At 62.2% G+C, this 115,343-nt stretch carries 95 protein-coding genes, 4 pseudogenes and 1 riboswitch (1 of these 100 cut by a window edge); of the genes and pseudogenes, 56 read left to right on the top strand and 43 right to left on the bottom strand.

Going from position 1 to position 115,343, the window contains the following annotated elements:
• The 10 genes from HNQ08_RS14760 to HNQ08_RS14715 form a co-directional block, all read left to right on the top strand.
• Positions 1 to 38, top strand: the 3' portion of a protein-coding gene (locus HNQ08_RS14760; protein WP_184133624.1) for a winged helix-turn-helix domain-containing protein. The gene continues 589 nt to the left of window position 1, outside the view; 38 of the gene's 627 nt are visible here — the last part of the coding sequence; its start codon lies beyond the left edge, outside the window; its stop codon occupies positions 36 to 38.
• A gap of 302 nt (positions 39 to 340) precedes the next feature.
• The gene (gene menC / locus HNQ08_RS14755; RefSeq protein ID WP_184133622.1) at positions 341 to 1,471 is read left to right on the top strand and encodes an o-succinylbenzoate synthase; all 1,131 of its coding nucleotides are present in this window, start codon (positions 341 to 343) and stop codon (positions 1,469 to 1,471) included.
• Between the two features lie 2 nt (positions 1,472 to 1,473).
• On the top strand, positions 1,474 to 2,280 hold the full coding sequence (locus HNQ08_RS14750; protein ID WP_229790281.1) for a GNAT family N-acetyltransferase: 807 nt from the start codon (positions 1,474 to 1,476) through the stop codon (positions 2,278 to 2,280).
• Positions 2,274 to 3,302: an ABC transporter permease gene (locus HNQ08_RS14745; protein WP_184133620.1), complete on the top strand. Its 1,029-nt coding sequence runs from the start codon at positions 2,274 to 2,276 to the stop codon at positions 3,300 to 3,302. The genes HNQ08_RS14750 and HNQ08_RS14745 overlap by 7 nt, the downstream gene beginning before the upstream one ends.
• Positions 3,299 to 4,297, top strand: coding sequence for an ABC transporter permease (locus tag HNQ08_RS14740; RefSeq protein ID WP_184133618.1), 999 nt, complete (start codon positions 3,299 to 3,301; stop codon positions 4,295 to 4,297). Before HNQ08_RS14745 ends, HNQ08_RS14740 begins: the two co-directional genes overlap by 4 nt.
• Before the next feature lie 105 nt (positions 4,298 to 4,402).
• A complete protein-coding gene (locus HNQ08_RS14735) occupies positions 4,403 to 6,088 on the top strand; it encodes an ABC transporter substrate-binding protein (protein WP_184133615.1) in 1,686 nt (561 codons plus the stop codon).
• A 130-nt stretch (positions 6,089 to 6,218) separates the two neighbouring features.
• Entirely contained in the window at positions 6,219 to 7,691 is a 1,473-nt protein-coding gene (locus HNQ08_RS14730; protein ID WP_184133613.1) for a serine hydrolase domain-containing protein, read from the top strand.
• A gap of 135 nt (positions 7,692 to 7,826) precedes the next feature.
• On the top strand, positions 7,827 to 9,314 hold the full coding sequence (locus HNQ08_RS14725; RefSeq protein WP_184133611.1) for a serine hydrolase domain-containing protein: 1,488 nt from the start codon (positions 7,827 to 7,829) through the stop codon (positions 9,312 to 9,314).
• The gene (locus HNQ08_RS14720; RefSeq protein ID WP_184133609.1) at positions 9,311 to 10,954 is read left to right on the top strand and encodes an N-acyl-D-amino-acid deacylase family protein; all 1,644 of its coding nucleotides are present in this window, start codon (positions 9,311 to 9,313) and stop codon (positions 10,952 to 10,954) included. Before HNQ08_RS14725 ends, HNQ08_RS14720 begins: the two co-directional genes overlap by 4 nt.
• Positions 10,955 to 11,000: 46 nt before the next feature.
• Entirely contained in the window at positions 11,001 to 11,855 is an 855-nt protein-coding gene (locus tag HNQ08_RS14715) for a MurR/RpiR family transcriptional regulator (RefSeq protein ID WP_184133607.1), read from the top strand.
• A gap of 2,032 nt (positions 11,856 to 13,887) precedes the next feature.
• Here HNQ08_RS14715 and HNQ08_RS14710 read toward each other — a convergent pair.
• The 5 genes from HNQ08_RS14710 to HNQ08_RS14690 all read right to left on the bottom strand — a co-directional run bounded on the left by HNQ08_RS14710 (position 13,888) and on the right by HNQ08_RS14690 (position 18,825).
• Positions 13,888 to 14,655 carry an ABC transporter substrate-binding protein gene (locus HNQ08_RS14710; protein WP_184133605.1) on the bottom strand — a complete coding sequence of 256 codons (768 nt, stop codon included), beginning with the start codon at positions 14,653 to 14,655 and terminating at the stop codon, positions 13,888 to 13,890.
• A 10-nt stretch (positions 14,656 to 14,665) separates the two neighbouring features.
• A complete protein-coding gene (locus HNQ08_RS14705; protein ID WP_184133603.1) occupies positions 14,666 to 15,514 on the bottom strand; it encodes a PfkB family carbohydrate kinase in 849 nt (282 codons plus the stop codon).
• Position 15,515: 1 nt separating this feature from the next.
• Positions 15,516 to 16,550: an SIS domain-containing protein gene (locus tag HNQ08_RS14700; RefSeq protein WP_184133601.1), complete on the bottom strand. Its 1,035-nt coding sequence runs from the start codon at positions 16,548 to 16,550 to the stop codon at positions 15,516 to 15,518.
• Between the two features lie 70 nt (positions 16,551 to 16,620).
• Positions 16,621 to 17,358, bottom strand: a complete 738-nt coding sequence (locus HNQ08_RS14695; RefSeq protein ID WP_184133599.1) for a GntR family transcriptional regulator — start codon at positions 17,356 to 17,358, stop codon at positions 16,621 to 16,623.
• A gap of 645 nt (positions 17,359 to 18,003) precedes the next feature.
• Entirely contained in the window at positions 18,004 to 18,825 is an 822-nt protein-coding gene (locus HNQ08_RS14690; protein WP_184133597.1) for an alpha/beta hydrolase, read from the bottom strand.
• 476 nt (positions 18,826 to 19,301) lie between these two features.
• Between HNQ08_RS14690 and HNQ08_RS14685 the strand changes: the two genes are divergently transcribed.
• From HNQ08_RS14685 to HNQ08_RS14670, 4 genes are all read left to right on the top strand, one after another.
• Positions 19,302 to 19,661, top strand: a complete 360-nt coding sequence (locus tag HNQ08_RS14685; protein ID WP_184133595.1) for an FAD-binding oxidoreductase/lyase — start codon at positions 19,302 to 19,304, stop codon at positions 19,659 to 19,661.
• The gene (locus HNQ08_RS14680) at positions 19,661 to 20,134 is read left to right on the top strand and encodes a DUF3830 family protein (RefSeq protein ID WP_184133593.1); all 474 of its coding nucleotides are present in this window, start codon (positions 19,661 to 19,663) and stop codon (positions 20,132 to 20,134) included. Before HNQ08_RS14685 ends, HNQ08_RS14680 begins: the two co-directional genes overlap by 1 nt.
• A gap of 574 nt (positions 20,135 to 20,708) precedes the next feature.
• Positions 20,709 to 22,211, top strand: a complete 1,503-nt coding sequence (locus HNQ08_RS14675; protein WP_184133591.1) for a protein adenylyltransferase SelO — start codon at positions 20,709 to 20,711, stop codon at positions 22,209 to 22,211.
• Between the two features lie 14 nt (positions 22,212 to 22,225).
• Entirely contained in the window at positions 22,226 to 22,516 is a 291-nt protein-coding gene (locus HNQ08_RS14670; RefSeq protein ID WP_184133589.1) for an endonuclease NucS domain-containing protein, read from the top strand.
• 417 nt (positions 22,517 to 22,933) lie between these two features.
• On the opposite strand, the gene HNQ08_RS14665 is transcribed toward HNQ08_RS14670, so the two are convergent.
• The gene (locus tag HNQ08_RS14665) at positions 22,934 to 23,800 is read right to left on the bottom strand and encodes a helix-turn-helix domain-containing protein (RefSeq protein WP_184133587.1); all 867 of its coding nucleotides are present in this window, start codon (positions 23,798 to 23,800) and stop codon (positions 22,934 to 22,936) included.
• Positions 23,801 to 23,875: 75 nt separating this feature from the next.
• On the opposite strand from HNQ08_RS14665, the gene HNQ08_RS14660 reads away from it, so the two are divergent.
• Positions 23,876 to 25,177: an MFS transporter gene (locus HNQ08_RS14660; RefSeq protein WP_184133585.1), complete on the top strand. Its 1,302-nt coding sequence runs from the start codon at positions 23,876 to 23,878 to the stop codon at positions 25,175 to 25,177.
• Between the two features lie 702 nt (positions 25,178 to 25,879).
• Here the strand turns inward: HNQ08_RS14660 and HNQ08_RS27940 are convergent.
• Positions 25,880 to 26,140 (bottom strand): transposase, encoded by a 261-nt coding sequence (locus HNQ08_RS27940; RefSeq protein ID WP_280527594.1) that lies wholly within the window; start codon positions 26,138 to 26,140, stop codon positions 25,880 to 25,882.
• The gene (locus HNQ08_RS27935; protein WP_342355700.1) at positions 26,137 to 26,544 is read right to left on the bottom strand and encodes an IS5 family transposase; all 408 of its coding nucleotides are present in this window, start codon (positions 26,542 to 26,544) and stop codon (positions 26,137 to 26,139) included. Before HNQ08_RS27935 ends, HNQ08_RS27940 begins: the two co-directional genes overlap by 4 nt.
• 565 nt (positions 26,545 to 27,109) lie before the next feature.
• Here HNQ08_RS27935 and HNQ08_RS14650 point away from each other — a divergent pair.
• Positions 27,110 to 28,318, top strand: coding sequence for a S8 family peptidase (locus HNQ08_RS14650; protein WP_184133583.1), 1,209 nt, complete (start codon positions 27,110 to 27,112; stop codon positions 28,316 to 28,318).
• Positions 28,319 to 28,847: 529 nt separating this feature from the next.
• Positions 28,848 to 31,583 (top strand): HD domain-containing phosphohydrolase, encoded by a 2,736-nt coding sequence (locus tag HNQ08_RS14645; RefSeq protein ID WP_184133581.1) that lies wholly within the window; start codon positions 28,848 to 28,850, stop codon positions 31,581 to 31,583.
• Between the two features lie 316 nt (positions 31,584 to 31,899).
• Here the strand turns inward: HNQ08_RS14645 and HNQ08_RS14640 are convergent, their stop codons facing one another.
• The 4 genes from HNQ08_RS14640 to HNQ08_RS14625 all read right to left on the bottom strand — a co-directional run bounded on the left by HNQ08_RS14640 (position 31,900) and on the right by HNQ08_RS14625 (position 36,658).
• Positions 31,900 to 32,409, bottom strand: a complete 510-nt coding sequence (locus HNQ08_RS14640; RefSeq protein WP_184133579.1) for a vitamin K epoxide reductase family protein — start codon at positions 32,407 to 32,409, stop codon at positions 31,900 to 31,902.
• Positions 32,410 to 33,006: 597 nt separating this feature from the next.
• The gene (gene nikC, locus HNQ08_RS14635) at positions 33,007 to 33,867 is read right to left on the bottom strand and encodes a nickel transporter permease (RefSeq protein WP_184133577.1); all 861 of its coding nucleotides are present in this window, start codon (positions 33,865 to 33,867) and stop codon (positions 33,007 to 33,009) included.
• Positions 33,864 to 34,871, bottom strand: coding sequence for an ABC transporter permease (locus HNQ08_RS14630; RefSeq protein ID WP_184133575.1), 1,008 nt, complete (start codon positions 34,869 to 34,871; stop codon positions 33,864 to 33,866). The genes nikC and HNQ08_RS14630 overlap by 4 nt, the downstream gene beginning before the upstream one ends.
• A gap of 182 nt (positions 34,872 to 35,053) precedes the next feature.
• Positions 35,054 to 36,658, bottom strand: a complete 1,605-nt coding sequence (locus HNQ08_RS14625; RefSeq protein WP_184133573.1) for an ABC transporter substrate-binding protein — start codon at positions 36,656 to 36,658, stop codon at positions 35,054 to 35,056.
• A gap of 248 nt (positions 36,659 to 36,906) precedes the next feature.
• On the opposite strand from HNQ08_RS14625, the gene HNQ08_RS14620 reads away from it, so the two are divergent.
• The 4 genes from HNQ08_RS14620 to HNQ08_RS14605 all read left to right on the top strand — a co-directional run bounded on the left by HNQ08_RS14620 (position 36,907) and on the right by HNQ08_RS14605 (position 40,528).
• A complete protein-coding gene (locus HNQ08_RS14620; RefSeq protein WP_184133571.1) occupies positions 36,907 to 37,800 on the top strand; it encodes a nucleotidyltransferase domain-containing protein in 894 nt (297 codons plus the stop codon).
• Positions 37,801 to 37,882: 82 nt separating this feature from the next.
• Positions 37,883 to 38,527, top strand: coding sequence for an RNA ligase family protein (locus HNQ08_RS14615; protein WP_184133569.1), 645 nt, complete (start codon positions 37,883 to 37,885; stop codon positions 38,525 to 38,527).
• Positions 38,514 to 39,767, top strand: coding sequence for an AAA family ATPase (locus HNQ08_RS14610; RefSeq protein WP_184133567.1), 1,254 nt, complete (start codon positions 38,514 to 38,516; stop codon positions 39,765 to 39,767). Before HNQ08_RS14615 ends, HNQ08_RS14610 begins: the two co-directional genes overlap by 14 nt.
• Before the next feature lie 26 nt (positions 39,768 to 39,793).
• A complete protein-coding gene (locus HNQ08_RS14605) occupies positions 39,794 to 40,528 on the top strand; it encodes a nucleotidyltransferase domain-containing protein (RefSeq protein WP_229790057.1) in 735 nt (244 codons plus the stop codon).
• Positions 40,529 to 41,077: 549 nt separating this feature from the next.
• Here the strand turns inward: HNQ08_RS14605 and HNQ08_RS14600 are convergent.
• A complete protein-coding gene (locus tag HNQ08_RS14600) occupies positions 41,078 to 42,058 on the bottom strand; it encodes a proline iminopeptidase-family hydrolase (protein ID WP_184133563.1) in 981 nt (326 codons plus the stop codon).
• An 834-nt stretch (positions 42,059 to 42,892) separates the two neighbouring features.
• On the opposite strand from HNQ08_RS14600, the gene HNQ08_RS14595 reads away from it, so the two are divergent.
• Complete coding sequence (locus tag HNQ08_RS14595) at positions 42,893 to 43,129, top strand: hypothetical protein (protein WP_184133560.1); 237 nt, start codon at positions 42,893 to 42,895, stop codon at positions 43,127 to 43,129.
• Positions 43,126 to 43,269 (top strand): hypothetical protein, encoded by a 144-nt coding sequence (locus HNQ08_RS14590; protein WP_184133558.1) that lies wholly within the window; start codon positions 43,126 to 43,128, stop codon positions 43,267 to 43,269. Before HNQ08_RS14595 ends, HNQ08_RS14590 begins: the two co-directional genes overlap by 4 nt.
• A 344-nt stretch (positions 43,270 to 43,613) precedes the next feature.
• On the opposite strand, the gene HNQ08_RS14585 is transcribed toward HNQ08_RS14590, so the two are convergent.
• From HNQ08_RS14585 to HNQ08_RS14575, 3 genes are all read right to left on the bottom strand, one after another.
• A complete protein-coding gene (locus HNQ08_RS14585; protein WP_184133556.1) occupies positions 43,614 to 45,521 on the bottom strand; it encodes a GAF domain-containing protein in 1,908 nt (635 codons plus the stop codon).
• Positions 45,522 to 46,382: 861 nt separating this feature from the next.
• Positions 46,383 to 46,793 carry a hypothetical protein gene (locus HNQ08_RS14580; protein ID WP_229790058.1) on the bottom strand — a complete coding sequence of 137 codons (411 nt, stop codon included), beginning with the start codon at positions 46,791 to 46,793 and terminating at the stop codon, positions 46,383 to 46,385.
• Positions 46,790 to 47,098 (bottom strand): HNH endonuclease, encoded by a 309-nt coding sequence (locus tag HNQ08_RS14575; RefSeq protein ID WP_184133554.1) that lies wholly within the window; start codon positions 47,096 to 47,098, stop codon positions 46,790 to 46,792. Before HNQ08_RS14575 ends, HNQ08_RS14580 begins: the two co-directional genes overlap by 4 nt.
• A 581-nt stretch (positions 47,099 to 47,679) precedes the next feature.
• On the opposite strand from HNQ08_RS14575, the gene HNQ08_RS14570 reads away from it, so the two are divergent.
• The gene (locus tag HNQ08_RS14570; protein WP_184133552.1) at positions 47,680 to 48,750 is read left to right on the top strand and encodes a M36 family metallopeptidase; all 1,071 of its coding nucleotides are present in this window, start codon (positions 47,680 to 47,682) and stop codon (positions 48,748 to 48,750) included.
• A gap of 879 nt (positions 48,751 to 49,629) precedes the next feature.
• Positions 49,630 to 50,327: pseudogene (locus HNQ08_RS14565) on the top strand (DDE-type integrase/transposase/recombinase).
• Positions 50,328 to 50,415: 88 nt separating this feature from the next.
• On the opposite strand, the gene HNQ08_RS14560 reads toward HNQ08_RS14565, so the two are convergent.
• From HNQ08_RS14560 to HNQ08_RS14530, 7 genes are all read right to left on the bottom strand, one after another.
• Positions 50,416 to 50,991, bottom strand: a complete 576-nt coding sequence (locus HNQ08_RS14560; RefSeq protein ID WP_184133550.1) for a type 1 glutamine amidotransferase domain-containing protein — start codon at positions 50,989 to 50,991, stop codon at positions 50,416 to 50,418.
• A gap of 388 nt (positions 50,992 to 51,379) precedes the next feature.
• A complete protein-coding gene (locus tag HNQ08_RS14555; RefSeq protein ID WP_184133548.1) occupies positions 51,380 to 51,658 on the bottom strand; it encodes a thioredoxin domain-containing protein in 279 nt (92 codons plus the stop codon).
• Positions 51,651 to 52,670: a ribonucleotide-diphosphate reductase subunit beta gene (locus HNQ08_RS14550; RefSeq protein WP_184133546.1), complete on the bottom strand. Its 1,020-nt coding sequence runs from the start codon at positions 52,668 to 52,670 to the stop codon at positions 51,651 to 51,653. The genes HNQ08_RS14555 and HNQ08_RS14550 overlap by 8 nt, the downstream gene beginning before the upstream one ends.
• Before the next feature lie 144 nt (positions 52,671 to 52,814).
• Entirely contained in the window at positions 52,815 to 54,902 is a 2,088-nt protein-coding gene (nrdE, locus tag HNQ08_RS14545) for a class 1b ribonucleoside-diphosphate reductase subunit alpha (RefSeq protein ID WP_184133544.1), read from the bottom strand.
• The gene (nrdI, locus tag HNQ08_RS14540) at positions 54,886 to 55,266 is read right to left on the bottom strand and encodes a class Ib ribonucleoside-diphosphate reductase assembly flavoprotein NrdI (RefSeq protein WP_184133542.1); all 381 of its coding nucleotides are present in this window, start codon (positions 55,264 to 55,266) and stop codon (positions 54,886 to 54,888) included. Before nrdI ends, nrdE begins: the two co-directional genes overlap by 17 nt.
• On the bottom strand, positions 55,266 to 55,457 hold the full coding sequence (locus HNQ08_RS14535) for a hypothetical protein (protein ID WP_184133540.1): 192 nt from the start codon (positions 55,455 to 55,457) through the stop codon (positions 55,266 to 55,268). Before HNQ08_RS14535 ends, nrdI begins: the two co-directional genes overlap by 1 nt.
• The gene (locus HNQ08_RS14530; protein WP_229790059.1) at positions 55,447 to 55,908 is read right to left on the bottom strand and encodes an acyl-CoA thioesterase; all 462 of its coding nucleotides are present in this window, start codon (positions 55,906 to 55,908) and stop codon (positions 55,447 to 55,449) included. Before HNQ08_RS14530 ends, HNQ08_RS14535 begins: the two co-directional genes overlap by 11 nt.
• Positions 55,909 to 56,362: 454 nt before the next feature.
• Here HNQ08_RS14530 and HNQ08_RS14525 point away from each other — a divergent pair.
• The 3 genes and pseudogenes from HNQ08_RS14525 (at position 56,363) to HNQ08_RS14515 (ending at position 59,294) form a co-directional block, all read left to right on the top strand.
• Positions 56,363 to 56,986: pseudogene (locus HNQ08_RS14525) on the top strand (IS6 family transposase).
• A gap of 341 nt (positions 56,987 to 57,327) precedes the next feature.
• Entirely contained in the window at positions 57,328 to 58,941 is a 1,614-nt protein-coding gene (locus tag HNQ08_RS14520) for a flavin monoamine oxidase family protein (RefSeq protein ID WP_184133537.1), read from the top strand.
• 257 nt (positions 58,942 to 59,198) lie between these two features.
• The gene (locus HNQ08_RS14515) at positions 59,199 to 59,294 is read left to right on the top strand and encodes a nicotinate-nucleotide--dimethylbenzimidazole phosphoribosyltransferase (protein WP_229790060.1); all 96 of its coding nucleotides are present in this window, start codon (positions 59,199 to 59,201) and stop codon (positions 59,292 to 59,294) included.
• Positions 59,295 to 59,412: 118 nt separating this feature from the next.
• Here HNQ08_RS14515 and HNQ08_RS14510 read toward each other — a convergent pair whose 3' ends face one another.
• The 4 genes from HNQ08_RS14510 to HNQ08_RS14495 all read right to left on the bottom strand — a co-directional run bounded on the left by HNQ08_RS14510 (position 59,413) and on the right by HNQ08_RS14495 (position 63,845).
• Positions 59,413 to 61,170, bottom strand: a complete 1,758-nt coding sequence (locus tag HNQ08_RS14510) for an ABC transporter ATP-binding protein (protein WP_221284206.1) — start codon at positions 61,168 to 61,170, stop codon at positions 59,413 to 59,415.
• Positions 61,171 to 61,604: 434 nt separating this feature from the next.
• A complete protein-coding gene (locus HNQ08_RS14505; protein WP_184133535.1) occupies positions 61,605 to 62,498 on the bottom strand; it encodes a manganese ABC transporter substrate-binding protein MntC in 894 nt (297 codons plus the stop codon).
• A complete protein-coding gene (rpmB, locus tag HNQ08_RS14500) occupies positions 62,495 to 62,740 on the bottom strand; it encodes a 50S ribosomal protein L28 (protein WP_184133527.1) in 246 nt (81 codons plus the stop codon). Before rpmB ends, HNQ08_RS14505 begins: the two co-directional genes overlap by 4 nt.
• Before the next feature lie 46 nt (positions 62,741 to 62,786).
• A complete protein-coding gene (locus HNQ08_RS14495) occupies positions 62,787 to 63,845 on the bottom strand; it encodes a CobW family GTP-binding protein (protein ID WP_184133525.1) in 1,059 nt (352 codons plus the stop codon).
• A gap of 488 nt (positions 63,846 to 64,333) precedes the next feature.
• On the opposite strand from HNQ08_RS14495, the gene HNQ08_RS14490 reads away from it, so the two are divergent.
• The 7 genes from HNQ08_RS14490 to HNQ08_RS14465 all read left to right on the top strand — a co-directional run bounded on the left by HNQ08_RS14490 (position 64,334) and on the right by HNQ08_RS14465 (position 69,060).
• A complete protein-coding gene (locus HNQ08_RS14490) occupies positions 64,334 to 64,540 on the top strand; it encodes a hypothetical protein (RefSeq protein WP_184133523.1) in 207 nt (68 codons plus the stop codon).
• Positions 64,541 to 65,135: 595 nt separating this feature from the next.
• Positions 65,136 to 65,681 carry a TetR/AcrR family transcriptional regulator gene (locus HNQ08_RS14485; RefSeq protein WP_184133521.1) on the top strand — a complete coding sequence of 182 codons (546 nt, stop codon included), beginning with the start codon at positions 65,136 to 65,138 and terminating at the stop codon, positions 65,679 to 65,681.
• 79 nt (positions 65,682 to 65,760) lie between these two features.
• Entirely contained in the window at positions 65,761 to 66,435 is a 675-nt protein-coding gene (locus tag HNQ08_RS14480) for an HAD hydrolase-like protein (protein WP_229790061.1), read from the top strand.
• 517 nt (positions 66,436 to 66,952) lie between these two features.
• Positions 66,953 to 67,237: a DDE-type integrase/transposase/recombinase gene (locus HNQ08_RS28260; protein WP_425321351.1), complete on the top strand. Its 285-nt coding sequence runs from the start codon at positions 66,953 to 66,955 to the stop codon at positions 67,235 to 67,237.
• 161 nt (positions 67,238 to 67,398) lie between these two features.
• Positions 67,399 to 68,349 (top strand): SDR family NAD(P)-dependent oxidoreductase, encoded by a 951-nt coding sequence (locus tag HNQ08_RS14470; RefSeq protein WP_229790062.1) that lies wholly within the window; start codon positions 67,399 to 67,401, stop codon positions 68,347 to 68,349.
• Between the two features lie 270 nt (positions 68,350 to 68,619).
• Positions 68,620 to 68,742, top strand: a complete 123-nt coding sequence (locus HNQ08_RS27930; RefSeq protein ID WP_268240014.1) for a hypothetical protein — start codon at positions 68,620 to 68,622, stop codon at positions 68,740 to 68,742.
• 42 nt (positions 68,743 to 68,784) lie between these two features.
• Complete coding sequence (locus HNQ08_RS14465) at positions 68,785 to 69,060, top strand: hypothetical protein (protein WP_184133515.1); 276 nt, start codon at positions 68,785 to 68,787, stop codon at positions 69,058 to 69,060.
• A gap of 471 nt (positions 69,061 to 69,531) precedes the next feature.
• Here the strand turns inward: HNQ08_RS14465 and HNQ08_RS14460 are convergent, their stop codons facing one another.
• Positions 69,532 to 70,602, bottom strand: a complete 1,071-nt coding sequence (locus HNQ08_RS14460) for a flavin monoamine oxidase family protein (RefSeq protein ID WP_184133512.1) — start codon at positions 70,600 to 70,602, stop codon at positions 69,532 to 69,534.
• A 150-nt stretch (positions 70,603 to 70,752) separates the two neighbouring features.
• Positions 70,753 to 70,935 carry a hypothetical protein gene (locus HNQ08_RS14455; RefSeq protein ID WP_184133510.1) on the bottom strand — a complete coding sequence of 61 codons (183 nt, stop codon included), beginning with the start codon at positions 70,933 to 70,935 and terminating at the stop codon, positions 70,753 to 70,755.
• A gap of 167 nt (positions 70,936 to 71,102) precedes the next feature.
• Here HNQ08_RS14455 and HNQ08_RS14450 point away from each other — a divergent pair, with 167 nt between their 5' ends.
• Positions 71,103 to 71,720 carry a dihydrofolate reductase family protein gene (locus HNQ08_RS14450; protein WP_184133508.1) on the top strand — a complete coding sequence of 206 codons (618 nt, stop codon included), beginning with the start codon at positions 71,103 to 71,105 and terminating at the stop codon, positions 71,718 to 71,720.
• A gap of 374 nt (positions 71,721 to 72,094) precedes the next feature.
• Here the strand turns inward: HNQ08_RS14450 and HNQ08_RS14445 are convergent, their stop codons facing one another.
• Positions 72,095 to 72,301 carry a DDE-type integrase/transposase/recombinase gene (locus tag HNQ08_RS14445; protein WP_184133506.1) on the bottom strand — a complete coding sequence of 69 codons (207 nt, stop codon included), beginning with the start codon at positions 72,299 to 72,301 and terminating at the stop codon, positions 72,095 to 72,097.
• A 272-nt stretch (positions 72,302 to 72,573) separates the two neighbouring features.
• Here HNQ08_RS14445 and HNQ08_RS14440 point away from each other — a divergent pair.
• Positions 72,574 to 73,219: pseudogene (locus HNQ08_RS14440) on the top strand (DDE-type integrase/transposase/recombinase).
• Between the two features lie 140 nt (positions 73,220 to 73,359).
• Here the strand turns inward: HNQ08_RS14440 and HNQ08_RS14435 are convergent.
• Positions 73,360 to 74,163 (bottom strand): hypothetical protein, encoded by an 804-nt coding sequence (locus tag HNQ08_RS14435; RefSeq protein ID WP_221284203.1) that lies wholly within the window; start codon positions 74,161 to 74,163, stop codon positions 73,360 to 73,362.
• A gap of 73 nt (positions 74,164 to 74,236) precedes the next feature.
• On the opposite strand from HNQ08_RS14435, the pseudogene HNQ08_RS27455 reads away from it, so the two are divergent.
• From HNQ08_RS27455 to HNQ08_RS14425, 3 genes and pseudogenes are all read left to right on the top strand, one after another.
• Positions 74,237 to 74,504, top strand: a pseudogene (locus tag HNQ08_RS27455) (IS6 family transposase); the annotation flags it as partial.
• A gap of 450 nt (positions 74,505 to 74,954) precedes the next feature.
• Entirely contained in the window at positions 74,955 to 75,863 is a 909-nt protein-coding gene (locus HNQ08_RS14430; RefSeq protein ID WP_184133502.1) for a multicopper oxidase family protein, read from the top strand.
• Between the two features lie 51 nt (positions 75,864 to 75,914).
• The gene (locus HNQ08_RS14425; RefSeq protein WP_184133492.1) at positions 75,915 to 76,277 is read left to right on the top strand and encodes a plastocyanin/azurin family copper-binding protein; all 363 of its coding nucleotides are present in this window, start codon (positions 75,915 to 75,917) and stop codon (positions 76,275 to 76,277) included.
• A 110-nt stretch (positions 76,278 to 76,387) separates the two neighbouring features.
• Here the strand turns inward: HNQ08_RS14425 and HNQ08_RS14420 are convergent, their stop codons facing one another.
• From HNQ08_RS14420 to HNQ08_RS14410, 3 genes are all read right to left on the bottom strand, one after another.
• Positions 76,388 to 76,771: a hypothetical protein gene (locus HNQ08_RS14420; protein ID WP_184133490.1), complete on the bottom strand. Its 384-nt coding sequence runs from the start codon at positions 76,769 to 76,771 to the stop codon at positions 76,388 to 76,390.
• Positions 76,772 to 77,062: 291 nt separating this feature from the next.
• On the bottom strand, positions 77,063 to 77,560 hold the full coding sequence (locus HNQ08_RS14415; protein WP_184133488.1) for a hypothetical protein: 498 nt from the start codon (positions 77,558 to 77,560) through the stop codon (positions 77,063 to 77,065).
• Positions 77,561 to 77,726: 166 nt separating this feature from the next.
• A complete protein-coding gene (locus HNQ08_RS14410) occupies positions 77,727 to 77,924 on the bottom strand; it encodes a hypothetical protein (RefSeq protein WP_184133486.1) in 198 nt (65 codons plus the stop codon).
• 581 nt (positions 77,925 to 78,505) lie between these two features.
• Between HNQ08_RS14410 and HNQ08_RS14405 the strand changes: the two genes are divergently transcribed.
• On the top strand, positions 78,506 to 79,381 hold the full coding sequence (locus tag HNQ08_RS14405; protein WP_184133484.1) for a cupredoxin domain-containing protein: 876 nt from the start codon (positions 78,506 to 78,508) through the stop codon (positions 79,379 to 79,381).
• Between the two features lie 247 nt (positions 79,382 to 79,628).
• On the opposite strand, the gene HNQ08_RS14400 is transcribed toward HNQ08_RS14405, so the two are convergent.
• From HNQ08_RS14400 to HNQ08_RS14385, 4 genes are all read right to left on the bottom strand, one after another.
• Entirely contained in the window at positions 79,629 to 83,756 is a 4,128-nt protein-coding gene (locus HNQ08_RS14400) for a BTAD domain-containing putative transcriptional regulator (RefSeq protein WP_184133482.1), read from the bottom strand.
• Between the two features lie 262 nt (positions 83,757 to 84,018).
• Positions 84,019 to 85,008 carry an SDR family oxidoreductase gene (locus HNQ08_RS14395; RefSeq protein WP_184133480.1) on the bottom strand — a complete coding sequence of 330 codons (990 nt, stop codon included), beginning with the start codon at positions 85,006 to 85,008 and terminating at the stop codon, positions 84,019 to 84,021.
• Positions 85,009 to 85,021: 13 nt separating this feature from the next.
• Positions 85,022 to 86,503: a hypothetical protein gene (locus HNQ08_RS14390; protein WP_184133478.1), complete on the bottom strand. Its 1,482-nt coding sequence runs from the start codon at positions 86,501 to 86,503 to the stop codon at positions 85,022 to 85,024.
• A 49-nt stretch (positions 86,504 to 86,552) separates the two neighbouring features.
• Complete coding sequence (locus HNQ08_RS14385; RefSeq protein ID WP_184133476.1) at positions 86,553 to 88,430, bottom strand: hypothetical protein; 1,878 nt, start codon at positions 88,428 to 88,430, stop codon at positions 86,553 to 86,555.
• Between the two features lie 255 nt (positions 88,431 to 88,685).
• On the opposite strand from HNQ08_RS14385, the gene HNQ08_RS14380 reads away from it, so the two are divergent.
• Both HNQ08_RS14380 and HNQ08_RS14375 read left to right on the top strand, forming a co-directional pair.
• On the top strand, positions 88,686 to 89,462 hold the full coding sequence (locus HNQ08_RS14380; protein ID WP_184133474.1) for a carboxypeptidase-like regulatory domain-containing protein: 777 nt from the start codon (positions 88,686 to 88,688) through the stop codon (positions 89,460 to 89,462).
• Between the two features lie 56 nt (positions 89,463 to 89,518).
• Entirely contained in the window at positions 89,519 to 90,034 is a 516-nt protein-coding gene (locus tag HNQ08_RS14375; protein WP_184133472.1) for a hypothetical protein, read from the top strand.
• Positions 90,035 to 90,275: 241 nt separating this feature from the next.
• On the opposite strand, the gene HNQ08_RS14370 is transcribed toward HNQ08_RS14375, so the two are convergent.
• From HNQ08_RS14370 to HNQ08_RS14355, 4 genes are all read right to left on the bottom strand, one after another.
• Positions 90,276 to 92,669 carry an EAL domain-containing protein gene (locus HNQ08_RS14370; protein WP_184133470.1) on the bottom strand — a complete coding sequence of 798 codons (2,394 nt, stop codon included), beginning with the start codon at positions 92,667 to 92,669 and terminating at the stop codon, positions 90,276 to 90,278.
• A gap of 38 nt (positions 92,670 to 92,707) precedes the next feature.
• On the bottom strand, positions 92,708 to 93,421 hold the full coding sequence (locus tag HNQ08_RS14365) for a S8 family serine peptidase (RefSeq protein WP_184133468.1): 714 nt from the start codon (positions 93,419 to 93,421) through the stop codon (positions 92,708 to 92,710).
• Positions 93,422 to 93,716: 295 nt separating this feature from the next.
• A complete protein-coding gene (locus HNQ08_RS14360; protein WP_184133466.1) occupies positions 93,717 to 94,259 on the bottom strand; it encodes a hypothetical protein in 543 nt (180 codons plus the stop codon).
• Between the two features lie 71 nt (positions 94,260 to 94,330).
• A riboswitch (cyclic di-GMP riboswitch) is annotated at positions 94,331 to 94,415 on the bottom strand.
• A gap of 628 nt (positions 94,416 to 95,043) precedes the next feature.
• Positions 95,044 to 95,691: a GNAT family N-acetyltransferase gene (locus tag HNQ08_RS14355; protein ID WP_184133464.1), complete on the bottom strand. Its 648-nt coding sequence runs from the start codon at positions 95,689 to 95,691 to the stop codon at positions 95,044 to 95,046.
• 148 nt (positions 95,692 to 95,839) lie between these two features.
• Here HNQ08_RS14355 and HNQ08_RS14350 point away from each other — a divergent pair, with 148 nt between their 5' ends.
• From HNQ08_RS14350 to HNQ08_RS14320, 7 genes are all read left to right on the top strand, one after another.
• Positions 95,840 to 97,813 (top strand): serine/threonine-protein kinase, encoded by a 1,974-nt coding sequence (locus tag HNQ08_RS14350; RefSeq protein WP_184133462.1) that lies wholly within the window; start codon positions 95,840 to 95,842, stop codon positions 97,811 to 97,813.
• Between the two features lie 72 nt (positions 97,814 to 97,885).
• Positions 97,886 to 98,854 (top strand): phosphotransferase enzyme family protein, encoded by a 969-nt coding sequence (locus HNQ08_RS14345; protein ID WP_184133460.1) that lies wholly within the window; start codon positions 97,886 to 97,888, stop codon positions 98,852 to 98,854.
• Between the two features lie 994 nt (positions 98,855 to 99,848).
• Positions 99,849 to 100,397, top strand: coding sequence for an iron transporter (locus tag HNQ08_RS14340; protein ID WP_184133458.1), 549 nt, complete (start codon positions 99,849 to 99,851; stop codon positions 100,395 to 100,397).
• A 360-nt stretch (positions 100,398 to 100,757) separates the two neighbouring features.
• Entirely contained in the window at positions 100,758 to 101,585 is an 828-nt protein-coding gene (locus tag HNQ08_RS14335; RefSeq protein WP_184133456.1) for a hypothetical protein, read from the top strand.
• Between the two features lie 823 nt (positions 101,586 to 102,408).
• A complete protein-coding gene (locus HNQ08_RS14330) occupies positions 102,409 to 103,407 on the top strand; it encodes an FAD:protein FMN transferase (RefSeq protein ID WP_229790063.1) in 999 nt (332 codons plus the stop codon).
• 30 nt (positions 103,408 to 103,437) lie between these two features.
• Positions 103,438 to 103,998, top strand: a complete 561-nt coding sequence (locus HNQ08_RS14325) for a DUF2271 domain-containing protein (protein WP_184133452.1) — start codon at positions 103,438 to 103,440, stop codon at positions 103,996 to 103,998.
• Positions 103,976 to 104,635, top strand: a complete 660-nt coding sequence (locus HNQ08_RS14320; RefSeq protein ID WP_184133450.1) for a PepSY-associated TM helix domain-containing protein — start codon at positions 103,976 to 103,978, stop codon at positions 104,633 to 104,635. Before HNQ08_RS14325 ends, HNQ08_RS14320 begins: the two co-directional genes overlap by 23 nt.
• Before the next feature lie 234 nt (positions 104,636 to 104,869).
• Here the strand turns inward: HNQ08_RS14320 and HNQ08_RS14315 are convergent, their stop codons facing one another.
• A complete protein-coding gene (locus HNQ08_RS14315) occupies positions 104,870 to 106,021 on the bottom strand; it encodes a PQQ-dependent sugar dehydrogenase (RefSeq protein WP_229790065.1) in 1,152 nt (383 codons plus the stop codon).
• Between the two features lie 868 nt (positions 106,022 to 106,889).
• Between HNQ08_RS14315 and HNQ08_RS14310 the strand changes: the two genes are divergently transcribed.
• From HNQ08_RS14310 to HNQ08_RS14285, 6 genes are all read left to right on the top strand, one after another.
• Entirely contained in the window at positions 106,890 to 108,707 is a 1,818-nt protein-coding gene (locus HNQ08_RS14310) for a lipocalin-like domain-containing protein (protein WP_184133448.1), read from the top strand.
• Positions 108,708 to 108,943: 236 nt separating this feature from the next.
• Positions 108,944 to 110,452 carry a sensor histidine kinase gene (locus HNQ08_RS28130; RefSeq protein WP_184133446.1) on the top strand — a complete coding sequence of 503 codons (1,509 nt, stop codon included), beginning with the start codon at positions 108,944 to 108,946 and terminating at the stop codon, positions 110,450 to 110,452.
• A gap of 661 nt (positions 110,453 to 111,113) precedes the next feature.
• Complete coding sequence (locus HNQ08_RS14300; protein WP_184133444.1) at positions 111,114 to 111,989, top strand: MurR/RpiR family transcriptional regulator; 876 nt, start codon at positions 111,114 to 111,116, stop codon at positions 111,987 to 111,989.
• A 43-nt stretch (positions 111,990 to 112,032) separates the two neighbouring features.
• The gene (locus HNQ08_RS14295; RefSeq protein ID WP_184133442.1) at positions 112,033 to 113,304 is read left to right on the top strand and encodes an ABC transporter substrate-binding protein; all 1,272 of its coding nucleotides are present in this window, start codon (positions 112,033 to 112,035) and stop codon (positions 113,302 to 113,304) included.
• A gap of 180 nt (positions 113,305 to 113,484) precedes the next feature.
• Positions 113,485 to 114,450: a carbohydrate ABC transporter permease gene (locus tag HNQ08_RS14290; RefSeq protein WP_184133440.1), complete on the top strand. Its 966-nt coding sequence runs from the start codon at positions 113,485 to 113,487 to the stop codon at positions 114,448 to 114,450.
• A complete protein-coding gene (locus HNQ08_RS14285) occupies positions 114,447 to 115,325 on the top strand; it encodes a carbohydrate ABC transporter permease (protein ID WP_184133438.1) in 879 nt (292 codons plus the stop codon). The genes HNQ08_RS14290 and HNQ08_RS14285 overlap by 4 nt, the downstream gene beginning before the upstream one ends.
• The last annotated feature ends 18 nt before the right edge of the window (positions 115,326 to 115,343 follow it).

The following is a 115,343-nucleotide window of genomic DNA, read 5'->3' as shown; positions in this document are numbered from 1 at the left end:
CCGTCGCGCTGATGCTGGTTCGCGGCGCGGTGAACTGAGGCACGGTCAGAAAATTGGTTTACAGGTTGCAGGCCAGGAAAAAGGGGCATGGGACCGTGGAATGAGACGTTCTGGAGCTTTACAGCCGTAAAGGGGAAGACGGCCAGCGCCTCTGCCCTTGCAAAACGCCTTGCGTATCGCTAGGATGTCGCAAAATTAAATGCAATCGCGGTTCTCACGTTGACCTCTCTCGCGTCTGGGCAGTCTCGTCCTGTCCGTAGACAAGGAGCTTTCATGCTGTCAAGCGAGCCTTCCCAAGCCTGTATCCGAGCGTCAAGCCACCTCGTTGCTGGACGGTGCCATGAAGATTGACCGCGCCGAATTGCGCGTGGTCTCTCTGCCGCTGCTCAAGCCGTTCAGAACGTCTTTTGGCGTGATGACCGAGAAAAACTTCGTATTGCTGCGGCTCTTCGGCGAGGGCCTCGAGGGTGTGGCAGAAGGTGTCATGGACATCCGCCCAGATTTCCGGGAGGAGACCATCAGCGGGGCGCTGGCGTTGCTTCAGGACACCGTATTGCCTGATCTTCTGGGCCGGGACTGGGCCAATCCTGAACAGGTGATGCGTCAGCTCTCAGGTGTGCGCGGCAACCGCATGGCGCTGGCCACCGTGGAGATGGCCTTCTGGGATCTGTGGAGCAGAAGTCTGGAGCGGCCGCTTTCAACGGTGCTGGGCGGCGTGCGGGAGGCAGTGCCCGTGGGCGTCTCGCTGGGAATTCAGAACTCGGTGAAGGCCACGGTAGACAGCGCTGTGGCCCACGCCGAACAGGGCTACAGGCGAATCAAGCTCAAGATCCAGCCTGGCTGGGATGTGGCGGTGGTGAGGGCGGTCAGGGCGGCTTTGCCTGAGACCCCTGTCACAGTGGATGCCAACGCCGCGTACTCGCTGGCGAACCTGAACACCCTGCGCGAACTGGACACCCTGGGGCTCGATTACATCGAGCAGCCGCTGGCCTGGAACGACATGCGCGATCACGCTAAATTGCAGGCGCTGATGGGCACGCCGCTGTGCCTCGACGAGTGCATCACCACTGCGCAGGACGCCCGCAAGGCGCTGGAAACGGAGGCCTGCCGACTGGTCAACATCAAGGTGGGCCGTGTCGGCGGCCACCTGGAGGCGCGGCGGGTGCACGACGTGGCCGCCGCGTTCAGCGCCCCGGTGTGGTGCGGCGGCATGCTGGAAAGCGGCGTCGGGCGGGCGCACAACATCCACCTGGCGACGCTGGAGAACTTCAGCAAACCGGGCGACACCAGCAGTTCCTCGCGCTACTGGGCGCGCGACCTGATCCACGAGCCGCTGGAAACTGTGGGTGGAATGATGCCGGTGCCAGCCGGTCATGGCATCGGCGTTACGCTGGATCTGCCCTTTCTGGACACCATCACGCAGCAAAAATTTGCGCTTGGACCGCTGCAGCAACCGGTGGCAGGGCGCTGAGCGTGACCTCGCCTGCCACCACACCCAGCCTGCCCGAGGCCCTGACGCTCCGAGAGTTGCGCGGCCCGCAGGAGCTGGCGGCGACGGTGCCGCTGGCGCACGCCATCTGGGGGCAGACCGACAAACCCGAAGACGCGGTGATGTTGCGCGTAATTCAACACGTAGGCGGTCTGGTGGCCGGGGCGGTGGACGCAGGTGGGCAGGTCTGGGCCTACCTGGAGGCCCTGCCCACCTCCATGACAGGGGTACAGCACTCGCACCGGATGGGGGTGCATCCGGCCTACCGCCAGCAGCATCTGGGAGAGCGCCTCAAAACTTTTCAGCGGCAATGGTGCCTGGAACGCGGCATCACGCAGGTCCGCTGGACCTTTGACCCGCTGCTGGCCGTCAACGCACACCTCAATATTCACCGGCTGGGCGCCACCGTCCGCACCTACCTACCCGACCAGTACGGCGAGATGGAAAACATCAGCGCGGGCGCACCTTCGGACCGCCTGGAGGCCGAGTGGGACCTGAACAGTCCACGCGTGGAGGCGCATCTGGCCGGGCGCCCCGATCAGGCCTGGCCGGAGGGGAAGGCGTTCGATCCCCTTCTTGCCGGGTTGCCGGACAGACTCCCCGACACGCTGGCGATGAGCGTTCCGGGACAGGATTACTACGCCCTGCTGCGGGGTGAGCGTGCGCTGGCGCTGGAGTGGCGGCAGCGCACGCGGCCCGTCTTCATGCGGCTGTTTAGTGAGGGCTTCGCGCTGGTCGACGTGGATCTGGCGCGACGGCTCTATCTTTTCAGGCGGGAAGCTCCGTGCTGAGTTTCGTCCTTCGCCGCCTGATGGCGCTGCCGCTGATCCTGCTGGCCGTGACCTTTCTCATTGTCTTGGTCATGCAACTGATTCCGGTGGAGCAGCGTGCCGTGGCCTACACCACCGATCTGGCGCAGCTGGCCCGCATCCCGGAGATCATCAAGACCAATCATCTGGACGCCAGCGTCTTCGAGCAGTACTGGCGCTGGCTGGGGCTGGCCCTGGGCGGCAACCTGGGCTTCTCGCGCACCAGCGGGCAGCCGGTGCTCGAGACCCTGCTGGCCCGCTTTCCCGCGACGCTGGAACTCACGCTGTTCACGCTGGTCCCCCTAATCGGCCTGAGCGTGTGGCTCGGCTCAAAAGCGGCCGTGCAGCGAGGCAAAACTGCCGACGCGGTGATCCGGGTGATCGCCGTGGTCAGCTACAGCACCCCCAGTTTCGTGCTGGGCGTGTGGCTCCTCGTGATCTTTTACGGCGCGCTGAACCTGCTGCCGGGGACTGGCAATCTCAGCAACGACAGCGCGATCTACCTGCTGACCGGTGAGGTCAAACGCGTGACCGGGATGGTCACCATCGACGCGCTGCTCAGCGGGCGCCTCGACGTGTTCTGGGACGCTGTCAAACACCTGATCATGCCCGTGTTCACCCTGATGGTGGTGGGCAGCGCCGGGTTGATCAAGGGCACGCGCACCAGCATGCTCGAGGCCCTGAACAGCGACTACATCCGCACCGCCCGCGCCAAGGGCATCTCGGAGGGAATGGTGATCCGCAAACACGCGCGGCGCAATGCCCTGCTCACCGTCGTCACGCTGGCGGGCCTGAGCGTGTCCGGGCTGCTGCAGGGCGCAGTGATCGCCGAGACGCTGTTCGGGTACCCTGGCGTGGGCGCGTGGGCGGCGCAGGCTGCGGCACTGGGCGATCTGCCCGGGGTGCTGGGCTTCGCGCTGCTCGCGGCAACAATTGTCGTGGTGATCAACCTCGCCCTTGACCTGGCCTACACGGTCATTGACCCCCGCGTGAGGTACGGATGACCACCGCGGGTGAAAGCCAGCTTCGTACGGTCAAGGCCAAGGCAAATGCTGGCTTCTGGGCCAGGCTGTTTCGCCGCAATCGCCTGGCCCGAGTGGGGGCCGTGCTGGTGAGTCTGTTTGTACTGGTGACGCTGCTGGCCCCCGTGCTGGCCCCCCCACAGGGCAATTGCCGCCGCGCGCTGGGCATGACCGAAGGACAGACCATTCCCGGTCCGCTCGCCTACCTGCGCGAGGTGACGGCGACCCCCGACGCCTGCCTGCAGATGCCGCGCGTGGGTTTTGCCGCGCAGCCCAACCCCCCGGCTGCCGACGCACCGCTGGGCCGCGTCGCGGGCTACGACATCCGCTACGGACTGGTCTGGGGAACGCGCACCGCGTTCTTCCTAGGACTGACGGTGCTGGCGATCACGGTGACCGTGGGCAGTCTGGTAGGCCTGGCCGCCGGATTTCTGGGCGGCGTGACCGACAACATCCTGATGCGCCTGACCGACGTGATCTTCGCCTTTCCCGCGCTGGTGCTGATCCTGGTGCTGGTGGCCGCGCTGGGGCCAGGCCTGCTGAACATCATCATCGCCCTGAGTCTGGTGTCGTGGGCGGGGCTGGCGCGTGTGGTCAGGTCAGAGGTGCTGCGGCTGCGCGAACTGGAATTCGCGGCGGCGGCGCAGAGCCTGGGGGCCAGCCGCTCGCGCATTGCCCTACGCCACGTCCTGCCCAACGCCATCGGCCCGCTGCTGACGATCGTGGTGCTGGAGATGGGAAGCCTGCCCATCGTGGCCGGCACGCTGTCGTTCCTAGGACTGGGAACACCTCTTGGCTACGCCGACTGGGGGCAATTGATCGCTCTGGCCCAGAAGTGGATCCAGGGACCGCCCGGCGAACCTTTCGCGTACTGGTACGTCACCCTCTTTCCGGGACTGTGCATCTTCGCCTATAGCCTGGGCTGGAGCCTGCTGGGCGACTCCCTGGCCGAGGCCCTGGACCCGCGGAACCGCTGATGCCACCACCTGGCCCCTCGCCCTGAGTTTGACCCCTCTGCCTCTACCGTTGATCCTGACCGCCCCGCCTACACACACGCCGTCTCTTGCTCTGGAGGTTCACCCATGAAGCGTTTCCTGCCCAAGTTCAGTTCGGCCCTCACTCTGGCCCTGCTCGCCTCCGCCGCCCTGGCAACGCCCAAGGACACGTTGGTGTATCAGATCGCCTCGGCCACCGCCAGCGTGGAGCCCGCGCAGGCCGTCGTGACCTGGGACGTGCTCCCTGTCATGCAGATGTTCGAGGGGCTTTACCTCGACAACTTCGGCAAGTATGAGCCGCTGCTCGCCACCGCCTTCACCCAGAGCAAGGACGGCAAGACCACCACTTTTACCCTGCGCAAAGGGGTCAAATTCCACGACGGCTCGACCATGACCTGTGCGGACGCCGAGTACTCGATGCGCCGCACGCTGCTGGTGGGCAGTGAGACCTCGCAGGCCGCGCAGATTCGCGCCAACATGCTCAGCATCGCCAGCTTCACCCCGGAGGTCAAGAAGACCTACACCTTTGCCAAGCTGGCCAGCATGGTCAAGTGCAACGCGGCGGGGCAACTGGTGCTGACGCTGGACCGCAATGTTCCCAGCCTGCTGGATTCCATTGCTCAGGTGTACATCGTGCCGATGAAAACGCTGGTGGCCGGCGGCGACTGGAGCGGCACCGCCAGGGACTTTGGCGCCTTCCTGGGCAAGGACGTGGCCAATTCCGTGCTGGCGCAAAAACCTGTCGGCACTGGGGCCTACCAGTTCGTGGCACGCGATCCCAGCCGCTTTGTCCTGCGGGGCTTCGAGCAGTACTGGGGCGGCGCCCCCGCGTTAAAGAATGTGATTATCCAGAAGGTGGACAGCGATACCGCCCGCGTACTGGCGCTGCAAAAGGGGGACGCCGACATCGCCCTGATTCCGGACCGGGACACGCTGGCCAAACTCAAGGGAGTTCCCGGCGTCAAGGTCTACGAGGACCTGCCCACCCGGAACCTGACCGGCGTGGTGCTATTCAACCAGAACATCAAAGACGACAAGTTGCTGCCCGCCGGCCAACTGGCCGAAGACAACATTCCCGTCAACTTCTTCAGCGACATCCACGTCCGCAAGGCGTTCGCGGCGCTGTTCGACACCAAGACCTATGTCCGCGACGGCCAGCAGGGCTTCGCCCAGGCCCGCAATACCACCCTGCCCCCAAACAACTGGGCCGACGACAAGACCCTCAAACCCCCGGCCTACAACCTCAAGACCGCCGAGGCGGAGCTCAAGCAGGCGTTCGGGGGCAAGCTGTGGACCACTGGCTTTACTGTCCCCCTGGAAACCTACGCTGGCGTCGGGATAGCGGATGTGGTGGCGGGCATCTTCAAGCAGAACATTGAGAAACTGAACCCCAAGTTCCACGCCACCATCAATACCCTGGAACTCAGCGCGGCCAACGCCAGGCTGCTGGGCGGCAAATCACCCTTCGGCGCGCTGACCTGGGGCGGCGCAGACCCCGACACGGTGCTGCGTGGGCTGTACAGCTCCGGCGGCATCCTGGCGGCCGCCACCAACATCAAGGATCCCAAAATGGAGCAGATGCTGGACGCGGCGCGCGACACCGTGGGTCAGAACGCCCGCAAGCCGCTGTACAAATCGTTGCTGACGTATCTGAACGGGCAGATCTACGCTTTCCCGCTGCCACAGCCACTGGTGTTTGGTGCCACGGTCTCGTCCCTCAAGGGCTTCCCGGAGTACACCAAGACCAACCTGTTCAAAGATCTGAGCAAGTAGCGCGGAGCGGCCCGCTGCCCAGGGCCACGTCATTGAGTTGCCGCCGCGTCCTTCACCGGCGCGGCGACAGGAAAAGCCGTCTTCTGAGCCAGGTTCGCCCTCCCCTGCGCCTTTCCCCAAGGAGAACCACATGACCGCTCCCGCCACGAAAAGCAGTGCCGAACTCGCTTCCGCTTTTGAGCAGGAAGCCAGGCGCCTGCTGGAGGAATACAAGATTCCCGGCGTCACGCTGGGCCTGCTGACCCCAGACGGCGATCACTTCGTCAATCTGGGCGTGACCAGTCTGGAAAATCCCCTGCCCATCACCGAAGACACCATCTTTCAGATCGGCAGCACCACCAAGACCATCACGTCGCTGACCTGCTCGGTGCTGGCTCAGCAAGGCAAACTGGATCTGGATGTTCCCGTCAGAACGTATCTGCCTGACTTCAGGCTCAAGGACGAGTCAGTGGCCGCCGAGCTGACCGTACGCGACGTGCTGACCCACCAGGGCGGCTTTCAGGGCGATCTGTTCGAGGATACCGGCGAGGGTGATGACGCCGTAGCGAAGGTGCTGGAAAAGTTGGCCGAATCGCCGCAGGTCGTTCCCCTGCGCGGCCACTGGAGTTACAACAACGCTGGGTTTTACGTGGCCGGACGGGTGATCGAGGTCATCACCGGCAAGACCTACGAGGCCGCCGTCACAGAACTGGTCCTGAAGCCGCTCGGCATGGACCACACATTGTTCTTCCCCAACGAGATCATGACCCACCGCTACGCCACCGGGTACAACAAGATCGGTGACGAGATGGTGGTCCAGCGGCCCTGGATGATGATGCGCTCGGCCGCCCCTGCAGGCAGCAGCTGCTCGTCTACCGTCAGCGACATGGCCAGGTACGCCCACTTCATCATGTCGGGGACGCTGCCCCCATCCGCAGCCCCTGGTTCCGGCCATGCTGAGGGTGCTGAACAGCCGGAGGCTGCGGAGGAGCCCCCCCTGAAGTCCCTGGACCGCGCGCACCTGTGGGAGCCGGTTCGCAGCATCGGCGTCGGCCTCAACTCCTTTCCCGGGGAGGAAGGCCAGATCGGGCAGAGCTGGTTTGTCGATCAGCATGAGAACGCGCTGATCATCAGCCACGGCGGCACCACGCTGGGCCACCAGTCCGACTTCTGGGTGTCGCCGGACCGCAAAGTGGGCTTTATCGCCATGACCAACGCCAGCAACGGCCACACCATGAACCGCAAGCTGAGCGACTGGGTCAAGCGCGAACTGCTGGGCCTGAGCCAGCCGGAACGCGACACCCATACGGTGGGTGAGGCAGAGCTGCAACAGTTCGTGGGCGTCCACGAAGTGGTGGGCCAGACCTACAAGATTGAGGTCAAGCTGGACGACGGTCAACCGGTGCTGATTCTCCCCAACCCCACATCGGGCGGCACAGAAACCCTGCCTCTGCGCTTCATCGCTCCACAGAGCGCCGTCGTGATGGGGGGCGACGCCGACGGCATCGGCGTGGAATTTCTGATGAACGGAGATGAAGTGGACTTCCTCCGCTTTGGCTCGCGACTATACCCGCGTGAGCGCGCGGGCGGCCAGGATGCGGCGCTGCCTCTCGAGGCCCTGTAGCCGGCCCACCCAGATCGGCCCAGCCCAAATGAGGTTCGATGGGTCCAATTCGTGGTGAGCCGCGCTGAGGCCCGAACCCATGGATGGACGGCACGTCCAGGATAACTCACTCCCACCCCTTAGGAGCCAAAAACCATGACCGCAACCACGAAAAGCAGCACCGAACTCGCCGCCGCCTTCGAGCAGGAAGCCAAGCGCCTGCTGGAGGAATTCAAGATTCCCGGCGTCACGCTGGGCCTGCTGACCCCGGACGGCGACCATCTCGTGAACCTGGGCGTGACCAGCCTGGAAAACCCGCTGCCGATCACTTCGGACACGATCTTCCAGATCGGCAGCAACACCAAGACGCTGACCTCGCTGACTGTTTCGGTGCTGGAGGCGCAGGGCAAGCTGAAGCGGGACGACACGGTGCGGACCTATCTGCCTGACTTCAAGCTCAAGGACGAGTCGGTGGCCGCCGAGCTGACCATCCTCGACACGCTGACCCATCAGGGCGGCTTTCAGGGGGACCTGTTCGAGGACACTGGTGACGGCGACGACGCCCTGGCGAAGGTGCTGGACAAGCTGGCCGAAGCGCCGCAGGTGGTGCCCCTGCGTGGCCACTGGAGCTACAACAACGCCGGCTTTTACATCGCCGGGCGGATCATCGAGGTCGTTACCGGGATGACCTGGGAGGCCGCCGTGACCGAGCTGGTCCTGAAGCCGCTGGGCATGGACCACACCTTTTTCTTCCCCAACATGATCATGACCCACCGCTTTGTCGCGGGGCACAACAAGATCGGGGACGAATTCGTGGTGCAGCGCCCCTGGCAGATGGTGCGTTCGGCTGGCCCGGCGGGCAGCACCTGCTCGTCCACTGTCAGCGACATGGCCAGATACGCCCACTACATCATGTCCGGTACGGTCGCCCCAACTTCGGAGCCCCAAGAAGGTGAGGCGACCAGTGCCTCTGCGGGAGAGGGCGGCTCGACCGAGACTTCGCCGCTGGCTACGCTGGACCGCACCCGGCTGTGGACGCCGGTGCGGCCCATCGGTATCGCGCTGAACGGTTTTCCCGGCGAGCGCGGGCAAATCGGTCAGAGCTGGTTCCTCGACCAATACGACGACGCCCTGGTCATCAGTCACGGTGGGACCACGGTGGGCCAGCAGTCGGACTTCTGGGTCTCACCGGACCGCAAGGTGGGCTTCATCGCCATGACCAATGCCAGCAACGGGCACGCCATGAACCGCAAGCTGAGCGAGTGGGTCAAGCGCGAGGTGCTGGGCCTCACGCCGCCCGAGGCCGGCAGCCACCAGCCCAGTGAGGACGAACTCAAGGACCTGGCCGGCACCTACCTGGTGGTGGGGCAGCCGCTCAAGATGGATGTGGAGGTGCGGGATGGAGTGCTCACCCTGCTGATCCCCGACACTGCAGCGGGCGGCACCAAGGACGCCGCGCTGCGCTTCATTGGCCCTGACCGCGCCATCATCAACGGCGGCGACATGGACGGCTACGCCATCGACTTCCTGCGCGACGAGCAGGGGGAGGTCGAATTCCTGAAGGTCGTCGTGCGGCTCTATCCACGTGAGCGTGCCGGAGCCGACACCGACACCCAGCCGATACCGGCGCTGGAAGAAGTGTGAGCCCCACAGTCTGGATCACTGGCGGCACCCTGATTGACGGCACCGGTGCAGCTGGCCGCCAACGTGATGTCCTGATGGACGGCGAGCGCATTGTCCGGATCAGTGAACCCGGCCTCGCCGCTCCAGAAGGGGCAGAAGTGGTGGACGCGGCTGGAATGGTGGTGGCCCCCGGCTTCATCGACGTGATGAGTCACTCTGTTTCGTCGCTGTTGAGCGATGGCCTGAGCGTGGGCAAGGTGACGCAGGGCGTGACCACGGAGATCATGGGGGAGGGCTGGACCCCAGCTCCCGCCGTGCCAGGCGAAGCCCACGCCTTCCCGATTCACGGTGTCCCCAATGGCGATGAAAGCTGGACCGAGCGTGCGCGGGGCTGGACCCGCTTCGGCGACTGGATGGCCGCGCAGGAAGAGGTGGGCGCAGCCGTCAACTTCGGCTCGTTTGTGGGGGGTACCACCGTGCGAATGGTCGCCAGGGGACACGCAGCGGGTGAGAGCAGCCCCGAACAGATCGCTGAGATGCGCCGCGTGACCCGCGAGGCGATGGAGGACGGCGCATATGGGGTGGCGACAGCGCTGATCTACCCGCCGGGCAGCTACGCCAGCACCGACGAGCTGGTCGCCGTGTGTGAGGAAGTTGGGCGCGCGGGGGGCATCTACATCACCCACATGCGCTCCGAGGGCGCGGCGATCCTAGAGGGTTTCGCTGAGGCACTAGAGATCTCAGACCGCAGTGGGGCGCGGCTGCACATTTATCACCTCAAGGCAGCGGGGGCACCCTCCTGGCCCAAGATGGAAGAATTACTTGAACGAATCAATGCCGAGCGGGCGGCGGGCAAGGACATCCATGCCGATATGTACCTGTATACCGCCGGCGGTTCGGGCCTGGCCGCCTCCTGCCCGCCGTGGGCCAGTGAGGACGATCAACTCAAGGACCGTCTGCGTGACCGGGAAACCCGTGCAAAAATCCGGGCGGCCATGCAGGAACCGGACGGCACCTGGGAGCCGCTGGGCGGTCTGGCCGGACCGCAAGGGGTCTATCCACTCGGCCTGAGTCTGCCTGAACATGCCGACTACCGGGGCAAATCGCTGGGCGAGATCGCCACGCTGCGCGGCCAGGACTGGATTGAAACCGTGCTTGACCTGATCGAGGCGGAGCCCGAGGGCATCGGCACCCTCTATCACCTGATGACTGAGGAGAACATCCAGCGCCAACTCAAGGAACCCTGGGTGATGCTCGGCTCCGACGCGGCGGGCTATGATCCTGGCGAGCAGGAGGGCGGTTTTGCGGGCGGCCATCCCCGTGCGCTCGGCAACTTCACCCGTCTGCTGGGCCGCTACGTCCGCGAACTGAAGGTTCTGAGCCTGGAGGAAGGCGTGCGCCGGATGACTGGCCTGCCCGCCGAACACTTGCGTTTGACGGACCGGGGAGAACTGCGCGAGGGCGCATACGCCGATGTGGTGGTTTTCGATCCGCAGGCCATCGGCGACCGGGCCACCTACACGGAATCCAACAGGCTCTCCGTGGGCGTGCGTGACGTGTGGGTCAATGGGGTGCAGACCTTGAAGAACGGCCGACACACGCAAGCCTTGCCGGGAAAACGGCTGTATGGACCGGGGGCGGGGAGACCCACAGCGCCGTGAAGGGAATACGCAACGCGGCCACCAGGACGAGGGGACGGGGAATGGGATGACCACCACCCCGGCACCTCTGCCTGAACCAGCAGCGCTGACAGCGGTGGACCTGCTGCGCACTAGCCTGGAGAATTTTGGGCGGCGCGATCAGCAGATTGCGCGCTATTTCATCGACCATGCCGAGGAGGTTCCCTTTCTCAGCGCCGGGGAAATCGCGGAAACACTGGAAGTCAGTGGAGCCGCCATCACCCGCTTTGCCCAGCGCGTCGGCTTCGAGGGCTATCCACACCTGCAACGGGTCATCCGCCAGGATCTTCGCGCCACGCTCGGCATGAAACAACCGGGTGGACAGGACAGTGTGGTCGCCCGCTTCTGGGCCAGCGAGCGGGCCAACCTGGACACATTGCAGGACATTCCAGAGGCTAGATTGCTGGCCTTTGCCCGCGCCATTGCCGCCGCCAAGCAGGTCTGGGTGGTAGGCGCGCGGTCGTCTTACGGCATCTCGCTGGTCGCCGAGACCATCCTGGCATCGTTTCGCCCCTGGGTCCGGGCGTACTCTACCGATCTGCTGCTGAGCCGCCCTGAACAACTGCTGGAAATCACCTCAGACGATGTGGTGGTTGTCTTCACCCTGCGGCGCTACAGCCGCGCCACCACCCGCATGGTCCGCGCCATGCATGCACAGGGGGTCCAGGTGCTGTTGATCACCGACCAGGGCGCGTCCCCATTGGGCAAGATCGCCCATCAGTGTCTGCAATTGCCCACCCAGGGAACGGATGTGCTCGCGTCGCTGGCGCCATTCATCAGCGTCAGCACGCTTCTCGCCTCGTTGGTGGCCAAAGAGCTTGAAGGAGGACACCTGAAGCAGGCCGAGGCCCTGAATGCCGAGTTCGGCGTGTATGAATACTGACCACTTCCGTGGCACAGAAGCACGGAGTAGGGCGAGGCAGGGTGTGTTGTTCCACCCTGCCTCGACTTTGCGCCATGTCCAAAATGTTGGCCTCTGATCGAATGGGATCAAGTTTCGTGTTCATGGTGGATTATCTCTGCCAACGGAATCGAGACAGCACAGCCGTCAGATAACTTCGATCTCGCTCTGAACATTATTTGCCAGCATCGCCGCGTGGTGTCGACCAATGAGTGCACCTGAAAATGGCTCACCCTGTTGAAGTACGCGCGTCTAGACGGGTAACTGGGTTCTTCCTGATGGCGTGAATGCCTCGCCAGACATGGGCCTGTGCTGCCTGCCGTTCAGAAGGCGGGTGACATCCAGCGTTTCGCTTGATGGTAGGTCCACTGGGAGGGAAGACCATCTGATTGAACAGGTGGGAAGTCACTCACGGCTATCTGGACCCGTTTTCCAAGAGGCACCCGGCGGATCTTGCCGCCTTTGCCACGCACGATCATCTGCGCTCCTTAAGTTGCGTTGACCTTGACGCCCACCGCTTCACTGACACGCTGGCCCGTTAGTCATCACGCTGCCCTGGTTGCGCCAACCCAGGCCGTACAGCGCCCTGACCTTTGCAACACAACACACTGTGCGACTGCGAGGCTGTCAATGGATCCGTGCGCTCGCCTCTTCTCGATGGTCGGGTTTGCAGATGCGCGACGAACATCCACCGTCCCGGGCGAAGTACTTGCACGCCGTGGGCCTTTGCCCACAGCACAAAAGCGTGGAAGGCCATGCGGTAGGTGGCCAGGGGTTTCGGAGTGATCCGGGCTTGCTTGCAGCTTCCAGCCGTCATATTGACCTGCGTTACCTGAACCAGCATTCCTAGATGCTCATTGCTTCGACCGACCGTACCCGCAAGGCTCGAGCGATGAGATTGGCCAGGGGACTCCCGAGTAGACCATGGTCATGTCTGTTGCTCCGTCTAAGATCAGATTGAGATGGGCTCATTGAGAATAACCATCTCGTTTCACAGGATCCCAGAGTTCACCTTTTTACACTAATTCACATTAGTGTCATTCACCCCCTGAACCGGATAGAGCTGAACTTGATGACTTCCTCCTAGCAATGAGATGACGTGACCAGGTCACCAGTACATGTCCGCATGTTGCTTACAAGCTGGAACCACAACGCTCATTTATAAATTGATCAACCTCTAAACGATACACTACCGTCATCGAACACTCGACAATCTGGAGGAACAGATCTTCGTCCGATTTGGTCATTCATCAGGCGGTGGGCCTCGGCTGAGTTTCCCGCGATATGCGTACATGACGCGGTATCCGATTCGCTGACGCCTATCTGGTGCAGAAGGTGAAAAAGCCAACGTCCGGGCACGGCCACTGGATCAGGGTTCACTACCAGCGTGACCTCCTCCATCTTCTAGAACAAAACGAGTTGGAGCCTCATCTACCCCTTAACGACGATCAGAGGGCCCTTCCTGGCCTTCCTGTGGGTGAACTACAAAAAGTGCGTGTAGAACAGTAAAAAAAATTTCGGTATTTCGTTACCAATTAAATTTTCTAAATTTTTTTGTTATAAGTATAAAATTCCACTGGCTCTCGCAGGGAACTCCATACAAAGATGCGATGAATCCTCAACTACTGCGTGGATCTTGCTGCAAGAAATGCCAGCAAGGAGTATCTATTTTGCCCTAAAAAAGTCGTAGTCGGCTTCTGGCAACTCAAGCACTGCAACATTAACGACTCCAGCAGGTAGGCAGATTTTCCGCCTACCTGCGAAACGACGTTCTGCCAGGCTCAACGGGCAGCGGACTGGTTGTTTCGTCTGGCGGTAGCAATGACGATGGTTCGGGTGTACTGTCGAAATTCAACAACTGAGCGTGGAGAGCTAAGGGGAAGGCGGGGGCCGCAGGGACTGTAAAACGATCACCACACAGCGTTAAGTTGCCAGAACCGTGAAATAAGTGAATGTCCATGGCCGCGACGACTAACCGTACGCATGGAATTTAGAACATTACGTCATCTGCCCTTCAACCTGGGCAGCGGACGTCTTGCCCGAAGTACTTCTCACTCAGCTTTTTATAAGCACCGTCGCGTTGCATGTCCGCCAGCGCCTTATTGACGGCCTCCAGGAGATCCTTGTTTCCTTTCTTTACGGCCATGCCGATCTTTTCAGGAAAGATCACGTCACCAATCTGCAGCTTACCTGGCAGGACTTTTGCGGCATCGATGGCGTTAAAACGGTCAAGGACCATCGCGTCGGCCCGCCCGCTGAGAACGGCGTTCAGCTGGTCATTGGTGGTCCCGAAGGTCTTGACGCCCCCGATGCCCGGCAGTTTCTGGACGTACCCGAGGTACGAGGTGTTGACCCCCATCGTGACCATTTTTCCCTTGAGATCACCAACTGTCCTGGGGCCACCAGGCTTGGCCACCAGAGCACCGCCGCTGCAATAGTGGGGCTCAGAGAAAGCGACGGCCTTGAGCCGTTCGGCAGTAATCCCATGGGATGCGATGACCAGATCGTAGCGGTCACGCTGTACACCCAGCAGCAGGCTCTCAAAGACCACCGTGGTCCACTTGGGTTTAACACCGAGACGACGCGCAATTTCTTCGCCCAGTTCCACCTCGAAACCAGTCAGCAGCTTGCCTTTGTAGAAATTGAACGGCGGGTAATTGGCCTCGGTGGCGAGGTTGATCACGCCGTTGGCCTTAATCTGAGTGAGAGTGGCGGCCTGACTGGTCGACAGAAACGCGAGACCAATGGTGACGAGAAGGGCTGAGCAACGGGAATACGGCATACGTTTCTCCTTAGCTGGAACGGGTTTCTGATGAAGATTGGACCAGGGCCGCAGGGAGGGGCACTCCACGCCCAAAGGCCCCGTATTCAGCGCAGTTCTGCGCCGCCAAGCGTGCTGCTGCCTGTAAGGCCTGGCCGATGTCAGCCTGGTCCAGCCAGGCATTCAAGAATCCCGCGATAAATGCGTCTCCTGCTCCCAGGGTGTCGACGACGTGGGCGGGCAAACTCGGTTGCGTGAACAGCTGCCCGTCAGACAGGGCGACTGCGCCGCGCTCCCCACGTGTGACGACGACAAGCGGACACCCGAAGTTCTGAACCATTGCGGCAAGAGCCGCCACGTTGTGATCATCTGCCTGACTGTCTGAACAGAAGGCCACATCAAGGGAGGGGGCAATCTGTTCAAGGTCATGCGGCTTGAAGTCAGATGAAAAGTCAAACGATAGGAGATGGGCACTTGCCCGAATGGCTGGAAGACGATCCCCCAGTTCGCTGTACAGACTGGAATGCACGATCTGATGGTCTGCAATGTACGAGGGAACGTCACCCGACAAAACCCACTGGGCCTGAACACCATGATCAAAACCCACAAATTTCCGGTCCTGCCCGTCATGCTCAATCTTCGACCACGAGGTTGAGCCAGGCAGTTGCAGGCAATGGGTGATGTCGACGCCCTCGGTCCTCAGACTTGCCAGGAGATGGTGGCCCCCAGTGTCCAGACCTACGCAACCCAGGTAACTGGCCGGGCGCTGCAATCTGGCCGTCAGGGCGGCGACATTCAGGGCGTTGCCGCCTGGATACAGCATTCCCTGCGACAGATAAAGATCGGTGGTGTTGTCACCCAGGCCAAGCAGGCGCCGCATCCTAGTACTCGGTAATCCACATGTAGCGTCGCAGATCCAGTGACTGGTTATGCTGCTCAGCGAGGTGCTCCGCAAAGCGGTTGAGCGCGGCTTGCAGGGCATACGGAGCAAAGATCCCGCGAACTTCCGGTGCGATTCCGGTCATGGGAAAATCACGGGAGTCGTAGACCATGACCCGTTCGGAATACTTGTGGCAGAAGGTCACCACCCGTTCGGCCAGGGGGCGGCTGGGATCCTCGCCCAGCAGAACGAGCGCGGGGGTCTGGGCGTCGAAAATCTCAAAGGGGCCATGGAACCACTCGGCCGCTTCAAAAGCCACGCTATGCAGCCACTGCATTTCCATCAACATGCACACGCCAAACACGTAGGCGGTGGTAAAGACTGGCCCTCCAGCGATGTGGTAAAAGTTCCGATCGTCCCGGTAGAGTTCGGCGTCCACTTTCCCCCGCTGATCCGACAACTGGGCGGATTCCACCAGCATCGCAGGAACGGCGGGCAGGGACTCCATCACGGCCTGATATGGAAAATGAGGCTGGTCAGCCATCAGGCCAGCAACGAAGGCCTGAAGAGCGATGAAGACGCCTGTATGGGCCTGCTCAGTCTCACCGATGCAGATGACATGTTGGGTCAGTTCTGCCAGGGGTTTGTCCGTGGTCGCCGTGACGGCAAGGGTCATGGCCTCAAAACGTTGGAGAAATCGGGCAGCCTCCACCGTCTCGGCGGTGGTGCCGGACTTGGACGCCAGGATAACGAGTGTGTGCGGACCCAGTTCGGGCTGTAAGGTCATGAATTCTGCAGGGAAATACCGCTTGACCTCATAGGGTGAGTGGTAATGGTCCAGCCAGTACTCCAGCCCCAGACTCACGCGGTTGGGTGCACCACAACTGACAAAGTAGACACGCTTGATTTGAGTGGCTAGGGCTTTCCCGAGTGCGGCGGCCTCCTGGGTCACCTCGACCGCTGAGCGGAGACCCTGAATGATGTCCTCTGGATCCAGAGGTGTGGCCCGAACGGGTGCAGCATTGATCTGTGTCATGAGCTACCTCTCATATTTTGGTATATACCAAGTAAATCAGAGAGAGGTGACAATGTCAATTGCTCTCGCCTTACTTGTGGGCATTGAAACTGAACGTCACCAAGTCAGGGTGGTTGACCGAATAAAGGTATTCAAAAGCTTTGCCCTGCCTGTCCTGAACGGTAGAGCGGAAGACCAGCACTGAGGCTTTTTCTGGCAAGTTGAGTATCGTGGCCTCATCTGTTCCAGCCTGGCCCACGCTGATGGCGCTTTCGCCCACACCAATTTCCAGGCCGTACCGCTGTTCTAAAACCTGATAAAGCGAATGGTCACCGTCCATATCGGCGGCGCTCAGATCAGGGAAAACCTGAGCAAGCAGGAAACTTGTTTCCACACAAAAAGGAATCCGGTCTACCAGCCTTACGCGCTTGATTTTATAGAGAGGCGTGCCGAGAGCTACTTTTAAGTGTTCGCTCAGCAGCCCATTGGCCGCTGTCTGTTCAAACGACAGCACGTAGCCTCCAGGCACACCGCCACTGGCGGCCACCATCTGCGTTAGGCTATGGAGCTGCTCCTGACCCAGCACACGCTGGACTTTGGGCTGACTGACCCGTGTGCCCGTTGTGCTGTCCCGCTCAAGCACGCCGACATCAACCAGGTGGTTAACGGCGCGCCGGACAGTCATACGGCTGATCCCGAGTTGCTCTGCCAATTCACGTTCAGACGGAATCCGGTCTCCCGGAACAAACTCGGCGCTCTGCAACATGGCCTGTATCCGCTGCTGGACCTGTACGTGACGGGGTAGAGCTTCAGGGGACGCGTTCGTCATAGCTCTGGCAGAATAACCTGAAGCGTTGTGCTCTCAGAGATTCAGGGGAATTAAGCCGTGACTGGAAGCCATGTTTATACCGTTTGTCTCTGAGCACCATCAGCCAGCCTCAGTGGGCGCTGCGACCCTCGCGCGAAGATGCCGGCGCGCGCTGTGAAGTGGCCGATGGCCTGCAACTTGAGGGAGAACTGTTCGTCCTCACCCATCGCTTAAATCCTGTATCGCTGGGAGGCTAGAAGTTTAAGTCCCCGTGCCTAATTTGCCCGGCGAGGAATTGAAACACCTAAAGCCATATTGTTCAATACAAGCCGACGCTGGCAAAACTGTCTGGTTTCGGTGCAGAAACCCCCGCCAGGAAAGGCTCATCGACGGCAAAAGATGTGCGTGCCAATAAGTTTGTCTTATTGAGTAGAGTTTCAGGCCGATCTCAGTCCAGGACTGGGACTCTACGGGCGAAAGCTGAATAGAATCTATGGCGCGATTCAGAAACTGAAACAGCACCAGCTCGGCATTCCATGCCAGCACCTGCTTCCCTTGACTTTGTGTTGCCGTACGGCTTCGGCGAAGCGCTTCACGCATTTACCCAGAAAGAGGTGGTGATGGCCTGAATGGGGTCCCCTGAACTGACCCAGAGCTGGACCCGAATCACAACCCCCTGAACCAGTTGACGGTGGTGTCGATTACCTGATTGCTCTCGGTCTTGTCGTCGGTCAGCACATGGTAGATATGGTCCGCCCCGTCGATCAGCACCAGATGGCGGACCTTGCCCCCCAGGTTGTACAGGAAATACGGCGCGTTGCCTGAGAGTGGGTCAGCGGTGCCGTAGACGATCATGGTGTTGCCTTTAAATTTGCCGATGTCCGCTTCCAAATTCTGGTCCTGAATGCTGCTGTAGAACGCCTTGCCCAGCTTGATCTTGGTGAAGCCGAGATCGACGTCCACCGCCCCTTCTTTCTCTGCTGCTGCCCTGGACCCGGCTTCGATGTCCGCCAGGCTGCGGCTGCTGGTACTGGACCACAATGCCAGCGCTTTAACCGGGTTGGCAGCACTGGCCGCAAGCTTGATGGCAACGCCACCTCCCATGCTGAAGCCCAGGAGGCCCAGGCGGGCAGCGTCAATTTCTGGGCGGCCTTTCAAATAATCAAAGGCGGCCTGAGCGTCCGACACCTGATTGGTAAACGTCATCTGCTCGAAGGGAATCTTGCTGTCCCCGCTGCCCTGGAAATCGATCCTGAGCGAAGCGACACCCTGGGCGGCCAGCTTTGCGGCGAGATTCTTGTACATGTCGCCCACCTCGTCCTTCTGACTGGCAAAACCGTGCAGCAACAGAACGGCGGGAACCTTGCCGCTGGGCTTGTCCGGAAGAGAGAAGGTGCCGGGAATATGGCCCGCGATGGTCACGCTGGACTCCACGGCCAATCCACTCGATGCCAGAACCAAGGGCAGCAACCATCCGATTTTTTTCATGTCCAGAGTGTAAACCTCTGGTGTAACGCTAGAACCCGGGAACAGCTGATCGCTGCCAATCTTGAGGAGCGGCCTAAATTTAAGTCTACCTGCTGCAGAAATATCCCCCATAAAATTCAGGTGCCAGGAGCCGTTCTGGAAGCCCGTGCCTACCCAATTGAGCTGACACCCCATGCTGGCGCAGCATGCTCTTGCGGTCGCAGAGTGCCAACGGCTGAGACGAGTGCCGAGTGCAATGCCAGCAGGGGGCCCGTTACGACGGCTACTCAGTGACGCCTTCGGCCCTCACCATTTCAAGGGCTGGAGGGGAAGCGCATCGTGGAAGAGCTCCAAGAGAGTCCAGCCAGAGAGCTCAGGTGAAACACGATACGGCTAAGGCCATACTGGGCATTCCTCAGGATGAGAAAGATCGTTCCTGGAATCTACAACGCCCTTCCAGCCCGTTTCCTGGCTCTTAGTCAAGAGATCATCGCCGCATGTTCCTCAATCAGGAAGACCATATTCTTGGGCTTGCCATTGGATTCCAGAATGGCGACACGGTAGCACTCGGTGTGCGCGCGCACGGCCGGCTCAGCCTGGAACGACTGCACAGCACCCATGTCGTGCACGGCTATTACAGTTCCACGTCGGATTTTCAGGCGATCGTGGACGCGCCGAGCACCCACCCTGGGCTGGTATTGAGCGTGGGATTCAACGGCAACGGCTTCATGATGGCGCCGGCCAATGCCCGACTGGTGACCTCGCTCGTCACGGGCGAGGAGCCGACGTACGATCACGCCGATTACCAGCTTGCCCGCTTTGAACAGCAGGTTCACATGGAAACGGCGGTAATTTGATGCTGGTCTTCACCTTTGCCGCCGGCGAACTGCACGCTCAGCTCGATCCCCAGCTCGCCCCCGCCACCTGCGCCGCGCTGAGTCAGGCGTTACAGACTCCCGTGACTGTGCGGGTCCGGCACGCCATGTTCACGGGCCCCGAGATGTCGATGCAACTTCCCACCGGACCCAACCCACAGCTTCTCCAGACCCCTCCTGAGGCGGCGGTGATCATGCCCCTGGAAGGACAGGTGCTGTTCACGGTACTGCCGGCGCATGTGTGGCCAGGGACGACAGAAGCGGTCTTTGACCTCGGAATCTATTACGGGCCTTATGGCCGAACCTTTTTCCCAAGTGGTTGGCTCCCTGGCAACGCCTTTGCCCGGATCATCCCTGGGCACTTCGAGCGGATGAAAACGATCGGGCGCTCTCTGCTCGAGGACGGGGCGCAGGACGTCACCATCGTCGTGCGTGAGCGGCAACCCTCACCGTAAACGGACCTGAGGCCACCCGCGTGACAGCTCCCCTGACCGTCTTCTGAGGGTCCCCAACTGAAGCGGCGTTCCCGATCATGGCGTCTGGATCCGGGCCGCTTCACATGGCCCGCTTAGTCACGCTCACCCCAACATTGGCCTGTCACACCTAGCGTCAATCACGGCCGCAAGTCGACCTCAATGTGGATCTGCAAGACAGTCTGATAATCGATCTAATGCTGGTGGGTGCCATTCTGGTGTGTCCGTCCGACACGTCTGTGACCCTTGAGGCCACACAGAATGATGTGGTGGCTTTCGACAGTTTCTGTGGGAACGGCACGTAGGTCGCGGCCGGTCAGAGCGGCATCTTGACGGCGCACGTAAGCTGAAGGAGGTCAGGAATGCGCTATTTAGCGCGTTCCGAATGCGATCCCAGTCTTCTCCGGTGCAAACACGACGCGTAACAGCGAGATGACGGGAGCACCCATGCGCTTCAGAAAGTCCTATGGTCTAGATCTTTTGATTCCCTTTCGCAAGACTCCGAGACTGTGAGCTGAGTTCGGCAAGACTTTGGGTAGACGTCAGACTATTCAATATGACGGCCTCCACCTTCCGATTCGACAACACCTATGCACGTGAGTTGCCGGACTTCTACGCGCCCTGGAAGCCGACTTCCGTGCCTGTACCGAGCTTGCTGTTCTTCAATCAGGCGCTGGCCCTCGAACTGGGGCTGGATCCCGAAGTGCTGGACGGCCCTGAAGGCGCCGCCATCTTTGCTGGCAATCAGGTTCCCGAGGGGGTAGAGCCGCTCGCCCAGGCCTATGCCGGCCACCAGTTCGGCGGGTTCTCGCCTCAACTGGGCGACGGGCGCGCCCTGCTGTTGGGTGAAGTTGTCGATCAGCTCGGACACCGCCGCGACCTCATGCTCAAGGGCTCGGGCCGCACCCCATTCTCAAGGGGAGGCGACGGCAAAGCGGCCGTTGGCCCCATGCTGCGTGAAGTGCTGATCGGTGAAGCCATGCATGCGCTTGGGATTCCGACCACACGTGCTCTCGCTGTGGCGGGCACGGGCGAACCGGTCTACCGTGATCGGCCGCTGCCTGGCGCCGTGCTCACTCGCGTGGCGGCGAGCCATTTGCGGATCGGCACCTTCGAGTACTTCGCCGCTCGAGGAGATACGGAGCGGGTCCGGCAACTCGCCGACTACGCTATTGCTCGGCATGACCCGGACCTCGTCGAGACGACTGACCGGTATCTGGCCCTGCTCCGGCGCGTGGCCCAGCGGCAGGCAGCCCTCATCGCTCAATGGATGAATGTCGGATTCATACATGGCGTGATGAACACTGACAACATGACGATCTCCGGTGAGACGATCGACTACGGGCCGTGTGCCTTCATGGAGGCCTACAACCCGCACGCAGTTTTCAGCTCTATTGACCAAAGTGGGCGCTACGCTTACAGCAATCAGCCACTGATTGCGCGATGGAACATTGCACGTCTGGCCGAGACCCTTCTGCCGCTCATTGCCGAAGATGAAAGTAAGGGCGCTGTAGCGAAAGCGGTTGGCCAGGCAACCGAGGTGATCGATGCATTCCCCGAGTGGTACGCCGCCGCGCTTCTGGAAGGTCAGAGGGCGAAGTTGGGCCTGCAAGGTGACGACGAGCGTGACCGCGTGCTCGCAGCGGACTGGTTGACGCTGTTGCACGAACACAGGGTGGATTTCACCCTTGGGTGGCGCCGCCTTGCCGACGCGGCGGGTGGCGACGCATCGCCGCTTCGTTCCCTCTTCCTACAACCGCAGGCGCTTGATGCCTGGCTCGCCCGCTGGCGATCGCGCAGCGAGAGCAACGGCGGTCATGCCCTTGGAAGGAGCGAACGGGCCGAGCGCATGCGCAGCGTTAGCCCGGCGGTCATCACACGCAACCACCGCGTTGAGGAAGCATTGTCAGCGGCTTCCGAAAAAGAAGATTTCGCTCCTTTCAGGCGTCTAATGACTGCGCTTGAGCGGCCTTACGACGAAACGGCGGACCAGACCGAATACACCGAACCAGCCGGCGAGGAGGTGACGGCCTGTTACCGTACCTATTGCGGCACCTGACCATTCACTCGATCATGACATCGAATTCGCTCCCTCATTCCGGCAGCATTGACCTGTACGCCTGTGCCGCGCAGGTAGAGCTCAAGCGAGGGCGTGCCACCCGGGATCCGGTCATTCAGCTCGGATGCCACGTCGCGACCATGCAAAAGTCCGGCGTTCAAATGGTGCAGGGCATCCTCGCGGCGCCGTCCATTCCAGCGCTAGCTTTGAAGGAGTTGCGCGCCAGGGGGCTAGCATTCCGCGAGATCGGCGCATGGCCGATGCGCCCGCGCCAACGGCCCTCCCTGCCTCCCCTGTTCGACTGAACGTTCCAGTCAACCACTGCAAGGACTGGGAGTTGCAGAGCGGTCATTATGAATAGCTTCCGGGAAGTGCTGCTCCCAGATCCTGTGGATCAAGAACGCCCCGGTCGCGTCGGTGTCGCGGTCTTTTTGGAGGAGGGCACCCAACACGTCCCCGGACTCAGCCACCGCCCGCTACCACCAGTGTTTGAGTCCGCCAACCTGAAGATGATCTCGTCGAGGGACCTCCCTCCCAGTGGCGCAGTCCTTTAGCCATGAGCGGAGCGAACTGAGTGTTGGGTGGGCGCAGGGTCTCGTGGCTGCCGCGCTCGTCAAGGATCTGCTCAACGATACGCAAGCTGCATGGGGAGCCTTGGCACAGCACGAAGGCACTGAGGCTGAGGGAAAACGGTGACCACAACGGCTTACGGCCGTTACAGCTCAGCCTATCTGGGCGAAGGCGCGCGCGTACTGACCTGGCGTCACCCCAACATGCCGCCGGAACTGATTTGAAAACGCGCTCTGGTCGCTGAAGCCCGCTTCGAGCGCCACCTCTGCCAGCCGCCGCCCCGCCGCGAGCCAGCCCCGCGCTCGCCTCAAACGCATCTGAACCTGATAGGCGTGCGGCGGCAGCCCCACTTCCTGCCGGAACACGCGCACCAGGTGAAAAGGGCTGAGGCCCGCCAGCCGGGCCAGCGTCTCCAGCGACACCTCCGCCCCAGCCTGCTCCTCCAGGTACGCCCGCACCTCGCGCACCGCTGCCCGCTCCCGACCCACCCGTGGCAGCGACAACCGTTCTTCGCCCAGCGTCGTGACCAGCGCAGCCAGCGCACCCTGGAGCGCCGTATCCCGGGTCAATAGGGAGGCGGCCGGATCAATCAGCAGGCGGTGGACGGTGACCAGGCGGCGCGCGAGCTGCGGCGTCGCCGCCACACTCTGCGCGAAGTGAGGGGCTACCGCAGGCCGCCCTGTGACCTGCTCGGCCACCATGCGAAACTGCTCGGCGCTCGGATACAGCGCCAGATGGATGTAGCCACCCTCCGTGAAGGAGCGGCCCGTGGTCACCTCATCCGCGTTGATCAGCATGATGCTGCCGTCCGGGGCAACATGTTCGGCCCCCCGGTTCCAGAACGCCGCCGCGCCGCCCTGCACCACCCCCACCGTGAACTCCTCATGCGTGTGCCGGGTGAATGCCTGCTTCACAAAACGGGCCTGCAGTACGTCAAGGCCGCCCAGATAGGGCACACGCCACAGCCGCGCCTCGTCCCGCTTCAGGGGTTCCTGGTGCGGTAAGCAGTCCTGAGGCACCCGCCCAGGATAGAGGACGGCGGCGAGCAATTTTTTGCAAGAAGCTGCGCCGGGACATCGCGTAGTGTTTCCATCATGTCGCCGCAAGACTCCCAACAGGTCACTGGTCCCCAGGAGATCGCGTCTACTCAGCGTGTGCCCAACGTCCGCCCGGCCCGGTTCTACGGGTGGACCGTAGTGGCCGTTGCCGCACTGGTCATTTTGCTCGCCGCTGGCGCCCGCTCGGCCCCCGGCGTCTTTCTACTGCCCATGCAGCTTGACCTCGGCGTCTCGCGCGCCACCTTGTCCCTGGCCGCTTCCCTGGGACTGGTCATGTTTGGGCTGGGCGGCCCGCTCAGCGGCGGCCTGATCGACCGCTTCGGGCCGCGCCGCGTGACGGCAGGTGGCCTATTCGTAATCACAGCCAGCTTCGCGGGCAGCGCCTTAATTAGCTCAGTGTGGCAATTACACCTGGTCTGGGGGGTCCTCAGCGGACTAGGTACCGGCATTGTGGGCAGCGTCCTGGGGGCGACCATCGCCAACCGCTGGTTCGTCAGCGGGCGCGGCCTGGTGATGGGCCTGTTTGGGGCGGCCAGTTCCGCCGGACAACTGATCTTCCTGCCGGTGCTGACGGCCCTGGTGGGCGCGCTGGGCTGGCGGGAGAGCGTGCTGGTCATCGGCGGCCTTGCCCTGATCACGGCGCTGCCTGCCGCGCTGCTGTTACGGGACCGCCCCGCCGATGTCGGTGCACAGCCCCTGGGTCTGGCACCGGGGGCCCCGGTGCCAGGGGTGCAGTCTGAACCGGGCATCATGCGCCGGGCATTGCGGTCCCGCCAGTTCTGGCTGCTGGCCGTCACGTTCTTTGTCTGCGGAGCCACCTCCAACGGTCTGATCGGCGTGCATTTCATCGCGTACTGCACGGAAGCGGGTCTCACCGCTGCGTATGCAGCAGGCATGCTGTCGCTGATGGGGGTCTTCAACTTCGTGGGAACGATAGCCAGCGGCTGGCTGACCGACCGCTACGATCCCCGGCTTTTGCTGGGCGCGTACTACGCGTTCCGGGGCCTGAGTCTGGCCGCCCTGCTGTTCATTCCGCCGGGAGTGGGTCTGGTGGCCTTTGCCGTGCTCTTCGGACTGGATTACATCGCGACGGTGCCGCCCACAACGGCGCTGGTGGCCGACGAGTTCGGACGCGGCAACGTCGGCACCGTGTACGGTTGGGTCTTCTGCGCGCACATGATCGGGGCAGCGCTGGCCGCATGGCTGGGCGGTGTGGCGCGCGACGCGCTGGGATCGTACGGTGCGGCCTTCATCGTCTCTGCGGCGCTTTCTATTGCGGCTGCAGGACTGGTCCAGGGCATCAGGCGTCCGGCGCGCCCTGTCCTGTCGAGCAACTGAAGACCTGCCACGGAAATAGGAAGGGCGCTGCCCGCCTACCTGTACTGCAGGAGGCGGATCAGCCGTAACCAATCGAAAGGCCTATCACCGCTTTCCGGTATCCATCATTCAGTAAGCCCTTTGGCAACACCACCGGTTGCGCCTGAGCGAACGCGATGTCCTGGCACAGCACGACTCTGGTCTAGCAGAGGTAAGTTACTGGAACCAAGACGTGGGGGTTGGCTCGGACACATTGCGAATATCGACGCTAGCCCGGGCGCCTCATCCGCCAGACGGGTCTCTCAAACCTATGGGAACTCAGGGTGTGGGACGTAATTTGGTTGCCTGCGTCAATGACTGGGCATGAGAGGTGGAGCGCTGCTCTTGAAGTGTGAGTGTCTCCCGTAGCGGAAGGCCACCTGATGAAGAGCCCACGAGAACCTGCGTTGTTCCGATCCCCAGCTCCCAGCGGTGCGCGTCAGAGTTCCAGACCGTTGACCACCGCGTCACCCCTTCCCAACCACTCACCACAACCAGCGCCAGCGAAATTTGGAGAATGTCCTGGTGACCAGCACGAAAGGCAGGAGAGCCTAGGGTGTGTCCGCAAACCCTCAAAGCCATTCCATCACGCAGGCGATGGTGACCATCGCCTCATAGTCACACGCCCGCTTCTCAAACCAGGTTGCAATTCTCCTTGAGCGTTTCAGGCGCCCGACCAACCGCTCAAGGACGTACACGTGGCCGCTTGTGGCCTCGTTTCGGAGGAACGACCAGACGAATCCCTCGTCCGTGGCACAGCCGGTATGCCTTGTCACCGCTGTACGCCCGATCCGCCAGGACCATGGTGGGGCGGAGTCGGGGCCGGCCCCGACTCCGCCGTTTGATCTTATCGGCATCGAGCAACGTCTCGAACTTCAACATCCCGTGGCGTTGCCCAGCCGTGAGGAGGAAGGCGAGCGGCCGTCCCCGGCCATCACACTTCAGGTGGCTCTTCGTTCCGAATCCGCCTTGTGACCGGCCGAGCGCTTCATCGCCGTCCCCTTTTTTGCACCTGCTGCACTTTGATGAGCGCGCACGATGGTGCGATCGATCATGTGGACATTCCACTCGACCTGGCCGGCATGATCTGCACGTTCCTGCACTCGGGTGAGCAACTGTGCCCAGAGGCCCTGCGGCTGCCATCGGTAGAACCGAGAACGCACTGTCTTCCAATTGCCGTAGCGTTCGGGCAGATCACGCCAGGCACTCCCGAAGCGTGTGATCCAGAGGACGCCGTTCAGCACGGTGCGGTGATCCAGGCCAGGGCGGCCCGTCCAAGGTCGTTGCGGTGGCAGCAGTGGAGCCAGCTGGCTCCACTGTTCATCAGTCAATTCGTAACGCCGGACCACACGTCATTTTTGCACTGCTTTCTTGGTTTGCGGACACGCCCTAGGGAGTTCCCAGTGAGGGAGGCCTTGGGGGAAGAGGTCACTAATGTTGATGCGCCAGCCATGGATGGGCTCGCGGGTGACGGCGTCGCCCCGTCCGAGCAAGAGTGCTTTGATCTCCCAGGCAATGACGGTGAACCCCTGGGAGAGCAGTGGCAGCGTACCCAATGATTGCATCGGGGTAACGGGAGCCGGGGAGTTTACAGCCGATCAGCACAACATCATGCACCCCGGCAACTCGCTAAAACCGTCGCTTGCTGTGAAGCCAGGTAGCGCCATAAGTGTGAAAAATCTTAGAGAAGCGGTGAGAATTTTCAATTAACCTTTACTCGAAGCCGACAATTTAGGCTTACTTAACGACTGTCTCATGGAGGAACACATGCAGTTGGCGCGTCCCCGTTGGTCTCCCGCCTCACAGCCACAAGGCTTGAACGTTCTCTCATGAAGAACAAATCAGGGTACAAGTCTTGGGCCACGCGATCCTTCCAGGTGCGCCAGGCGCCTGTCTCAGTGCAGAGGTAACCACATGCGTACGACTTTAAAACCAGCCCTTCGCTGGCTGCTCCTCAGTGCTTCACTCGTGGCCTGCGGTACGACTCCCGACATCACCCGTTCGAGCGGTATTGCTGTCATACCGGAATTTGGCGCCCAGACGGAACAGAGCATTGGCTCGTCAAACCTTCATGCCCTCGCTGGTGCGTTCGTCACCGCCGGAGCTTTCGTCACCGCTGGAGCTTTTGTCACCGCTGGTGCCTTCGTGACGGCTGGCGCCTTTGTCACAGCTGGTGCCTTCGTAACGGCCTCACCGAGTGAGTGGAACGCCGCACTTGATTCGTCGACCCTCTCCAGTGGTCCGAACAATACCTTCACGGCCAACACCCCTCTTTGGCAATCGGTTGGGCTCTCCCAGGGGCAGCAGGGTGCACCCCAGCTCGGGCAGGGCGTGACAGTTGCCGTCATTGACTCGGGCATCGACCTGCAGCACGTTGCTTTTAACGGCCACCTCAGCTCCTCCAGTCAGGACTTCCTGGAGATGGACGGACTTCCACAGGAAGGGGGCCGTCCTGGCGATGTCGCGTTCGGGCATGGCACTGGCGTCGCAGACATTATCTTGCAGGTCGCTCCCAACGCGGTGATCATGCCGCTCCGGGCACTCCAGCCTGACGGCACAGGTGACACCCGGGAAATCGCTGCCGCTGTCCGGTTTGCTGTACAGCACGGTGCTCAGATCATCAACGCATCGGTGGCCAGTGCACCGGATGCCGACCTTGAAGCCGCTCTGGCTGATGCCGCTGCCGCTGGCGTCTACGTTGTCCTCTCTGCCGGGAACACGGGCAACAGCCCCGTCCTCTACCCCGCGCGGACAGCCCGCAGCGGCAACGCCGCAGCGTATGCCCTGTCAGTCGGGAGCTCAAATACGGACGGCGTACGGTCCAGCTTTTCCAGTTACGGCCCAGACCTCGAAGTCCTCGCTCCTGCGGAAGCCGTCGTCACCGCCTATCCGGGCAACCACTTCGCAACATGGCGCGGAACGTCCTTCGCGGCCCCCATGGTCAGCGGCGCACTGGCACTTGCCCTTGGCGAACATGGAAACACGAGTATCAATCTTGCTAGCCGGCTGACCGCCCATGCCACCAACGTGGACGCCGTTAATACTGCGTCACTTCAACCCGGAACCTCAACGTTGGGCTACGGTCAACTCAACATCGCCGCGTTTATGGCTTCATTGAAATAACACTGGCAGCTGTAAACGTTCTGTGAGAACCAGAATGGCACTCTAAAGGCAGGGACTTTCCGCGCAGCGACACCCTTTTTCGGGGATCGCTGCGCAAGTTATGATCTCACGCCCCTCTGCAACGCCGTGTGCCAAGGACCCCATGCCAGATGAATCCCCCATTCCAGAGCGACTCAACCTGCTGCAGACCATGGCTGACCCCCGTCACGCGCTTGAACAGGCGCTGATGCCCGCTGCAAACCAGGATGCTCCCGCCATTCGTGCGGAAGCGCATTTTGAAGCGGCTCAGCGGGCTCTGGAATTGGGTGAAGCAGACACCGCCATCCGTTCTGCTCTTCAAGCCGCAGAATGTTTCGCTGCCTCCCAACAGTCAGAAAGAGGGTGCCAGGCGAAACTCATCGCGCTACGCGTGTTTATGAACACAAACGACGTGTGCGCCTTTAACAACCTGGTAGGACCCCTGATCCAGGAAGCTTCAGGGTGCAGTGCATGGGAAGTGGTCGCTCACGCACACAACCTTCAGGGTGGCATGCAGCTGCGGCATGGCGAACTGAACGACGCCATCGCCTCCCTGGAACGCGCGTCAACCTTGCGCCGGGAGATCAACGATGCGCCCGGTTACGCCGGCAGCCTCAACAATCTGGGCCTGCTGCATCAGCGGGCTGGGAACGCGGGGCGCGCCCTCGAGTATTTCCTCGCCTGTGTGGCGTTTATCCATTCTTCAGGCCAATCCCTGGAGCGGCAGCTGGGGGCCTGCCTGATCAATGTTGGCGCTCTGTACCGTTCTATGCAGCTGTTCGACCAGGCAGACCGATATCTGCAGGAAGGGATTGAGACGGTTCAACGTAACCGCGACCAGCGTATGGAATTGGCGGGGCGGGTGGCCCTCGCCGACGTGGCTCGGGACCGCGGAGACCTAAAACGCGGGATCGCCGGATACCTCAAGGCGCTGGCCCTGGCCGAACAGATCGGGGCACGGGAAGAGGAAGCGGAGGTCCTCGACAGTCTTGGACGCGTCTACGCCACCCTGGGAGACGACGAACTGGCCGCTCAGATGAGTCGCAAAGCCCTAGCCATCGCTTCAGAGCTGCAACTCGTTCTGGTCCGAGTCTGGGCCACCCTGAGCCTGGCCCACCTCGCCTTACGATCGGGCAATGCCGAGGAAGCGTCCTGCCTCTATGGGGAGGCGGGACAGCACGCGGCGACCGCCGGTCTGAAAAGCGAGGTCTTGCAGGCCAAGGAGGGCCAGGCCCGTACCAGCCGACAACTCGGCGAGTATCAGCGGAGTGCTGTCCTCTTCGAGGAGTTGCTCCAGTCGGAGCGGGCGGACCACGCTGAACACGAGGCTGCGCGAATCAGTGAACATCAGGCGCGGTTCGATGTTGAAAAAGCGAACATGGAGGCCGACACACAGCGCCTGCTTCGGGAAGCGTCCGAACGCGCCCGAGAGGACGCGGAAGCAGCGGTCCAGAAACGGACGCAGGAGTTGGAATTTGCGCAGGTAGAGATCGTCACGCGGCTCGCAGCAGCAGCGGAGTACCGCGATGACCAGACCGGCCAACACACCTTCCGTGTGGGTCACGTCACTGCCCGTCTGGCTGAGCGGCTGGGCCTGCCCACCGCCGAGGTGGACATGATCCGCCTGGCAGCCCGCCTTCATGACGTGGGGAAAATCGGGATTCCGGACGCGATCTTGCTCAAACCTGGCCGGTTCACGCCTGAAGAGTTTGAGATGATGAAGCAGCACACGCTGATTGGCGGACGAATTCTCTCCGGTGGCCGTTCCAAACTGCTCCAGGTCGCCGAAGAAATCGCGCTGACCCACCATGAGCGTTGGGACGGACGTGGTTACCCACATGGACTGGCTGGGGAGAACATTCCCATCAGTGGCCGGCTGGTCTCGGTTGCAGATGTGTATGACGCCCTGACGAGTGAACGTCCCTACAAAGAGCCCTGGACACCTGAGGCGGCCCTGTTGGAAATCGAGTCCCAGGCGGGTCGACAGTTTGATCCTCAGGTGGTTCAGGCCTTTGGCGAGATGATCCGCAGCGGCGAATTGCAACGCCTGAACGTTCAAGAAGACCAGCACCTGATTGCCCCAGGAGTTCTGCTGGACGAAGGTGGCAGCGTCGTGCTGCCAATGCCCACGAGAAAGGCTGTGAAAGAGCAGGGGTTCTCTGGCCGTCGCCTCCCGGAGGGCGTGGAGATTCGCCTGACGGAACTGATTCAAGAAGCCTGGGACAAGAGACGCAGCCATCCTGTGCTGGCACAGGCCCTGACCGAGGCCGCCTCCGTCCTGGTTGACGAGTACGACGATGACCTGGGACGCGCCTACGTGCAGCACAACCAGTCGCTCGCCTGCCTGGACACAAGTGATTTTGAAGCGGCAGCGCTGCTGCTCAGCAACGTCATAGCAGTCGCCCGCACCCACGCCGACTTAACCCTCGAACGTGATGGCCTGAATCTGCTGGCCGGGGTTCTCAGTGCGGTCGAACTTCAAGAAGATGCGCAACATCTGTGTGAGGCCTCAAACGCACTGTCCGCCACGCTCGGCGACACCGTGGGAGAAGCAAATGCCCGAACAAATCTCGGGATCATTCAAGCCCGGTTGAATCAACCCGAGCAAGCCATGGACACTTTCCGGGAGGCTACTGGGTTGTACACCGGCGCTGGGGCGCAAGAAGGACTCGCCAACTGTCTGTACAATCTGGCTGACACCGCCCTGGAGACTGGTGATATCGATCTGGCCGTTGATTGTGCTCTCCAGAGTATGCAAGCTGCTCAGCTCAGCTCGCAGCCGAACATAGGGGCGCTCGCGCTTGGAGTGTTAGCACGGGCCAAGAACAAATCCGGTTTTCCTGTGGAAGCGTCACAACTGTACGAACAGCTCCTGGCTTCCTCCCTCCTGGATCCGGATCGTCTGCCCGAAGCCTGGGGATGGGCCACAGTGCACGCTGCGGAAAATCAGGCTGCACGGGGAGATGCCGAAGGTGCCCGGGCAGGACTGGAGAAAGTTCTGGATCTTGCCTCAAGGCGACAGTTGCTGGAGCTAGAGCTGCGGGCCCGCAGCGAGTTAGTGGATCTCCTGCTGAAACAGGGGGAGGCCGCAGCGGCCCTCCAGCATTTACAGCATGAACGAAGCGTTCGCGAACAGCATCTCTCGCTTCACCAGACCAGCCAAGTGCGCGGCATCCGCATCAAAGCGATCGTAGCGAATGTACTGCCGTTGGAATACCAGGAAAGAGTGGAGAATGCAGCGATCTGAGTCCAGCACCGAACCTCGGCACAATTCCGGCACTCAGAGCCATCAGCCCGTTCAATCGCCACTGGTCCCTGGTGCGGCGCAATGGCAGTGAGAAAGCGGCTCTAGGGCAAAGCGAATTAAAGGTCACGAGCGAAGGCACAAAGGGGCAGATATTGTCCCCTGCTTCTCACGTGTGATTCTCCCATTCACACCCTGACCGAAGCCCGATACCACGAGATCGGCACCAGAGGCGCGGCTCAGGGTGCCGCCACTGCCGCAATTCCAAGCGGAGCGCAGCAGAAGAGAATAGGGCAGCTCAGGCCACGAGTCCTGCGCGCTACCAGCGGCTCAACAGGTTCCGGATGGCCTTTCGGGTCTCGGGCACCGCGAGGACCAGCGAAGCCAGAGAAGCGAGGGTGGCAGCCTGGCAGTACACGCACAGCGCCTTGTTTTCCTGCCATTCTTCACGCCCGAGTTCTATGGCAAAGGCCGTGTCACCCAACACCTTGAGGCCCATCGCAACCGGCAGCAGGGGCAGACTGGTCATCCGGTCCTTGCCCCCGGCCCCGGCCAGCCAGGCAGTCACGCCGTAGTTCACAACCATCATCAGGGCGTCGGAAGTCTGCAGGCGCTTGTAGCCGTATTCTGAGGCGTCCACCCGGTCCGAGTTGAAGATCGGCAGCGGTGGATCGGGCAGGTGGCGGATGATGCCGGTCTGGTAGAGCGAGACAATTTGCCCCATCGCGGCTCCCAGCAGCGACAGGCCGATGATCCAGCGGCGGCGGGTGAGGTCGGGCGTCTGGACTTCACGCAATTCGTGGCTGAGCTGACGGGCTGAAAGGACCATGGGGTTCCTCCTGAGGGTGGGGGTGAAGAATGCTCCATACACTCTCGCCACCCCATGAGGCGAGGGGATGAAAGGCATGCTGGGGGTCTCTTGGGGGTCGGATCAAGCGTCTGATGGAACGGCATGCGGCCACTACACGGTGGTGAATGGACCGAGAAGCACACGCCGAAGTGCATTTGAGCGGGTCCGCTGAGCGCCCTTTGACTACGCCTTCAAGGAAGCCTCAAAATTCCGGGAGCCAGCGGGTGATCAATCCGAAGGCCTGTAGGTCAGCAGGAGGATCACAAAGGCATTGCGCTGAGCTGATCGGCCAGTCTTCTTTCTGCCCTCACACATCCCCCGGGCGCGTATACACCTGCCCTCTTGCCAGCCCGTCAATCTCAGCGCCGAGGTTGACTTGCTGTCCCGGTCTCCCGGTCAGACGCCGCACCGGCACACCAGCCCAGGCGGGGCGAGGCAGGGCGGCGCCTGGGAGGCAAGGGCCCATCAGAGCCCGGTGGGAGAGCTCGTTCCAGCGTTGGCTCCAGTGGGCCAGGACCCGCGCGAGTGCCCCACGGATCCCAATTCATGACAGAATCTCCTCAGATCTCTTGAATTTCAGAGCCCCTTGCGCGGATCGAACACATCGCGCAGGCCGTCGCCCAGCAGATTGAAGGCCAGCACCGTGATCAGGATGGCAAGTGCTGGGACGCTGGACGCCCACGGGGCCTGTCCAATGTAATTGCGGGTCTCGGAGACCATCGCGCCCCACTCCGGCGTGGGCGGCTGCGCGCCGAAGCCGATAAAGCCCAGGCCAGCGGCGGTCAGGATGGCGTTGCCCACGTCGAAACTACCCTGCACCAGCAGCGGAGCCACCGAATTGGGCAGCAGATGCCGGAAGGCCACGCGGCCCTGCGAACTGCCCAGGGCGCGGGCAGCCTCCACGAACTCGCGCTCACGCAGGGCCAACACCTGGGCGCGGATCAGGCGGGCGTAAGTGGGCCACGACACCAGCGCCACGGCGATCATCACGTTGGTCAGGCTCGGTCCCAGCGCCGCCGAGATGGCCATGGCCAGGATCAGGCCAGGAAACGCCAGGAAAATATCGGTGACGCGCATGATCACCTCGTCCCACCAGCCGCCCAGCAGCCCGGCCACCAGGCCCGCTGCCGAACCCACCAGCAGGGAGGCCAGCATGACGCTCACGCCAAGGCCGAGCGAGATGCGCGCGCCGCTGAGCACGCGTGCCAACACGTCGCGGCCCAGTTGATCGGTGCCCAGAAGGTGTGTCGACGATGGCGGGGACAGCCGCGCCGCCAGATCCTGCGCGCTGGGGCTGCCGCCCAGAAGTGGCCCCAGCAGTGCCACCGCCACCAGCGCCACCAACAGCACCAACCCGATCATGGCCCCGCTGTTTCGCCGGAAGCGCCGCCAGACCGCGCTGCCCGTCCCTCTTTCAGCCGTCAGGATGGCAGTCATGAAAAACTGATCCTGGGATCAAAGAAGCCATATGCCAGATCCACCAGCAGATTAACCACCGAATAGGCCAGCCCGGCAATCAGGGTCACCCCCATCACCGCTGGAAAATCCAGGCTAATCGCCGAAGTGGTGGCGTAGCCGCCGATGCCAGGCCATGAAAAGATCGTCTCCGTGAGGACCGCGCCAGTCAGCAGGCTGCCGAACAGGCTGCCCAACACCGTCAGCACCGGCAGGGCCGCGTTGCGAACCGCGTGCTTGCCAATGACCCGCGCTGAGCTCAGTCCCTTGGAGCGCGCCGTGCGGATGTAATCCTGGGAGAGGACCTCCAGCAGTGCGCTGCGGGTCATGCGGGTCAGCAGCGCCGCCGAGTAGGCGCCCAGGACGAGTGCGGGCAGGATAAGGTGTCGCAGCGCGTCCCAGAACACGGCCGGATCACGGGCGAGCAGACTGTCGATCAGGACCAGTCCCGTATGGGTGGGCGGAGCCAGGCTGTAGACATCCAGGCGGCCCGGCCCCGGCAACCAGCCCAGGCGCTCGTGAAACAGGGTCAGTGCCAGAATCGCCAGCCAGTACACAGGCGTTGCTCCGCCCAGCAGCGCGAAGGTCCGGGCCAGCAGATCTGGCGGCCGCCCCTGATACAGGGCCCCGATCACCCCCAGCGGCAGGCCGATCAACAACGCGAAAACGACAGCCACCAGCGTCAGCTCCAGCGTCGCCGGAAAGAAGGCCCGCAAATCGTTGACAATCCCGTTCTGGGTCCGCAAGGAGGTGCCCATATCACCGCGCAGCAGCTGGCCCATGTAGATCACGTACTGCGTCGCCAGCGGCTTGTTCAGGCCGTTACGCTCGCGGAAGTCGGCCAGCTGTTCCTCGCGGGCGTTGTTGCCCATGGCCGCCGCCGCCGGATCAGAGGGCAGCGCGTGCGAGATCAGAAAGGCGCCCAGGGTCACACCCCACAGCACCAGAACCATCAAAGCGAGGCGGCGCAGAATGTAGGTCAGCAAAGGTTCTCCTCTGGGCCTGAATCATCTCTCCAACGTTGTGCTCTTGCAGCAACGCCGTGGGGTCTGAAAGGCTACGGCCCTCATATGGCCCCAGACCCACACTGTCTGGAGAGCCGAAATCGAGAATCATAGGGGATGGGGCGGCCCCTGCCATCTGGGGTCACCCTCATCCTCACCCGAGCTCACTTCTTGCTGATCTTTTCGAACTGCACGTCGCCGTTGGCATTGCGGTTGAAGCCGGAAATGCCTGCCTGGACCACCACGGGCTTGTACGGTTGAAACAGGATGGCGTAGGGTCCTTCCTTGGCGAGCAGCGCGGTGAGCTGCCCATACTGCGCCAGTCGCTTGGTGCTGTTGGATTCGATGGCCGCCGCCTGTGCCAGCTTGCTGGCCGCCGCATTTTCCCAGCTGTTGCGCCAGGCCAGCGACTTGGCGGCGTAGTCGCTGAGTGGGGTCCCGTTGCCGTCGGCGTCGGGGTAATCAGGACTCCAGGCAACCTGGATCAGCTGGGCTTTCTGGGCGCGGTAGGCGGTAAGCAGCTCCGAGTTGACCATCTGACGGATGTTGGCCTTGATGCCGACTTTGGCAAGATCAGACTGCACCTTGGCCGCGAGGTCCTGGCACGGCACCCCGCCCGCGCACGAGCCGGTGCTGACCAGGAAATCCACGCTGAAGCCGCCCGCTTTGCCGGCCGCCGCAAGCAGTTGTTTGGCTTTGGCAGGATTGTAGGGGTAGTAGATCTTGGGGTCCGAACCAGCCAGCCCAATGGGGATGATGGTCTGTGTCTTGCGGCCCAGGCCCTGCAGCAAACTGGCGATGATGCCGTCCTGATCGATGGCGTAGCGAACCGCCTCGCGCACGCGGGGGTCTTCGAAGGGCGAGCCCTTGGCAGAGTTCATGCCCAGATACTGCAACTGAAAGGTATCGGTTTTGAGGGTCTTGAGTTTGGGATTGCTCTGGGCGGCCTTGAAAGCGTCGGGCGTGTAGTCCCAGGCCACGTCGATCTCGCCTGAATTTAAAGAGCTTTGCTGCGCGGCCGATTCGAGCATGTAGCGCAGGATCACGCGCTTGATGTTGGGTGATTTGCGAAAAGCGTTGGGGTTCACATCCAGCGCGACCTGCGCGCTGCGGTCCCAGCGGTTGAGCATAAATGGCCCACTGCCCGCCGAGTGATCCTTGAGCCAGGCGGTGCCGTAATCTCCGTTCGTCTCGTGGGCCTTGGCCTCCGTCGAGTCCACCACGCCGCCCACGTTGAAGGTCAGCAACGCCAGCACAATATTGGGGTTGGCCGTTTTGGGGATATCCATCACCACCGTCTTGGCGTCGGGGGCGCTCAGGGACTTGGCGGTGATGTTGGCCACATCGGTCAGCAGGAAACTGGATGGCGTTTTCAGTGCAATGACGCGGGTCAGGGAATAGATCACGTCGGCGGCGGTCACGGGGCGCCCGGTACTGAATTTGGCGTCCCGCAGCTTGAAAATAATGCGTGATCCAGTGGCCGTGGGCGTGACCTTCCAGCTCGATGCCAGGCGGGGTTTCAGGGTCTTGAGATCGTTGCCTTCGTAGATCACCAGCGTGTCGTAAAGGTTGCCTGCCACCAGCGAGCCGCTGAACTCGTAGGACACGCCGGGATCAAGCGTGATCAGGTCGGAAAAATCCCCGCCGATCACCAGTGTGCTCTGCCGCGCGTCCTGGGCGCCCGCAAGCGACAGGCCCAGGGAGAGGGCCAGCGCGAGGCCGCGTGAGAAGACCGGAAGCTTGTGGGCGGACGCAGCTTTCTTGGACATACAGTTCTCCATTCGGGGCACGGATGAGTGATGCAGAAGGTCTGGGTCACGCTTCCTAAAGCAGTTTCCAGAAGAGGGCTGGATGGAGCCATATTCAACGTGAGGCGGTCGCAGTTCAACATACTCTTTATCGGCTACTCATGTAATCAGTAGGCTCTTCCACCTGATGGCATGCCGCCTAGAGGCACAGGGGCCACCTGAGCTTCCGGTTCCTCTCACCTCAGCGCGCGACGTTAGATTGAGACCCCATGCCGCCTCTCCCCTCTGCTTCGGCCTTGCCCCCCGGCACCAGCGTTACGCTTCGCACGCCGCAGGGCGATCGTCCAGCGGGAGCGGTAGGGGTGGTGGCCCGCGCGCCGGCCCAGGGCAGCTCCAGCATCTACGACGTGCAGTTCCCGGACGGCGCGCTGCTGGCCATCAACCGCGTCCATCTGGGGGTACGCCGCAAGGAAGCCGAGGCCCTGCCGGTCAACCACACCGACTACTTTCCCCATGTCCAGTACCGCTGCGTGATGGGCAGCCGCGCCTTCGGGCTGGATACGGCAGACAGCGACACCGATCTGCGCGGCTTTTACCTGCCGCCGGCCACAGCGCACTGGGGTCTGGGCGACGTGCCTGAACAACTGGAGCGCGGCGAGGAGGTGTACTGGGAGGCGCGCAAATTCTTGCTGCTGGCGCTCAAGGCCAATCCCAACGTGCTCGAAGTGCTGTACAGCCCGCAGGTGCTGACGGTCACGCCCGTTGCCCAGGCCCTGCTGAACATCCGGGGCGCTTTGCTGAGTCAGCTGGTCTACCAGACCTACGGCGGCTACGTGATGGGCCAGTTCAAGCGGCTGGAAATGGACCGGCGGAACCACGGAGACATCCGCCCCAAGCACGTCATGCATCTGCTGAGATTGCTGCTCAGCGGTATTCACGTGTTGAACACTGGCGAGGTTCTGGTCGATGTGGGCGAACACCGCGCCGCGCTGCTGGCCGTCAAATCGGGTGAACTGAACTGGGAAGAGACGAATCGCTGGCGACTGGAGCTGCACCGGGCCTTCGATAAGGCGTATGCGCGCACCCGGCTGCCCGAACGCCCGGATTATGCACTGGCCGAGACCTGGCTGATCGGGGCGAGGCGGGCCGCGGTGGACGGATAGGCCATCCGGCGCAGGCCGGGGACCCATCTGGCCCATGCGCCGCTGCCACTGCCTGACATAGTCTGCCGGGCAGTGATCTCCCATGCGAATCAAGTATCCCTCTACCCCCCATCTGCCCTGGTCTCCAGGGTTGCAGAATGGCGACCGCCGCATCGGTGACTTGGGCGGCCTGATCGGTCAGGACGTTGTCGTGACCGAGAAACTGGACGGTGAGAACACCAGCCTGTACCGCACGGATCTGCACGCCCGCAGCCTGGACACTCGCCCTCACCCGTCGCGGAGCTGGGTCAAGGCCGAGCGAGGCCGTTTCGGACATCAGATTCCTGGCGGCTGGCGGCTGTGCGGCGAGAATGTCTACGCGGTTCACAGTCTGCGCTACGAGGCACTGGACGGTTATTTTTACCTGTTCAGCGTCTGGGACGATCAGAACGTGTCTCGCCCCTGGGACGAGGTGCTGGACTGGGCGGCCCGCTTGGGAGTGCCAACACCTCGCGAGCTGTACCGGGGCATGTGGAGTGAGGCCGCGCTGCGGGCCCTTCCGGTTGATCCAGAGCGTATGGAAGGCTATGTGGTGCGTGTGACCGGCGCGATTCCGTACGTGGAGTTCCCGCGCCTCATGGCGAAATATGTGCGCGCCGGACACGTCCAGACCGATGGGCACTGGCTGACCAAACCCGTGGAGGCCAACGGTCTGCGGACAGGAGGGAACAGCGATGCAGGCCGCTGAGTTGCCCTCCCGGCTGGGTGCGAACGAACCGCTCCCTTTCAGCATCATCAGCGCGGCACTCTCTCCCCTGCTGCCTCTGCTCTCGCGGCTGGAAGACACTCCGCAGGACACCCACTGGCACGCCGAGGGCAATGTGGCAGTGCATTCAGCCCTGGTGGTGGACGAGGCGCATGTCCTGGCCGACGCCGCCGGCCTGAGCGGTCCAGACCGGGCCGCGCTGCTGCTAGCAGCGGCCCTGCACGACATCGGCAAGGCGCTGACCACCCGTGAGGAGCTGGACGAGGCGGGCCACCTTCGCCTGCGTTCGCGCGGACACGCGCGGCGTGGCAAGGACCATCTGGCCTACCGGCTGCTGGACGCCGGGTGGCCGCCCACGCTGCTGCTGAAGGTGCTGCACCTGATCGCCGAACATCACAGCCTGCACCGGGCCCTGGACGGCCACCTGGAGCGCAGCGTTCCGGCCCTGGCCCGGCGTGCGCCGTTGCCGCTGCTGACGTTACTGGCACGGGCCGATGCGCGGGGCCGCACCGTCCTGGGCGACGATGCCCGGCAGGGCGAGGACACGGCCGATCTGCTGGAACTCGCCGCCCGTGAGCTGGGCGTCTGGGAGGTGGCCGATCCGGCGGCCAGGTTCCGGGCCGAGTTGACGGCGCTGCTGCCCGGGGCCTCTCCAGCGTTGCTGACCCTGGCGCTGGGGCGCGGTCTGCGTGACTGGGAATCGGGCATCATCCATACGCCCCACGAGGCCGCCGCCCGCGTGCAGGACGCCGCCCGTCACGGTTTCCCAACGGTCACGGTGCTGTGCGGTCCCAGTGGCAGTGGCAAAAGCACGCTGGCCGTCCAGGAGCCAGACGCCCACCTAGTGAGTCTGGACGCCCTGCGCGCGAAGTTGGGCAAGGACCACACCGATCAGCGCGTCAATGGGCAGGTCATGCAGGCGGCCCGTGAGGCAGTGCGCGCAGGGCTGCGGCGCGGGGCGCATGTTGTGTGGGACGCAGGCAGTCTGCGCCGGGATCAGCGTGCACAGGTTCTGACGCTGGGCGAGGCCTACGGAGCATTGACCCGCATCGAGGTGGCGTGGACGCCGCCCGGCGTCTTCAGCGCCCGCAACGCCGCCCGCAGTCAGCCCGTTCCGGCTGCCGTCCTGAGCGCTCAGTTGAACTCATTGGAATTTCCCGACAGCGCTGAGGCGCATGTGGTGACCCTGCACACTCTGGATGGCGGAAAATGTCGGTTGTGATTGCTATCCCGTTCCCACCTCAGCTCTTGAGTGCCGCCCAAGCTCATCCCTACCCGCTGCTCTTTGCCACTCTCAGCGGCGCACACCTGTACGGTTTTGCCAGCCCCGACAGTGACTGGGATTTGCGCGGCGTTCATCTGCTGCCGCTGCGCGAGGTGCTGGGGCTGGGCACACGAAACGAGACGCATGAGCTGGCCCGCGACGACGGGACGGTCGAGCTTGATCTGGTCACCCATGACGCCCACAAATTTGCCCGCCTGCTGCTGACCCGTAACGGCTACGTCTTGGAGCAACTGCTCTCGCCGCACGTGATCCAGACCACGGCCGCGCACGCCGAGCTGGTCGCCCTGGCGCCCAGCGTGCTGACGCGCTGGCATGCCCTGCACTATCTGGGTTTCACGGCCAACCAATGGAAGCTGCTGGAAAAGGAGCAGCAACCCCGGCTCAAACCCCTGTTGTACGCCTTCCGCACTGTTCTGACCGGCATTCACCTGATGCGCAGCGGCGAGATTGAGGCCAATCTGGAATGGCTGAACACGGAGGCTGGATTGCCCTTCCTGGCGGACCTGATCGCTCTCAAGCGGGGCGAGCGCGAGAACGAGCCGCTGCCCGAGCCACTGGGCATGTATCGCCCGGCCTACGTGACACTGCTGCGTCAGCTGGAAGCGGCGCAGGAGACCACGCATCTTCCCAGCGAGGTTGCACATGACGTTCAAGCGGCTGTCAGCGACTGGGTGGTGCGGGCACGGCTGAGCAGCTAGAGAATAGTGCCAGCGCCTGGCCCCGTCTCTGTACGACAGAGTGGTGACCTTGCGGGGCGCAGGCACTGGGGGCATCATGCGCTGTCAGAACCACGCACACCCGTCCCTGCATAGCAGCCTTACCAGATGGCAATGTGCTGTCATTCCGGGCAAATTGGTACTGTTGACCTACTCCATGAAGTCGTCCGTTATCAAGGCCTTTCGGTCCAGTGAGCCATCTGGCACGGTATTGCGTGACCGCCACGCAGACGCTTAGAGGAGAAGAGCAGCAACTCCTCACGGGTTCCAGACAGTAGCCCACGCTTGGCCTTGCGGACGAGGCATGGTTCACCGATCATTCGTACAACGAGAGCGAGATGAATCTTTATTTCCATCCGCTGGAGTGACTGCAGGGCTGGTCCGGTTCGGCGGCCCCTGGGAGCGTCTGACCGCTGAGCAGAGCGCCCCTATCCCATCACTTAATCACGACCTGTGGAAAGAGATGAAAGCCATTGCAGGTCACCTGACATTCCACAGACTCATGGACAGCAGGCGGAAGGTCCCGGTCAATTACTCTTGCGCTGGGCGCGCGTCGATATCATGCAGGAACCGGATCAGGCCGTCAAAGTAGCGCTCCTGGTCGTCGTAAAAGGCCATGTGGCTCCCGTCCGGACAGTGCAGGTGCTGGCCGTCGGGCAACTCGCTGGCCATCCAGGCCATGTGGGCAGGGTCCATGGTGTCGTGCTGGGCGCCGATCACCAGCGTTGGAATATCGACGTGTTTCAGGTCCGCGGTGCGGTCCCAGTCCACCAGCTTGCCGCTCGCGCCCAGTTCACTCGGACCTTGCAGCGGCACGTAAATGGCCGGATTGATGTGCTTGAAGGCGCGGTTGACCGGATCGGGCCATTCCTCGGGAGACAGACGCAACACATGATGGACATAGTGGTGCGGCACCAGCAGTTCCATGTAGCGTGCGTTTTCGTAGTCCGAGTCGGCTTCCAGCTGTTGAATTTCGGCCAGCACGTCTTGATCCATGCCCGGCATCAGGGTTGAGCGCGCGTAGGCGTTGTACTGCGGGATGCTGGACATCATGTTCGAGATGATCAGGCCCCTCAGGTGCTCGGGGTACTTCAGGGCATATTCGAGGGCCAGAATGCCGCCCCAGGAGTGCCCCAGCAGGAAGAAGTTCTCACGGCTCAGCCCGAGGGCCTGGCGAACCTGCTCGACCTCCTCGACGAAGCGGGGCAGTTCCCATAACTCTGGGAGGTCCGGCTGGTCGCTGTAGGCCGAGCCGAGCTGGTCGTAGTAGTAGTACTCGATCCCCGCCGCCGGAAGGTAACTGTCGAACGCCTCGAAGTATTCGTGAGTGGCGCCGGGCCCGCCGTGGAGCAGCAGCACCTTGATGGTGGGGTGGTTGCCGACGCGCTTGGTCCAGACCTGAAAGGTGCCATGCGGCGTGTCGATTGGAATCCGTCTCACGCCGCCACTCAGACGGTCGTCGCGTCCGGTCGTGTCGAAGTAAGTGGCGGGATCTGGAGGGGGACGTGACATACAAACCTCCTGGGACTGGCACAATCGACGAAATAGCGTCGGCTATATATTTTTATTGGCGGTACTGCTCTCAACATACAGGGCGGCAGGTTGCGCAGGCAAGAACACCATAGACACAGGTGCAGTCCGTTACCAATACGCTCTCCGGACCGGTCCGACCGCCGCTTCAGTGACCTGAGCGCGGAGAACCGGTCCGCGTCAGCATGAAGTTCCTGGCATGACTGTGAAAGTCGCCAGAGGGCCCGCGATACGTGGGAGACGATTCGTTGAAGCACAGCTCGATTTGACCCTTGAACAAGCTGAAATCTGTCAGGAGATGAGAATCGCTGAATCGACATTCTTCATCTGAAAGTAGGAATCCACCGGATTCGAGGTCAGTGAGTGACGCTGCTTCAGATAGAAGGCCGCCGGATGTCTGCCGGGCGGCGGGAATGAATACACCCCTCTGTCGGCCAGGACAAAGTCGAACGTAAACGATCAGCGTGCCTGTTATAGCGGGTACTCAATTATCGACGCAGATTAAGGGGCAAGGAATGCCGCAGAGATATGCCGCACTGTTCTGAGTGGTCAAAAGTGGTTGCCAGCCGCAGCACGCTTTAAGCTCTTTGTAACTCAAGACACTTATACGGTTGCCCCTGGCTTTCACAACAACGAAAACGCGCCGTTGTTCTGAAACTATCGCCCAACGGCCTGCATAACCTTGACCACCCGTACATTTGACGGTATTTTATTCGACATCAAGGCGGCCTCTTGGGCCGCCTTCTTCTTTGCCCCCTGTGGGGCATGCGTGGGGCACCTTGATTCGTCTACCCTGAGTCTTGACTTCAATATCAAATGCCCCGAGGGCGATCAGGAGCGCTAAGCCAGAGGACGGTTGGCGGCAGCCCCTGCCCGGTCCAGGATGCCCTGACGCCGATTCCCGCCGATCACTTCGGCTCTTTCGTGCCGCTGGAAGCTACCCTGATGACTGTTGACCATCACGCTGTGCTCAACGCCCGGAAGACCGTCACCGAGCTGGCGGGTGGCCTGCTCGACCCCATCGGAACCCTGGGCACTACGCCGCAGCCATGAAGTTCCTGGACGTGGTGCGGGAGGTCAGAGAGGAGCGCCAGGAACTGGATCGCTTGGTCAGCGGGGAGCAGAACTTCACCCGGACGCACATGCACAGCCTGGCCGCGCACCTTAAGCTCGATCCCCAGATCTTCCTTTGAGGCTGGTGACCCGGAGACCAGCGCACCCTTGGGGCAGCAACGGCGCTCACCCCGCACACTCGGTCACAGTGCCATGACATCTCCGAGCCCAGCCTTTCGTCACTTACGAACTCAGCCTCTGAAGGCGCTCCCCGAATGGGATGCTATGGCGGAAGGCGTCACCGAGCTGCGCTGCTCCTCGGGCGCTGAGCCAAGAGGGAGATCCGGACGTTCTGATTTTGCCGCTCATGTCGTCACAGACTGCCTCAAACCCGCTCGTCCCGTTCCGGTAATGAGGGCAAGGGGCCAGTGGGCGCAGATCGGTCACGGCGGGGCAGCCTCTCCCCGGTTGAGATGGCAAGATTTTACTGCCGAGGTTTGGGGAGCGTAAATCGGAAGGTGGCACCCGAACCTCCGGAGCTCTCGGCAAACACCTGGCCCCGATGCTTCATCAAAATGCGCCTGACGGTGGCTAGGCCTACCCCCACCCCTTCAATTTCGCGCTGTGGATGAAGACGCTGAAACACCCCGAAGAGTTTCTCGGCGTATCTGGGATCGAAGCCAACGCCGTTGTCCTGCACTGAGACCATCCATTCATGCTCGCGCGTTTCTACCCAGACCTTCACTTCTGAGGTCTGACGGGTATTGGAATACTTGACCGCGTTGCTCATCAGGTTTGTCATCACCTGCTGCAACATCGATGGATCTCCCCAGACGGGCGGCAGCGGCCCCACTTCCCAGTGAATGGGTCTCTCCGGGAACTCCAGCCTGACATCCTGCTGTCCCTGACGCACCAGGGCCTCCAGATCGACCACCTGGGCGCTGAATGTCTGGCTTCCAGCGCGGGATAGCCTCAGCATGCCGTCAATCAGGGCGTTCATCCGCAGGGCGCCTTGCTGGATCACGTCCAGGTACTGCACCACTTTCTCCGGTTGCGACTTGTCCAGCGCCCGCCTGGCCAGGTCGGCGAAGCTCAGGACATGCCGGACCGGGCTCCGGAGATCATGTGACGCTGAATACGTGAAGGCTTCGAGTTCCCGGTTCACCTCGGACAGATCCTGCGTCCGTTGCCGGACCCGTTCTTCAAGCGACGTGTTGGCCATGTCCAGTTCCTTCTGGGCCTGCTCGCGCCGTTCGATCTCCTGTTGCGCCTGGGTGTACAGCCGGGCATGTTCCACAGCCTGGCCGGCCCGCCCGGCGACTTCGAGAGCGAAGGCCACATCCTCCTGATCATAGACCCGGTCCAGACTGGTCCTGGCCAGCCCCAACACGCCGACCACCTGACCATTGGCATGCATCGGTACCGTAATGACGGAACGCAACTGCAGACGCCGGACGTCGTTCTTCCAGGTGTCCGACTGTGGAAGGGCGTCGTACAGCTCGTCGGTGACCACCGGGATGACTTCAGGAAGGCCGGTCATGAACACGCGGCCGGCCCCATTCTCGACGGTGGTCTCGACGGGATTGTCCTCGATAAATTGACGCAGAAAGCTGACCATTGCCGGGTCCTGATGAACCACGGTCACCGGGAGGAGCTGTTGTCCATGGGGCGACGGGAGGTGAATCACGCACCAGTCCGTCAGGCGCGGGACGAGCAGATGGGCGATGCTTTCCAGGACAGCATCGAGGTCCAGCGAGCTGCTCAGCACTTCGCTGGCCCGAGCGAGAAAGAGAAGCTGTTCATTCAGCCGCTCCGTTCGCTCCAGCGCGGTGCTGCGTTGAAGTGCCTGTGCACACTGGCCCGCCAGCGAGGAGAGGAACTGACGGTCAACGTCAGCGAAGACCCGCTGTTGAGAAAAGGTCAGCATCAGGACGCCGAACACCTGATCTTTCACCATCAGCGGAAGGGCGGCCAGGCTGCCAGAGAAGTTCTGCATCTCAGTCTGCAGGACGGGATAGTCCTGCAGAGCCTGGGGACCCGTCTCGATGAACAGGGGGGTTTTCTGTCGGTAGGCTTCGGTCACAGGTGTCGGGCGTTCAAGCCGCATGGTTTGCCAGGGGGCGACAGCCACGGGGTCATACCCGAAGGTGGTGCGAATTTCCAGCGTTTGTCCATCCGCGCATGGAAGCGCCACTGCTCCGCCTCTAGCACCGAGGGCCTGGATTCCTTCATGCACGACCGCATGGAGCACTTCGGCGGGCGTCGTGGCGTTGCCGAGAGCTTGGGTGATGCGCCACCAGGCCCGGACGTGAGCCTGAGGATGAAAAGCAGTTTCAGCGCTTTCAATCCCGTCAGCACCCTGGAGCGATTCCAATCGCGGTTTTGCTGACATGATGAGAAGATAGTGCATGCAGCAGGGATCTAGCGGTAACGCCCCTTAAATCCCAGCAGGTGGCGAAGAGGGTGCTGACAACTAACGCCGTAAAGCCGTTGCGCCGTGTCAGACCAGAGGCCGTACCGCCACCCCGATGTCCAGCAGCGAGCCTACGGTTCCCTCCTCACGCACGGCGGCGTCAAGCAACTTTGCGTCTCCATCATTGGTGTCGCTCTGCAAGCGGCCTTCCAAAATGAGTGTTAACGGCACTCGAGCGCTGCAAGCCAGCGAGCGCATCATTCAAAACAATACTTGCATTCCGCCTGTGACTTCAGACGAAACTATTTTCCCTGGCCAGATGGATTTACACGTCTATGTCAGGCCCAGGAGGTTTAATGAAATGAGGGATTGTTGCCACATACAGGCCGATTGGCCTGCGGATGATCGGAGATCTCCCCGGCGTGCAGGTGGACGCCTTCCCAGTATTGGGGCTCAGTATCCATATCATTGAGCATGACAGGCGCCTCGCCATAACCAATGGATATTCTGGAGAGTTGGACCGACACCGTATCTGCGCTCAGACAGTTTAAACCAGGTGCATAGATTTGACAGGGCGCGAATATCAGGCTATCTTAGAAGAATCAAAGCGGCCTTCGGGCCGCTTTTCCTATGCCCCAGTAGGCTCTGCCTCATATTCTGTGACCACCCTGCGCCTGAGTGAGCCGACCTCCATCAAACTGGCCGATCTGCTCGCCTGCGCCTACGCTGCCGATCACGGTGAACAGACTCACCCATCCTCTCCGACCGTACGGCTCTAGTCGACTTCCTGGGCTGTCACGGGGGCGCATCGTTTATCGGACCTACCTGGCAGCACTCCCTTTACCAGCGTCTGGAGCGACTGGACATATGGACGCCGATCAGCAATCCCGGAAGCGCTGGCAGGGTGTAGAGCAATAAAAAGCCTGCCAGCGTGGCGCTGCCGAGGACATGACCCAGCGGACGGCCCAACGCGGCAGAGAGCGGACTGCCCAGCCACGCCACCACGGTCCACAGCCCACTATCCAGTCCGCTGTTCTGGACAGTCAGGGCGGCCCAACGCGCCCCAAGGAGCAGGCCTGTCTGAAGCGCCAAGGCTGGGAGCAAAACGGCGAACGCACGCCAGCCGGGTGCCGCCCTCCCAGCTAGGCCGCCCAACAACAACGGTCCCAGCAGCGGCACCCAGCCCAGCAGCATGGTCACCAGCAGCAGCATGACAGCGTGAATCCATGTCGGACCATTGCGCCGATTCATCCGAGAATCACACCCTCGAATAGCGTGCCTCGGCGGTCCCGGGTGGCAGTGACATCCCAAACCGGCTCGGAGAACAGACCTAGCAGGCCGCGCTTCGCGCAGCACAGGCGATTTTCGATCTTGGCACGGAAGCGCTGACTGGGTAAGACTGGCAATTTGGCTGGATCGCTGTTCGTCCTGTCGCCGTTAAAGTGGTGGGCGATCTCGCCGGGAACCAGCAGTTGATCAGGGAAGAGACCGTACAGCGAGCGAATCTTGCCCGTCGCTCGGTCACACACCGTGCAGTAGATCCTGTGCTTTTTCACCCTTTGACCTCCATCCCACAGGCACAAGCTGTGTTCCGTGTTCAGGCCAGACTACGCCGCTATACGGGCCAGGTGACGTCAGTCGCTGCACCGGCTCAGCCTCCGCGCCGCAAGCGTTCCCGCCCTTCGGAGGAAGGACGAGACGAAAGCAGCTTAGCCAAAACAGATCGCTTCGAGAGCTCCGGCACAACAATTCACTACTTCCTTGCCGAGCCATTCCTGACCGAGTGTCCTCGCTGCCGTCGAAGCGGCCCAGCTGCCAACTTAAGAGGAACCGGGCCGACCGTGGACTGCCTGCACTGCGCTTACACCGGGGCCTACGGCTCGCCAACCCATCGGATGATCATGCGCAACACTCGCGGCGAACCGCCGGCCTCACTTTTCAACTGCCTCTATGGCTTCAAGCTCCGGTTGCATGCCACGCCTTGTGGGCTTTAAATGCCCCGCATTTTGATTACCTTGACTTTTACATCAACGCCACGCTCAGGCAGCGCACGCACCTTTTCAGCGGCCAAAAGGTTTCAGTTCTGCGGCCCACCTCAGGCCAGCAACTGCTGCTAGTGGGCGTATGCTGGTTCTAAATGGACTCCAAGTACCGGACGGCCCTGACCGCGCTGATGTCCCTCTCGCTGCTTGCTGGCTGTGGGCAGTCCCCCAGCAACACCGTGCTGTCCGCGCAGGGCGGTACCGGCAAGCCTGTAACCGGGCAGACGACTGCCGCGGCGAAGGCCTTTTTACCCAATCCTGTACAGACGACCGGTGACGAGTCGCTGACGGATCAGAAGGACTCGGTCAGCGCCGTGCCCGCCAGCGCGTACTACAACGTGACCCTGACCCATCTGGACGGCAGCGGATACCTCATCGGCGACTACGCGAAAGTGGCCAGCGAGACTGGCACGCCCGTCTACGGCCCCGGCCCCTTCAACTTCACCCGAAATCAGGACGGGTTCGAGCAGGTCATGGCGTATTTCTGGATCACCGAAGCGCAGATGTATCTCCAGTCGCTGGGCTTCGGCAGCGAACTGCCCGCCGTGAACAAGCGGCAGCAGGCACTCAAGGTCAGCCAGTACGGTATCGACAATTCGTACCAGAACGACCATCCGGACATCATCCGCCTGGGTAAGGGGGGCGTGGACGATGCCGAAGACGGCGAGGTGATCGTTCACGAGTACGGCCACGCCGTGCACAATGCTCAGGTGCCGGGCTTCGGCACCAGCCTGGAGGCCGGGAGCATCGGGGAAGCCTTCGGCGATTACCTGGCGCTGACCGTCACACAGGCCGTGGCAACCGCCTATAAAGCGCCCATCAGGACGCCGCTGCCCTGCCTGATGGACTGGGACAGCACGACGTATACCAGCACGGTGCCGCACTGCATCCGCCGCACGGACACCAACAAGCACTATCCGGAAGACGTGCGCGGTGAGGTCCATGCCGACGGCGAGATCTGGGCGCGCGCCCTGTGGGACATCCGGCAGGCACTCGGAGCCCGCAAGGCTGACCGCATCATCATCAATGCGCAGTTCGGCTTTGCGCCGGACACCAGCTTCGCTGCCGCTGCCCAGACCACGGTGAAGACGGCCCAGGTAATGGCCGGCGATGCTGCAGCTACTGCCGTGCAAAAAGCCTTCACGAACCGTGGGATTCTGAAGTAGGGCGGCAAGTGGCCTTTCGAGGCGGCGAAAAGTCGTCCGGCAGGGCGCGTGTCATGCCCTGTGCAGACACGCCAATCCCGGAGGCACCAGAGAGCAGGAGCAGCACCGTCCCATACCAATCTGGCAACGCGACGAGTGGTCTTAGAGGCCGGTGCTCCGCCTGATTTCCAAATTCACCAGCAGGCTCGGAAAGAGGTGCATTTCGGGTGCCAGCACCGTGCAATGGCACAGAGCAGGCCTTCAATTTATGTAACCCAGCACTTTGGCCGATCCCTGAGCTCCCTCTCCATGAAAACAAGCGCTCTGGTCACGCCGTATAAACGGCACAGGCATGCGTGAGGGTGGGGAGAGCGATGCTCCACATTCACTTCCTCCTCCCTCCCTTGCAACCCCCCTTCCTGGCCGGGTCGCGCGTAACCCCTTGCCAGACCATCCACTTCTAGGCTCATAGCGTGCTGGTCAGGATGGTCCGTTCAACAGTGATGAAGGCAGGCAATGGTGGATGGCGATCAAGGAAGCCAACACCTGGTTGCGCGAAGTGCTCGACGTTTGGCGGAGATAGGACGCGAAATCCCCAATCGTCCCAGAAAGCCCCAGTCTCCAAAGTCTGGCAACACCTCTAGCGTCTCGTCGTCTGATGGCACCATACGGCGGACAAGCCAGAAAGAACAATGACACCAGTTGAGGTTCGCTCACCTTCAAAACAGCATTGCCTGCGCCGGCTTAAGCCTAAAAGACCTGATGGGATGGACAGAGGAGGAAGGCCAGCCTACGCGAGTGACTGGTGATAGCGGTCATTTGGGCAAGAGGGTGCATCTCGTCAGTTCGGCCCGGCCTGGGGTTCTGGCAAGTTAACCTCGGTTGGCCGGTGAGCTGTGAGTGCCTGGGCGCCGCTGCCGCCACTGTTTTCCACTTAGCGTCATCAGCTCTCCCCTGCGGCTCTACCATCGCTTCCTCCTCAGCCAGCGTAACGTTTAGGAGCTCCCCCACGAGCGTGGCATCCTCGTCAGCCACGAGACGTTGCGCAAATGGTGTCTTAAGTTCGGCCCACTCTTAGTGAACGGCCTGCGTCACCGGGAGGGAACGCCGCTGTTCCCGGTAGTCTCTGGACAAAGGTGTGCGTCAAAGCTGACGGGCTTAAGCAGTGGTTGTGGCGATCGACGAACACGGGGATGTGCTGGACAGCCTCCTCCACGAACACCGCAACACCAAGGCAGGTCCTTCTCGATGCTCCTGTTGAGGGAGGACGACATGCCAGCGGTTCTTCACACCGATCAGCGGTGGAGCTCTGGGGCGGCACTGCGCGTATTCCCTGTGCTCCATTTCATGGAACACATTCAGGTCATCTCCACCGTCCGCTACCACAACCTCGTGGAGGGATCACATCGCAGGGCAGGCAGCAGGAACGTAACCAGCTCGGCTTCAGACGAGGATGGCGAAGCCAGGAATTCCCCGCTCTACACGCTCGAGTCTCGAACCCCTCCTACCAGATCCGAACCACCGTCCCTACCACCGCGAGAAGGAAACCAGCCGCTGCGATTCTGCTCTGGCGGGAAGCCATGCAGCAGGCGGTTTGAATCTCAAACCGCCTGTCTGATCCCTCCTGGCTCCACCCGGGTGAAGTTGCCAGCACCCCACTCAGAGACATGGCCAAAATGAGTGCAATCAGCGCCGCTCACTCTGACGCCGCGCGTGATCGCCCTCGGCAAACTCCTCGATCATCTTGCGGTTGAAGGCAGGAATGTCGTCCGGCTTCCGGCTAGTCACTACGCCGCGGTCAGTCACAACCTCCTGATCCACCCACTTGGCTCCACCCAGTTTGAGTTCGTGCTGCAGGCTGGGCCAACTGGTCATGTGCAGCCCCTTCACCACTCCACTCTCGCTGAGCATCCAGGGCGCATGGCAAATCGCGGCGATGGGTTTACCGCTGTCATAGAACTCGCGGACCAGGGCGACAGCCCGTTCGTTCAGCCGCAGGGTATCCGGATTCACGGCGCCGCCGGGCAACAGCAGACCGTCGTAGTCGGCGGCGCTCACGTCCTGCACCGTACGGTCCACATCGACCTTCTCGCCCTTATCGATGTGGTTCAGACCCTGGATCTGACCGGCTTCCAGGCCAATGATCTCGGTGGTGGCTCCGGCCTGGTGCAGCGCCTCACGTGGGTGCAGAAGTTCCACCTGCTCGAAACCGTCGGCGGCGAGAATGGCAATTTTCTTCCCCTGCAATTGCTGTTCATTCATGTGCCCACCTTCCCGGGCTCAGAGGATGCAGACGTGACGCAGGGCTTAATCCCGCTTTACCGGAGCTAACCGGAAGCTTTACCCACACCACAGACCAGGCTGAACCTCAACCGCGATCTGGCCCACCTGGGGCAAGTGACGCCCGATGACGGTAAAGAGGGATTCAAGCGGCGGAAACGAGCGCAAGAATTCCTTAACCGGCAGCCTTCAGCATCACACTCGTACCGGCGCTTCCGCATCGACCAGAAGAAACAATCAGGAAAATGTGTTCCAGGCATGGTCAACGGTTGCAGCAGAGGTGATTTAAGGTTCAGACCACCCCTGCCCTTAGCCCGACCTGACGCCAGTTAAGGCAACATCACCGTTGTGGGGTCTCCATGAGACTGGTTCAGCGCTGGGCCGTCAGGAAGCCCCGCACCTCTCCCAATCCTCCGGTATTCACAAGCACCCTCCCGCTCGCCCGGTGGATCAGCACCGGAGTACTCTGCACGCCGCTGCTTTCGCTCAGCGCGGTGAAAGCAGCGGCGTGCTGCTGGCGGTGAACCACCTCAATCTGAGAGTCAAACTGGCCCCTGAGCGGCTTTTCCAGCATCAGCTTCAGGCGCTCGCAATTGGGGCAGTCGTCCTGCGTCAGGAGCACGAAAGGTGGCGTCTGGGCATCAGTCATGGCTGACACGCCCGGTGGGTTGAAGATCCGGGAAATGGCCGGCCCACAACGCAGCTATATCAGCGTCAGTGATCGCCTCGGTGGTGATCTTGCTGTAGCTGCTGCCCTTGGCGCTGAAGAAGTCGTGGGTGGTGCCGCGTCCCTGAATGCCGTTCTGAACCACGGGATGAATCTCCTCATCGGGGAAACTGCGCTCCAGATCGAGGTTATCGGCCAGCACGTTGAAATTGAAGCGGATAAAGCGCTTGACCTCCCCAGCCAGCCCCACATCGGCGTAGAGAACTTCGGTGTAAGCCAGCTCGTTGCTGTACAGCTTCTGAAGGGTCTCGGCGTACCAGGCTTTCGCATACGCCTGCTCGGCGGCATTAAGCACGTTGAATTTCTCCTGCGCCAGCAGCGCCACATACACGCCGTGCAGGGCCTCGTCCAGAATGATCAGGTTGAAGATCTCTCCTGCCGAGACCATACGGCCCTGTCCGGCCAGATACAGCGGATAGAAGAACCCACTGTAAAACAGCGATGTTTCCAACATGCAGGACACCACCATCTTCTTCCACAAACCCAATGTCGACACGTCGGGATCGTGGAAAATGCCCTGGATCAAGGCGATCTTGAATTGCAGATGGGGCTGCGTCCGCACCCACTCGAAGACCTCACGTTCCTCGGAAGTGGTCAGGAACGTCTTGTTCATCAAGCTGTAGCTGCGGGCGTGGATGTCCTCCATCATGCCCTGGAATTGCAGCGTCGCTTTGCGGATATGGCCGTCCACCAGCCCGCGCAAGGCAGGCATCCCCACCTCACCCTGCAACGTGTCCAGCGCATTCAGACCTGCCGAGGCGTGGATATACGTCCAGCGTTCGGCGTCGCTCAGCGTCTTCCAGACCAGCGCGTCGTTGCTCAGGGGAATTTCTTCGGGAAACCACACTTGGGAAGTGTATTTCTCGTAGAAAGTGGCCGAGAAGCTGTCCTCGGGATCGGACCAGTTGGTGGCAGAAAAGGGTTGAGATGACATGGAGACTCCTTGGGAGATTGCGGTGAGTCGGTGACGAACCCGAGCGGAGCGGGTGGTCGGAAGGCTTGACACGGAAGCCGTGTTTTCCTGGTCGCCACGGTCAGATTTCCAGGTGTTTTCAACACCTTGCAATCAGAGGCCGTATCAGACCACGCAGTTCAGGCACTCTTGCAGGTTGGACTTGCGCAGACGCGTGTAGTACAGGGTTTTGATGCCCAGGCGGTAGGCGTACAGGTAATACGCCTGCAGGGTGCGGGTGGTGACGCTACTCGGGACGAACAGCGTGCAGGAAATGCCCTGATCCACATGACGTTGTGCGGCGGCCACGGTGTCCAGCACGCGGCGCTGGTCCATGTCGTAAGCCTCCTCGTAATACCACTCGGTCTCGGCGCTCAGGTGCGGCATGGGATAGATGGTGCGCGCCTTATTGCTGGTGCGCGTTTCCACCTTCTCGGTGATGGGCATGATGCTTGCGCTGGCGTTCGAGACATAGCTGATGCTCCCGGTAGGCGCAACGGCCATTACGAACGAGTGGGCGAGGCCGTGCGCCTGAATGTCCTTGACCAATTGCCCCCAGTCAGCGCGGGTGGGCAGGACATGACCGTCAAACAGGGCCGCGATTTCCGGTGTCTTCGGCGCGAACTCCTGCTCCAGATACTGCGCGAAATACTCACCGGACTGGTAACGGCTGCCATTGAAGCCCCCGAAAACAAAGCCCGTGTCCCGAGCAATTTCCATACTTGCTTTGCGGGCGTGGTAATGCACGGCGGCGAAGAACACGTCCACGAAGTCCAGCGCCTCGGGCGAACCGTAGATCAATTCTTTGCCCGCCAGAAAGGAATGCAGGCCCATCGCGCCCAGACCAATCGAGCGCATGTCCTCATTGGCGCGGCGCACGGCAGGCACCTCGGCGATGCTGGTGGAGCGGGCCACGTTGTCCAGCATCCGTACCGCCGCGCCGACCACGCGGCCGATATCGCCGGCATACATCGTCTGCTCAATGACCAGCGACGCCAGATTGCACGACACGTCCAACCCGATCCGGTCTTCAGATTCGCGGCCATACGGGTGGAAATAGCTGGGTAGCGTGGGTTGCAGAATCTCGGAACAGAGGTTGCTCATCTTGATGGTGCCGACGTTGGGAATGGGGTTGGCGCGGTTGGCATGGCCCTCGAACAACAGGTAGGGGTAGCCGCTCTCACCCTGGGTGACAGCAATCTCTTCCAGAATTCGCCGGGCGGACACGCGCTTTTTGCGGATACGCGGGTTGTCCGCCAGCGCGTCGTATTCCGCCGTCCAGTCGATGTCAGTGAACTCGCGCCCGGTCTCCCGCCACAGCGAATGCGGGTAGAACTGATAGATGTCCTCCCCGGCACGCACTTTTTCGATAAAGATGTCGGGGACGGTGGCCCCCACACTCAGGGTTTTTAACCTCGCGTCCTCGTCGGTGGCGATCTTTTTGGCCGAGAGGGTATCCAGAAAATCGGCGTGCATCACGCTCAGGTAGATGGCTCCCGCACCGGGGCGCTGTCCGGCCTGATCGGCATATCTAAGCATGTTGTCGAGCATCTTGGCGACGCCGAGAACGCCCTTGGTGACGTTCTGAATGCCGCGCAGGCTCTCACCGCGCGCCCGCAGATTGCTGACCTCCACGCCGATGCCGCCGCCACCCTTGCTCAGTTCGGCGACGAAGGCCAGCGTCTTGGTGATCGAATCCAGATTGTCGGTGCAGTCCTGCAAGAGAAAACAACTTACGAGGCGGCCGGTATTCGCCTTGCCGGAATTCATCAGCGTGGGCGTGGCCGGGGTAAAAGTCTGGTTGACCAGGTGATGCACCAGCTCCAGCGCCTCTGCCACGGTGTCTGCGCGGCTCAGGGCGGTGATGCTCAGGCGGTCCTCGTAGCGCTCCAGCCAGCGGGTGCGGTCCGGGGTCATGGTGGCGTACTCGTTGTAAAACTTGAATGCACCCATGAAGGACTGGAAGCGAAATTTGGTGCTATAGGCCCGCTCAAAGACCGCCTGCACCTCAACTGACGTATAGCGCTCAAACAGCGCGGCGTCCCACACGCCCTGCTCGGTCAGGTACCGGATTTTCTCCTTCAGGTTGTGGAAGAAGACCGTGTTCGGGTTGACCTTTTCCTGAAAGTAGACCTGTAGGGCTTCGAGGTCGTGCTGCGGTTGCACCAGCATTCCGGCCAAGACTTTGTTGTTCAGTTCAATCCAACGTTCCATATCCGTTCTGCTCCCTTAGCCACGCCAGCACACAGGCACGGTCTGCGGCGGTGCCACCCTTATTCACTTTGGCGACGATGGGCACGCCGTACCGCACCGCGATGACGTCCGCCGCCCGCGCGAAGTTCTGGCCCCAGTGGTACGAGCCGCTACTCACCACGCCGCGCAGCAGGTGGCCATGTTGATCTAAAAAATTGCGTGTGCTGTCCGGCACCTGCCCCGTGCCAAAGGTGTAGGTCAGCAGCAGGTATTCACGGCTGGGGGGGTGTGAGCGCACATCCACCACTTCTATGTCCAGGGACCCAGCCAGTTCCTGTGCCAGCCGCCGCACGTTGCCCGTCAGGGAATCGTAGGCCAGCAGCATCAGCCTTCCAGCACTTTTTGGCCGCGCAGGTCGGCGTCGAACGTCTGAACGTTTGTCGCCAGCACGTCCGCCTCCGAGATCACGCCACGCTCCTCCAGGACGGCCAGCAGTTCGGGCATCATGCGAACGCTGCCGCGTCCCTGGGCCGCGCCCAGCAGGACAGCGTTCAGGGCTTCAGTCCTATGGGACATCGGTCTGTCCAGCCAACCTGGGTACGGCGATGGGCTGGCCGTCGTCCCCAAGCGCCACCAGCACAAAGGTGCCAGCGCAACCCAGCTCGCGGTGTTCGCTGTACATCTCCTCAATAAACAGTTCCACCAGCACGGTCATGCTGCTGCGCCCGGTCTTGACGACGCGGGCGACGAGTTCCACCAGACTGCCCTGCGGAATGGGCCTGGTGAATTCCATGGCGTCCAGGTGCCGCGTGACCACCTTGCGGCGGCAATAACGGGTGGCCGCGATGAAGGCGGCGCTGTCCATGAGTGACAGCGCTTCGCCGCCGAACAGCGTGCCGTGATGGTTGGTGGCACCGGGAAAGACCACATGGGTCACGCGGGTCTCGGCGGCGTAGGGGCGAGTCAGGAGGTCGTGTGGTGAAGTGCCGGGTGGCAGGCTCAGATCATCCAACGCAGGGGAGTTCACAAAGGGACCTCAAAAAAAGCAATAAGACGGGGACGCCCGCGCAGCGGGTGCCGCCGGTCAACAGGATGTCAAGGCAAAAAAGAAACGCCCTTGCGCGGCCCAGTGGTGGGCGGCAAAGACGGTACTGCTACAGCTAATTCGGCATGGAGGTCACCCTTGGCCCCTACGCGGGGGCAGGCACGAGAAGGTGTGGTCTCCGCGAGGCGAGCGTTCGGACTGAGGACCGTAGCGCGACTGTGCCGGACTGACCTTGACGCACCTTTTCAGCGCACACAAGTATGACCGGACTTCCCTCGGTTCCTGCGGAGGCAGCTCAATGGAGCAGCGCCGTCACTGTACCGCATCTGGTATCGGAGTGAATGCAGGATTCTACATGTGGAGTTCTGGTCACTGAACCGCAGTCGGCTGATCGTCCGTAACAGACCGCAAGCCCTACCGACACCGTTTTCCGCTTATCGCATCCAACACGCCCTTTGGCTCTCCCACCGATTTCCCCTGAGCGAGCGTGATGTTCAAGAACGACTGCACGTGCGCGGTCTTGAGGGCAGTCACAAAACCCTCCGCCAGTGCAGTATCAAGTTTGCACCGCTCCTCACCGAAGAGCTGCGCCACTGGGAGGGGACACCTCTGTTCTCGGTGGCTTCTGGACGAGGTGGTCATCGAGATCAGCGGCAAGAACTTGTGGTGATGGCGGGCCATTGACGACTCTGGCGCAGTGCTCGATCTCTGCCTTCAAACACGTCGAGAGAGGCAAGCAGCGAAGACCCTTTTTCGAACGGCTGTTGGTGAACGACGATGGACCAGACGCGATCCACATGAATAAGCTCTGGAGATACGGATCGGCTATCAGAGACCTTACTGTGCTCTACGCTGTGGAGCACAGTAAGGTCATCTCGACCGCTCGCTGCAACAATCTGATCGAACAACCTCACCACCCACCCAGGAACAGGAACGAAGTCAGTTAGGCTTCAAGACACCAGGGCGAGCATAGGAATTCCTGGCCTTATATGCCCGCGTTTCGAATCTCCACCAACACACCCGGACCACCGTTCCTGCCCATCTCCGGCCTGAACTTTAGAAGGCCACTGACCTGATCTGGCTCTTGATCCGTTAGCTTGCCAGAACCGCGATGATAGAGCCATAGGACGTCCCCAATGACGCTGAGTGGAAAACAGTGGCTGCAGCGGCTTCCGATGGGTCACAGCTCAACACCCTATCTCCATTCAGTGGCCAGAGCCCGCGCTGGCGAGAACGGCTACTGGGAACGTCGTGCGCGGGAAGATGTATTCTGGGCTGCAAACACATCAAATCTGGCGTGCCTCGCCCTGCTTGTGAAGCCGCCTTGCCAGGGAGAAACATGAAGAAAGTCCAGCAAATGCTGTTGCTCAGTGGTTCTTGCCGTCTTGTGCAGGCCGCGTCATGAGCCGCACTCCACTGTTCGGCGCGGTGCGCCGGATAATGATGCTGGCGGGTCAGGCCGAGCGGCGCAACATCGGTGCTGCCGAGGCCATGGAGCGTCAGGAAGAGGCGCAGGCGACGGTCTCGCGGCGCGGCATGCTGCGGGCAGGCGCGGTGGGCGCAGCCGCCCTGGCGCTGTCCGGGGCGGCTCCAGCGCTGGCAGGCGGCGGCGGTCCAAGGGCTTCCGATCCTCCCGTGGTGATCATCGGCGCAGGCGTGGCTGGACTGGTCGTGGCTTACCGCCTGCACAAGGCTGGTATTCCATATCAGATTTACGAGGCGTCCGGACGGGCCGGAGGGCGCATGTCCACGCTGCGCGGGCATTTCCCCAGGCCCGTTGAACTGGGCGGCGAATTCATCGACAGCGGCCACACGGCTATTCGCGCCCTGGCCCGTGAGCTGGCGCTGCCCCTGATTGACCTTTCCCGCAGCGACAGCGGCGTGATAGGGCAGTGGTATGACATCGGCGGGCAGCGCTACACCGAGCGGCAGGCCATTGACGCCTTCCGGCCCCTGATTCGGCGCATCGACGCCGATTACGCCAGTCTGGGCGACAGCGTGAATTACCGCACCCCGCAAAAAGGCCTCAAGCTTGACCGGCTGTCCATCCGCGAGTATCTGGAACAGACTGGTGCCGAAGGCTGGTTGCTGCAACTGCTGGACGTGGCCTACAACATTGAATTCGGCCTGGAAACCTCCGAGCAGAGTAGTCTCAATTTCATTACGCTCGTGGGGACCGAACCGGGGAGCTTTCAGATGTTTGGCGAGAGCGATGAACGCTACGGCGTGATGGGCGGCAATGACCGCATTCCGCTGGCGCTGGCGCGGGTGGTGGGCGCACGTACCGAATACGGCACCCGCCTGGAAGCGGTTCGCAAGCGGGCAGACGGGCAGTATCTGCTGACGCTGGATGCGGGCGGCACCCGCCGCGAAGTCATGGCCCCACAGGTGGTTTTCGCGCTGCCGTTTACCATGTTGCGCCAGGTGGACCTCACCGGCCTGCCGCTACCCACCATTAAACGCCGGGCCATTGCCGAGCTGGGCTACGGCACCAACGCCAAACTGATTGCCGGGTTCACCCGGCGGGTCTGGCGCGAGCAGGGCAAATCCAGCGGCGAGGTCTTCACCGATCAATTCTGGCAGAACACCTGGGAAAGCAGCCGGGGAACCCCGGTGGGCGGTGGCGGCACCCTGACCAACTTCCTGGGCGGCAAGCGTGGCCTGGAGATTGCCAGCGGCAGCGCCGAATCCCAAACGGCCCGCTGGTTGGGTGAGATGAACCGGATTTTCCCCGGTCTGGTGGCTGCCCGTTCAGCCGTGCCAGCAGCGCGGGCCGACTGGCCGAATAATCCTTATGTACGGGCGTCGTATGCCAGTTACCGAGTGGGACAGTGGACCAGCATTGGCGGTGCCGAGGGCGAGGCAGTGGGCGGGGTGCATTTCTGCGGCGAACACACCTCGGCAGAGGCACAGGGCTACATGGAAGGCGGTGTGGAGAGCGGCGAACGGGTGGCCCGTGAATTGCTGCTGGCCCGACGGGCAGGACGATTCGCCCCACACTCGGCCTATGCCTGAGGCGCGTCTGCCGTCTCCAAACGTTTAAATTCAAGCAGATAACCCATATCCTGCACCCAAGGGGGTAGCGCTAATGACTCCAGGACGCGACCCGTACCAGTCCGGCCGATTCAGGCTGCCGCGCGGCCTTGAGGATCAGGGAGGGATTTGTGGTGCAGTCGCGCGGTTAGAACTTCGAGACGGTCGTCAGGTCACCCGTATCCTCTACCAACGAATACGCTCGGAGTTGTTCCAGCTTGCTGGGCCTGTGGGCCCAGTTGACCAAACCCACCGGGGCGCTGAGCGACCTGGAAGAACTGGCCGCGCGGCTGGCGGGTATCTTCAACAGCGACGCCTCTCTCCACTGCCCTTAGACCAAAGAACCAAACCGCAGCTCTGCTCCTCTGGCAAGAAGCAATCCAGCAGGCGGCTTGAATCTCAAGCCGCCTCCTTCGCTACTCCGGCCTGCCGGGCTTAAATTGCCATAATTCTTTAAGCGACTTGAGCCTCATGCAATCCCGCGTAGATGCCGCCCTGCGCCAGCAATGCCCCGTGTGTCCCAGCCTCCGCGATGCAGCCGCCATCTACCACTACGATCAGGTCGGCCCCCCGGATGGTGGCGAGCCGGTGGGCAATCACCAGGGTGGTGCGCCCCCGCGACAGTTCGGTCAGCGACGCCTGAATCGCCCGCTCGGTGGCGGTGTCCAACGCCGAGGTCGCCTCATCCAGAATCAGGATGGGAGGGTTTTTCAGAAACATACGTGCAATTGCCAGACGCTGCTTCTGCCCGCCCGAGAGCTTCACACCGCGTTCTCCGACCACAGTGTCCAGCCCCTGTGGCAAACCGGCAATCACCTCATCAAGTCTCGCGCGGTGGGCCGCCTCCAAAATCTCGGCCTCGGACGCGCCCAGTCGCCCGTAGGCGATATTCTCGCGCAAGGTACCGCCAAACAGGAAGACATCCTGCTGCACACTGCCGAGCTGTTCACGCAGACTGACAAGCTTCAGGTCACGGATGTCCTGGCCATCAACCAGGATGCGGCCCCCTGTCACGTCATAGAAGCGCGGCAGCAGCGCACACAGCGTGGTCTTGCCTGCCCCCGACGGCCCTACGAAGGCGACCGTCATGCCTGCGCGGATGCTCAGATTGATGTCCCGCAGAACCGGTCGGCCGTCTGCGTAACTGAAGGCAACGTCCTCAAAACGGATATCGCCGCGCAGGGCAGGGGTATCCACGGCATGCACCCGATCCTGCACCTCGGGGTCAGTATCGAGAAGCTCTACGTAGCGCCGGAACCCCGCCATGCCCTTGGGATAGGTCTCGATGACCGAGTTGATCTTTTCGATAGGCCGGAAAAAGACGTTAATGAGCAACAGGAAGCCCACAAAACCCCCTGTGCTCAGGTCACCGCGTAGTACAAAATACGCCCCCGCCACCAGTACCACCAGATTGGTGACACGCATGCTCAGATAGCTGAGCGTTGTGCTCATCGCCATGATGCGGTAGGCGCCTAACTTTGCCTGCCGGTATTGCTCGTTACTGTGGGCGAACAGGCGGCGCTCATGCTCCTCGTTGGCAAAAGCCTGCACCACGCGGATGCCGCCCACATTCTCCTCAATGCGCACATTGAATTCGCCCACGGAACGGAAGATGGCCTGCCAGGTCTGCGTCATGCGGGTGCCGAAACGCCCGGTCAGCCACAGCACGAACGGCACCACCACTGCGGTGATGGCTGCCAATGTTGGATGCACGCTGAACATCAACAGCAGGGCGCCCACCAGCGTCATGACCGCGATGAAAAGGTCCTCGGGACCGTGGTGGGCCACCTCCCCGATCTCCTCCAAGTCCTTGGTCAGGCGGCCCACCAGTTGCCCAGTCTTGATGTTGTCGAAGTAACGGAAAGACAGCCGCTGTACGTGACTGAAGGCCTTGCGCCGCATCTCGGTTTCGATGTTGATGCCCAGCATGTGGCCCCAGTAGTTCACCACCGCCATCAGTGCGGCGGTCAGCAGGTAGATGGCCAGCAGGGCCAGCCCAGCCAGCACGATCAGGTTCCACTGCCCTGTCGGTAGCAGGCGGTCAATGAATGCCTGGATGGCCACTGGAAAACCCAGTTCCAGCAGTCCAGCCAACACCGCGCAGCCAAAGTCAAGCAGAAAGAGACGGCGATGTGGCCGATAGTAGGCCAGAAAACGTCGGATCAATGAGGAAGCGAAAGGAGCAGCGGGAGGACGAGAAAGGGCGGTCATGCCTCACGAGTATAAACCCGACTAAATTGGTCAGGATCTTGAGCCTGCAGTTCGGGAGATCGTCTTCTGATGGGCTAGGCACGGCAGGGGTCTCCCCAGGCAGAACGCCCCTGTAAACGAAAGGACGCGTCGCTCACTATTGCCTGTTTAAAGCGTACATCGCTGGCCTGATTGGCCCGGCAATAAACCACGTGCGTGAATGAGACCTGCAGGTTGTGGGAGGGAAGGTGTTGCCTTCTCTTGATTCTAGGCAGGAAAGGCGCAGGGGCACCATGCCTACGAGTGAAATTGATTGGATCTGTGCCGTTGATGCTCTGCGCCAACCTTCGCCATCAAGCCAGTCCGCCTCCTGCCCCTCAAGAAATGGATGCGGGGCAGGATCGATGGTGGAACCCAGACCTACGTGAATCAGCCTGAAGAATGAAGGGCGAGGGTCACTTCAGTTCTTTGATCATTTGATCCAAATTGAAGCGGAAGGCTTTCAGAAAGGTCTCGCCCGAGCTGCCGCGTGGCCCCAGCGCGTCGGTGTATAGCGGCGGGGCGATCCGCGCGCCGGTTTCTTTCGCCAGCGCCTGGGCAAGGCGGGTGTCGACCGTGTTCTCGGTGAAGATCACCTTTGCGCCGCTCTGCTTGACCGTCGTGATCAACGTCGCCAGCTCACGGGCGCTCGGCTCACGCTCGGTACTCAGGCCAGGAATCACTGCGCCCACCAGTTTCAGGCCGTAACGGGCGGCGAAATAATTCAGGGCATCGTGGTTGGTCACGATCTGATGTTTGCTGGCAGGCAGCGTGGCGAACTGCCTTTTCGCGTAGACATCAGCTTCGCTCAGCTTTTTAAGGTACGTCGTTGTGTTGCTGACATAGTCTGCCTTACCCGCTGGATCGAGGGTGCTGAGGGTGGCCTGAATGTTCCTGACATAGCCTGCCGCCAGCCCAAGATCCCACCACGCGTGGGGATCAAAGTCGCTGTGTTCCTCTCTAACATGGTCCTCGCCCTCTTCCTCATCCCCCTCGCGCAGCTTGAGGCCACTGGTCAGGGTGCGGGCAGGCACCGACGGCGCAGAGGCCCGCACCTGCGGCAACCACGGCTCCAGCCCTGCTCCATTGATGAACAGCACCCGGCTCCCGACCAGTCTCCGGATCACGCTGGCCGAGGGTTGAAAGGTATGTGGATCGACTCCAGTGGGAACAATTTCGTTGATGCTCATGCGCTCTCCGCCCACATTCCGCACCAGATCGGACAGGATACTGTTGGACACGCTGACTTGCAGGGAGGCCGCCTGGGCGCTTCCGAGACCCAGCAGGCTGGTCAGGATCAGGCCCTTCACATCAATTCCACTTGAGGAAAGCCACCGCGCACCAGGGTGCGCAAGGCGTGGGCGCTGAGCCAGACCGTCTTGGTCACGCCGTGCTCGCGGATGGTGCGTTTTTGCAGGTTGGCCTTCTGCACCCGCCTGCTGACACCGGTGACCTTGCGGCCCACGCCGCCCGCCGCCCGCGCCCTGCCACGACGGATCACACGGTTGACCACCAGATTCTTCTTGCCTGTCAGATAACATTCACGGCTCATTAGAAACTCCTTTGTAGAGAAGCGGAGAAGGAAAGGACGGTGGAGGTCAGTGCGAAATGGCCCTCTCCAGCAGCCGGTCAAGCTCGGCTCCGTCCAGATCACGTCCGATAAACACGATCTCGCTAAACGCCCCTGCCGGGTCATGCCACTCGCCGGCGCCTTCCAGAGCCAGTTGCCGCCCAGTGTGATTCCACAGCGTAGCCAGACCGTCGCCCAGATTGACCCAGCCCTTACTGCGAATCACGTTTCGGGGCAAACCGCCCATCAGCACACGCTGAAGGGCCGCCGAATCAAAGGGTTGAGCGGCGCGGTAAATATGGGTACCCAGGCCGCAGGTCTCGCTTTCGGGTGTGTGTTTCTTTTCCAGCTCGGCCATCCAGGCGTCCATCTGGCTGGCCTGATCAAAGTCAAACAGCTCCACGTCCAGCACGTCTTCCACAGCCACCTGACCCTGCTGGGCGGCCAGCAGGCGGGCGCGCGGATTGGTGATACCTACCAGTTCGCGGAGTCGCTGCACATCGTCGGATGCGGCCAGATCGGTTTTATTCAAGACCACGATGTCGGCGAATTCGAGCTGTTCGGCCAGTAACTCTCCGAAGCCCCGCCCAAAATCGTCGCCGGGAATGTTGTCCTGCCGGTTCCAGAGGCCAAAGAACTGGGCGCTGTCCACCACCGTGATCATGGCGTCCACATGCACCCGTCCCAGCAGATTGGGAATGGCTGCCTGACCGGGCTCAGACTCGATCTCCAGTTCTTCTGGCGTCAGGCAAAAGCTCTGGGCGATGGGCAGCGGCTCACCAATACCGGTGGATTCAATCAAGATGGCGTTGAGTTCGCGGGTCTCAAGCAGCTCTTCCACGGCCAGCAGCAGATCGCCGCGCAGCGTGCAGCAGATACAGCCATTAGACAGCTCAATCGTTTGCTCGTCGGTCTTGACCACCAGACTGGCATCGATGTTGACCGCGCCAAATTCGTTGACGATCACAGCGATCCTGCGCCCGCCAGAATGGCGGATCAGGTGGTTGAGCAGCGTGGTCTTGCCCGCCCCCAGAAAACCACACAACACGGTGACGGGAATGGACGGTAGGTCTTGGGACTGCTTCATGGATGGGTCCTTATTGGAATGGATAAACACTGCGGGCACAGGCCGTGCAGGATGAGTTCGTAGGCATCCATCTGGAACGGTACGGTCAGCAACTGGAACTGGAATAGGTTGGAAGGCAGGTCATAGGCCACCTGGCATCAGCGGCACAGAAAATGCGGGTGATCTCCAGCGTGACAGCGCTCGTACTGTGTACCGGTGGGAAGCGCGACTGCCCTGACCTGTCCCTCGACCATGAGTGTTTGAAGACGCGGTAAACGGTGGCGATGCCCAAGCAGGACGCTCGGCAGCCGCTTGCGTCCACACTTTCTCGGCCTTGAGTGGGCCAGGAGCATGCTCAAGAACCGCCCAAATCCGGTCGCGCGAAAGGCTCCGGCGCTGTGGGGTTTTCAAGGTGGACATCAGTGGCAGTGCCCTCCTTCACCGGAAAGAAGGCCGCGTGCGGGCTTTTGAGGTGCAGTCGCCCGGACCGTCCGCAGATCCACTTCACAATGGCCCTGCTGAGCTGCGACTTCTGGGCTTGCGTGCGGGCCACCGATGGCGTGGATCCTTCCTCTAAGTGGCACGACGGCGAGGAGTTCGCCGAGAGAAACCGTCTGTGTCAGATTGGAAGCAAAGGCGACGCCGGGCGGGTCAGCGGCAAACTGTATACCCTCACCACGGTCAAGGACAGCTGTTCTCAGTCGGGGCAGAAGTGAGACAGAGTGACCGATCAGAAATACGATTTGTACCAGCTCGCCCTGTTCCGGGTAAGCATGGTCAACCGCGCTGATGTCCTTCACAGTTTCGGCCATATTGAGAACGATATATCAATATCAATTCACAATCTAGCCTTGCCATGGAGAGAAGCAATATGCAGCGAGTAACAAACTGGAAGGTTGTGCTGCCTTAATTGGATCGGGGTAGGCTGATCCGGGGTGATCGACACCAAACCCTACCGTCACCAATCCCCGGTGAGCACCATCGGGTACGCAAATTGGCTCTCCAAGCGTTCCCCACTGAGCGACTGAAATGCCCAAGAATTGCCCTACCAACGCGGCATAGAGATCAGTCACGAAACCATCGGCGCGTGGTGTATGAAGTTCGCTCCCGGATTGGCTGGAGACCTGCACCACATGTGCTCATGCTCACTGCTCCGGCGGTTGTGACAAGTTGTTGGGGCAGGGTGACGCGGCGCCGAGTGATCAGAAGCGCCCCATCAGCTTATGAAGCCGAGCCTGTACCGTGATCAATGAGAGCAAGCTTCCTGGGGCCAGGCGCTGGGTCACGCGCGCGCTAGGATTGGCGGCACAGATGAGTGGAAGTCGTTCACGAGGTCGTCCCCGGAGTCCGCTGGCCGACACCCGGATTCTAGAGGCGGCGTGCGCCCTGGTGCTGGAACGCGGCCTTGATGCGGTAGGGATGGAGGACGTGGCCGTCAGGGCCTGCGTATCGAAAACGACCCTATACCGCCGGTATCCCGACAAGCTCGCGCTGACGACGGCACTGATCGACCACGTTCTGTCAGGCGTGCCCGAGCCCGTCACGTCAGGGCAGGATCCGATCCGGGCATTATTGGGGGCGGCAGCAACGTATTACGGCAGTGTTGGCGGGCGTGTGGCGCTCGCGCTGTTGCCTGCTGCCCGGCGCGAACCGATACGGTCGCTCGCAGTCGGGTTAACAGCGCCGAAGGTGATTGCAGAGCAGTCCCGCATCCTGGCCGCTGCGCCCGGCATTGACGCTGAGGCGGTGATCAATCTTGCGCTAGGGGCGGTGGTGTTCTATGTGGAACGGCATGGTCGACCGCCGGAGGACGTGATGTTGGATCGCTGGGCGCGTGCCTTACATGATTCGGGGTGAGGCCATGCTGGTCATGAACGCTGGAGTCCACGCAATTTGGCAGATGTGCACTCGCGCTAATTACGATACGCTTCCGTCCATGAAAACAATGACGCGTGGAGGACACGGTAACGCACCCCACATCAGCCACGTCGCCTTCGACTTCGACGGCACACTTGCAGACTCTCCTCGCGTGGTGGTGAACCTGTACAACGAGGTGGCCCAGCGGCGCGGCTACGAGGCGCTGACCACCGAATCCTACGCGCGTCTGCGGTTTCTCTCAGTCCGTGAACGGAGCCGGGCCATGGGCATCCCTGCATCTCATATGCCCGGCATGATGCTGGAGGTCATCCGCGCATACCGAGCCGTGACCTCTCACATCAAACTGCATTCAGGCGTTCCAGAACTGCTCCAGCAACTGACGGAACGAGGCGTCCACGCCTTCATCGTGTCCACGAATAGCGAGGACAATATCCGCGCCGTCCTTCACAACAATGGATTGGAGCGCTGCGTGGCCCGCGTCTATGCCAGCCACCACCTGTTTGGCAAGGCGCTACTGCTCCGACGATTGATGCGGGATACGGGCATTGCGCCTTCACGCCTCGCCCACGTCGGTGATGAGGAACGCGACGTAATCGCAGCGCAGAAGGTAAAAGCGGCAGCCGTCGCAGTGACCTGGGGCATTGACCCCCTGGAACGGCTTCAGGCCTCAACTCCCGATCACATCGCCCTTACGCCTCAAGACATCGTTCGCTTTGTCGCGCCCAGGGACTGACGTCTCACCAGGGGAACGCAGCTGCCTTTCTGACTTCCGGGTTCTGGCAGCGAACGTGGTGTGGGCCAATGTTCCTGGCGGGCAGCCTGCACTTCTAGCCGTTTACTACACGCCCCCCCAGAACGGGGCCAGGCGGTCGTGATGAGGCGTCGCCTTGCGACAGGAACGGCGGTTCAGCTGTGCTGGTGAGGGCCTGACTTCGAGCAACCTGCTGGAGTCTGGGGAGGTGCCCAGCGGCATTGGCGTCACCCGACTCCGCACTCAAACTCGTGACCTGAATGGAAGTCGGCTCCTACAGGTCTTTTTCTGCGATCAAGACACACCTGAGCCGCCTTCTCAGGATAACTTGCAGACCGACCTGCGATTTGCGTTTCCTACGGTTGTGGCAAGGCGTTGGGATAGGGTGATGCGGTGTCCAGCGGTACAAGGCTTCCCGGGCACCGGTTTCCCCTCGTCGTGATCGGCTCTCCCATCGCTTTACCCTGAGTGACCGGGATGCAGAAGAACTGCTGCTGGAGTGGGCAACCAGCGTCACGCGCGAATCTATCCAAAACTGGTGCATCAGGTGCAGAGGTCTCTTCGCTCAGGGCGTACGCCAGCGGGAAGGGACGCCGGGTTTCCCGTTGACACCTGGACGTTACGGTACGTGGCTGTCGGTGGGGTAGGGCACTGGCTGTGGCGAGCCGTGGATGAACGCAGAACCGTACTGGACGTCTTCTTGCCGGAACATCGAGAGACCGAGGCAGCCAGCGCCTTCTTCCCCCACCTCTGGGGGAAGGGCGCGCGATCTGGCCTGATTTAAGGAAGCTGTTACGAAAGGCAAAGTAGCGATAGGCTTCGTCGGTCCTTGCAGGACTCCCTTTCGTTCAAGACTGTGGAATGGATAGCCTCTCTCCCCTCCGGCTTTACACAGTCCACCTCAAATCACAGCGTAAAATCGCCCCCATTCTGGAGGCACTGACCTTGACTCTTGGGGCGACCGTAGCCCTCAAGTTCCTTAAGGCGTCGCGCTCAGGGCCAGGCGAAGCCCTTTCCGGGAAGGTTGTGGTGGTCACGGGAGCGTCCCGTGGGATCGGCCGAGCCGTGGCACTGGAGTGCGCGCAGCGGGGCGCGCGGGTCGTCCTGGCCGCACGCCACAAGGAAACCCTCCAGGGCGTCGCCGATGAGGTGCGTCAGCTTGGGGGTGAAGCTACGGTGGCCGTGACAGACGTGACTGACCCAGCCCAAGTGCAGCGGCTGGTGAACACGGCCGTGGCCACCTACGGCCGCCTGGACGTGATGATGAACCATGCGGGCACGTGGTTCATAGATACGGTCGAGCACAGTGATCCCCAGCGCACCCGGAATCTGATCGAACTGAACGTCATGGGCGTCCTGCACGGTGTTCAGGCTGCACTGCCCGTGATGCGCCTTCAGGGCTTCGGTCACATCATCAACACGTCCTCCATCGAGGGGCGTGTCGGTTTTCCGTTCACCGGTGTGTACGCGGGCACGAAAGCGTTCGTGGAACTCCTGACGCAGGCTCTGCGTCAGGAACTCATGTACGTGGAACGTACAGGCATCCGGGTGAGCGTGCTGCTCCCGGTGACAACCCGAACCCCGATCTTCGATCATGTCGACAACGTGAAGGAGGGCGGTCAAGGGGCGCACATGGTCAGGCCTGTGCAGGAGGCCACGCAGGTCGCTCGGGCCGTGGTTGACGCGATGGAACACTACCGTCCAGTGATCTACCCGCTTGCTCCATCCAAGGGGCTCGTCATGCTGTACGACCTGCTCCCCAAACTGACCGGCCAGCTCATGACGCTCGCGCGGGTGGACCGGCATGTCTCCCCCCTCAGCCACCGGCAGCGGGGCAGCCACCGGGAGGAGCGCCCGATCTTGCCGGTGGTGAAAGGCGGAACCCGTCACGACTGAGAGTTGGGGGGGCGCTCTGAGCGAGCGAGATTCAGGCGCTATTTACCGCTCGCATTCTGAGCTGTGTTTCTCCCTTATGACCGCCCCATACAGCAGAGACCCTGTTAGGAAAGAGGAGCAAGTGCGCCCCTTCCCTGGTGGCCCGACATGCAAACCCATCCATGTGGCTCATGATCAGGCCGCCCTTGCAGGCGGATATGGGCGTCACCTGGACAGTGTCTGCCTGCCCAAGGTGGGATCGGTGCTACCTACCACGGTGCGAACGGGCAGATGCTGCTGGCCCACCGCCCTTGGCCAGTGGTGATGCGCGTGCTGAACGATCCCAAGGCATCTGGCCTGGACACCGATGAGGTTGAGTACGCAGCGCTGATCCTCGAAACGGTCTTTCAGTAGGGCGTCGCCACCTTTGAGGATTGGGAATCGCAAGTCTGGTCGATGGCTGCTCCGATACGGAATCACAACGGCGAAGCGATCGCGGCGGGGGCGTTCACCCTGCCAGCGGCATGGGCTCTAGAAGGCCAGGTGGTGCTGTGCAGCGCGGTGCAGGAGACGTGCCGACGCATCTCCTACCGGACCGGGTACAGCGAGAGCCTCGCCCAGGAACACCGCTTGATCTGGATGTCGGTTGACGGTCAGGTCCGACTTCAGGCCAAATCCCAGCGTGAGCGCGGCCCACGCGTTGATTGCAGTGTTCTGGCAACCCTACTGTGACGGCGTCAGCAGGCGCCCTGAGGGACGACTTTCTGCCAAGATTGACACGCCACAGTTTGTCGCGGCGTCGGAGGGAAGCAGGGACGTCGTCCGGAGATGGCAATGAAAATTCGAGACTTTGGTGCGCAGAATGGACGCTCATGAGGACGTCTGCCCGCTGCTCGCTGGAGTAGTTGCAGCGCACGGTAGAGGCCACCTGAAGGCGTGCAGTATGGGGAGTTCACGCAGGGCCGCACCGTCGCTCCAGAGGTTGATCCTGTGAACAGTTGCTGGGACGCGGTCCTCCCCAGCAGAGGAGCAAAGAAAGATCTGGCTGCACCGGTGTCGCGGAGTTCATGAAAAGCGCCAGGGTCTCTCCATGCCCTCAACGCTGAGGCTGGCGATCCACGTCAAGTGCTTGGCCGAGCGCGGCATTGATCAACAGGCAGCACGCTCGAGGCGTCCTCTCCCCTCTGCCTACAGGGAGCCGTGTCAATCCATCAACGTCGCCTGAACCAGGTAGGCCGCGCGCTTTCCGGACCGAACCGCGCCTTCAAGCATCCCCCCATCAACGGCCGAGGTCTCCGTGCCAGCCCAGAAGACCCGGCCTCCAAATGCAGGCTCCTCAAAAGCCTGGTGCCCGTACTGGAAGTCGGCCAGCGGGACGGCGGCGTCCTCTGCGGTACTGGTGTACTTTTCCTGGACCCAATCCATCTCGTGGTAGGTAAGAAACGTCAGCGCCTGTGGCCCGAAGAGGCGGACGAGCTGCTCGATGACCGCCTGCTGACGCTGCTCAAGCGTCTGGTTACGCCAGTAGGGCCCGCCTGACAAGAAGCCGAAGAGCGCCACCAGTTGCCCATCCGGCGAGGAGACATCATGAATCTCCTCGAGTGGCCCGCGCCCGCTGAGCGCGAAACCAGACAGGCCCTGGTCCCGCCAGAAAGCCTCCCGGTACCTCACGAACACTTTTGAAGCGTGCCCCATCCAGGTGGGCATGTCCAGAAGCGTTTGCCGGAACTGCGGTGACAGATCGGGCTGGAAGTTCAGCGTGCCTGCCACCAGGCGCGGTGGCAGGGTCACGATGACGGCGCGCGCGCTGAACGTCTCGCATGCCTGGATGGACCGCTGAACACGAACCTCGACCCCGTCCGCCGCCACTTCTATCGCGGTCGCAGGTGCGTTCAGCACGATGCTTCCTGCTGGCAAACGCGCGGCCAGTTGGTGACTCATGGCCTGTGCACCGTCATAAAACCGGGCCGCACCGGTCATGGGCGAGGGCTCAGCGAGCCGCTCAACCCCCCGCGGTCCCAGGTCGAGGAGGCCGTCGCCCTCTACATACTGGGCAAATCGCGCCACACCGAGCTCTTCAGCGAGTCGCCGGGCCTCGGTGTGATGAGGGCGGGTCCAGGCACCACCCAGATCGGTCCAGGCGCTGGTCTCGGCCGGCATGCGGACAGAATGGGTGCGTCCCCCGACGCGGTCGCGGGCTTCAAGCACAAGGACGTTCAGGTGAGCGCGAGTCAGGAGATCGGCGGCCACCAGGCCGGAAAGGCCTGCGCCCACAATGAGCACATCCTGGCGTCTCGCAGAGCACATCACCTGAAGATGACAGATTCCCTGCCTGACAGGGTGAGCTTCCCCGCGCTCCGCCGTGTTTCCTTTGCGCAAGTGACGTCTTGAAAAAGTCATCCAGACCTCTGGCTGGCCCCGGTCCTAGCTCAGGATTTCCAGGCGCCCTGCCGGGTCTTCCGTAAAACCATTGCTCCGTTCTGGCGTCCCCCATTCACTGAGCCGGAAGTGGCGGAGCGTCTCGCCCGTCTCAATCATCCACAAGCGGCACAGGTCATACAGCGCATGGTGGCTCAGGCCGACTGCTAGATCAGGTTGGTGTTTCAAATGTTTTCAACGTCCCAGGGAACGTTTCCCTCGTTATGAACTTTGTGGAAACCCAGGTGATGTGAATTCGGTACCGAGATCTACGCCAGGGAATCGGGTTGGGTACTGGCAAGCCTTGATCCAACTTCTTTTCCATATTACGCTTGAGGCATAACAAAGGAGACACGGTGCGCAAACTCATAGTCGGCAATCTCGTCACGCTGGACGGCTACTACGAGGGCAAAGACCGCAAGTTGGACGCTATTTTTGACCACCTTCACCGAGACTATGCAGGGGATCAGCATTTTGATGAGTACATGGCAGAGCGGATGAGGGCGGCAGATACGTTGCTCTACAACGGACACCGCAATTTTCTGGACAATATGCGGTACTGGACGGGCGTACCGCTTGATCCAGGTGCCAGCGCTGTGCGGCGCGAGATGGCCGGGTTACAAGCGCAGACGGAAAAACTGGTGGTGTCGGATCACCTTACCCCTGAAGAGCTCTCACCCTGGGATGAGACCCACATCGTCCGTGTAGCAGACGCCGTGCAGGAGGTGGCGGCCCTTAAAGCTCTGAAGGGCCGGGAGATCTTCATGTTTGCGGGCCGCACGCTCTGGAACCATCTGCTGACCCATGATCTGATTGACGAACTGCACCTCGTCATCTTCCCGCTCATTGCTGGCGAGGGCACGCCGCTGTTCGTGGATAGGCCTGCAGTGTCGCTGAAACTGCTCAGCTCACGCACCTGGCAGGGCTCGGGCAACATCCTGGCTTGTTATGAAGTCAGCCGCACAAAAGAGTGAGACTGCACCGCCTGAACCAAGCGGTGACCGTCTGGCTCAACATGTCTATCCGACATGATTAGAACCCGATTTCGCTTCCTTGGGTTCAAGCTGTCATTGGTCTGAGCGGTTGTGGCAGGTTGTTCCCTCTGAAGAAGGTAAGAGAGCCTCAGGAACGCGAGCGGCCTCAAGTTCGAGCCGCCTGTTGCACGACCTGTTGCCTGGGCTTGAAGGCTGTCTCCTGGTAAAAACGGCGATAAGGGGCAGGGACGGTGAAGCGAGGGGGTTGGTGAAGGTTCGAGACTCGGGCATGTAGGGCGAGGAATCCTGGGCTCATGGGCGTGACCTGAGCTCCCCTGTTGCCGAACGCGGCGCCGTGTCGGTCGGTGGACTGCTCAATGGGGTTGTTGCAACGGGCGGTCGAGACGACCCCCCCGTGCTCCACCTCGTGGAGCACGGGGGAAGTTCCGGAGCGCTGTACCGTAGCTCCGAAGTTTGTCCGTATGGACATCCCCTGGCACGTCGTACTCGCTCAGCAGTCGCCCGAAGAACGATCTGGCGACCTCGGTGTTGCGATCTTCTTGCAGGAAGACGTGCAGCACAGCTCCGCGCTCCAGGGCGGCCCGCTACAGCCAGTGCGTGAGGCTACCCACATCCACGCGCCGTAAAGTCGAAGATGCCACCGGGAATCCCGCCCCTGTTCCCGGTGGCGGAGGCTTTGAGCAAAGAGATTACTGAACTTGATGCACCAGGCCCGAATGGATTCGCGAGTGACGGCAACCTCCCTCTCCAGGGTTGCGGCAAGTTAACGGCCGTCGGCTGATCGTCCGTAACAGACCGCAAGCCCTACCGACACCGTTTTCCGCTCAGAGGCATCCAACACGCTCTCTGGCTCTCCCAGCGATTTCCCTGAGCGAGCGTGGTGCTGCACAGCGCAACAAGATCATCAGTCACGAAACCTTCGCCAATGGAACAACAAGTTCGCGCCGCCCCTTACCGAAGAGCTCCGCTACTGTGAGGGGCGCCTCTGTTCCCGGTGGTGGCTGAACGAGGTGTGCACCCGGAATAGTGGCAAGAAACACTGGTGACGGCAGGCCGTCGATGACACTGGCACGGCGCTCGCCATTCTTTTGCAAACCCACCGGAACACCATGCCGCCAGGACCTTCTTTGAACGCCTCTTGATCAATGACGACGTGCCAGACGTCCTTCACACGGACAAGCTCTGACGTGACGGAGCCGCCATTCGAGAACTTCCCGTATGCCAGGCTGTGGAGCACACCCAGGTCCTCTCGACGGCCCATTGCAACAACCCCTTGCTCAATCGCATCGCCCGACTCGGGAACAGGAGCGAAGTGGGCTGGGCTTCAAGAAACAGCCACGAACGCAGGAATTTCTGGTCCTGCCTGCGTTTCGAACCTCTAGCAGCACACCCGCACCACGGTCCCTGCGCTCAATCGAAGACTGGACCAGTCCAAGGCTCACCTGGCCTGGCAACACGCCGTTGATGCTGCGGTCTGAAGTTCAGACCGCCACTGGAGAGATTCGTCCTGATCCATGTTCAATTGCCAGTACCATCCCGGCAATTCGAGCCGCTGGCAACAGGTAGGCAAGGACATTGGCGCACATCTAGGACCGTTCTCGACTTTCTGCTCCAGGCCTCACTTCCCCACAGCAGGCAGGCGGATCAGGGCCTGTTTGGCCAGTCCCAGTGCGACATCTCGGCGTGCCTCGAAGGTGGCGTCCACTTTCCCAAGATTGACAGCCATTAACATTCGCCCCCGGACGACGCGAATACTCACACTCTCGCCCTGTTCTGAGACGAATGCATCGTCCCCCAGCCCTTTGAGTTTCCTGATGTTCGTCAGTTTCCGTTCGCGGGCCATTTCCAGATCACTGGTCAGCGCCGCACGGGCAGTGCTCGGCGAGTCAAAGAATGCCGTTTCAACCAGCGTGCGGACCTGCTCCAGATTCGGCGTACCAGGGCCGGAAGGCGAGGGAATCCGATACGAGCAGCTGCGCCCTCCAACGCCTTCCAACGGTTTTTCGAGCGGGCGGCCGTCCGCTATGGGCGCAAAGATCGGCTGGACCACTGGCACCGACATCAGTTGACACAGGTGAAAGCTGGGAACCGCTGGTGCTCCGCTGGCTACCGGCAGGAGCGACAGCAGTAAAGCGGCTGAGAACAGTCGAGAGCGGCGAAACTTGGCTTGTGGACAAGTGAAGTTGGGGATGGGATTCATCAGTGCCTCCTGAACCAACCGTAGGGGTCTGAGCATGGCTAGAGAATGTTGCGTAGAAATCAAGAACCCGCACCCCAGGCCGCTTAAAGTTGCAAAGACTTCCCATAGGGCGACCATAAGAGGAACAAAAGGGACGCTTAGGCTTTGCTGCGCTGTTGCGTCCGCTGCGGTTGTGGCAAGTTGCTGGGGCAGGGTGAGGCAATGCTGAGCGGCAAGGAGCATCCTAGCTACCGATTCCTCTCGCCCTGATCAGCGACGCGGTCTGGATGTAGCACCGCTTTACCCTCAGTCACGGCGATGTCTGGAGAGGGGCGACATGCTGGAGGTGATCCACCCGACAAACTCTGGAGTTATGGTGCGGCCCTGCGCGAGCTTCCCGTGCTCCGCTTTGTGGAGCACGTCCAGATGGTTTCCACGGCTCGCTTTAACAACCCCACCGCCCGACCCGTCGGCAGGAACCTCAGCAGCGAGAACTGGGATCACAACGACGGGCGCAAGGCTTTTTTGAGCTGCACGCCCGCCTGGAAAACCTTCACCACCCCGCCCGCTCGACCGCCCCCGCTCCCATCAACAAGCTGCGTTCAAGTTATGGCAAGAGACGGTGCAGCAGGTGGCCCGAAGTTCAGTCTACCCGCCTTTCCAAGGCCTCCTACGCTCTGCACACCAACAACTGCCATAACCGTCTGCTGCCAAGCCTGACTGACATGACTTCCCGATACCGCTGATGCTGTCCAGGCGTGGCTCGACACGAACAGTGTCCAGGTCTGCCACGAGATCTTTCCGCGAACGGCGCATCAAGTTCAGTCCTTTGTTGTCTGAATACAGAGCCAGCGGGAACCTCGACGAAATTCCTGGTGGCACCTGCACGGGTTCTACACGGCGGTTGAAGGAGTTTGACATTGGCTCTGGCAGGGCCGGCAAGCCCTTCCATGCCAATCAGGCCCGAATCACGCCGGGCCTTATACGTTGCCGTCACGCGCGGCACGCAGCCGTCCTCGCACAAGGAGCCCTCTATGAAACGTTGCCCCCGGATCATCCCTGTTGTCCGTGCCTGCATGCTGGGCACCCTGGTGCTCGGCACCGCTCCCGCGCGGGGTGAGACGCCGGGCCTGTCTGCCCGCACCGATATCGTGCGGCAGTTCCTCACCCGCCCGGAAGGCACCGTGCCCCTGGCCCAGGCCACGCGTGGAACCCACGAATTCACGCTCGAAGTTCACCGCATCCAAACTGAAATCGTGCCCGGCGTACAGGTCGAGCAGTGGGCCTTTGGCTTTCCGGGTCAGCCCGCCAGCGTCCCCGGCCCCGAACTCCGCGTCAAGGTCGGTGAGCGTGTCCAGATCACCCTGGTCAACACACATGATCAGCCCCACGTCCTGCACCTGCACGGCATCACCTCTCTGGCACAGGAAATGGACGGTGTACCCCACCTCAGCCACGAGGTGCGGCCCGGCGGGACCTTCACCTACGAGTTCGTCGCTACCGAGGCAGGTACGCATGCTTACCACTGCCACTTTCAGACCAACGTTCACCTCGACATGGGCATGTACGGGGCGCTGATCGTGGAGGAACCCGACCAAATACCGATCTGGTCAAAGGAACACACCCTGATTCTCGATGAATGGGACAGTCGCCATGACGGGGCGAAGCTGCCCTACACACCCCAGTACGACGCATTTCTCGTGAACGGCAGGGCGCATCCGCTTATCCCGGAGCTTAAGATCCCGTCGGGCGAGACGCATCTGGTACGTTTCATCCACATGGGCGCCCTTCCGCACAGCCTGCATCTGCACGGCACCAGCTTCCTGGTCATCGCCAAGGACGGGCATGATCTGCCTCTCCCCTACCTCGCCGACACACTGCCCATCCTGCCGGGCGAGCGCTACGACGTGCTGGTCAGGGGACGAGACGGAACTTTCCCCTAGCATGATCACAACAGCAACGCCAACACCACCGGGGGCCAGTACCCGGGCGGCATGCACTTTGATGTGGCAGGCAGCCCGGCACTGAAGGCCGATGGCACACCCGCGCCGCAAAGCGCGCACGATCATGCTCATGCGCCTTCCCCAAGCAGTGAGATTGGCACCGCCTCCGCCGTGATCGCCATCTCGAACTTCGAGTTCGCTCCGGAAGCCGTCCGCCTGCGCGCGGGCGGGAGCGTCACCTGGGAAAACCACGACAGCGTCGCGCATCATGTCATCGTGACACTGGACGGAAAGGAGCAACAGCATGCCTTGCCCCCCCATGGACGGGTGACCGTCACCTTCCTCCAGACGGGCCGTTTCACCTACCATTGCTTGCCCCACCCCTTTATGCAAGGAACCGTGGAGGTGGAGTGACGAACGGCAGGTCATGGGAGTTCCGCACTCCCCACTCCCTCTCCCTGCTCCGCGAGGCGGCGGAGCAGGGAGAGGAGTTTTCGCTTCAACCGCTGACTGAGCTGTCCCGGTCAGCGGTTGGCAGCTTTCCAGTCGTTCACGAGTTGGCCCAGCAGGGTCCGGGTGTCTCCTGAGAGCCGTGCCGTAACCTCGGGCTCACGAAGTCTCGCACTGCCGTATTTGACGGCCGACCAGCGGAGCACACTGCTGCTCAGCCAGGTGTTCGGCCCGTCGGCCGATTCATCATCCACGCGCGCTGAAACCCTCGTCTCCGAACCCAGGCCGCCCCCGCCAGGCACCACGCTGACGGACAGCGTGAGCTCCGCACTCGCCTGACGGCACACCTGCTCCTCCGAATATTTTACGCCCCCAGCCCGCAGAAGTGCCCTGGCCTCGGCGTAGAGTCGGTCCGCCAGTCCAGCCAGCCGGATATCGGTGTCGTTTCCGAGTGTCACGGTGATTGTAGGGCTCAGGCAGAGCGTGGCCCCTTTCAGGCCAGGCGCTGGAGCGGCCAGGGCGCCGGATAGCGTTCCCAGGGCCACGGCAATCCACAGACTCCTCAACCGCCCCGGCGGCCAGACGCGGCGCCGCCTTTCCTGCTGCACCGGAGGGAGATCTGCTCGGAGCTCTTCTCTGTGATTCCATCGCCGCGTCGTGCTCTGCATGAGTGTTCTCCTGTCGTGCCCGGGGTAGCGTGCGCGAGGCGAGAACGGCGTCCGAGCCATTCTCACCTCGCCGGGCTGTTCTCAGCGCTTGTAGCGGCCGTAGTGAAGTTCGCTCTGTTCGCCCTTCAGCACCAGCACGTCCTGCCCGTTTGCCTGACGCTCAAAGCGGAAGGTCCAGGTCTCCGGGTTGATTTTGGAGGTGTTCCAACTGTTGCTCGGCGTGCAGGTGTAGCCCTTGTTCACGCCTTCCTGCGGTTGGTAACTGATTGTGTTTCCCTCGATCCTCGCCGTGCCCTTCTCGTAGATGAAGAGTTTCGAGGTGCAATTATAGGTGGTCAGGGTGAGCAGCCGGGTCCGCTCGTAATGACCGTCCGCTGTCAAGGTGAGGATCTCGGAGGCGCCGCTGGCGTCCTGCCATCTGTTCGTCGTGCGGTCGTAATACTCTGTGGAGGACACGGTGCCATAGAGCCAGCTGCCGAGCATGGGGGGCCCAATAGGGGCGCCGGCACGAGTGGCGGAGGCGGCTGAGGCGAAAACGAGGGCGAGGGTCAGAGCGGCTCTGGCAGTCTGCTGAAACATAGGGAACCCCTTTGCGGAGTCGGCGCGCCGACTCCGCATTCCCACACAGGGAAGGTAGGGGGAGCGTAGGTTCTGCGCCCTGATTCCCGCGTGATTGGCCTCCCAGGCCACACAAGCTCTCCAGTCGTCCTGGCAGAACGGTTCTAGCGAATGGAAAAGCGGGGGCTCAATCTGTCCTGGGGCCGCGCACCCGTACATTCAGAAACTCCACTAGCGCGTCCGGGGTAGAGAAGTGGCGGCGCTGCGCGCCCTGAGGCAGCAGGACCGAGGCGCGCCACACCACCTCCGAGCCATCGAGCTCGTACCAGATGCGCAGGATGTAGATCTCGCGCTCCAGGAACGGCGGGTGTATGAAGTGATTCATATTCGGACCTCCAGGGTGACTAGGAAGAGAAGGAGGGACCCTCGGGCGGCCCCCTTGTCAGCCAGATGGCGGGCTGCGCAGGTGTACAGGGCCGTCGGCACGCCGGGGGAGAAACGGGACAGATGGCTGCGAAGAGGTGAATGGATGGATGGAAGGCGGCCAGATCAGCAAAGAGGCCGCCTTCAAGCCGGGCAGTCCCGGCTGAGCGCACCGTAAAGCACCCCTGCTGACTGGCCCATGATCGGCCACCCATCCTCTTCCCATTCCTCCGGCGCTCTCCAAAGGAGAACCTTCGGCACGGCCACGCCGGCTCAGTTTCCTTCTCTTTCCTGACGGCTGGCCCTGTGGTCCTCTCCGCCTTCCGCCCTTGAGGCAGGGGGCGCTCGTCGGGGCGCGTCCATGGGTCTGTCCTGGTGTCACACCCGAAGACAAAAGCCCAGGAGTTCGGCCACGCAGCGTGACGCCGCCGGGCAGAGGCACAGCGGCACCCCAGAAGCAATCACGCTCCAATCAGACGTCTCCTTTTACGGTTTCCCTCAGATCAGGGAGAGCTTCCCCACCCTGGCCCAGGAGGAACCACCATGACGAAAACCCACGCTTTCCGCCGCCTGCTGACCCTCGCCCTCATCGCCGCGCTCGCTGCGCCCGCCCTGGCGCACCAGGGACACTCCCATGGTGGGAGCAGCGTGCAGGTGCAAAGCCAGGACTACACCTTCGTGACCCCCACGAGCGTGCCGACCGGTTGGACGACTTTCGAACTGAAGAACACCGGCAAGGAACCCCACCATATGCAGCTCGTCCGTCTGCCTGCTGGAATGACCCAGGAGGGATTCTTGGCGAAGTTGCAGGAGAACGAGGGCACCGCCCTTGCCAGCGTCGAGATGACCGGCGGCGTGGGGATGCTGTTGCCCGGCGAGTCGCAGCAGATCACCGTCAATCTCAGCGAACCTGGCACGTACCTGGAACTGTGTTTCGTGCCCGATGCTAACGGTGTGCCTCACCTCGCGCTGGGTATGGTGAGCGCCTTCCAGGTGACGCAGGCCCCGGCAGACGCCGCCCGGGCCGAGCTGCCCAAAGCAGACCTCAAGGTCAAGCTCGTGGACTTTGGCTTCGAGTTGCCCAAGGGAGTCACGATCACCGAGGGGGTGCAGGTCTGGGAGGTCACCAATGCTGGCCCAGAGGGGCACGAGATGCTGGTGTTCCGCCTCGCGCCGGGGAAGACGATGGAGGACGTGGCCGCCTACCTGCAAAAGCCCGAGGGACCCATGCCGATCATCCCGGCAGGTGGGGCGCAGGCCGTGACGAATGGCCGGACCTCCTATGTGCACCTGAACCTAGTACCTGGGGATTATCTGATGCTGTGCGGCATTCCCAGCCCAGCGAACGCGGGAGCGCCCCACGCCGCGCTGGGAATGATCCGCCCCTTCACGGTGGTGGAGAAGAGCGCACAGAAGTAAGCCGAATCCCAACCAGCCAGTATGGTCAACCTCTGGAGATGCTGCTCCGCCACCGAGCAGCGTCTTCAGGGGAAGGGATGATGTCTGGTCATTGCGCCCCTATGTCCGCAGCGACAACGGAGCATCATATGACCAGAAAACCCCTTGCTGAGGAGCATTTCCCACCCTCTGCCTTCCGGCTACCAGCCCACACTTGAAGAACCAGGAGGCCAACCCATTCCAAGCGGGCGTCTTCCGGCGGCCCAGCCTAGAGGTCCAGGTCTGGGCGGCCCTGCCCCCGCGCCAGTTGGGTCAGCGCCTCCTGAAGATTGAACTCCCGCCCACGCTCCCGTAGGCGGCCGAACAGCTCCGGGCCCAGCAGGGCCGGCGCGGAGCGTTCCGCCTGCATGAGCGCCGCGCCGACCTCACTGTCCCAGGCAGAGGGCTGCTGCTCGCACTGACGCCCCAGCACGCCTGTAAGCCATCCCAGAACCCGGCCCTCGCCCCGCGCCAGGGCCAACTGCACCCAGCCCGTCAGCACGGCCAACCGCCCCGTTTCCGAGTCAAGGGCGGCGGCGTGCTGTCCGGCCTGGATCAGGTGCGCCGTGGCCTCCTCGAACCGCCCGGCGAGCCATTCGCCCCGGGCAAGGTGAACGCGGGCCATCATGAGGATGTACGTGCTGTCGGTTTCCAAGGCCACCTCGTGCATTCGCCACGCGAGGCGTGTGATCTCGGCTGCGTCCTGGTGGTGCTGAGGCACCTGCATCCGCGCGTGCAGGGCCATAGTCGTGATGAAGGGGTCACCATGCGCTTCGGCCACGGTGATCGATTCGCGTGAAAGCCGCTCGGCCTCGGCGAAGTCTCCGCTGTGCATCAGGACGAGCGTGCGGTAGCCGAGGGTCAGAACCTGCCCCACCACCACACCCTCAGCAGCGTACCGCCGGGTGCCTTCGGCCATGTGGGTCGCGATCCCGGCCATGTCCCGCTGCCAGAACGCGCGCATGCCGCGTGCCAGTGCGACACGCGCCTGACCCCGCTTTGAAAGTGTGGCCAGCGCTGGGTGCTCCAGAAATGGTGTCAGGGCCTGAGGACCCTCGATAAACCACGCGTTCAGGGGGGACATCAGGCAGATCAGCTCGGCAAGTTCGGCCGCGTCCTCCAACTGCCCGGCAACCGTCAGGGTGTTCAGCGCGGCAAAGACATTGCCGATCTCCCCATCCAGGTCCTGCACCCAGCGCCTCTGTGTGGGGCCGCTCACTCCCTCTGCGGCGCGGCGCATGAAGTCCAGCATGAACGCTGCATGCTGTCCCTGAACCTTTGCCAGCTCCCCCGCCGCCTCCAGCTGCTCCAGAGCGTATTCGCGCACAGTGGCGAGCATCGTGTAACGCGGCTCCAGGCTGGCGTTCTCTGTCCAGCGCACCAGGCTGTGTTCGATCAGCGTACCGAGCCGTTCAAGGACGTCAAGTGTGCCGCCGGGATCGGCCACCTGTTCGGCGGCGTCCAGGGTCCAGCCCCCGGTGAACACCGCCAGCCGCCGGAGCAGCGTCTGTTCGGCCTCGGGCAGGAGGGCCACACTCCAGGCGATGGTGGCGCGCAGGGTCCGGTGCCGGTCGGGCAGGTCACGCGGCCCATGAACCAGCAAAGGAAGCGTCCGCTCCAGGCGGCCCCAGAGTGCAGCTGGCGGCATGGTCCGCAGCCTGGCCGCTGCAAGCTCGATGGCGAGAGGCAGGCCGTCGAGCCGCCGCAGGATGGCGCTGATCACCGGAAGGTTCTGGGGCGTGAGGCAGAACGTAGGGCTGGCCGCCTGCGCGCGGTCCACGAACAGCGTGAGCGCCGGAGACCGTGACAAGGCTTCTTGTGGGTCGCTCCCGAGTGCCGCAGGGAGCGGCAGCGGCTCAACCCCATACACCCGCTCACCCGACAGCGAGAGCGGCACCCGGCTGGTCACCAGAACCTGAACTCCCGGCGCGGCCCGCAGCACCTGCGTGAGGGCGGCGGCCCCCTCCACCACCTGCTCCAGGTTATCGAGGACGATCAATTGCCGCCGCCCCGCCAGCGCCCGGCCCAGCGCCGCGAGCGGATCCTCCTGCCCCCCCAGCGGGAGACCCAGACCGTTGCCGAGCGCCGCGGGCAGAACCTGTGGGTCGTTGAGATCCGCCAGAGACACAAAGGCCACGCCGTCGGGGAAGCGCGTCCCCACCGCACGGGCCACCTCCAGCGCGAGCCGCGTCTTGCCCACACCGCCAGGCCCGGTCAGGGTCAGCAGGCGGGTCCCGTCGGCGAGGAGGCCCTCCACCTCATTCCGGACGGCCTCGCGGCCGTGGAAAGTGGTCGTGGGCAATGGCAGGCTGTCCGAGACGACCCCCGATGGGTCAGGCTCCCCGGTCTCCTCCTGAATCAGGGCGATACGCGCGCTCAACTCCCGGGCGTCGTCCAGGCGAAAATTGTCGCGCGCCGCACGCTCGGCCGCGCGTAGATGGGGCAGGGCGGCCTGCGCGTTGTCCCCGCTCAGCCAGTGCTCGGCGGTCCGCAGGGGATCGGCACTGGAGCGTTCCAGCGCACGCGCGGCGTTGCGGTGCAGCAAGGTTCGAACCGAGCCTGGAATCTGCGCAGCCACCGCCTCATAGACCAAGTCGTGCCAGAAGCCGTCGCCGCGCACGACCTGTGCCGCCTCCAGTTCTTCCCAGGCTTCGAGCAGTTCCATCAAAGGTGCCCCCAGCATGTCCGCCACTAGGTCCACCGTGAAGTCGCGCTGCAAGATGGCCGCTGCCCGAGCCGCCTGCAGCGCAGGGGTGGACAGGCCCCCCAGACGTTGCTCAATGACCTGCGCCACCTTGACAGGCAGCGGCAGACGCTCTGGCAGACGCGCGCCGAACTGGCCAGTCTCGATCAGGTGCTTGACGGTTTCGAGCAGGAAAACCGGATTGCCACCGGTGTGCCGGATCAGGCGGCCCCGCGTGACCGGATCATCCGGCACCCCCACGTCGTCCATCAGCGCCCGCAGGCTGTCGCTGTCCAGGGGACCCAGCGCGATGTTCACGGCAAGCCCCTGGGCCACGGTGTCGCGCAGCACTGCCGAACTCTCCGGCGGCAATTCGCTGGGCCGGTAGGTGATGATCAGGGGCGGCAGACTGCGCGAGCTGTAGGCCCGGCCAGCGGCGCCGAAGAGGTACAGCCCATTGGTGTTGGTCTGCTGGTCGAAATACTGCCAGTCGTCGGCCACGCTGGTGCGGGTGCCCTCGTGGAGGGTCAGCTGAAACATCAGAACGGCCTGACGCAGCCGCAGCACCTCCTCCTCACTCACCAGTGGAGGAAGTACCTGGCCCTGGACGGCCAGTTCGGGGAGCAGCCGCGACAGTTCGGAACGGACCCACGGTTCCAGCGGAGCGTCGGGCCGCTGGCGTAACCCTTCGCGCAGATGACGGATGGTCGTCGCCCACGGCTGGGCCTGGTCACCTGGCCGGGCGGAATTCACGCGGGTCTCGCCCTTGCTCGCGGCGAAGTCCAGCGCCAGCCGCGTCTTGCCGCTGCCCGCCTCCCCGCCAATATAGATCCACAGGCCCCGCGCGTAGGCGTCTTCCATGATCGCCCACTCGCGCTCGCGGCCCAGCAGCCTCGGAGGACGCAGCACCGACAGCGGTAGTGTCTGCCGGGTCCGCTGGATCCCAGACGGCACATGCAGGGTGCCCTCATCGATCTCCCGGGCGAGTTCCCGGGTCTCACTCAGTGGCCCTGCCCCGAACTCACGCGCCAGCATCTCCTCGCAGCGCCTGTACACGCGCAGGGCTGCGGCCCGGTCGCCCCGCGCGTACTGGAGGCGCATCACCCGGCGGTAGGCGTCTTCAGACACAGGATCGGCGTCCAGCAACCGCCCCGCCGTCTCCAAGGCCGCGCCCAGATCTCCCTCCCGTTCCAGCCGCGCCGCCTCGTGCATGAGTGCCTGTACCCGCCAAGCCGCCAGCATTTCGCGCTGCGAGCGCATCCAGTCATCCAGGTCAGGACAATCGTCGTAGTTCAGCCCTGGCAACAGCGACGCGTCTAAATCGAGCAGTTCCGAGTACTGCCCCCGGGCGAACAGGTCGCGCAGCCGCGCGGCGTCCACGTCGAGATCATCCACCACGGCGAGCGGATTGCCCGACGTGATCAGCTCCCGCCCGGTGGTCAGGCGAACCTTTCTGAGCATCTGCGACAGGTTGTTCCGTGCAGTCGCCTCGGGCGAGTCGGGCCACAGCAGGTCAGCCAGCCGGGCACGGAAGGTTGGCCCCTCCAGCACCAGGTAGGCGAAGCAGGCTGCCATCTTGCGTTCCAGTGCTGTCCGCGCCAGACCCGGCCCACTCAGGCTTGCCCCGCCCAGCAGGGTGGCCTGCCAGACTCCCAGTGACGCCTCCACCGTCATCCGCGCCCACCCTCCGGCACTTTCCTGCTTGTGAGCATGAAGACATCTTAGACAACAAACTCGCCGACGTACATTCAGAGATAAACCTGTCCGTTGGCTGCAGTGGGGCGCCCAGTGGAAAACCCGGCCGACAACGGTCCGCAGCCTGGAGCCGGGGTAAACAGGCCCTGTGGTCACGTGGGTGCCAGCTCCGGGAGCATGACCACGCGCCCCCCCGGCGCAAGTGGAGCGGCGCGTGCGGGGCATGCACCCCTGTCTGCCCTCAGGAGGCAGCTGACGGGAGAGGGTACGCGGCGGCGGGGATCGGCACGGCACCCCGCCAGAGCGCCGCCACTTCGCGGGCGTACTCGGCGTGGGAGCGCGGTGGGCGGCCCAGCAGAAAGGTGGTCTGCTGGAGATCGGCTGGGGACGTCCGCACCTTCACTTTGCCGACCATCCGGTAGCTCTTCTGGCAGTCAAGTGCCTTGCGCGCCCCGTAAGCCCGGCTGAACAGGGCGTCCATCACGGCAAGGTCGGGGGTATACGACACCAGCTGACCCAGTGCCTCGCTCCAATGGGCCGCCGTCTGGGCTCCGCTCAACGACTCTGGGCCCACGAGCGCGTAACCGCCGGAGGGGACGCTGGGATCAAGCAGGGCCCGGGCCGCCGCCTCGCCCACATCCCGGGTGTCCACGCGGGGAACCAGACCCAGGGGAAGAGGGTAACGTCCGGCCAGCAGCTCTTCGCGGCTCACCTCGTCCATCTGGAAGTAGTTGCCGGGAACCAGGACCACTGGGTTCGTGCGCGAGGTACGGACCCGTTCAGCGAGGCGCAACTTGGGCTTGTAATGAGGCATCAACAGGCCGAAAACGGTTCGCTGGATCAGGCGGGAAAGTCGATTCTTCCCGTCCGCGTGGACACCGGAAAAGACCAGACGCACGCCCTCGAGCTCACACGCGCGGACGAAGTTCTCGGCGAGTTGTTCCTCGCGCTCGTCGTGGGGCGAGACGTAGAAGGCCGCGTGGACGCCGCGCATGGCCCGGGCGATGGCCTGGCAGTCCTCCAGGGTTCCCACCACGCGCTCGACCTGGGGCGGCAGGTCCGCGCCCCTTTCCAGCGAGCGGATGAGGACCCGCACTCTGGCTCCCCGGGCGACCAGTGCGCGCACGACTTGAGAACCGATGGCCCCGCTGGCACCGACGACCAGGATGGGCCGCGAAGGGAGGACCGGGGACGGGGCGGACGCTGGGGGTTGGTGCGGCGCTGTTTTCATGTTGGTTCCCTCCTTATTTCGTCCCGGGCGAAAGGTTCCATTCCACCCGGATGGTCGTGGGCAGATTCAGCATCTGGCCCCTGGCCTCGTACGACCCCTTGATCTCACCGTTCGGCCCGACCCGCCCTGCCAGAACGCGGTCGATGCTCGCGGACATCGGGTACGTCTCCGTGCGGTTTATCCGGTCGTCCTGCCCACCACCGCCGCAGTACAGCTTGTACCAGCTCCACTTGGTGTAGGGGCCGCCCATCTGTCCGTAGGCGGTGTTTACGGTGAACCGGTACTCACCGTCCACGACGCGGAGATCCGCCTTCACTGCTGCCTTGAGCAAGCCGGTCATGCTGTACTTGAGGTCGGTGATGTGATGTTCGCGCAACATCTCGGGGCCGCCCGCCTGGCAGACCGAGTAGACCTTCCACTCCTGGTGGTCTTCCAGGTTATAGGTGGCGGTGCCCGACTGTTCGAGGGCCAGGTTCAGGGACCCGTCGCTGACCTCGGAGCCCGTGACCGTGTAGACATGTTTGTTCTCGTAAGTTGCCTGGCCGCCGCCCACCCAGGGAGCTGCCGCGTTCCAGGCCTTTGTGGCGGTTTCGGTGTACGTCACGGTTCCCTGCCACGCCTGGCCGTCCTCGACCGTCACGTTGGAGAGCAGCGTGAACGTCTGGCCGGAGAGGTCCGTGACCTGTGTCGATACCGCCACCGGGTTGCGGCTGGGCTTCTTGCCCGGCGCGGTGTACGTGGCCGTGCCGCGGACCCCGGCACCCACCACCGTGCCCACGCTGCTGCTGCCCCCAGGCGTGCTGTTCACTGACCAGTTCTTGGCGGTAAAGGCGAGGGGGGCGGGGGCGCACTCGAAGATGGGGACCGTCAGGCTGTCCGGGTCGAGTTCACTGTCGTCCGTGCAGTCCACCACGCTGAGCTGCACGGTCTGCCCGGCCCTGACCTTCGCCTGAAGGGGCAGGAGCTGCAGTCCTGCCAGCAGTGACCACGTGCTGAAGTGATTGATCTCAACCGAAACGGTCTTGGCCGCGAGATTGCGCGCTGGCTGACGGTACATCTGCCAGACCCCGGCGTGATCCTGGTAGCCCAGACTGAGCTCCTCGGGTGCGCGGCCGACCACCTCCTCGTCGGTGTACCGAAAGGTCAGGCGTACAGGTCTGGCAAAGCTTGTGCCTTCCGGGGTCAGGCGGTAGGCCTTGCCCACCTGCCCAGCGGCTGTGTTCGTCATTTCCTGGATGCCCACCAGCTGATCGGCGCTCAGGGCTCCGGCGGGAATGTCGATCGTGACGCTGCCGCCGGGCAATTGCAGTTGCCCTCCGGCGGCACCGATCACCGCCGTGATGGGCAACCCAACCGGCGTGCCGACTGGAGAGGGTGGGATCGGCCGGGACGGGCCGGGCGGCTGGGTAGACGGCGGCGGACTGGCACTGGGCGCCGCCGCGCACGCGCTGAGGATCAGGGCCGGGCCGAGCAGCAGGGCGGTGAGGGTACGCATGGGGGTCTCCTGGAAGGTGCGGGGGCGAGGGACGGGGCCGCAGGGAGGCTTAAGGCCAGAACCGGGTCAGCGCAAAGTCCTGGTTGCTGTCGTTGCGCAGGCCCGCCGCAACGATGCGGGTGGCGGGAATGCGCTCATCGGACTGGAGGACCACGGCCCTCGCCTCGTCTGCCTTGCTGCCAGGGGCAACCGGCGTGATGGTCGTGCCCCCCTGCCCGAAGCCGCTGTCGGGTTGCCCATTTGCGCCGAGCCGGGTCACGGCGAAGTTGCCTGCTGACGAATTGCCCTCGTACACCCAGCCGCCCAGCACGATTTTGCCGTCGGTCTGCACGCTCAGGCCTGTTGCCGCGTCCCAGTTGCCCGCACTCAGGGCCAGCACCTTCCTGCCGCTGTCCCCGAAGCTGGCGTCGAGCGCGCCGTTCTCGGTCAGCCGCGCCACCGCGGTGTCGTTCTGACTGTCGCCCGCCAGCAGCAGCCGGTTCTGGGCGTCGACCACCACAGCGTTCGCCCCGCCAATGTTGCCGCCGAACACCGCACTGACCTTCCCGCCGGTGCCAAAGGCTGCGTCGAGCGTCCCCGAGCCGGTGTACCGCGCCGCCTTGAAGTCACCCTCGCCCCCCACCGCGACGATTCCGGTGCCCTGGAGGGCAAGAGCGCGCACCGTGTCTTTCGCGTTTCCGGTGCTCATCGCGGTCGTGATCTGGCCACCGGTCCCGAAGCTGGCGTCGGGCGCGCCAGCGGCGGTGTAACGGGCGAGGGCGAAATCCACCCCTGAGGCGCTGCTGGCGAAGCTCGCCTGGCCGCCGACCACCACACGGCCGTCCGGCTGCACCAGAATCGCCGAGGCGCGGTCCGCGCTGCTGCCGGCAAAGGCGGTCACGACCCTGCCGCCCACCCCAAAGTTCGTGTCCAACGTGCCGTTCGTGGTCAGGCGGGCCACGCCGAAGCGTTCCTCGTTCCCGGCGTTGGTCGCGCTGCCCGCCACGACAATCTTGCCGTCGCCCTGCACGACCACGGCACGCGCCGTGTCTGACCTGCCCGCAAAGTCGATGATGACCTTGCCTCCGTTGCCGAACGTGGTGTCCTGCTCCCCGTCCCGGGTGTACCGAACGACTGCGAAGTCGTCGGAAACGTTGCCCGTACTGCTTCCCGCCACGATCAGTTTGCCGTCGCTCTGCAGGGCCAGCGCGTAGGGCACGTCTTCTCCCGCGCCAACCGGCGTGACCGCGATGCCGCCCGTTCCAAAAGTGGTGTCCAGGCTGCCCGCCGGGCCGCGCACGGTCACGGTGATGGTCCGGCTGACCTTGGCCGCATCCGTCCCGGTGCCGGTCAGGGTGACAGCGGTCGGCTGGGAGTGTGGCGCGGTGGCCGCCGCGCTCACGGTCACGGTAGCGGTGGACTGGTCTGCCGCGACGGTGACGGGGGTGGCGCTCGCACCAACGGGCAATCCTGCCAGATTCAGCGTCACGGGTCCGGTAAAGCCGTTTTTACGCGTGACCGTCACGGTGACGCTGGCACTCGTGCCGGTGATCACGGGAAGTTTGTCACCCGAGAGCGTCAGGTCAAAGCTGCTGCCGGGCTGCGGCCCCGGCTGCGTGACCGTCACGGTCGCCGCAGCGCTCGTGACGCCGCTCGCGCTGGCGGTGATCGCAGCGGTGCCCGCGCTTATGCCCGTGACCACACTGCCATCGACTTTCGCCACGGTCTCGCTGCTCGACTTCCAGGCAAACGCGACATCGGGGACAGTCTTGCCCTCCTCGTCCTTCGCGGTGGCGGTGAGGGTGACTGTTTTCCCCACCTCAACGCTGGCACTGGACAGGGTTAACTCGACGGTCTTGACGAGAACGGCGGGGATGCCGCCGCTGGTGGTGCAGGCGGACAGGCTGACGGCGAGTAGAGCGGCGCTGATCAGGGTGAATTTGTGCATGGATGGAACCTCCTTGCCTCTTGGCTCCTGCACCGTAGACAACCCGGTCTGATTCGCACGTGATTCGGCCACGCCTTCCCGGGCAGCGCCGCAAACGGGTGCGCCGGACGAGCGGGGCCTTCTTTTGGGCACCGGTGCTGCCCACCGAGGGGCTTTCACATCAGTCACGCGGGAATCAGGGGGGGGGTTCTACGCTCGGCGCACCTTTCCCGGGCACACCGTTCCGGGCAGGCCCGCAGCGATAAGGAGAGACAAATGCAAACGAAATCGATAACCAAGGTGGCCGCCGTACTCCTCGCCTTGACGGCAGGCTCTGCCCTCGCCGTACCCGGCAAGCCCGTCCCCGGCAGCGTGCAGGGCCAGGTCCTTGACTCCCGTGGACAGCCGCTGGAAGGCGTTCAGGTGTGGATCAAACCTGTCGTCACCACCGGCGTCGCCGAGGTGCTGACCGATGAACAGGGCCGCTACGAGGTCACGGGTCTTCCACCCGTCGGTTACCAGGCCCTCGCGTGGTTGCAGGTGCCGTACCAGGGAAAAATGTTTTGCTCCCGCCTTGCCCACCCCAAGACGTCGGATTACAACACCTTCAACCCGCGGGACGGTTTGATTCGCAACTTTCGCTGGCAGCTCTCGGGCCGCATTCCCGGCAATGAGGACTACAGCGACCTGGGTTATTTCGGCGGCAGCCTCCCCCTGATGGCCGGGTTCGGTCAGGAACGCTGGGCCACCCAGAATGACGAAATCGAGCTTCAGCTCACGCCGGTGGGCCCCTTGATCGACGGCAGCGCAGGCAAGCCCCTGACCAGGCGCGCCCCTGCCCGGGGCATGGTCCTCGACGTGCCCATCGGGACCTACCGTGTCAAGGCGACGTTCATCAGCGCAACCGGCAAACGCGAACCCCTCCAGGTTTCCGATTCCGACGGGCACTATGCGGGCGAAGCGACCGTTCACTTCACTCCCTCGGGGACCCTTTGCAAGGGGACGAGCGGCGGCGCTCCTGGCCGTGCATACGTCTACTGGAAGTTCATCTGACTGTTCCCTCCGCCCCACGGTCCACATGCCAGCCACTCGCTTTGAAGGAGAATCACATGAAACACGTCCTCTCTCTGATCCTGGCTCTCGCCACATTCACCCCCGTGTCCGCCTCCCGACTGCCCGCCAACCTCGAACCCTTCGGTCCCGATCAGGTGTGCGTCGGCCGCGCCGAAGTTCAGTTGCGTGGCCAGTCAGACGCCAAGCTCACCCAGGCTGCCCAGGACGTCCTCAATCAGCTCGGCGTCTCCCTCAAACTGGGCAAGCCGGGAGGCAGTTACACCGCGTGCCCCGCGTGGTTGTCGTTCCAGGTGACGGCGGGCAACGAGGGGAGCGGCGGGCTGGTGTATGCGGCCACGTTGAGCCTGATTGCCCCCGGCATACAGACGAAGGCGCTGGAGAACCTCCAGAACGAGAGCTTCGACTATGACGGCAATTTCGAGTTCGTAACGCTGTGGAGCGAGACCGGCTATGACACCGCCGCCAGCGTGGAAAATCTGACATTCAAGCTCAGGGCAGAGGTCGTGTCTCAAATGGACGCCTTCTCCGCCGATTGGAAAAAGAAACACTAACGCATGACCCTCCAATTATCCCCTGAGCTCCTGGCCGCGTAGCCGATAGCCGGAGTGGCCCCACGCAGGCTGGAATCTGAGCGCAGCCGCTCTGCTGTGGCCTGCCGGGCACAGAATGCGGGCGGTTGTGGCCACTCAACTACAGGAGAATCACAAGAGATCAACGGGCGGCTCGGACTTCAAGCCGCCCGTTGATCTCTTGTGGCCCTGCTGAGGTTCAGCCGCCACACCGTCACCGCTCCTACGATGCCAGTGATTCTGACCGAACCGATGTGCCTACGTGGGCGTTCATGTAGCGACGGAAGGCGTCCAAACTCAGGGGAGCAGCCACGAGAAAGCCCTGCAACCTCCTGACGCCCATCGCTTTCAAATGCGTGCGCTGGGCTGAGGTCTCGACGCCCTTTGCAATCACGATCAGGTCCAGGGCCCGGGCAAGATCCGTGACGGCCTGGACCAGGGCGAGTTCCCGTGCCCCGGTCTCCATTCCGTGAACGAGGGCGCGGTCGAGCTTCACGGCGTGGACAGGAAGCTGGGGCAGGCCCGCAAAATTGGCATGGCCTCCCCCGAAATCATCCAGGGTCAGCTGGACGCCCAGTGCGCGCAATTCGGCGAGGGCCAGGTGCGACCTCTCCGGCGCGCGGGCCACCTCCTCTTCACGCACCTCCAGGGCCAGACGCTCCGGGGCGACTCCGGCCTCCTGCAAGGCCCGCTGAACGTGATGTGGCAGGCCAGGATCAGCCAGCTGACGTGCGGAGATGTTCACAGCCACCAGCAAGGACGGCCAGCGCGCCAGCTCAGCGCACGCCTGTTTCAGGGTCCATTCACCCAGGGACAGACTCAGGCCACTCCGCTCGGCCAGCGGCATGAACTGGTCAGGCGTGACGTTCCCGTAGATGGGACTGCGCCAGCGCAGCAGCGCCTCCACTGCGGTCCAGCGCCCACCATCGTCCTCGAGAGGTTGATACTCGAGATGCATTTCACCGGCCCTCAGCGCGCCGTGCAGTGCGGCCTCCAGGGTCGCTGGCGCAAGCCCAACCGAGACGTCTCCAAACTCGAAGCCGCTGCCTCGAGCTTTGGCGCGGTACATCGCATGGTCGGCACGCTCCAGGAGGCCAGCCATATCCGAAGCGTCCTGAGGATAACGCGCCAGCCCCAGACTGGGCCGCATGGCAAGTTCGATCCCGTCAAGGTAGAACCGGTCATCAAAAACCTGTAATAATCGCCGGGCGACCTCGTGCGTGTCCCGGTCATCGACTCCGGGCATCAACACCACAAACTCATCGCCGCCCGTCCGGGCCACGGTGTGGCTGAAGTCCACAGCGTCGGTCAACCGCTGAGCGACTTGCTGAAGCAGCAGGTCTCCTGTCTGGTGACCATGGGTATCGTTCACCTGCTTGAATTTGTTGAGATCGAGAACGCCAATCGTCACCTGCTTTCCCTGCTGAGCGGCGCTTTTCAGGGCGGCGTTGACTCGCTCGGAGAGCAGCAGACGATTGGGAAGCTGCGTGAGCGCGTCGTAAAGGGCCAGGCGTTCCAGCTCTTTCAAGCGGACCATCTGTTCCCTGGCCTGCTTTTCCTTGGCGTCACGCTCCGCCTCATAGCGCGCCTGCTCCCGTTCGAGCCTGGCGCGAGCCTTTTCCAGTTCGCCGCGCGCAGTCAATTCCATGGTGCGCCTCTCTGCCTCGGCGCGGAGCACCTCTGTCTCGGCAGCATGCGCCTGCTGCCACCGTGTGAGGGCCTCTTTCAGGTCCCCGTATTGCTCGGTTGCCCGGGCGCGCAGCTTCAACGCGCCGACGTAGGTTCGCGCGCGTCCGCTGGTCTGGGCATCCCTTAGGGCCGCTTCAAGCAGGGCGAACGTCTCCTGGGGCCGCTCCAGCAGCAGCAGGGTCTGCGCGACTCCGCAGCGCGCCTCCAGAATCGCATCGAGATCCTGTTCCTCCTCAGCGAAGTGAAGCGCAGACTGAAAGGCACTCAGCGCTTCAGGCAGGCGGTCCTCGTCGCGGCGCAGCTGGCCCAGGCCCTGGAATGCGCTGGCGGTCAGGATGCCGCAGCGTTCGACCAGGGCAAGGGCCCGTTCCAGTAATGCGCCCGCCTGCGCAAAGTCGCCGTGGCGACGCAGCAGATCTGCGTGGTTGATAGACACCGCAGCCTCAGCAGTGTCCAGTCCAGCGTTTTGCGTCAGTTGCAGCGCCTGTGTCGAGCAGGCCAGGGCTTCACCGCGCATATTGAGGGCGTCATAGGTCCGGGCGAGGTTGCCAGCCATCACCGCCGCGCGCGCCGGCGTCGTCTCCAGTGAGGTTGCCTGCGCACGCAACAGGTGCTCCAGCGCTGTGTTGAAGCTTCCCAGGTCCAGATAAACGGCGCCGAGGTTGCACAGCACGACTGCCGCGCCCTCATGGTCTTGCGCCGCTTCCCGTATTGCGAGCGCTTCTTCGAGGTGCAGCAGCGCGCCGGGACTGTCGCCACGGGCGTGTTCCAGACCCGCCAAGCCGTTGAGCGCATCGGCGAGTGTGGTGGGCGTGTTCTGTTTCCGGGCCAGCACCACCACCTGTTCAAAGAGCAGGATGGCCCGCAGGTCATCTTCCCCCCGTAAGGCCCGGGCTTGACCCAGAAGCTGATCACACAAGCTCTGCATGGGTTGAGGAGGGAATCTGGCGGACGTGGCCGCACGTATCATTTCAGCAAAGCCTCTGCGTCGAGCAGTTTTCCCGTGGAGAGTTGGGCCGCCAGGGTCTGAGCCTCCTTCCCCTGCGCAAGCGCGAGGGCCAGGGCGCCACTGACCACAGGGGCGGCAAACGACGAACCACTGGCCGTTACCATGCGGCGGTCAGGATAGGACGTTTGAATGTCAACCCCGGGTGCCTGGACTTCACCTCCGCGATTACTCCAACTGGGCAAATTGCCGTCGCGATCCACTGCAGTCACCGAGGTGCCGAAAGCGCCAAGCCGATTCTTCTGGTTCAGGGCGTCTGCAGGAGCCTGAGGCACACTTCCACCATTATTCCCACTGGCAGCCACCACCAGAACGTTCCTTGAGGCGGCGTACTGGAGGGCGGCCCGGACGCCCTCGCTCGAAACTGGCCCGGCAACACTCAGATTGATGATCCTTGCGCCCTGATTGACCGCCAGTCGAATCGCCTGGGCCACGTGGGCTGCTTGACCAGATCCATCGGTTCCTAGAACCCTGAGCGGTAGGATGCTGGCTGCGGGTGCCATCTGATGCAAAACGCCAGCGACGGCAGTGCCGTGTCCGTAGATGCGGCTGGTCTCGTCGCCCTGTTCCGAAGCGTTCTGATCGTCATCGACGAAATCATGGCCAGGCAACAGGACTCCATGCAACATCGGATGGGTAAAGTCGACCCCTGAGTCGAGTAGGGCAATGGTCACGCCTTTCCCCCCCTGAACCGCTCGGGCCTGGGCTTCATGGACGTTGACCTGTTGCCGCCAGTCTGGGGTGCCCGAAGGGAGCGAGGTCTCGCCTTCGGCCCAGAGACGAGCCCCTTCCGCCCACAGGCGGGCTCCACTGGACGAAAAGACGTGTCCTGCCGAGGGCTGTGAAGAGGAAGCCGAAAGGACAGCGGTGGACAGCGGACGCATGGAGCCTGTGGGTGGAGGTGACTTGCCACAAGCTCCCAGCGTCAACGCGGTCATCAGCAGAAAAATGCGGGAGATCATCTCTTCCTCAATCCGCCGCTTCAGAGACAGAAGCGGGCAATTGCCGCATAAGTCCACGGACCACTGTCATGACCGTGTAGGCATCAATCGCAGTCACGATGCCCGAACAGATGGTTTGAGGGTTGTGTGCAGAGGCCACCTCGACGGAGATGAGCAGGCCCTCGCAGACCAGTCGGAAGTTTGCTGCCGATCCCGGCAGCGGTGTCCAGTCGACCTGAAAGGCTGGGCACCGCGCGATCAGCCGATTCAGGAGCCAACAGTCGAAGGCGCTGGCATGACCGCTCTCACTGACGGGCAGCAAAAACTGCACCGCCGAATTGCGCAAATCGGCCATGCGGTACTGCTCATAGCAGTTCATGGCCAGTTGCCGGACCTGCGTCATAATTTCCGTGACGGCGTCATCCATGGAGCTCGCCTGAACCCAGATTCCATCACCACCAGGGACATCGTTGCCTAGCGCAATGGTGCCGTGGGCCTTGCCACCGTCAAAGGTAATGCGAACCGTCAGCGCCAATCCTGCCACCGACTCACTTCGAACGATTGTTCTCATTGGTGCTCCCAAGCGCCGTGTCAGCGCTCTCCCCGTGCCGGGGTTGAGGACGCCGTCATCTTCTCGACGGCATGACAGATAGTCGGTCGCACCACTGGCTCCGCGTGTCCCAGGTGCCCGCATACAGGACCACGCATCATTGCCTCTACCAGCCAGATCCTGAGGGAACTGTACTGATGGGGAGAATTGAACCACATCCCATACGTTGAATCAACGTGTGATCGGGTTTTACCCCCATCAGGGGCATACCCCTGTCAACAAGGAGGGGCCTGTGCCGCAGCGTGGGAAGTGGCGCCAGGGCGAGTGTTTGATGACCAACGCGAGAGACGGGCCGTCATACGGTCCAAAGCCTGGTTCCCGCCCTGGAGCCGCCAGGGACCCTTGAACCTCCTGCGCCATGAGGGCAAAGCTCCAAAGCGCCTGTGTTACGACAGCCGTGACGTTGCGCGTCCGGCGATCCTGACAGCGAATCAAACGAGCCTCTGAGTCAGCTTCTCCAGCCCTGTCGCCCGTATATGCTCTCTCCACGGCTTGGTATGCGTCACTCAAGGACCCACTGCGATTGGACGTTATGCCGCTTGTTCAGAGCCGTCTCTCACCGATTAACAGATAAATCCATACGCTTCATCTAAGATTGATTGCATAGATCGACAGTGCCACCAGACATATGTCGGCCCGATGGAAGAAAAATCGTTTAGAAAAGCGCGTCGCTGCGGAGCGCAGCACAGAAACAGCATCCAGGAGTGATTTGGAGAGTTGACACGCATCCCTATAAAACTTTGATCTATTGAATAAATAAGACAGGTTTGCAGGCTTCGACGCCCACCAATTCAATGTTGCTCCGGCGATCCAACGCCCAGACGTCCCGCGTGAGTCGCCAGCGGTTCAATACGGCTGGCTCACCTCGCCGGGTGGCCCAGTCATGGCCGTTCGCCTGGTAACCCAGTGCCTCAGACACGCGGTTGGACGCCACGTTGTCGAAAAACGCTTCACTGCTCGCCTGCGCCGCCCCGAAACCTTCAAAGGCAAGGTGAAGGATGGCCGCTCGCATCTCACGTCCCAGGCCTTGCTGCCGGGCACCCGGCGCCAGCCAGGAAAAACTGGTCACGGTCCTGAACGTATCGAAGTTCACGCCTATGAGATCCTGCATCCCCACTGCCTCCTCACCGAGCATCACCACGAAATACAGGCGCCAGGCATCCGGGCGAACGGTGCCACGCCCGCGCCAGATCGCTTGAAGCCATTTCCGTTCACGCACCGGATTGTCGTCGTACAGCGACATGGGATCGTCGAATGGGTCAGGTTGACGTTCGGCCACGCCCTCACGAACGATGGGAAGAAGTTGCGTCAGCAGGGCGTCTGTCGCCCCACGAAGCTCCAGTTTTGGCGTGATGACCTTGAGGTCCAGCGGTGGGTAGAAATTGACTGACATGTGATCAGGAGAGGCCAGGGGGTCCAGGGAATCTATGCGCGAAATGGCTTAACGTCCGGCCCGTGCATGGGTCAGGCACTTCTGAGTGATGACACCCCCGGGTAGGATGGGTTCACATGTCCGGCCTTCCATCCTCCTGGTGCAAAGGATGATTTGCTCTGTCTGTGGCACCGCCGCGCCGAATCAGGCTCTGGCCTGTCCTGTCTGTGGCTGTCCGCTCGGCGCGCAGCAGGGTGACGCGCTGCCGGCCGGCACCCTGCTGCGCAACCAGCAATTTCGTCTGGAGGGCCAGCTTGGACAGGGCGGGTTCGGCATCACCTACCTGGCCGAGGACCGGTCGCTCCACCGCAAAGTGGCAATTAAAGAACTGTTTTTAAGCGACTGGAAACGCAGTCCGCAGGCGGTGCTCCAGCCAGGCAAGCTGACGGGCGCAGAATTTCAAGAAATGAAAATCAAATTTCTGGCAGAAGCGCGCATTCTGGCCGGATTCAACGACCCGAATATCGTACGGGTGTACGACCAATTCATCGAAAACAACACCGCCTACTTGGTGATGGAGTACTTGCAGGGCGAAACGCTGGGCGAGCGACTGGTCCGGGACACCACCCTGCCGAACATCGAAGTAACCATCCTGGCGGTGCGCGTCCTCCAGGCGCTGCGCCTGCTACACCGGAAAGACCTGCTGCACCGGGACATCAAGCCGGACAACATCTTTCTTGAGCGCAGTGGCCGGGTGGTGCTGATCGACTTCGGTTCGGTCAGGCAATTTCAGGTGGGGCAGACAACCAGCATGACACAGCACGTGACTCCGGGGTACGCCCCGCTGGAACAGTACGGCGCGAAAGGCAAAGTCGGTCCCCCCAGCGACCTGTACTCCCTGGGAGCAACCCTGTACCACGCCCTGGGTGGGAAAATGCCGCCCGCTGCATCCGAGCTGGCGCTGGGCACATCGTTGCCCCCGCTGCCCCCGAGCACGCCTGCTCCGGTCCGGGAGGTGATTCAGGCTGCCATGCAACTAAGGATGGCGGACCGTCCACAGACCGTCGAGGAGTTTCTTCAGAGGTTCACCGCTTCCGCGACGCCACCACTGGTGCCTCCGTCCAAGGGACCGGGGCCCCTGCCGCAGGCGCCACCACTTAGCATCCCCGCCCCCACGCCGCCAGCGCCAAAACCGCCAGCTCCTCCCCCGCCAAAGCTACCGGCCTCCCGTCCACCTGTACCTGCGCCGCCGGTCCCGCGTCCCATACCAGCGTTGCCGGACGCGGCCGACATCCGGCGGCTCTGGACTGCTGTAGAGCGAGTGCCCCGCCCCAGGCTGGCCCCGCTTTCCCTGCCCCAGTTAACCCCCGCAAACCGCATGCCTCACCCGCGACGGTATGGTGGCGGCCTGCGGTGGGCGGCGGCCTTTGCAGTAATCGGCGCGGTGCTGTGGGCGTTTGGGGGCGCTGTCCCCGCGGGCTTGTGTGGGCTTCTGGCTCTGTTTGCGTTGTTTGCTTCGCTGGCCGCTCCTGGCGAGCCGCCGATCCCTGCCCCGGTCGCCGCACTCGACCGCCGCATCCATGACCTTCAGGCGCCGTACCTGCAACGCGCGGCTGGGGAAACACAATTCGATGCCCTGCGGCAAGAGTTACAACGGATCAAGGACCAGCTGCTGATGCCGGGCGCATTTATAAGTCGGCGGCAGGCGGAAGCGCGGAAAGGGAGCAGCGTCCTGATCACTGAAGCGGAGTTGCGTCGTCACCGGCTCACACCGGGCACGATCCCTGGAATCGGGGTGCAGCGCATCAAAAAGCTCCATCAGTACGGTATCTATTCGGCATATGACGTTGACCGCCAGAGCTTGGTCCGCGTCACGGGCATCGGTGAAAAGATGATTCGGGATCTCATGGAGTGGCGCGCTGGCTTAGAGCGCTCCGCCCAGGCAACCGCCCAGCCGCTCCCGAACGACGCGCAGGTCAGCGCGGCGGCCGTGCGCGAGCTGTGGATCCTGCGAGACGAACTGGCAGCTGGAGCGCAGGCGCTGGAGACAGCGCTTCGGGCCGCCACTGAGGAACGCAGCCGTGCCCAGCAGGAGCTGGACGCGGCGGTGCAACAGCGGGAGGCACTCATTCACCAGGGCTGAATCTCACCCATTCGACGACTGGTAGCCTCTCCGACTTACTACATCCTCGAGAGCGGCCTTTACACTCCGATTGTGATCTTTGAAGATGCTAGTCGCTGCGCCCATCGTATTCAGCGCGAAGAGCTGAATCGCCTGATGCTCAGCCACTACGGACGACAGGCCTCGGACATCACTCTGTTGCGCGAGGGGGACAACCGCGTGTTTCGTGTCCATGTCCCCGAGGAAGGTTCTTATATCCTCCGTCTGCACACGTCTGGCCGGCACACGCCTGAAGCGCTCACGTCAGAACTGGAATGGCTGAATGTTCTTGCCCACGGCACCCCGTTGCGCGTTCCCCAGCCTGTTCGCAGCGTTTTCAATTCACTGGTGGTCCCGGTCGCTTTCGAGGCCTCGCTCTCGGTGCTGTGCACGCTGTTCACCTGGCTCGAGGGTGAGTCCCTGCCCGAAGGGGAGGAGTTCACATTGGAACAGGCCGCGAACGTTGGACAGATCCTGGCCCGACTGCATGTTGAGGCAGAGCGGTTCCAGGCGCCTGTTCATTTTGAGCGACCTGAGTACAATTCCGCTTATTTCCTGTCGTGTGGAGAAGAATTCAAGCAGAATCTCGCGTCCTCGGTGGACCCTCGACGTCTGGATTTGCTCAACGACTGCCTCGTACAGCTGCTCCAGGGTTTGGGCCCTCTGGAGGAAGCAGCTGGCGGCTTTGGCATAGTTCACGCGGACGTGCATCCAGGCAACTTTCTTCAACACAACAACGAGCTGGCCTTGATTGACTTTGACCGATGTGGGTGGGGCCCACTGTTGTTGGATCTCGCCCATGCTGACCTTGCGATGGATGTGCGGGCAAGAGCGGCGCTGATGTCCGGGTATACACGAATCCGTCCATTGCCCGCCGACTACGAACAGTCTTTGAAGGCTCTGAGGGTCCTGGCCGCGATCGAGAACCTGACCGTCCTGTCCCGGCGTCCCCATGAGCTGCCGTTTGTGCTTGAGGCGATGCCCACCGTCGAGCAGGCATTGTGTGGGCTCATCAGATCGTAGGGGGTGCCCCGCCTCTGGACCGCAATGACCAGTGGGCTGACCACTCCCGCTATGCATCAGCTCCACGAACACCCCGGCCAGGACCGCGGTTTCCATGCTCGCGCCGTGATCTCCGTGAGCGCAGAGTGGAAGAGTAGACGTCTCCCACAGAATGAAGAAGTTGGGAAGCCAGGAGTGTCGCCTGAAGCGGATAGGCCTAACAATAACCTGTCGCGATCAACGTCAAGCCCCAGCGCCCTTCTGTGGTCCTGTTCTGATCATGAAAGAAGGTCGAGTCGCGACAGAAAATGCTGACCATCGAGGAAAGTCAAGATAAGTTAACGACGCCTTTGCGCCGACTGCTGAGGTCATGGCGTTGGAGTCAAACACAATGCGAAGGGCGCAAGTGTCTTTGGTATGACGGGAACAGCTTTACGGTCTCTTTAATTCAAAGTTGTTATTTCCTTTGAAATGGAAAGACTCATCGTGGCTCCATGCACCGTTCGGCAGACATTTTTTTGCCTTATATCCGCGGCACACGCTCATCAGCCTATGCATAAGAAGGCTAATTGAGTCATTTATTAGGATTGACAGCGTTGGGATACTGTCTTAAATTCCTTATGTCGTGCAACGACGTATGGGGAAGATGTTATGGAAGTTTCCATCCAAAAAATGATGGAAGGCGGTGACAGCCTCGCCGTGAAGTAGGGGTAAAGGCAGAGCCGCTCGTCTTGTGCACAGTCTTTGGAGTGCCCGCCAGTGCGATGCTGCTAAACATCACCTTTTGTGGTGCCGGAGCCAGTGGGGGCTCAGCGTTTCCAGCCATTTGTGCTGCGACTTATGAGCGGGCAACCGTCAATTCCGCTTAGAGCTCTGATCGTTTTTCCTGTATCGGCTTGACGAGAAGCACTCCTCCCCTACCGAGCGCTGGTCTTCGGAAAAGCAGTGCGACCGTGATCTGCATTCGCCCTGACCTAGTCCCCCAGAGTCATTTCTGACCACAAGGAGGTTCAACATGACGACCCCCGATCACAAGATGACACCCAGTGAAGAGGCCGACGCCAACCAGTTGAAGCTGGCTCGCCGCGAGGGCGACGCCTATCAGGAAGCATTGAAATACATGGCAAACGACGTGGCCGACAGCGGTCAGCTCCAGCGTTCAGGCGACTACATCATCGGCTACGCCCAGGAAAAGGCTGAAGGCATGTATGAATTGCGCGGCGAAGGGCAGTTGGAGTGGATGGAACCCACTGACGAAAACTGTCATCTGGAGATCAGCGTCAGTGACGCCAGCGATGGGCGGTTCCTGCCGTATATCAAAGTTTATGCGACCCTGACCGGGCAGGGCGAGACGGTGGGACCGTTCGAGGTGCCGTTCCTGTGGCATCCGGGGCTGTACCACTATGGCAAGAACATCCGCGTGCCCGGTGACGGCGAATATGACCTGAGGGTCCGGATTGAGGCACCCACATTCATGCGTCACGACAAGCAGAATGGTGAACGGTATGCAGCAGGGGCGGAAGTGACCTTCAAGAACATTCCGGTCAAGACCGGTCAGGGTTAGCTTCACTGGCCAGACCGGGAGCCAACGCCTGCAAGAAATCCGCGTCGTATCTCGCAGAGACGGGGAAATGGCTGGCCATGACGTTAAGCCGGGAGAGAGTTGTGTCTCGGCAGCCAGAGATGGCGTATTGCAGAAGCAGAGCCCCTCAAGAAGGGCATCAAACCAGATTGAGGCCGGAAAGTTGGCCTATGACCTATACCACCTCTTCGGCAGCATTGCGGTGCTGCTTGGGTTTTTGACAAGTCTACGCACAGGACCTTCCTACAGTCCCCGCCCCGCTGAGTTGACTCTTGATGAGACGTTATCGACACGTCGGGCAGAGTGCAGGACAGGGTAGGGTGGAAAAATTGGAGGTTGATCATGAACCGGAAAGTCCTCATCCTCGCGGCGCTGCTGGGTTGCTCCACCATTGCCGCCTCTGCTCAGACGCTGCCTCTACCCCTGCTCAGTGGTACGACGGGTGACTTGCCGTGGGGCCTGTATGCAGGTGGCCTGACCGATTTACAGGCGGGAGAGAATCGTCTGCGGCTGAGCGCGCCAGAACAGGCCAAGGTGCTCGGCACCCGCTACGACGCAGACAGCCGCACGGCGTTGATCTCTTACCGCCCGATGGCCCCAATGGACGCCCAGCGTGCCCTGGCGTTCGCCACGGAGCAACTTCAGCGTGAAGGCTTCGATTTGACCTTTCGCGTCATCTCCACTCCGCAAAACACCCGCGCCCGTGCACTACTGCGGCGCAATGATCACCTGATCGAGATCGAGGTCATTCAGGGCACCAGTGGGATTATCCAGGCGCTGTACCAGTTCCGGAACAATGATCTCCCTGAGCGGTTGCTGATGGATCAGGCTCCCGACAATTTGCGGGTTTATGGGGCACCTCTTGATCTGGACACCGTGCAGATCGTACCGGGGCGCATCTTCCTGACCCCACCCGGGGATGTGTTGATCGACAGCGCCAGCTACCGCGACCGCGAGGCTAGCCTGCTGTTTTACGGCAATTACTCCCTGAAGGAGCTGGAGAACTTCTATCTGCCCTTCTTCCGATCCCAGGGCTTTATCGAAACCACAGAACAGGACAGCGGTGAGCAGTCCCGCACGTACCGACTCGCCCGTTCAGGCGAGACGTACAGTCTGACCTTAAACGCCTCAGACCCAACTTCGCGGGCCAGGGTCACGCTAGGGCCGTGAAGACTGCGGCCCGGCAGTTTCTGGTGGGTCAGCCAGAGTTTTGAGCGGTCAGTCTGACTTCGGACGGTAAAGCGGTGCCCAGCGATCAGAAGTTGCCCGACTTTCTACCGTGCGGTCCAAGCATATCTGTGGTGGCGCCGTCGCTTCTCCTCAGCCTCTGCCTTGCGTTGGAAACGCGTCATAGGATAAGGCGCCGCTGTCGTGCACGAAACAATTTGACGTGGTGCAGCACGCATAATGACGTCTCGGCGCATGGTTCATGCCACCGAAACCTCATCTGGATTGACAAAGCCTCGTGAACTAAAGCGTAAATATCGAGGCGGTCATTCACTGGTTGTGGTGAGCCAGTGCCGGACAAATCTCCTTAGTGCTGCGGTTCCTCTCTAAGGCCGTCAGCCTGTTCGAGCAACGGATGCGGGGGAAAAATAGCGGAGCAACAGAGCATTCGTTTTGGCAGACTTTGGAGCGGTAGGGCGGTGATTCGAGCGCTTCTCACGCCCCACGATGTGGCTCATGAATTCAGTGTGGCCACGTCTATCGAGCTGGCCTGCCGCAATTGAAAGCCCGGTTCGTAGCCAAGCTCGAGTTGACCCAGTGGTCAGCCACTGATGCCGGTCTGGCCCAGTTCGGCGCATCACGAGACTGATTCATCTGCTAAAGATGGTCTCGCCAGCCATGAGTTCAGGTCAGTGTTTAGGTGGTGTCTGCGGTCACTTCGTCGCCTTTGCAACTGCACCACCCTGTAGCGGACCGGGCTGCTGCGCAAGCCGAAGACGGGCAGAACATGCATCAAATCTTCAAAAAACCTGTGCAGACTACGCCTGTGACCAGACCCCTCGCCACGCTCCTGTCAGGGCTGCGTCCTGCCTATCGGCTCCACAGCGTCTATGAGCGCCTCCTCGGCACCGAACTTGAGATCCAGGTGGTGGCACAGACCCGCCAGCACGCTGAAGCCGCTGAGGGCGCGGCCCTGGACGAGCTCGAGCGATTGGCAGGGATTTTCAACCGCTTCGACGCAGGCAGCGAGCTGTCCCGCTGGCTGGCGCGCCCTGATATGCGGGTCCACCTCAGTCACGAATTGAACACAGTGCTCGCCTTAGCTGATGGCTGGCGCGAATTGACGGCTGGAGCCTTTCATCCCGGCGCGGACGCTGTGGGACAGCTGTGGCAAAGGGCGGCTGCCCTCTGCCAGGAGCCAGACCCAGGGGAAATGGCTGCTGTGCTCATGCAGCTTCAGGCCAATCCCTGGACCCTGCACCCCGACGGCACCGTCACCCTGCACGCCCAGTATCCGCTGGGCCTGAACGCGCTGGCCAAGGGCTGGATCGTGGACCGCATGACCGAGCGGGTCTGGCAGATGCCCGGGATTCAGGCCGTGCTGGTCAATGCGGGCGGTGATCTGCGGACCTACGGTGGACGTGGGCTGGACGTCACGGTGGCCGATCCGTTTACCGCGCGTGACGACGCTCCACCGCTGACCCGTGTGCATGTCCACAATGGCGCACTGGCCAGCAGCGGCGGTGCCCACCGGGGGGTGCAGGTGGGAGGGCGCCGGCACTCCCACCTGATTGACCCTCGCAGCGGTCAGCATGTTCAGGACGTTCCCGGTGTGACGGTGATGGCCCCCAGTTGTGCCACTGCCGACGCGCTCGCGACCACGCTGAGCGTGCTCGACGTTGCTGAGGGCCTGACCCTGGTCAACAGTCTGGCTGGCTGCGCGGCCCTGATCGTGGGGACCGATGGTGGTAGTGGGCAACTGCACTTCAGTGGGGGCTGGCCGCCTGGCCCTCCAGAACCATCACTCACCGCGGTTAAACGCTGATAACCCATTTCTGTCTCAGGAGAATCTGACATGACCGACACCCGACGCACTTTCATCCGCAAACTCGCCGCCGCTGGCGCGGCCCTAACCCTTTCACGCGTCCTACCCGGCAGTCTGGTCGGCGCCGCCACGACGGGCAAGCCCTGGGCCACCAGCATGGAACTGGACGTGAACTTCACTGTCGCCACGCAGGCCACTGGCCGCGTCAAACGCCCTTACGTCGCCATCTGGATTGAGGACGAGACGGGCAACACGATGCGCAACCTGACGGTCTGGGTGCAGCAAAATCGCCTGAATCCGCGCTGGCTGGCTGAATTGCGCCGCTGGACCCGGCAAAATTCGAGCCTGGTCAGCACGGTCAGCAGCGCCACCCGCAACCCTGGCAGCTACGCCGTCAAGTGGGATGGTAAGACCGACGCTGGAAAGCTGTCCGAACAGGGTGACTATTACGTGTGCATCGAAACTGCTCGCGAACACGGCCCCTACAGCCTGGTGCGCGAGAAGGTCACCTTGGGAGCCAGCGCCTTCAAGAAGACGCTGGACACAGACAACGATATCGAGGCCGCCAGTGTCGCTTACGGCAAAGCCTGAGCCGCAGGGATCGGAGGGGGTCCGGACGTCACGTCCGGGCACACGGCCCCGAACCCTCAAGGCGCGGAGCCACGTCTGGCTGCGCTGGCTGCATACCTACACCTCCATGATCAGCCTGCTGGTGGTGCTGTTCTTCGCGTTAACCGGAGTCACTCTCAACCATCCCGACTGGGCCTTTGGCAGTTCTGAAGTGAGGCGCGAGGTCACGGGGACGTTGCCGACAGGATGGATCAACGGAACCGAAGTGGACTGGCTGACCGTGGCCGAGGAACTGCGCGCCCAGCAGGGTCTGCATGGACGGGCCGAGGAGCCGCGTCTGGACGGCACCGAGGCCAGCATTAGCTTCCTAGGGCCAGGCTACAGCGCAGACACCGTGATCGACACCCAGACGGGCAGGTACAACATCAATATCCTGGCGCAGGGCGGCGTGGCGGTGTTGAACGACCTGCACAAGGGCCGTGACACAGGCGGAGCATGGAGCTGGCTCATCGACCTGAGTGGCATCGTTCTGACGTTGGTGGCAGTGACGGGCATCGGCATCCTGCTATACCTGAAAAAGACGCGCACGCAGGCACTAATGGTGATGGGCATAGCAAGTGTGGTGGTCCTGTTCCTGGGCTGGCGGGCGGTGGGCTGAGGCGCGTGCCCGCCGATGTGTTCGAGCCTATGATTCCTGTCGTCAATGCCACTCGAGCAGATGCCTACGCAGCGCCCCTGCTAGTGGCGCTGCACAGAACCTGAAGTTCTTGATTGGCCCGGCGGGGGCAGAAGCTTTCAATCGCTGGCTGCGTCAGCTCCGACTACGTAGCTCCTGTACCGCCCATCCAGCAGCAAAGACAGGAGTTGGCCCAGTGGAGTTAGAAACAGGGATTCAGGGCTGCTGGTAAGTCACCCGGTACAGCACGCCATTGCCGTCGTCAGTCACGAAGAGGGCGCCGTCCGGGGCCATCTGCACGTCGGCGGGACGACCCGAGGTGGACAGGCCCAGCGCCCCAAGGAAGCCGGTCATAAAGTCTCGCGTGGTCCCTGTTTTTGGATCGACAGTGATGACACTGTAACCACTCTTCTGGGGCCGGTTCCATGAGCCATGCAGCGCCACGAACATCTGTCCCCGGTATTCGGCGGGAAAGGCGTTGCCGGTGTAGAAAGCCATGCCCAGCGGCGCGGCGTGGGCAGTGGTGGTGGCGAACGACGGTTGAGCGGCCTGACAGACCTCAGGCGACTTCTTGCCAAAGTCCTTGTCCCAGACCTGGGGTTCGCCTGGCGCCACTGGATAGCAATACGGCCAACCGTAGTTCTGACCGTCCATTACCCGGAAGAAGGATTCGGGCGGAGTGTCGTTTCCAGCCATGTCACGCCCGTTGGCCGTGGCGTACAACGTGCCCTCGAACCACTCCAGCCCCACGGCGTTCCGTAGACCCGTGGCGTAGGGGCGTCCGTTGCTGCCATCCGCATCGTAGACCCAGACGCTGGCCCGGTGAGGGTCGGTTTCCTCGCAGACGTTGCAGGTGCTGCCCGCCGCCACGTACAGTTTGTCGTCCGGTCCAAAGACAATGGTGCGCGAGTGGTGCTGCCCCCCCGCAGGCAGGTCAATGATCTTCTCGGGTTCAGTTCCCGGTTTTACGTCGCCGGCCTGGTAAGGAACGCGAATGATGCCATCTGTGTTGGCGACATACATGAAGCCCCCGTGAAAAGCCAGGCTGTTGGGCTGATTCAACCCCGACAAGTAGATCTGTGTGGTCTCCAGACGGCCATCATGATCGCGGTCCAGAAGAGCAAGCACGCGTCCGGTGCCGGGGTCTTTGCCTTCATCGGTCACGAACAGGTCTCCGTTGGGAGCAAACGCCATCAGCCGGGGTTTACCCAGGTCCTGAGCATAGATTGAAGCCCGAAAACCCGCCGGAAGGCTCAGTCCGGCGTTGGGTTTTGCCGTGTCCGGGCGCTGCACCACGGCGCAGGAGCCAAGGGCCAGAGTCAGCAGGCCACCCAGCATGGCCGCGCGGCGTTGATTGGGGGGGAGCATGTCTCAGAAGAACTGAGGGCCATGAGGTCCATCAATCGTTTCGCTAAACCGTGCCTGAGACAGCCTCTGGGTTCCTCAGGTCTGTCCCCTTTCCTGATCGTCGTCCCAGGCGACATTTAACAGCCCGGTCCAGCACCTGACCTGACCCTCCGAAAAACAGAGCAAAATTGAAGAGCTGACCAGTGCCCCAGGTTTGTTCACCCCAACGACACCTGGACGTTCAGGGCGACATCTGGCGATGAATCAGCAGGCGTCACACGCGACATCGGAGCAACGGGCGCGAGTCTTCATCTCCCCATGCTGTTCCTGGATAGCCGTGAGCTACAAGCAGTCATCAGTGCATGCCTATTATTCCCACATTGTAGATTGCTTCATGCCAAAACGCCTGCCACTGGTTTCTGGCTCCGTTCGTCACTCCAGGTTTGGCCGGTGAAGCGCAGCGCCAGAGCGGGGACACTGCGGGCCTCCTCAGCTCGATTTCCAGGCTGATGAACCGGATGGGCGATCCTTGGGGACGGATTCGGACACTGTCCATCCCTGCGCTCACGTTCCTGGGTAACACTGCGAGGCTGCAGCAGCCCCGTGGATTGACTGATTCAGGTACGGATAACCCGCGGCCAGTGCCGATGCGTTCGGCGACGGTCTGGCCCAGGGCTATGCCAGATCAGCCGTGACCTGAGGCCGACTGAAGGTGATGCACAAAAACTTCGTGCTATAGCGCAAAGTCTGACAGGAGGCGATGCCAATGTTCCAAACCCTTAGCCGTGTAGTCTGTCTACTTCTGCTAACCCTCTGCGCTCAGGCGCAAAAGGCAGGCAGCGTCGATTTCACCCCGCCACCTGGCTGGCGTTTGCAGGTGAATCAAGGTATGGCCACCCTGACTCCCGCCGGCGGTCCCTCACAGGGCTTGATACTGCTGATTCCCGATCAGGGCGTGTCGGGAGATGCGCGGGTGTGGTTTGCCACCGCCGTCAAACAGCTGTCCAGTGACGGCCCAGTCACTGATCAGAGCGAGATCGAGACGCCGTCCGGCACAAGCATGCTGATCAAGGCGGTGACCGTCAAGCTGGCACAGGGCGTGCAGCAGCGGCTGTATACGGCGGTACTGTCCGGCAAGACGGCCACCCTGTATGTCCTGGTGGCCCCCAGCAGCGCTGCCATGAACGCCCTGACACCGGCCCTGACGGCGTTGATCAAATCGACGCCCGGCTCTGGCACAGGGGGAACTGCTCCATCGGTGGCCGGGGCTTCTCTCCTGGGAAAGAAAACGCCGATGCCCGCAATCAAGCCTCAGAACGCCGCGCAGTTCATGGCAGCGGGCGGCGATCCCGAAACCCAGATTATCCCCGATGAATTTCGCTGTTATCAGGTCAAGAAGGGCAGCAGCCTGACCCCAGAACTGGCCGTACAGGTCCTGCCCGGTGGCAAGTACCGCACGCCATATGGCTCAGGCAGCGTCAGTGTCCGGAAGGACAGCAGTCTGGTCAAGTTGAGCTGGCACGGTGGGCCTCTCGACGGGGCGGACGGATACCTCAATTTTGGCCACCATGGGCAGGCACTCAGCCTGAACAACGTGGGTGAGGACGTCCTGGAAGATGACCTGAGTTTCGAGTGCTACCAGCGCGGGCCGCGCGAGAATCTGGCCGTGCTTGAATTCAAGCTCAAGACCCCCGCGGTCGCCAGCTACGCCTGCACGCTCAAGGACAGCGGGAAAAGCAGTGGCGTGCTGGAAATTCTGGCGGACGGGCAATATCGCCTGAATGGGCAGGCTGGGCGCTACAGCTCCGATTTCCGGAGCGATCAGGACCAGAGCTGGAGCGACCTTGAATTTACGGGCGGCGCCTTGAATGACGCCACCGGTTCCTATAGCGAGAGCCAGGAAGGTGTGCGCGAGATCAGTGTGTACCGCCCTGGCCTGAGATGCACAGGGGTCGTCAAGCCCACGCCGATCCCACGTTACGGCGCGGCCAGGGCAGCCCCTGCGCCTCAGGGCAGTGGCGGTCTGAGCGGCCCTTACGTTCACTGGTACGCCGATCCCATGGCGGCAATGGGCTATGGCGGCTGCGGTGGGTTGTGCTGGGACGTACGGGTGTTCAGCAAGACCGGGTACGTCTTTACCAACGAACCAGACGCAAGTCTGGATGAGGCCGACTGTACCCGCACCCATCCGAACGGTCTGCCTGTCTGCGAAACGTACCGCATCCAGAACGGCAAGATCACCATAGGCAAGGGGAAACCTGAACCCTTCAAGACAGTGGGGCGCGCGCTAGAGATCAATGGCGATACCTATCAGCCCATGCTCAAGCTGGAGGGCGTCAAGCTGGCCGGTGCCTACACGGCCCAATCGTTCGTCGGCGGGGGCATGGGCAGCACGGTCAGCGGAGCTTTCCAGAATACCTTGAACTTCCTGCCTGGAAACAAGTTCAGCCGGGAGCGCAGCGGCGGCGTCAGTGCGACATTCACCGATACGGGAACGTCTTCAGGCAATGTGACCGGTGGCTTTGCTTCCACCAATCAGAGTGCAGCCAGCGGAACCTACAGTGTCAAGGGCTATACCCTGACGCTGACGTACGGCGACGGTCACCAGGAGCAGATGTTCGCCTTTGTCCTGCCAGACAAGAATGGCAAACCAGATCTGGATCTACTACGGCTGGGTGGATCATCGTACACTGTGCCGAAAAAATAGAGAATGGAGTCTGGCAGGTTGTAGAGGGCACTGAGCTAGAATTGCGGGAAGAGGGCAAACGCCAGGACGCAGGATGCAAGCTTGTTGATCGTCAGTGCGTAAGGTTGACTGCGGCAACGAGGGCAGATGGGACGGGCACTTTCCACCAGTAAGTGAGCGCTTGGGCCTTCTGTTGCCGCTCCCTGACTCCCCCCTGCGTCCTAACACTCCCCTGAGTCAGACCTCTAGAGTGAAGCGTGTCCTCGCCCGATCCACTTTCACACGCTGCTCTTGCCAGTGCGGTGTTTCAAGTTTCCCTGGACTGCATCATCGCCATCGATCAGGACAACGTGGTTGTGGAGTGGAACCCGGCTGCCGAGCGGACTTTTTGCTACACCCGCCAGGAAGCGCTGGGACAGTCGCTCAGTGAACTGATTATTCCTCCTGCCTACCGGGTTGCCCACGAGCGTGGTTTGCAGCGCTACCTGAGCACGCGTATTCCGCAGATCGCCAACCACCGGGTACAGATTGACGCGCAGCGGCGCAGCGGTGAGCTCTTCCCATGCGAGATCGTCTTTCACCCGCTTGAATTTGGGAACCGCACCTATTTTGCGGCCTACCTGCGTGACCTCACCGAGCAGCGGCGGCTCGATCAGGAACGCACCCGCCTTGCGCTGGTGGCGGAGGCCAGCACCGACCTGATTGCTTTCTCAGATCTGCACAACCGCCTGATCTACGTCAACGGCGCGGGCCGCCGCCTGATCGGCTTCCCCTACGACATTCCGGCCCATCTGACCATGGCCGACTTCGTGCATCCTGACGACCGCAGCCAACTGGTGGACGACGCGTGGCCCCAGGTGCGTGAAACAGGCAGCTGGGACGGCGAGATGCGGCTGATTCACCAGGCCACGGGTGAAGAGATCGTCGTTCACCGCACCATCTTCACGGTGACTGATCCTGCGACGAACATGCCCGTCGGGTACGCGACCGTTACGCGCGACATCAGGGAACACAAGCGGACCGAACGTGAACGCCTGGCCTGGCAGGCGCAGCTGGAACAGCAGGTGGCCGAACGCACGGAGGAGCTCCGGCTGCTCAACGCGGATCTGGACGCCTTCAGCTACAGCGTGTCGCACGACCTGCGCACGCCCATCCGTCACATCACCAGTTTCGCCGGTCTGCTTGAGCGGTCTTTGGAGAGAAATGATCCAGTCAAGGCCGCGCGCCACCTGGAGGTGATCGTGCAGGCAGCGTCGCGCATGGACGCGCTCGTTTCCGGTCTGCTCGCGCTGGCCCAGTCGTCGCGCAGCCAGATTTCACGGTCGTCCGTCAATCTCCTCAACCTGTTTGAGCAGGTCAAGCAGGATCTGGAGCTGGACCTGAAGGAACGCCACATTGATTGGAACATCGGTCCACTGCCCACGGTTCAGGGAGATGAGGTGCTGCTCAGACAGGTGGTGTGGAACCTCTTGAGCAACGCCTTGAAATATTCCCGGACGCAGCCGCAAGCGGGCGTGACCGTCGTGGCCCAGCGGAAGGCTGAGGAATGGATTGTCGAAATCAGCGACAACGGGGTGGGCTTCGACCCCCGGCTCGCCGAGCGCCTGTTCAAGGACTTTCAGCGCTTACATCATCAAGACGAGTTCGAGGGCGTCGGCGTGGGACTTGCCACTGTGCAGCGGATCATCCTGCGGCATGGCGGCCGCGTCTGGGCCACGTCCATTCCCGGTCAGGGCGCTACCTTCGGCTTCAGTCTGCCGGTCTGAGGGTCCTCCGGGAGGCCCTTCCCCTGGATGTCACCTTCCTCCAGTGGCTCCGGCTATGTGGGTTGACAGCGCCGCCCTGCCTTGCGGCCACCGAGACAGCCCTGCTGTTCTGAAATTCCAGCGACTCTGCTCCAGCGGAGCGCCGGCGCCCAGCAGCCGTTGCCGGACTCAGGAAATCTGGTGTGATGGTATGTTCGAGACTCACGCGGCCCTTGCCCCACCTGAGGTGATGGCCACCGAGTTAACTGGGTTGCTGGTGTCGCGGAGCGCGCGCTGGGAGACCCTACCAGGGTGTTGCAGCGGATCTGGTCAGGTCCACTGGTCACACGCGACGGGTGACCTACAGCAGTTCTCGCAGAGCGGCAACAACATGTCGCTCCTTGCAGCAGATCAGCACCATGTCACAGGCCGGACCGCTGTCCGGAACACCTTCACAGCTGCGTTGTGCAGATTAAAAGCCCAGCGTATGCCTCTGAAACTACTCTCGCGCGCACCTAGGCTCTCCAATCATCCAACTCGACTGTTAAAAATAATTTTTAGACTTGTCTGGTTCTTGACAAAAATTATTTTCATGTGTACTCTGTTAACACAGTCACATTGCAGGGCACGACGATAACCACCCATTCCAGGCAGGGATCGTCCAAGCACAGGGGGCCAGCTCATGACCCAGCTTCAAGCTCCACCGCTCAGTTCCCCATCCAATGGGGCCATTGGCCGCATTCGCCTTCAAGCCCATAGCCTCTCGCCCAGCCTGCGCCGGGTAGCCGAACATGTCGTTCAACACGCAGACAGCGCCGTTCACCAGACCATCACCGAGGTGGCCACCAGCGTGGGGGTGTCCGAGGCCACGATCACGCGGCTGTGTCGCAAGCTGGACTACGCCGGCTTCCACGCCTTCAAGATCGCGCTGGCCGCGGATCTGGGCGGGCGAGAGCAGCGTGGCCGAACGGCACACGAGCAGGGCGGTGACCGCCCCACAGCCACCGAGCGCCTGTTCGGACAGGCCGCGCGCACCCTGGATGACACCGCACGCCTGCTGGATCCGGGCACGCTGGAGGATGTCGCCCAGCTGCTGGCGCGCGCGCCCCGGGTTGATCTGACAGGCCAGGGCAACAGCGGCATGATCGCCCAGTTCTTCGCCCACCGCCTGATGCGTATTGGCATTACCTCCAGTGCGTACACCGATCCACACGTGGCTGCCGTGAGCATCAGCACGCTGCCGCGCGGGGGGGTGGCGATTGGCCTGAGCAGTTCGGGCAGCACCATCGACACCGTGCAGCACCTGAGACTGGCGCAGTCGTGTGGGGTCTACACCGTGGCGATCACCCACCGCGCCAGCAGCCCGATCACCCGCCACGCCAACGCTGTGCTCTTCACCGCCGCGCAGGAAGATCCCCTGACCGACGCCGTGCTCGATACCCTCACCAGCCAGATCATGCTGCTTGAAGTTCTTTACGCCGCCGTCCTGTCCCACCGTCCCGAATCCAACGCCATGCTGCGCGTCACTGCTGAGAGTGTCGTGGACAAAAAGTACTGACCCCCAATTTTCCCGCCAACCTTACTTCCACAGGAGGAAGACCATGAAACAGTCCCACAAGAAAGTGCTGTTCGCTCTGACCCTCGGCCTCGGTCTGGCCACCGTTTCCGCGCCTGCCGCCGCGCAGAAGCCTACCGAGATTACCTTCTGGACGTGGTACCTCAGCCCCAAGTTTGACCCCTACATCAAGGACACCATCGCCGCCTTCGAGAAGGCCAACCCCGGCATCAAGGTCAACTGGTTCGACAAGCAAGAGAGCATGGTGCAGGACTTCATCGCCAGCGTGAACCTGGGCAACGCCCCCGACGTGGTCAACCTGAACATTGACGAAACCGGCAAGGCGGCCCAGAACGGCTTCCTGCGAAACGTGGACGCCCTGACGCCGCTTGCCACCCTTAAGTCCACCTTCTACCCGCAGACCCTGGCCAACTTCACCGTCGGCGGGAAGGTCTACGGCTATCCCTGGTACGGCTCGTTGAACGAGGGGGTGCTGCTGTACAACCCCGATCTGATGAAAAAGGCCGGCGTCAGCGCGCCGAAAAACATGACCGAGCTCCTGAACATGGTCAAGACCGTCAAGGACAAGACCGGGGCCTACGCCTGGGTGCCGGCCCTCAAAGATCCCGGCGGCGCGTCGTTCCTGGGCTATTTCTACTCGGACGGACTGCCGATCTACGACGCCAAGGGCAATGCGGCCTTCAACAGCCCGGCCCATGTGGCGCTGCTCCAGAAGTACGTCGATCTGTTCAAGGGCGGCTATTTCCCCGAAGACGCGCTGCGCAAGGAGGCCTTCCAGCTCGCCACGGAACTGTACGCCCAGAACCGGGTCGCCATGATCGTGGGTGGACCGCAGGCACTGAACCGCATCAAGGACACCAACCCCGGCCTTTATGCCAAAACGGTGGTCACCGGCGCGCCGCTGGGCAAGGCCAACGTGCAGACTGGCACCAGCATGGGCATGGTCATTCCGCAGGCCAGCAAACACCCCGCCGAGGCCGCCAAGCTGGCTGCCTTCTTCACCAACAATGCCAACCAGATCGCCTTCGCCAAGATCGTGCCGATTATTCCCACCACCGCCGCTGCCCAGAACGATCCGTTCTTCAAGCAGGCCAGCAGCGACCCAATTGCCAAGGCCACGGCCCTGGTGGGTGCGTCGGGCCGCTTTATCAACCCCGGCTTCAAGGCACCGGGCAATAGCGACGATCTGTACAAGAACTTCAGCGACAATATTGAGGCTGCGCTGCTGGGTAAGAAAACCCCCAAGGCCGCCCTGGACGACGCCGTGAAGTTCTGGAACGCCAATATGAAGAAGTGAGGCCTGGAAGAGAGGTGTGGTCTGATGCCCGCGCCTCTCTTCTGCCTCCCGCTGCCCGCCCTGCGATTGACGGGCGGGTTTTGCCTCTTCCAGAGGACAGCCCTCACCACGTCCCGTCTGCGAGAAGGAGCAAAAGCGCCCCTTCCTGCCCCAATGGTTTCCAAGAAAGGAGGTGATGAAATGGCCCGTTCACAGCCGCTCGGTTCCAAGGCGCCGCGTTCCAGTTCCCCCCGTCCCCGACCCCGAGGATCGCTGCGCGACACCCTGCTGTCTTACGCCTTCCTGGCCCCGGCGCTGATCCTGCTCACGCTGTTTACCTTTTACCCGCTGGCTTACGGCTCGTATCTGGGCTTTACCGAATACGGTGGGGCGCGTTTTGCCCAGGGCCTCGCACCGAAATGGATCGGGCTGGAGAATTTCCGCACGCTGGCGGCCGATCCGTTGTTTCTGACCGCGCTGGGCAACAGCGTCAAGTATCTGGTCATCGTGCCGGTGTTACAGCTGGCCTCGCTCTCGGTGGCGGTGCTGGTCAACAAGAATTTGCCTGGCATGGCTTTTTTCCGGGCGGCGTATTACATCCCGGTGGTCACCAGTATCTCGCTGGCCGCCGTGATGTGGGACTGGGTGTACAACAAGGAAGGCACGTTGAACTGGGCGCTGGGCGCCGTGCACCTGATCGCGCAGGGCAATTTCTTCGGCTGGCTGAACAACGAGAACACTGCTTTCTGGGCGGTGATGCTGGTGACCTTCTGGCGCGGCTTCGGCTATTACATGGTGCTGTATCTGGCCGGGCTTCAGAGCATTCCGGCCGAGCTGGAGGAAGCGGCGGTGCTGGACGGGGCCTCGGCGTGGAAACGCTTCTGGAACATCACCGTGCCGCTGATGAAACCCACCATCTTGCTGTGCAGCCTGCTGTCCACCATCGCCGCGCTGCGGGTGCTCGAAGAGGTGCTGGTGCTGACCAACGGCGGGCCGCTCAACAGCACCTATACCGCGCTGATGTACGTGTATTCCAAGGCATTCCAGGGGTTCAACTTCGATTACGGACTGGCGAGCGCCGCCGGACTGGTGGTGGCTGTGGTGGCTTTGCTGCTGTCCGTGGCCAATTTCCGCCTGTTCCGCGAGAGTGACGGAGGGGAAACATGAGTCTTGTGGTCCGCGCTCCCGCCCAGACCGCCGCGCCGCGCCGACGCAACGTGAAGCTGGGCCGGATCGTCCTGCGTTACGCCATCTTGCTGTCGGTGCTGGTGTTTGCCATCTTCCCCTTCCTGTGGACACTGGCCATCGCCCTGACCGACAAGACGGCCGGCGGCAGCATCTACAACTTCCCGGCCAGCCTGTTTCCGAAGGCGATTACGCTGCACAACTTTGTCGACGTGTACCGTACCTTCAGTCTTGGCAAGTACGTCTGGAACAGCATTTCCATAACAGGCATGACCATCATCGGGACACTGCTGGTCTCGGCGCTGGCCGCCTACCCGCTGGCCCGCTTCCGCTTTCCGGGCAAGGGCCTGATCTTCGCGGTAATTATCGCCACACTGGTCTTGCCCGGCGAGACCACCTTTATCGTGAACACCCTGACCCTGAAGAAGATGGGGCTGCTGGGAACCCACCTGGGGGTGGTGCTGCCCACGGTGGCGGCGGCCTTCGGCATCTTTCTGATGCGGCAGGCGTTTCTGAGCATCCCGCAAGCACTGTTAGAAGCGGCCCGTCTGGACGGTGCGGGCGAGTTGACCATCTTGACCCGCATTATGCTGCCCCTGAGCGTGCCGTCGCTGGCCGCCCTGGGCATTTTTACCCTGGTGGGCACCTGGAACGCCTACTTCTGGCCCATGCTGGCGCTGTCTGGTGCACCCGATGCCGTGCCGCTGAGCGTGGCGGTGTTGAAGCTCAAGGGGCAGTTCAATTACGACCCGTTCAACATTGCCGCCGGTTCGATCATCATGATGCTGCCCGTCCTGCTGGTCTTCTTGGCCGCTCAAAGGCTCTTTATGCGCGGCATGGAAGGCGCGGTGAAGTGAGGGGCCAGATGAACCGTG

The organism is Deinococcus humi, assembly GCF_014201875.1.
In the GTDB taxonomy this organism is placed as follows: domain Bacteria; phylum Deinococcota; class Deinococci; order Deinococcales; family Deinococcaceae; genus Deinococcus; species Deinococcus humi.
This window is presented reverse-complemented; position numbering and strand designations above follow the sequence as displayed.

Bases quoted from the DNA above. Each gene is read 5' to 3' on its own strand.
- menC (WP_184133622.1), top strand. From the start codon at position 341: ATGAAGATTGACCGCGCCGAATTGCGCGTGGTCTCTCTGCCGCTGCTC.
- HNQ08_RS14740 (WP_184133618.1), top strand. From the start codon at position 3,299: ATGACCACCGCGGGTGAAAGCCAGCTTCGTACGGTCAAGGCCAAGGCA.
- HNQ08_RS14735 (WP_184133615.1), top strand. From the start codon at position 4,403: ATGAAGCGTTTCCTGCCCAAGTTCAGTTCGGCCCTCACTCTGGCCCTG.
- HNQ08_RS14730 (WP_184133613.1), top strand. From the start codon at position 6,219: ATGACCGCTCCCGCCACGAAAAGCAGTGCCGAACTCGCTTCCGCTTTT.
- HNQ08_RS14725 (WP_184133611.1), top strand. From the start codon at position 7,827: ATGACCGCAACCACGAAAAGCAGCACCGAACTCGCCGCCGCCTTCGAG.
- HNQ08_RS14715 (WP_184133607.1), top strand. From the start codon at position 11,001: ATGACCACCACCCCGGCACCTCTGCCTGAACCAGCAGCGCTGACAGCG.
- HNQ08_RS14710 (WP_184133605.1), bottom strand. From the start codon at position 14,655: ATGCCGTATTCCCGTTGCTCAGCCCTTCTCGTCACCATTGGTCTCGCG.
- HNQ08_RS14705 (WP_184133603.1), bottom strand. From the start codon at position 15,514: ATGCGGCGCCTGCTTGGCCTGGGTGACAACACCACCGATCTTTATCTG.
- HNQ08_RS14700 (WP_184133601.1), bottom strand. From the start codon at position 16,550: ATGACACAGATCAATGCTGCACCCGTTCGGGCCACACCTCTGGATCCA.
- HNQ08_RS14695 (WP_184133599.1), bottom strand. From the start codon at position 17,358: ATGACGAACGCGTCCCCTGAAGCTCTACCCCGTCACGTACAGGTCCAG.
- HNQ08_RS14690 (WP_184133597.1), bottom strand. From the start codon at position 18,825: ATGAAAAAAATCGGATGGTTGCTGCCCTTGGTTCTGGCATCGAGTGGA.
- HNQ08_RS14685 (WP_184133595.1), top strand. From the start codon at position 19,302: ATGTTCCTCAATCAGGAAGACCATATTCTTGGGCTTGCCATTGGATTC.
- HNQ08_RS14680 (WP_184133593.1), top strand. From the start codon at position 19,661: ATGCTGGTCTTCACCTTTGCCGCCGGCGAACTGCACGCTCAGCTCGAT.
- HNQ08_RS14675 (WP_184133591.1), top strand. From the start codon at position 20,709: ATGACGGCCTCCACCTTCCGATTCGACAACACCTATGCACGTGAGTTG.
- HNQ08_RS14670 (WP_184133589.1), top strand. From the start codon at position 22,226: ATGACATCGAATTCGCTCCCTCATTCCGGCAGCATTGACCTGTACGCC.
- HNQ08_RS14660 (WP_184133585.1), top strand. From the start codon at position 23,876: ATGTCGCCGCAAGACTCCCAACAGGTCACTGGTCCCCAGGAGATCGCG.
- HNQ08_RS14650 (WP_184133583.1), top strand. From the start codon at position 27,110: ATGCGTACGACTTTAAAACCAGCCCTTCGCTGGCTGCTCCTCAGTGCT.
- HNQ08_RS14645 (WP_184133581.1), top strand. From the start codon at position 28,848: ATGCAGCTGCGGCATGGCGAACTGAACGACGCCATCGCCTCCCTGGAA.
- HNQ08_RS14640 (WP_184133579.1), bottom strand. From the start codon at position 32,409: ATGGTCCTTTCAGCCCGTCAGCTCAGCCACGAATTGCGTGAAGTCCAG.
- nikC (WP_184133577.1), bottom strand. From the start codon at position 33,867: ATGACTGCCATCCTGACGGCTGAAAGAGGGACGGGCAGCGCGGTCTGG.
- HNQ08_RS14625 (WP_184133573.1), bottom strand. From the start codon at position 36,658: ATGTCCAAGAAAGCTGCGTCCGCCCACAAGCTTCCGGTCTTCTCACGC.
- HNQ08_RS14620 (WP_184133571.1), top strand. From the start codon at position 36,907: ATGCCGCCTCTCCCCTCTGCTTCGGCCTTGCCCCCCGGCACCAGCGTT.
- HNQ08_RS14615 (WP_184133569.1), top strand. From the start codon at position 37,883: ATGCGAATCAAGTATCCCTCTACCCCCCATCTGCCCTGGTCTCCAGGG.
- HNQ08_RS14610 (WP_184133567.1), top strand. From the start codon at position 38,514: ATGCAGGCCGCTGAGTTGCCCTCCCGGCTGGGTGCGAACGAACCGCTC.
- HNQ08_RS14600 (WP_184133563.1), bottom strand. From the start codon at position 42,058: ATGTCACGTCCCCCTCCAGATCCCGCCACTTACTTCGACACGACCGGA.
- HNQ08_RS14595 (WP_184133560.1), top strand. From the start codon at position 42,893: ATGCCCCGAGGGCGATCAGGAGCGCTAAGCCAGAGGACGGTTGGCGGC.
- HNQ08_RS14590 (WP_184133558.1), top strand. From the start codon at position 43,126: ATGAAGTTCCTGGACGTGGTGCGGGAGGTCAGAGAGGAGCGCCAGGAA.
- HNQ08_RS14585 (WP_184133556.1), bottom strand. From the start codon at position 45,521: ATGTCAGCAAAACCGCGATTGGAATCGCTCCAGGGTGCTGACGGGATT.
- HNQ08_RS14580 (WP_229790058.1), bottom strand. From the start codon at position 46,793: ATGAATCGGCGCAATGGTCCGACATGGATTCACGCTGTCATGCTGCTG.
- HNQ08_RS14570 (WP_184133552.1), top strand. From the start codon at position 47,680: ATGGACTCCAAGTACCGGACGGCCCTGACCGCGCTGATGTCCCTCTCG.
- HNQ08_RS14560 (WP_184133550.1), bottom strand. From the start codon at position 50,991: ATGAATGAACAGCAATTGCAGGGGAAGAAAATTGCCATTCTCGCCGCC.
- HNQ08_RS14555 (WP_184133548.1), bottom strand. From the start codon at position 51,658: ATGACTGATGCCCAGACGCCACCTTTCGTGCTCCTGACGCAGGACGAC.
- HNQ08_RS14550 (WP_184133546.1), bottom strand. From the start codon at position 52,670: ATGTCATCTCAACCCTTTTCTGCCACCAACTGGTCCGATCCCGAGGAC.
- nrdE (WP_184133544.1), bottom strand. From the start codon at position 54,902: ATGGAACGTTGGATTGAACTGAACAACAAAGTCTTGGCCGGAATGCTG.
- nrdI (WP_184133542.1), bottom strand. From the start codon at position 55,266: ATGCTGCTGGCCTACGATTCCCTGACGGGCAACGTGCGGCGGCTGGCA.
- HNQ08_RS14535 (WP_184133540.1), bottom strand. From the start codon at position 55,457: ATGTCCCATAGGACTGAAGCCCTGAACGCTGTCCTGCTGGGCGCGGCC.
- HNQ08_RS14520 (WP_184133537.1), top strand. From the start codon at position 57,328: ATGAGCCGCACTCCACTGTTCGGCGCGGTGCGCCGGATAATGATGCTG.
- HNQ08_RS14510 (WP_221284206.1), bottom strand. From the start codon at position 61,170: ATGACCGCCCTTTCTCGTCCTCCCGCTGCTCCTTTCGCTTCCTCATTG.
- rpmB (WP_184133527.1), bottom strand. From the start codon at position 62,740: ATGAGCCGTGAATGTTATCTGACAGGCAAGAAGAATCTGGTGGTCAAC.
- HNQ08_RS14495 (WP_184133525.1), bottom strand. From the start codon at position 63,845: ATGAAGCAGTCCCAAGACCTACCGTCCATTCCCGTCACCGTGTTGTGT.
- HNQ08_RS14490 (WP_184133523.1), top strand. From the start codon at position 64,334: ATGGCCCTGCTGAGCTGCGACTTCTGGGCTTGCGTGCGGGCCACCGAT.
- HNQ08_RS14485 (WP_184133521.1), top strand. From the start codon at position 65,136: ATGAGTGGAAGTCGTTCACGAGGTCGTCCCCGGAGTCCGCTGGCCGAC.
- HNQ08_RS14480 (WP_229790061.1), top strand. From the start codon at position 65,761: ATGAAAACAATGACGCGTGGAGGACACGGTAACGCACCCCACATCAGC.
- HNQ08_RS27930 (WP_268240014.1), top strand. From the start codon at position 68,620: ATGCTGCTGGCCCACCGCCCTTGGCCAGTGGTGATGCGCGTGCTGAAC.
- HNQ08_RS14465 (WP_184133515.1), top strand. From the start codon at position 68,785: ATGGCTGCTCCGATACGGAATCACAACGGCGAAGCGATCGCGGCGGGG.
- HNQ08_RS14435 (WP_221284203.1), bottom strand. From the start codon at position 74,163: ATGCTCCTTGCCGCTCAGCATTGCCTCACCCTGCCCCAGCAACTTGCC.
- HNQ08_RS14430 (WP_184133502.1), top strand. From the start codon at position 74,955: ATGAAACGTTGCCCCCGGATCATCCCTGTTGTCCGTGCCTGCATGCTG.
- HNQ08_RS14425 (WP_184133492.1), top strand. From the start codon at position 75,915: ATGCACTTTGATGTGGCAGGCAGCCCGGCACTGAAGGCCGATGGCACA.
- HNQ08_RS14415 (WP_184133488.1), bottom strand. From the start codon at position 77,560: ATGTTTCAGCAGACTGCCAGAGCCGCTCTGACCCTCGCCCTCGTTTTC.
- HNQ08_RS14410 (WP_184133486.1), bottom strand. From the start codon at position 77,924: ATGAATCACTTCATACACCCGCCGTTCCTGGAGCGCGAGATCTACATC.
- HNQ08_RS14405 (WP_184133484.1), top strand. From the start codon at position 78,506: ATGACGAAAACCCACGCTTTCCGCCGCCTGCTGACCCTCGCCCTCATC.
- HNQ08_RS14400 (WP_184133482.1), bottom strand. From the start codon at position 83,756: ATGACGGTGGAGGCGTCACTGGGAGTCTGGCAGGCCACCCTGCTGGGC.
- HNQ08_RS14395 (WP_184133480.1), bottom strand. From the start codon at position 85,008: ATGAAAACAGCGCCGCACCAACCCCCAGCGTCCGCCCCGTCCCCGGTC.
- HNQ08_RS14390 (WP_184133478.1), bottom strand. From the start codon at position 86,503: ATGCGTACCCTCACCGCCCTGCTGCTCGGCCCGGCCCTGATCCTCAGC.
- HNQ08_RS14385 (WP_184133476.1), bottom strand. From the start codon at position 88,430: ATGCACAAATTCACCCTGATCAGCGCCGCTCTACTCGCCGTCAGCCTG.
- HNQ08_RS14380 (WP_184133474.1), top strand. From the start codon at position 88,686: ATGCAAACGAAATCGATAACCAAGGTGGCCGCCGTACTCCTCGCCTTG.
- HNQ08_RS14375 (WP_184133472.1), top strand. From the start codon at position 89,519: ATGAAACACGTCCTCTCTCTGATCCTGGCTCTCGCCACATTCACCCCC.
- HNQ08_RS14370 (WP_184133470.1), bottom strand. From the start codon at position 92,669: ATGCAGAGCTTGTGTGATCAGCTTCTGGGTCAAGCCCGGGCCTTACGG.
- HNQ08_RS14360 (WP_184133466.1), bottom strand. From the start codon at position 94,259: ATGAGAACAATCGTTCGAAGTGAGTCGGTGGCAGGATTGGCGCTGACG.
- HNQ08_RS14355 (WP_184133464.1), bottom strand. From the start codon at position 95,691: ATGTCAGTCAATTTCTACCCACCGCTGGACCTCAAGGTCATCACGCCA.
- HNQ08_RS14350 (WP_184133462.1), top strand. From the start codon at position 95,840: ATGATTTGCTCTGTCTGTGGCACCGCCGCGCCGAATCAGGCTCTGGCC.
- HNQ08_RS14340 (WP_184133458.1), top strand. From the start codon at position 99,849: ATGACGACCCCCGATCACAAGATGACACCCAGTGAAGAGGCCGACGCC.
- HNQ08_RS14335 (WP_184133456.1), top strand. From the start codon at position 100,758: ATGAACCGGAAAGTCCTCATCCTCGCGGCGCTGCTGGGTTGCTCCACC.
- HNQ08_RS14325 (WP_184133452.1), top strand. From the start codon at position 103,438: ATGACCGACACCCGACGCACTTTCATCCGCAAACTCGCCGCCGCTGGC.
- HNQ08_RS14315 (WP_229790065.1), bottom strand. From the start codon at position 106,021: ATGCTCCCCCCCAATCAACGCCGCGCGGCCATGCTGGGTGGCCTGCTG.
- HNQ08_RS14310 (WP_184133448.1), top strand. From the start codon at position 106,890: ATGGCCACCCTGACTCCCGCCGGCGGTCCCTCACAGGGCTTGATACTG.
- HNQ08_RS14300 (WP_184133444.1), top strand. From the start codon at position 111,114: ATGACCCAGCTTCAAGCTCCACCGCTCAGTTCCCCATCCAATGGGGCC.
- HNQ08_RS14295 (WP_184133442.1), top strand. From the start codon at position 112,033: ATGAAACAGTCCCACAAGAAAGTGCTGTTCGCTCTGACCCTCGGCCTC.
- HNQ08_RS14290 (WP_184133440.1), top strand. From the start codon at position 113,485: ATGGCCCGTTCACAGCCGCTCGGTTCCAAGGCGCCGCGTTCCAGTTCC.
- HNQ08_RS14285 (WP_184133438.1), top strand. From the start codon at position 114,447: ATGAGTCTTGTGGTCCGCGCTCCCGCCCAGACCGCCGCGCCGCGCCGA.